General features: G+C 47.6%; 116 protein-coding genes, 6 tRNA genes, 3 rRNA genes, 4 pseudogenes and 1 riboswitch (1 of these 130 running past the window's edge). Of the genes and pseudogenes, 65 read left to right on the forward strand and 64 right to left on the reverse strand.

Translation table 11 applies throughout. The features are described from left to right. Window positions 1–64: 64 nt before the first annotated feature. Window positions 65–403 (forward strand): annotated as a pseudogene (locus RIF25_RS17265) (transposase); the annotation flags it as partial. On the opposite strand, the gene RIF25_RS09070 reads toward RIF25_RS17265, so the two are convergent. From RIF25_RS09070 to RIF25_RS09110, 9 genes are all read right to left on the reverse strand, one after another. Further along, on the reverse strand, window positions 373–1,161 hold the full coding sequence (locus RIF25_RS09070) for a M15 family metallopeptidase (protein ID WP_322878229.1): 789 nt from the start codon (window positions 1,159–1,161) through the stop codon (window positions 373–375). The pseudogene RIF25_RS17265 and the gene RIF25_RS09070 sit on opposite strands and share 31 nt — an antisense overlap. A 42-nt stretch (window positions 1,162–1,203) precedes the next feature. Beyond that, window positions 1,204–1,725, reverse strand: a complete 522-nt coding sequence (locus RIF25_RS09075) for a hypothetical protein (protein WP_322878230.1) — start codon at window positions 1,723–1,725, stop codon at window positions 1,204–1,206. A 47-nt stretch (window positions 1,726–1,772) separates the two neighbouring features. Continuing rightward, entirely contained in the window at window positions 1,773–1,994 is a 222-nt protein-coding gene (yidD, locus tag RIF25_RS09080; RefSeq protein ID WP_407682379.1) for a membrane protein insertion efficiency factor YidD, read from the reverse strand. 149 nt (window positions 1,995–2,143) lie between these two features. Then, window positions 2,144–2,962, reverse strand: coding sequence for a carbohydrate ABC transporter permease (locus RIF25_RS09085; protein WP_322878231.1), 819 nt, complete (start codon window positions 2,960–2,962; stop codon window positions 2,144–2,146). A 70-nt stretch (window positions 2,963–3,032) separates the two neighbouring features. Beyond that, window positions 3,033–3,149, reverse strand: a 5S ribosomal RNA gene (gene rrf, locus RIF25_RS09090). A 97-nt stretch (window positions 3,150–3,246) separates the two neighbouring features. Next, a 23S ribosomal RNA gene (locus RIF25_RS09095) occupies window positions 3,247–6,127 on the reverse strand. Between the two features lie 156 nt (window positions 6,128–6,283). Beyond that, window positions 6,284–6,356: transfer RNA gene (locus RIF25_RS09100), tRNA-Ala, on the reverse strand. A 10-nt stretch (window positions 6,357–6,366) separates the two neighbouring features. Beyond that, window positions 6,367–6,440 (reverse strand) — tRNA-Ile (locus RIF25_RS09105). Between the two features lie 114 nt (window positions 6,441–6,554). After that, window positions 6,555–8,044, reverse strand: a 16S ribosomal RNA gene (locus tag RIF25_RS09110). The 16S, 23S and 5S rRNA genes sit together here with 2 tRNA genes alongside, the layout of an rRNA operon. Before the next feature lie 366 nt (window positions 8,045–8,410). Between RIF25_RS09110 and RIF25_RS09115 the strand changes: the two genes are divergently transcribed. Both RIF25_RS09115 and RIF25_RS09120 read left to right on the forward strand, forming a co-directional pair. Beyond that, window positions 8,411–10,600, forward strand: a complete 2,190-nt coding sequence (locus RIF25_RS09115) for an aromatic acid exporter family protein (RefSeq protein ID WP_322878232.1) — start codon at window positions 8,411–8,413, stop codon at window positions 10,598–10,600. Between the two features lie 561 nt (window positions 10,601–11,161). Further along, window positions 11,162–12,892 carry an ATP-binding protein gene (locus RIF25_RS09120; protein WP_407682383.1) on the forward strand — a complete coding sequence of 577 codons (1,731 nt, stop codon included), beginning with the start codon at window positions 11,162–11,164 and terminating at the stop codon, window positions 12,890–12,892. Between the two features lie 141 nt (window positions 12,893–13,033). On the opposite strand, the gene gyrB is transcribed toward RIF25_RS09120, so the two are convergent. Next, window positions 13,034–14,956, reverse strand: a complete 1,923-nt coding sequence (gene gyrB / locus RIF25_RS09125; protein WP_322878234.1) for a DNA topoisomerase (ATP-hydrolyzing) subunit B — start codon at window positions 14,954–14,956, stop codon at window positions 13,034–13,036. Window positions 14,957–15,089: 133 nt separating this feature from the next. On the opposite strand from gyrB, the gene miaA reads away from it, so the two are divergent. The 8 genes from miaA (at window position 15,090) to RIF25_RS09165 (ending at window position 24,921) form a co-directional block, all read left to right on the forward strand. Then, window positions 15,090–16,004 (forward strand): tRNA (adenosine(37)-N6)-dimethylallyltransferase MiaA, encoded by a 915-nt coding sequence (gene miaA / locus RIF25_RS09130; RefSeq protein WP_322878235.1) that lies wholly within the window; start codon window positions 15,090–15,092, stop codon window positions 16,002–16,004. A gap of 413 nt (window positions 16,005–16,417) precedes the next feature. Continuing rightward, on the forward strand, window positions 16,418–19,816 hold the full coding sequence (locus tag RIF25_RS09135; protein ID WP_322878236.1) for a helicase-related protein: 3,399 nt from the start codon (window positions 16,418–16,420) through the stop codon (window positions 19,814–19,816). Between the two features lie 31 nt (window positions 19,817–19,847). Next, a complete protein-coding gene (locus tag RIF25_RS09140) occupies window positions 19,848–20,300 on the forward strand; it encodes a DUF29 domain-containing protein (protein WP_407682384.1) in 453 nt (150 codons plus the stop codon). A gap of 30 nt (window positions 20,301–20,330) precedes the next feature. Continuing rightward, window positions 20,331–20,798 (forward strand): DUF29 domain-containing protein, encoded by a 468-nt coding sequence (locus tag RIF25_RS09145; RefSeq protein ID WP_322878238.1) that lies wholly within the window; start codon window positions 20,331–20,333, stop codon window positions 20,796–20,798. 442 nt (window positions 20,799–21,240) lie between these two features. Beyond that, on the forward strand, window positions 21,241–24,123 hold the full coding sequence (locus RIF25_RS09150; RefSeq protein WP_322878239.1) for an Eco57I restriction-modification methylase domain-containing protein: 2,883 nt from the start codon (window positions 21,241–21,243) through the stop codon (window positions 24,121–24,123). Continuing rightward, window positions 24,123–24,428: a hypothetical protein gene (locus tag RIF25_RS09155; RefSeq protein ID WP_322878240.1), complete on the forward strand. Its 306-nt coding sequence runs from the start codon at window positions 24,123–24,125 to the stop codon at window positions 24,426–24,428. Before RIF25_RS09150 ends, RIF25_RS09155 begins: the two co-directional genes overlap by 1 nt. Next, the gene (locus RIF25_RS09160; protein ID WP_322878241.1) at window positions 24,416–24,643 is read left to right on the forward strand and encodes a hypothetical protein; all 228 of its coding nucleotides are present in this window, start codon (window positions 24,416–24,418) and stop codon (window positions 24,641–24,643) included. Before RIF25_RS09155 ends, RIF25_RS09160 begins: the two co-directional genes overlap by 13 nt. A 50-nt stretch (window positions 24,644–24,693) precedes the next feature. Further along, entirely contained in the window at window positions 24,694–24,921 is a 228-nt protein-coding gene (locus tag RIF25_RS09165) for a type II toxin-antitoxin system HicB family antitoxin (RefSeq protein WP_322878242.1), read from the forward strand. A gap of 288 nt (window positions 24,922–25,209) precedes the next feature. On the opposite strand, the gene RIF25_RS09170 is transcribed toward RIF25_RS09165, so the two are convergent. The 3 genes from RIF25_RS09170 to RIF25_RS09180 are packed head-to-tail and all read right to left on the reverse strand — an operon-like array spanning window position 25,210 to window position 25,830. Continuing rightward, window positions 25,210–25,413, reverse strand: coding sequence for a DUF6887 family protein (locus RIF25_RS09170; protein ID WP_322878243.1), 204 nt, complete (start codon window positions 25,411–25,413; stop codon window positions 25,210–25,212). Continuing rightward, window positions 25,410–25,592, reverse strand: a complete 183-nt coding sequence (locus tag RIF25_RS09175; protein ID WP_322878244.1) for a DUF6888 family protein — start codon at window positions 25,590–25,592, stop codon at window positions 25,410–25,412. Before RIF25_RS09175 ends, RIF25_RS09170 begins: the two co-directional genes overlap by 4 nt. Further along, entirely contained in the window at window positions 25,585–25,830 is a 246-nt protein-coding gene (locus RIF25_RS09180) for a hypothetical protein (protein ID WP_322878245.1), read from the reverse strand. The genes RIF25_RS09175 and RIF25_RS09180 overlap by 8 nt, the downstream gene beginning before the upstream one ends. 202 nt (window positions 25,831–26,032) lie before the next feature. Between RIF25_RS09180 and RIF25_RS09185 the strand changes: the two genes are divergently transcribed. The 4 genes from RIF25_RS09185 to RIF25_RS09200 all read left to right on the forward strand — a co-directional run bounded on the left by RIF25_RS09185 (window position 26,033) and on the right by RIF25_RS09200 (window position 27,516). Beyond that, entirely contained in the window at window positions 26,033–26,536 is a 504-nt protein-coding gene (locus RIF25_RS09185; RefSeq protein WP_322878246.1) for a hypothetical protein, read from the forward strand. Between the two features lie 62 nt (window positions 26,537–26,598). Further along, window positions 26,599–26,826, forward strand: coding sequence for a hypothetical protein (locus RIF25_RS09190; RefSeq protein WP_322878247.1), 228 nt, complete (start codon window positions 26,599–26,601; stop codon window positions 26,824–26,826). A 100-nt stretch (window positions 26,827–26,926) separates the two neighbouring features. Continuing rightward, window positions 26,927–27,211, forward strand: a complete 285-nt coding sequence (locus RIF25_RS09195) for a type II toxin-antitoxin system RelE/ParE family toxin (RefSeq protein WP_322878248.1) — start codon at window positions 26,927–26,929, stop codon at window positions 27,209–27,211. Next, window positions 27,208–27,516, forward strand: coding sequence for a HigA family addiction module antitoxin (locus RIF25_RS09200; RefSeq protein ID WP_322878249.1), 309 nt, complete (start codon window positions 27,208–27,210; stop codon window positions 27,514–27,516). Before RIF25_RS09195 ends, RIF25_RS09200 begins: the two co-directional genes overlap by 4 nt. A gap of 80 nt (window positions 27,517–27,596) precedes the next feature. Here RIF25_RS09200 and RIF25_RS09205 read toward each other — a convergent pair whose 3' ends face one another. From RIF25_RS09205 to RIF25_RS09250, 10 genes are all read right to left on the reverse strand, one after another. After that, window positions 27,597–28,088, reverse strand: a complete 492-nt coding sequence (locus RIF25_RS09205; RefSeq protein WP_322878250.1) for a hypothetical protein — start codon at window positions 28,086–28,088, stop codon at window positions 27,597–27,599. A gap of 279 nt (window positions 28,089–28,367) precedes the next feature. Continuing rightward, window positions 28,368–28,523 (reverse strand): hypothetical protein, encoded by a 156-nt coding sequence (locus RIF25_RS09210; RefSeq protein ID WP_322878251.1) that lies wholly within the window; start codon window positions 28,521–28,523, stop codon window positions 28,368–28,370. Window positions 28,524–28,626: 103 nt separating this feature from the next. Next, complete coding sequence (locus RIF25_RS09215) at window positions 28,627–28,830, reverse strand: hypothetical protein (protein WP_322878252.1); 204 nt, start codon at window positions 28,828–28,830, stop codon at window positions 28,627–28,629. Between the two features lie 389 nt (window positions 28,831–29,219). Continuing rightward, window positions 29,220–31,112, reverse strand: coding sequence for a DNA primase family protein (locus RIF25_RS09220; protein WP_322878253.1), 1,893 nt, complete (start codon window positions 31,110–31,112; stop codon window positions 29,220–29,222). A 505-nt stretch (window positions 31,113–31,617) separates the two neighbouring features. Beyond that, a complete protein-coding gene (locus RIF25_RS09225; RefSeq protein WP_322878254.1) occupies window positions 31,618–31,857 on the reverse strand; it encodes a helix-turn-helix transcriptional regulator in 240 nt (79 codons plus the stop codon). Between the two features lie 111 nt (window positions 31,858–31,968). Next, window positions 31,969–32,622, reverse strand: coding sequence for a hypothetical protein (locus tag RIF25_RS09230; RefSeq protein WP_322878255.1), 654 nt, complete (start codon window positions 32,620–32,622; stop codon window positions 31,969–31,971). Window positions 32,623–32,632: 10 nt separating this feature from the next. Continuing rightward, window positions 32,633–33,598, reverse strand: a complete 966-nt coding sequence (locus tag RIF25_RS09235) for a tyrosine-type recombinase/integrase (protein WP_322878256.1) — start codon at window positions 33,596–33,598, stop codon at window positions 32,633–32,635. 222 nt (window positions 33,599–33,820) lie between these two features. Further along, window positions 33,821–33,893: transfer RNA gene (locus RIF25_RS09240), tRNA-Arg, on the reverse strand. Between the two features lie 7 nt (window positions 33,894–33,900). Beyond that, the gene (locus RIF25_RS09245; protein ID WP_322878257.1) at window positions 33,901–37,065 is read right to left on the reverse strand and encodes a response regulator; all 3,165 of its coding nucleotides are present in this window, start codon (window positions 37,063–37,065) and stop codon (window positions 33,901–33,903) included. A gap of 101 nt (window positions 37,066–37,166) precedes the next feature. Then, the gene (locus RIF25_RS09250) at window positions 37,167–37,886 is read right to left on the reverse strand and encodes a diacylglycerol/polyprenol kinase family protein (RefSeq protein ID WP_322878258.1); all 720 of its coding nucleotides are present in this window, start codon (window positions 37,884–37,886) and stop codon (window positions 37,167–37,169) included. A 97-nt stretch (window positions 37,887–37,983) separates the two neighbouring features. Between RIF25_RS09250 and RIF25_RS09255 the strand changes: the two genes are divergently transcribed. Both RIF25_RS09255 and RIF25_RS09260 read left to right on the forward strand, forming a co-directional pair. Beyond that, window positions 37,984–38,328 (forward strand): nucleotidyltransferase domain-containing protein, encoded by a 345-nt coding sequence (locus RIF25_RS09255; RefSeq protein WP_322878259.1) that lies wholly within the window; start codon window positions 37,984–37,986, stop codon window positions 38,326–38,328. Then, a complete protein-coding gene (locus RIF25_RS09260) occupies window positions 38,312–38,701 on the forward strand; it encodes a HEPN domain-containing protein (RefSeq protein ID WP_322878260.1) in 390 nt (129 codons plus the stop codon). Before RIF25_RS09255 ends, RIF25_RS09260 begins: the two co-directional genes overlap by 17 nt. 55 nt (window positions 38,702–38,756) lie before the next feature. Here the strand turns inward: RIF25_RS09260 and RIF25_RS09265 are convergent, their stop codons facing one another. Both RIF25_RS09265 and ilvB read right to left on the reverse strand, forming a co-directional pair. Continuing rightward, window positions 38,757–39,461 carry a hypothetical protein gene (locus RIF25_RS09265; protein ID WP_322878261.1) on the reverse strand — a complete coding sequence of 235 codons (705 nt, stop codon included), beginning with the start codon at window positions 39,459–39,461 and terminating at the stop codon, window positions 38,757–38,759. Between the two features lie 26 nt (window positions 39,462–39,487). Then, on the reverse strand, window positions 39,488–41,296 hold the full coding sequence (gene ilvB, locus RIF25_RS09270) for a biosynthetic-type acetolactate synthase large subunit (protein ID WP_322878262.1): 1,809 nt from the start codon (window positions 41,294–41,296) through the stop codon (window positions 39,488–39,490). Between the two features lie 317 nt (window positions 41,297–41,613). Between ilvB and RIF25_RS09275 the strand changes: the two genes are divergently transcribed. The 5 genes from RIF25_RS09275 to RIF25_RS09295 are packed head-to-tail and all read left to right on the forward strand — an operon-like array spanning window position 41,614 to window position 45,562. After that, entirely contained in the window at window positions 41,614–42,306 is a 693-nt protein-coding gene (locus tag RIF25_RS09275) for an N-acetylmannosamine-6-phosphate 2-epimerase (protein ID WP_322878263.1), read from the forward strand. A 44-nt stretch (window positions 42,307–42,350) separates the two neighbouring features. Continuing rightward, the gene (locus RIF25_RS09280) at window positions 42,351–42,929 is read left to right on the forward strand and encodes a Uma2 family endonuclease (protein WP_322878264.1); all 579 of its coding nucleotides are present in this window, start codon (window positions 42,351–42,353) and stop codon (window positions 42,927–42,929) included. Between the two features lie 5 nt (window positions 42,930–42,934). Further along, entirely contained in the window at window positions 42,935–43,522 is a 588-nt protein-coding gene (locus RIF25_RS09285) for a Uma2 family endonuclease (RefSeq protein WP_322878265.1), read from the forward strand. Window positions 43,523–43,524: 2 nt separating this feature from the next. Further along, window positions 43,525–44,082: a Uma2 family endonuclease gene (locus tag RIF25_RS09290; protein ID WP_322878266.1), complete on the forward strand. Its 558-nt coding sequence runs from the start codon at window positions 43,525–43,527 to the stop codon at window positions 44,080–44,082. A 58-nt stretch (window positions 44,083–44,140) separates the two neighbouring features. Next, complete coding sequence (locus RIF25_RS09295; protein WP_322878267.1) at window positions 44,141–45,562, forward strand: protein adenylyltransferase SelO; 1,422 nt, start codon at window positions 44,141–44,143, stop codon at window positions 45,560–45,562. Here the strand turns inward: RIF25_RS09295 and RIF25_RS09300 are convergent. Then, complete coding sequence (locus tag RIF25_RS09300; RefSeq protein WP_322878268.1) at window positions 45,559–46,080, reverse strand: hypothetical protein; 522 nt, start codon at window positions 46,078–46,080, stop codon at window positions 45,559–45,561. The genes RIF25_RS09295 and RIF25_RS09300 overlap by 4 nt on opposite strands. 140 nt (window positions 46,081–46,220) lie before the next feature. Between RIF25_RS09300 and RIF25_RS09305 the strand changes: the two genes are divergently transcribed. The 3 genes from RIF25_RS09305 to RIF25_RS09315 are packed head-to-tail and all read left to right on the forward strand — an operon-like array spanning window position 46,221 to window position 49,434. After that, complete coding sequence (locus tag RIF25_RS09305) at window positions 46,221–47,279, forward strand: thiamine phosphate synthase (protein ID WP_322878269.1); 1,059 nt, start codon at window positions 46,221–46,223, stop codon at window positions 47,277–47,279. 4 nt (window positions 47,280–47,283) lie between these two features. Next, complete coding sequence (gene thiS / locus RIF25_RS09310; protein WP_322878270.1) at window positions 47,284–47,508, forward strand: sulfur carrier protein ThiS; 225 nt, start codon at window positions 47,284–47,286, stop codon at window positions 47,506–47,508. 6 nt (window positions 47,509–47,514) lie between these two features. Continuing rightward, window positions 47,515–49,434, forward strand: a complete 1,920-nt coding sequence (locus tag RIF25_RS09315) for an ABC-F family ATP-binding cassette domain-containing protein (protein WP_322878271.1) — start codon at window positions 47,515–47,517, stop codon at window positions 49,432–49,434. Here RIF25_RS09315 and RIF25_RS09320 read toward each other — a convergent pair. Further along, window positions 49,424–50,203: a TIGR01548 family HAD-type hydrolase gene (locus tag RIF25_RS09320; RefSeq protein ID WP_322878272.1), complete on the reverse strand. Its 780-nt coding sequence runs from the start codon at window positions 50,201–50,203 to the stop codon at window positions 49,424–49,426. The genes RIF25_RS09315 and RIF25_RS09320 overlap by 11 nt on opposite strands. Window positions 50,204–50,324: 121 nt before the next feature. On the opposite strand from RIF25_RS09320, the gene RIF25_RS09325 reads away from it, so the two are divergent. After that, entirely contained in the window at window positions 50,325–50,624 is a 300-nt protein-coding gene (locus RIF25_RS09325) for a 30S ribosomal protein PSRP-3 (protein WP_322878273.1), read from the forward strand. 21 nt (window positions 50,625–50,645) lie between these two features. Here the strand turns inward: RIF25_RS09325 and RIF25_RS09330 are convergent, their stop codons facing one another. The 8 genes from RIF25_RS09330 to RIF25_RS09365 form a co-directional block, all read right to left on the reverse strand. Continuing rightward, window positions 50,646–50,915, reverse strand: a complete 270-nt coding sequence (locus RIF25_RS09330) for a hypothetical protein (protein ID WP_322878274.1) — start codon at window positions 50,913–50,915, stop codon at window positions 50,646–50,648. Window positions 50,916–51,024: 109 nt separating this feature from the next. Next, window positions 51,025–51,870 carry an Rpn family recombination-promoting nuclease/putative transposase gene (locus RIF25_RS09335; protein ID WP_322878275.1) on the reverse strand — a complete coding sequence of 282 codons (846 nt, stop codon included), beginning with the start codon at window positions 51,868–51,870 and terminating at the stop codon, window positions 51,025–51,027. A gap of 67 nt (window positions 51,871–51,937) precedes the next feature. Then, complete coding sequence (locus RIF25_RS09340) at window positions 51,938–52,927, reverse strand: J domain-containing protein (protein ID WP_322878276.1); 990 nt, start codon at window positions 52,925–52,927, stop codon at window positions 51,938–51,940. A gap of 27 nt (window positions 52,928–52,954) precedes the next feature. After that, window positions 52,955–53,227: a glutaredoxin family protein gene (locus RIF25_RS09345; protein WP_322878277.1), complete on the reverse strand. Its 273-nt coding sequence runs from the start codon at window positions 53,225–53,227 to the stop codon at window positions 52,955–52,957. Between the two features lie 10 nt (window positions 53,228–53,237). Further along, window positions 53,238–54,497: a vWA domain-containing protein gene (locus RIF25_RS09350; RefSeq protein WP_322878278.1), complete on the reverse strand. Its 1,260-nt coding sequence runs from the start codon at window positions 54,495–54,497 to the stop codon at window positions 53,238–53,240. A gap of 355 nt (window positions 54,498–54,852) precedes the next feature. Continuing rightward, on the reverse strand, window positions 54,853–55,353 hold the full coding sequence (locus tag RIF25_RS09355) for a GNAT family N-acetyltransferase (RefSeq protein ID WP_322878279.1): 501 nt from the start codon (window positions 55,351–55,353) through the stop codon (window positions 54,853–54,855). After that, entirely contained in the window at window positions 55,350–55,640 is a 291-nt protein-coding gene (locus RIF25_RS09360) for a type II toxin-antitoxin system TacA family antitoxin (protein ID WP_322878280.1), read from the reverse strand. The genes RIF25_RS09355 and RIF25_RS09360 overlap by 4 nt, the downstream gene beginning before the upstream one ends. Before the next feature lie 111 nt (window positions 55,641–55,751). Beyond that, the gene (locus tag RIF25_RS09365) at window positions 55,752–57,464 is read right to left on the reverse strand and encodes an ATP-binding protein (protein ID WP_322878281.1); all 1,713 of its coding nucleotides are present in this window, start codon (window positions 57,462–57,464) and stop codon (window positions 55,752–55,754) included. Window positions 57,465–58,208: 744 nt separating this feature from the next. Between RIF25_RS09365 and RIF25_RS09370 the strand changes: the two genes are divergently transcribed. From RIF25_RS09370 to RIF25_RS09385, 4 genes are all read left to right on the forward strand, one after another. Then, window positions 58,209–58,523 carry a hypothetical protein gene (locus RIF25_RS09370; RefSeq protein WP_322878282.1) on the forward strand — a complete coding sequence of 105 codons (315 nt, stop codon included), beginning with the start codon at window positions 58,209–58,211 and terminating at the stop codon, window positions 58,521–58,523. Further along, a complete protein-coding gene (locus RIF25_RS09375) occupies window positions 58,524–59,498 on the forward strand; it encodes a hypothetical protein (RefSeq protein ID WP_322878283.1) in 975 nt (324 codons plus the stop codon). It abuts the gene before it with no gap. Beyond that, the gene (locus tag RIF25_RS09380; RefSeq protein WP_322878284.1) at window positions 59,495–59,956 is read left to right on the forward strand and encodes a hypothetical protein; all 462 of its coding nucleotides are present in this window, start codon (window positions 59,495–59,497) and stop codon (window positions 59,954–59,956) included. Before RIF25_RS09375 ends, RIF25_RS09380 begins: the two co-directional genes overlap by 4 nt. Window positions 59,957–60,604: 648 nt before the next feature. Further along, the gene (locus RIF25_RS09385; RefSeq protein ID WP_322878285.1) at window positions 60,605–61,987 is read left to right on the forward strand and encodes a hypothetical protein; all 1,383 of its coding nucleotides are present in this window, start codon (window positions 60,605–60,607) and stop codon (window positions 61,985–61,987) included. Here the strand turns inward: RIF25_RS09385 and RIF25_RS09390 are convergent. Continuing rightward, window positions 61,984–62,349 (reverse strand): hypothetical protein, encoded by a 366-nt coding sequence (locus RIF25_RS09390; RefSeq protein ID WP_322878286.1) that lies wholly within the window; start codon window positions 62,347–62,349, stop codon window positions 61,984–61,986. The genes RIF25_RS09385 and RIF25_RS09390 overlap by 4 nt on opposite strands. A 50-nt stretch (window positions 62,350–62,399) precedes the next feature. Here RIF25_RS09390 and RIF25_RS09395 point away from each other — a divergent pair, with 50 nt between their 5' ends. From RIF25_RS09395 to RIF25_RS09435, 9 genes are all read left to right on the forward strand, one after another. Beyond that, the gene (locus tag RIF25_RS09395) at window positions 62,400–63,164 is read left to right on the forward strand and encodes a hypothetical protein (RefSeq protein ID WP_322878287.1); all 765 of its coding nucleotides are present in this window, start codon (window positions 62,400–62,402) and stop codon (window positions 63,162–63,164) included. A gap of 68 nt (window positions 63,165–63,232) precedes the next feature. Next, entirely contained in the window at window positions 63,233–64,015 is a 783-nt protein-coding gene (locus RIF25_RS09400) for a hypothetical protein (protein WP_322878288.1), read from the forward strand. 4 nt (window positions 64,016–64,019) lie between these two features. After that, entirely contained in the window at window positions 64,020–64,418 is a 399-nt protein-coding gene (locus tag RIF25_RS09405) for a hypothetical protein (RefSeq protein WP_322878289.1), read from the forward strand. Further along, window positions 64,418–64,843 carry a hypothetical protein gene (locus RIF25_RS09410; RefSeq protein WP_322878290.1) on the forward strand — a complete coding sequence of 142 codons (426 nt, stop codon included), beginning with the start codon at window positions 64,418–64,420 and terminating at the stop codon, window positions 64,841–64,843. Before RIF25_RS09405 ends, RIF25_RS09410 begins: the two co-directional genes overlap by 1 nt. Beyond that, the gene (locus RIF25_RS09415) at window positions 64,840–65,151 is read left to right on the forward strand and encodes a hypothetical protein (protein ID WP_322878291.1); all 312 of its coding nucleotides are present in this window, start codon (window positions 64,840–64,842) and stop codon (window positions 65,149–65,151) included. Before RIF25_RS09410 ends, RIF25_RS09415 begins: the two co-directional genes overlap by 4 nt. Further along, window positions 65,138–65,485 carry a hypothetical protein gene (locus RIF25_RS09420; RefSeq protein WP_322878292.1) on the forward strand — a complete coding sequence of 116 codons (348 nt, stop codon included), beginning with the start codon at window positions 65,138–65,140 and terminating at the stop codon, window positions 65,483–65,485. The genes RIF25_RS09415 and RIF25_RS09420 overlap by 14 nt, the downstream gene beginning before the upstream one ends. After that, on the forward strand, window positions 65,455–65,691 hold the full coding sequence (locus RIF25_RS09425) for a hypothetical protein (protein WP_322878293.1): 237 nt from the start codon (window positions 65,455–65,457) through the stop codon (window positions 65,689–65,691). Before RIF25_RS09420 ends, RIF25_RS09425 begins: the two co-directional genes overlap by 31 nt. A gap of 11 nt (window positions 65,692–65,702) precedes the next feature. Next, window positions 65,703–66,110: a D-Ala-D-Ala carboxypeptidase family metallohydrolase gene (locus RIF25_RS09430; protein ID WP_322878294.1), complete on the forward strand. Its 408-nt coding sequence runs from the start codon at window positions 65,703–65,705 to the stop codon at window positions 66,108–66,110. A gap of 70 nt (window positions 66,111–66,180) precedes the next feature. Continuing rightward, complete coding sequence (locus RIF25_RS09435) at window positions 66,181–66,405, forward strand: hypothetical protein (RefSeq protein ID WP_322878295.1); 225 nt, start codon at window positions 66,181–66,183, stop codon at window positions 66,403–66,405. Here RIF25_RS09435 and RIF25_RS09440 read toward each other — a convergent pair. The 3 genes from RIF25_RS09440 to RIF25_RS09450 form a co-directional block, all read right to left on the reverse strand. Next, window positions 66,392–66,700 carry a hypothetical protein gene (locus tag RIF25_RS09440; protein ID WP_322878296.1) on the reverse strand — a complete coding sequence of 103 codons (309 nt, stop codon included), beginning with the start codon at window positions 66,698–66,700 and terminating at the stop codon, window positions 66,392–66,394. The two genes, RIF25_RS09435 and RIF25_RS09440, sit on opposite strands and share 14 nt — an antisense overlap. 152 nt (window positions 66,701–66,852) lie before the next feature. Next, a complete protein-coding gene (locus RIF25_RS09445) occupies window positions 66,853–67,173 on the reverse strand; it encodes a hypothetical protein (RefSeq protein WP_322878297.1) in 321 nt (106 codons plus the stop codon). A gap of 3 nt (window positions 67,174–67,176) precedes the next feature. After that, window positions 67,177–67,509, reverse strand: coding sequence for a helix-turn-helix domain-containing protein (locus RIF25_RS09450; protein ID WP_322878298.1), 333 nt, complete (start codon window positions 67,507–67,509; stop codon window positions 67,177–67,179). Window positions 67,510–67,780: 271 nt separating this feature from the next. Here RIF25_RS09450 and RIF25_RS09455 point away from each other — a divergent pair, with 271 nt between their 5' ends. The 6 genes from RIF25_RS09455 to RIF25_RS09480 all read left to right on the forward strand — a co-directional run bounded on the left by RIF25_RS09455 (window position 67,781) and on the right by RIF25_RS09480 (window position 71,614). Then, window positions 67,781–69,655, forward strand: coding sequence for a VapE domain-containing protein (locus RIF25_RS09455; RefSeq protein ID WP_322878299.1), 1,875 nt, complete (start codon window positions 67,781–67,783; stop codon window positions 69,653–69,655). 168 nt (window positions 69,656–69,823) lie between these two features. Beyond that, a complete protein-coding gene (locus tag RIF25_RS09460; RefSeq protein ID WP_322878300.1) occupies window positions 69,824–70,174 on the forward strand; it encodes a hypothetical protein in 351 nt (116 codons plus the stop codon). Between the two features lie 50 nt (window positions 70,175–70,224). Then, window positions 70,225–70,371: a hypothetical protein gene (locus RIF25_RS09465; RefSeq protein ID WP_322878301.1), complete on the forward strand. Its 147-nt coding sequence runs from the start codon at window positions 70,225–70,227 to the stop codon at window positions 70,369–70,371. Between the two features lie 47 nt (window positions 70,372–70,418). Then, complete coding sequence (locus tag RIF25_RS09470) at window positions 70,419–70,790, forward strand: hypothetical protein (RefSeq protein ID WP_322878302.1); 372 nt, start codon at window positions 70,419–70,421, stop codon at window positions 70,788–70,790. A 59-nt stretch (window positions 70,791–70,849) separates the two neighbouring features. Then, complete coding sequence (locus tag RIF25_RS09475; protein ID WP_322878303.1) at window positions 70,850–71,110, forward strand: hypothetical protein; 261 nt, start codon at window positions 70,850–70,852, stop codon at window positions 71,108–71,110. A 255-nt stretch (window positions 71,111–71,365) separates the two neighbouring features. Further along, entirely contained in the window at window positions 71,366–71,614 is a 249-nt protein-coding gene (locus RIF25_RS09480; RefSeq protein ID WP_322878304.1) for a hypothetical protein, read from the forward strand. Window positions 71,615–71,737: 123 nt separating this feature from the next. Here RIF25_RS09480 and RIF25_RS09485 read toward each other — a convergent pair whose 3' ends face one another. From RIF25_RS09485 to RIF25_RS09525, 9 genes are all read right to left on the reverse strand, one after another. Further along, window positions 71,738–72,838, reverse strand: a complete 1,101-nt coding sequence (locus RIF25_RS09485) for a site-specific integrase (RefSeq protein WP_322878305.1) — start codon at window positions 72,836–72,838, stop codon at window positions 71,738–71,740. Window positions 72,839–72,998: 160 nt separating this feature from the next. Next, a tRNA-Ala gene (locus RIF25_RS09490) sits at window positions 72,999–73,071 on the reverse strand. Between the two features lie 27 nt (window positions 73,072–73,098). Further along, a complete protein-coding gene (gene psbP / locus RIF25_RS09495) occupies window positions 73,099–73,686 on the reverse strand; it encodes a photosystem II reaction center PsbP (RefSeq protein ID WP_322878306.1) in 588 nt (195 codons plus the stop codon). 83 nt (window positions 73,687–73,769) lie between these two features. Next, window positions 73,770–74,273: a universal stress protein gene (locus RIF25_RS09500; RefSeq protein WP_015122939.1), complete on the reverse strand. Its 504-nt coding sequence runs from the start codon at window positions 74,271–74,273 to the stop codon at window positions 73,770–73,772. 337 nt (window positions 74,274–74,610) lie between these two features. After that, window positions 74,611–75,792, reverse strand: a complete 1,182-nt coding sequence (thiO, locus tag RIF25_RS09505) for a glycine oxidase ThiO (protein ID WP_322878307.1) — start codon at window positions 75,790–75,792, stop codon at window positions 74,611–74,613. 79 nt (window positions 75,793–75,871) lie between these two features. After that, the gene (locus RIF25_RS09510; RefSeq protein WP_322878308.1) at window positions 75,872–76,375 is read right to left on the reverse strand and encodes an ASCH domain-containing protein; all 504 of its coding nucleotides are present in this window, start codon (window positions 76,373–76,375) and stop codon (window positions 75,872–75,874) included. Between the two features lie 184 nt (window positions 76,376–76,559). Further along, window positions 76,560–77,588, reverse strand: coding sequence for a cobalamin biosynthesis protein CobW (cobW, locus tag RIF25_RS09515; protein ID WP_322878309.1), 1,029 nt, complete (start codon window positions 77,586–77,588; stop codon window positions 76,560–76,562). Window positions 77,589–77,717: 129 nt separating this feature from the next. Continuing rightward, complete coding sequence (locus RIF25_RS09520; protein WP_322878310.1) at window positions 77,718–78,047, reverse strand: energy-coupling factor ABC transporter substrate-binding protein; 330 nt, start codon at window positions 78,045–78,047, stop codon at window positions 77,718–77,720. A gap of 51 nt (window positions 78,048–78,098) precedes the next feature. Then, window positions 78,099–78,881, reverse strand: a complete 783-nt coding sequence (locus tag RIF25_RS09525) for an energy-coupling factor ABC transporter permease (protein WP_322878311.1) — start codon at window positions 78,879–78,881, stop codon at window positions 78,099–78,101. A 31-nt stretch (window positions 78,882–78,912) separates the two neighbouring features. Beyond that, window positions 78,913–79,065, reverse strand: a riboswitch (cobalamin riboswitch). A gap of 144 nt (window positions 79,066–79,209) precedes the next feature. Here RIF25_RS09525 and RIF25_RS09530 point away from each other — a divergent pair. Further along, window positions 79,210–79,282, forward strand: a tRNA-Arg gene (locus RIF25_RS09530). Window positions 79,283–79,624: 342 nt separating this feature from the next. Here RIF25_RS09530 and RIF25_RS09535 read toward each other — a convergent pair. The 4 genes and pseudogenes from RIF25_RS09535 to RIF25_RS09550 all read right to left on the reverse strand — a co-directional run. Next, a pseudogene (locus RIF25_RS09535) lies at window positions 79,625–79,747 on the reverse strand (IS1/IS1595 family N-terminal zinc-binding domain-containing protein); the annotation flags it as partial. Between the two features lie 231 nt (window positions 79,748–79,978). Continuing rightward, window positions 79,979–80,722, reverse strand: a complete 744-nt coding sequence (locus RIF25_RS09540) for an SIMPL domain-containing protein (protein ID WP_322878312.1) — start codon at window positions 80,720–80,722, stop codon at window positions 79,979–79,981. A gap of 41 nt (window positions 80,723–80,763) precedes the next feature. Further along, window positions 80,764–80,865 (reverse strand): annotated as a pseudogene (locus RIF25_RS09545) (transposase-like zinc-binding domain-containing protein); the annotation flags it as partial. 306 nt (window positions 80,866–81,171) lie between these two features. Next, the gene (locus RIF25_RS09550; RefSeq protein ID WP_322878313.1) at window positions 81,172–81,330 is read right to left on the reverse strand and encodes a hypothetical protein; all 159 of its coding nucleotides are present in this window, start codon (window positions 81,328–81,330) and stop codon (window positions 81,172–81,174) included. A gap of 115 nt (window positions 81,331–81,445) precedes the next feature. Between RIF25_RS09550 and RIF25_RS09555 the strand changes: the two genes are divergently transcribed. Beyond that, window positions 81,446–81,517: transfer RNA gene (locus RIF25_RS09555), tRNA-Gly, on the forward strand. A gap of 137 nt (window positions 81,518–81,654) precedes the next feature. Beyond that, window positions 81,655–82,926, forward strand: a complete 1,272-nt coding sequence (locus RIF25_RS09560; protein WP_322878314.1) for a chloride channel protein — start codon at window positions 81,655–81,657, stop codon at window positions 82,924–82,926. 28 nt (window positions 82,927–82,954) lie between these two features. On the opposite strand, the gene RIF25_RS09565 is transcribed toward RIF25_RS09560, so the two are convergent. Then, window positions 82,955–83,434, reverse strand: a complete 480-nt coding sequence (locus RIF25_RS09565) for a type IV pilin-like G/H family protein (RefSeq protein WP_322878315.1) — start codon at window positions 83,432–83,434, stop codon at window positions 82,955–82,957. 113 nt (window positions 83,435–83,547) lie between these two features. Here RIF25_RS09565 and RIF25_RS09570 point away from each other — a divergent pair, with 113 nt between their 5' ends. Both RIF25_RS09570 and RIF25_RS09575 read left to right on the forward strand, forming a co-directional pair. After that, window positions 83,548–84,726: a hypothetical protein gene (locus tag RIF25_RS09570; protein ID WP_322878316.1), complete on the forward strand. Its 1,179-nt coding sequence runs from the start codon at window positions 83,548–83,550 to the stop codon at window positions 84,724–84,726. Between the two features lie 100 nt (window positions 84,727–84,826). Continuing rightward, complete coding sequence (locus tag RIF25_RS09575) at window positions 84,827–85,951, forward strand: THUMP domain-containing class I SAM-dependent RNA methyltransferase (protein ID WP_322878317.1); 1,125 nt, start codon at window positions 84,827–84,829, stop codon at window positions 85,949–85,951. 41 nt (window positions 85,952–85,992) lie between these two features. Here RIF25_RS09575 and RIF25_RS09580 read toward each other — a convergent pair whose 3' ends face one another. Together RIF25_RS09580 and RIF25_RS09585 are read right to left on the reverse strand one after the other, a co-directional pair. Continuing rightward, complete coding sequence (locus RIF25_RS09580) at window positions 85,993–86,304, reverse strand: DUF2103 domain-containing protein (RefSeq protein WP_322878318.1); 312 nt, start codon at window positions 86,302–86,304, stop codon at window positions 85,993–85,995. A 4-nt stretch (window positions 86,305–86,308) separates the two neighbouring features. Then, a complete protein-coding gene (locus RIF25_RS09585) occupies window positions 86,309–86,611 on the reverse strand; it encodes a DUF3082 domain-containing protein (protein ID WP_322878319.1) in 303 nt (100 codons plus the stop codon). A gap of 101 nt (window positions 86,612–86,712) precedes the next feature. Between RIF25_RS09585 and RIF25_RS09590 the strand changes: the two genes are divergently transcribed. After that, on the forward strand, window positions 86,713–89,454 hold the full coding sequence (locus RIF25_RS09590) for an SMC family ATPase (RefSeq protein ID WP_322878320.1): 2,742 nt from the start codon (window positions 86,713–86,715) through the stop codon (window positions 89,452–89,454). Window positions 89,455–89,492: 38 nt separating this feature from the next. Here the strand turns inward: RIF25_RS09590 and RIF25_RS09595 are convergent, their stop codons facing one another. After that, the gene (locus RIF25_RS09595; protein ID WP_322878321.1) at window positions 89,493–91,625 is read right to left on the reverse strand and encodes a hypothetical protein; all 2,133 of its coding nucleotides are present in this window, start codon (window positions 91,623–91,625) and stop codon (window positions 89,493–89,495) included. A 446-nt stretch (window positions 91,626–92,071) separates the two neighbouring features. Between RIF25_RS09595 and RIF25_RS09600 the strand changes: the two genes are divergently transcribed. From RIF25_RS09600 to RIF25_RS09620, 5 genes and pseudogenes are all read left to right on the forward strand, one after another. Further along, the gene (locus RIF25_RS09600; RefSeq protein WP_322878322.1) at window positions 92,072–93,700 is read left to right on the forward strand and encodes a cation:proton antiporter; all 1,629 of its coding nucleotides are present in this window, start codon (window positions 92,072–92,074) and stop codon (window positions 93,698–93,700) included. Further along, complete coding sequence (gene queG, locus RIF25_RS09605) at window positions 93,693–94,688, forward strand: tRNA epoxyqueuosine(34) reductase QueG (protein ID WP_322878323.1); 996 nt, start codon at window positions 93,693–93,695, stop codon at window positions 94,686–94,688. The genes RIF25_RS09600 and queG overlap by 8 nt, the downstream gene beginning before the upstream one ends. Window positions 94,689–94,731: 43 nt before the next feature. After that, complete coding sequence (locus RIF25_RS09610) at window positions 94,732–94,968, forward strand: Uma2 family endonuclease (RefSeq protein ID WP_322878324.1); 237 nt, start codon at window positions 94,732–94,734, stop codon at window positions 94,966–94,968. Further along, window positions 94,913–95,683, forward strand: a pseudogene (locus RIF25_RS17270) (RNA-guided endonuclease InsQ/TnpB family protein); the annotation flags it as partial. The gene RIF25_RS09610 and the pseudogene RIF25_RS17270, both read left to right, overlap by 56 nt. 176 nt (window positions 95,684–95,859) lie before the next feature. Next, the gene (locus RIF25_RS09620; RefSeq protein ID WP_322878326.1) at window positions 95,860–96,591 is read left to right on the forward strand and encodes a segregation/condensation protein A; all 732 of its coding nucleotides are present in this window, start codon (window positions 95,860–95,862) and stop codon (window positions 96,589–96,591) included. 6 nt (window positions 96,592–96,597) lie between these two features. Here the strand turns inward: RIF25_RS09620 and RIF25_RS09625 are convergent, their stop codons facing one another. Then, the gene (locus RIF25_RS09625; protein ID WP_322878327.1) at window positions 96,598–97,428 is read right to left on the reverse strand and encodes a 3'(2'),5'-bisphosphate nucleotidase CysQ family protein; all 831 of its coding nucleotides are present in this window, start codon (window positions 97,426–97,428) and stop codon (window positions 96,598–96,600) included. Between the two features lie 49 nt (window positions 97,429–97,477). Then, complete coding sequence (locus RIF25_RS09630) at window positions 97,478–98,659, reverse strand: M20 family metallopeptidase (RefSeq protein WP_322878328.1); 1,182 nt, start codon at window positions 98,657–98,659, stop codon at window positions 97,478–97,480. Between the two features lie 358 nt (window positions 98,660–99,017). Between RIF25_RS09630 and RIF25_RS09635 the strand changes: the two genes are divergently transcribed. Continuing rightward, window positions 99,018–99,563 carry a LabA-like NYN domain-containing protein gene (locus RIF25_RS09635; protein ID WP_015125874.1) on the forward strand — a complete coding sequence of 182 codons (546 nt, stop codon included), beginning with the start codon at window positions 99,018–99,020 and terminating at the stop codon, window positions 99,561–99,563. A 122-nt stretch (window positions 99,564–99,685) separates the two neighbouring features. Then, window positions 99,686–100,210 carry a cofactor assembly of complex C subunit B gene (locus tag RIF25_RS09640; RefSeq protein WP_322878329.1) on the forward strand — a complete coding sequence of 175 codons (525 nt, stop codon included), beginning with the start codon at window positions 99,686–99,688 and terminating at the stop codon, window positions 100,208–100,210. 118 nt (window positions 100,211–100,328) lie between these two features. On the opposite strand, the gene RIF25_RS09645 is transcribed toward RIF25_RS09640, so the two are convergent. From RIF25_RS09645 to RIF25_RS09660, 4 genes are all read right to left on the reverse strand, one after another. Continuing rightward, on the reverse strand, window positions 100,329–100,568 hold the full coding sequence (locus RIF25_RS09645) for a hypothetical protein (protein ID WP_322878330.1): 240 nt from the start codon (window positions 100,566–100,568) through the stop codon (window positions 100,329–100,331). Further along, window positions 100,549–101,097 (reverse strand): CdiA C-terminal domain-containing protein, encoded by a 549-nt coding sequence (locus tag RIF25_RS09650; protein WP_322878331.1) that lies wholly within the window; start codon window positions 101,095–101,097, stop codon window positions 100,549–100,551. The genes RIF25_RS09645 and RIF25_RS09650 overlap by 20 nt, the downstream gene beginning before the upstream one ends. A gap of 428 nt (window positions 101,098–101,525) precedes the next feature. Then, on the reverse strand, window positions 101,526–102,731 hold the full coding sequence (locus RIF25_RS09655) for an argininosuccinate synthase (protein WP_322878332.1): 1,206 nt from the start codon (window positions 102,729–102,731) through the stop codon (window positions 101,526–101,528). Window positions 102,732–103,026: 295 nt separating this feature from the next. Next, entirely contained in the window at window positions 103,027–104,514 is a 1,488-nt protein-coding gene (locus tag RIF25_RS09660; protein WP_322878333.1) for a hypothetical protein, read from the reverse strand. Between the two features lie 127 nt (window positions 104,515–104,641). Between RIF25_RS09660 and RIF25_RS09665 the strand changes: the two genes are divergently transcribed. From RIF25_RS09665 to RIF25_RS09675, 3 genes are all read left to right on the forward strand, one after another. Continuing rightward, window positions 104,642–104,968: a DUF3146 family protein gene (locus tag RIF25_RS09665; protein ID WP_407682380.1), complete on the forward strand. Its 327-nt coding sequence runs from the start codon at window positions 104,642–104,644 to the stop codon at window positions 104,966–104,968. A gap of 161 nt (window positions 104,969–105,129) precedes the next feature. Next, on the forward strand, window positions 105,130–105,939 hold the full coding sequence (dapB, locus tag RIF25_RS09670) for a 4-hydroxy-tetrahydrodipicolinate reductase (RefSeq protein ID WP_322878335.1): 810 nt from the start codon (window positions 105,130–105,132) through the stop codon (window positions 105,937–105,939). A gap of 114 nt (window positions 105,940–106,053) precedes the next feature. Beyond that, the gene (locus tag RIF25_RS09675) at window positions 106,054–106,650 is read left to right on the forward strand and encodes an ATP-dependent Clp protease proteolytic subunit (protein WP_322878336.1); all 597 of its coding nucleotides are present in this window, start codon (window positions 106,054–106,056) and stop codon (window positions 106,648–106,650) included. A gap of 7 nt (window positions 106,651–106,657) precedes the next feature. Here the strand turns inward: RIF25_RS09675 and RIF25_RS09680 are convergent, their stop codons facing one another. Further along, complete coding sequence (locus RIF25_RS09680) at window positions 106,658–106,804, reverse strand: hypothetical protein (protein ID WP_322878337.1); 147 nt, start codon at window positions 106,802–106,804, stop codon at window positions 106,658–106,660. Window positions 106,805–106,849: 45 nt separating this feature from the next. Beyond that, window positions 106,850–107,491 carry a DUF305 domain-containing protein gene (locus RIF25_RS09685; RefSeq protein WP_322878338.1) on the reverse strand — a complete coding sequence of 214 codons (642 nt, stop codon included), beginning with the start codon at window positions 107,489–107,491 and terminating at the stop codon, window positions 106,850–106,852. 167 nt (window positions 107,492–107,658) lie between these two features. On the opposite strand from RIF25_RS09685, the gene RIF25_RS09690 reads away from it, so the two are divergent. From RIF25_RS09690 to dnaE, 4 genes are all read left to right on the forward strand, one after another. Then, window positions 107,659–107,961, forward strand: a complete 303-nt coding sequence (locus RIF25_RS09690) for a DUF7734 family protein (protein ID WP_322878339.1) — start codon at window positions 107,659–107,661, stop codon at window positions 107,959–107,961. A gap of 52 nt (window positions 107,962–108,013) precedes the next feature. Next, window positions 108,014–109,606 carry a GGDEF domain-containing protein gene (locus tag RIF25_RS09695; protein WP_407682381.1) on the forward strand — a complete coding sequence of 531 codons (1,593 nt, stop codon included), beginning with the start codon at window positions 108,014–108,016 and terminating at the stop codon, window positions 109,604–109,606. A 217-nt stretch (window positions 109,607–109,823) separates the two neighbouring features. Then, entirely contained in the window at window positions 109,824–111,464 is a 1,641-nt protein-coding gene (locus RIF25_RS09700) for an ABC1 kinase family protein (protein ID WP_322878341.1), read from the forward strand. A 92-nt stretch (window positions 111,465–111,556) separates the two neighbouring features. Next, a protein-coding gene (gene dnaE, locus RIF25_RS09705) for a DNA polymerase III subunit alpha (RefSeq protein ID WP_322878342.1) crosses the window boundary here: on the forward strand, window positions 111,557–112,727 show its 5' end (the start). It continues 2,693 nt past the right edge of the window; only the first 1,171 of its 3,864 coding nucleotides appear in the window; it begins with the start codon at window positions 111,557–111,559; its stop codon lies beyond the right edge, outside the window.

Raw genomic sequence — 112,727 nt, forward strand, 5'->3', positions numbered from 1 at the left:
AGCAAGCGGTCTTATTTTTTGTCCTCAATCGAGCTTCATTTTCTGGGACAACCCTTAGCGACGGCTGCTCTGCTCCATGTTTGGTAAGGTGTTTGCCGATAGAGGTTATGTTTCAAAACCGTTAGCCCAAGGGCTATTCGAGCGGTTTGATATTCAATTTTTTGCCAAACTTCGACGCAATATGTAGAACTTTGCTCGTCCGTAGGAAAACTATCTAATGGCTTTGATGGATAAACTTCTAGCCAGAAAACGAGCCATTATTGAATCGATTATTGACCAGTCAAAAAACATTTCCCAGATAGAGCACTCTCGGCATCGTAGTCCCCTTAATTTTTGTGTGAACCTAATCTGTGGCTTGATTGCCTATGCTCATCAACCTAAGAAGCCTGCTATTGTTCTCTGAGTTCCGTATCCCGAACTGACGTTAATTAAATCAGCACGACCATAACGGGCAACCATTGAACACCCACTTTGCTGTTGGATTTGCCAGGCCCAGAGTTGATCACCTAAGGAAAAATGCCACCATTCTTGGGGATGTCGTTGAAACCCGGCCTGGCGCATGGCTTGATATAAAATCTCACGATGCTGATGAACCTTGAGATAATCATCTTTTTGATTGGAATTAAGATCGAGTCGCTGGGCCTGGTGATAAAAATACTCTGGAAATGATCGGTCGGAAATCTCATCAATAGGCGAACCCATATCGATTAACTTTTTATCTGAATCAACCAAGGTTAAATCAATTGCCGCTCCAGTGCTGTGGGGTGGGGGCGTTTGCGGATCATGACTAGGAACTGCCCAAAAAGTATAAACTTCAGCCCAAATAGCATCCAGTTGTGAAGATGTTAGAGTTGTCTTCTCCAGTCCCCGTGCTGCCAGTAATTCTTTAAAAGTATAATTCACCATATATTCCTGTACCGCAACCGGACGATAGGCATCAAAGATTGCTAATTTCCAGGTGGGTTGAATGCTTTGTAAATTTTGCTGGGCCTGGGACAACGCCTCTAAGACACCCTGGCGCAGATAAAAAGGAGAGACCGCATCATAGGGTGCGCCAGCAATAATATAGGGATGGGGTTCTAAGCAGAAGAAAATTGATTGATCAATGAGCACTAATGATTCATGACAGTCTTGGATTGAAATGAGTTGATAAGGTTTCATGAGTTGGCTCACTAAGGCAAGTAAAAATAATTAGCTCAGTAATTAAGTAATGATGTGATACAAGAAAATTGCTTTACCATCAATACTCCATAGGTAAAAGAGTCCAGTCTTACAATCTTGGGAAACTTCTGGTCGTTGATCATCAGCATCAGAAAATAACCATTTGATCTTCTCCTGCGGACGTACCACCCAGGCCGGCTTATTGGCCAACACTCCACTAATTTTTTCAATACTTCCCCTTTGCTTTAGAGGCCTGAGCCTGAGCCTATTTACTAGCTCAATAACTCCCTGGTTCGTTTCGGACTCTAGCAACCATAATTCATCCCCATCATTGAAATTGCTTTGTCGAAAATAGCGTTTAACGCGAATACTAGCAGGAATTGATCCACAACTCAGACTCTCCAATGATGCTACGGCAATAGAACTAAAATTGCTGTCAGTAATATCGTAGGTTTGTGCTCTCATCTCCCATTCCATACTCAGCCAGAAGAGGATATATGGAGCCAACGTTAAAGTTAAAAATCCACCCAAAGCATAAAGTAGTATCTTCAACAGTCTTTTCATGGGCCAAACATCGCTAACTCCTGAACCAGGTCATACTTCTTAGCTACTTAATGCTTATGTTCGGGAACCGGATCATAGCCGCTCCCACCCCAAGGATGACACCGTAAAATTCGTCTAACAGCTAACCAGGCCCCATGTATCACACCAAACCGTTCAATGGCTTCAATGGCGTAATTAGAGCAAGTAGGTTGATACCGACAACTGGGTAAAAATGCCGCTGAAAACGTGGCCTGGTAAACGCGAATTAACCCAATTAGCATTGCTTTCATCAACAACCCTCAACTTCATAAGCCAATCATCAAGCCTTAGGTCAGAACACTCCTTGCCTCAGCATTCCAAACCGATCTAGAAAGGCCATGGCCTTCCCATAGCCTATCGCCCAGTCAAAGTCAGTGGCACGCCAAAGCAGAAAATGAGCCTAATTCTTCACCCCAGTAGTAGCAATCCCCCGGATAAACTGCTTTTGTCCGACAATAAAAACCAATGCCACAGGAATCGTTGAAATAACGATCGCCGCCATCATCAACGGCCAATCATTGGTAAACTGCTCCTGAAAATTAGCTAGGGCCAACTGTACCGTAATTAATTCTGGTTTTGTTGTAAATACTAACGGCTTAAACAGATCATTCCATTCACCAATAAACGTAAACAGAAACAGAGTCACTAAGGCTGGTCGGGACAAAGGAAGTAAAATCTGCCATAAAATCTGCCAGCGACTTGCCCCATCCAAAGCCGCTGCTTCTTCTAGGGAAACTGGAATTGTCAAAAAAAACTGCCGCATTAAAAAAATACCAAAGCCATTGGCCGCAATCGGTAAAATCAACGCCCCAAAGGTATTAATCAAATGCCCCCAGCGCAGAATCATAAAAATAGGGATCACAAGTAACTGAAACGGAATCACCAAGCTCGCTAAAACTAACAGCAGAACTAGGTTTTGGCCTGGAAACCTCATTCTTGCTAATGCATAGCCAGCTAAAGCCGAGGTGAAAATTTGTAGCCCAGTCACCCCGAGTGCCACTAAGGTCGAATTTCCAAAGGCTCGAATAAAATGCCCTAAATGCCAAGCCTGGAGATAACTCCCCCAAGACCATCCCTCCTTCGGCAAGAGTTCAAATTCAACCAAAGAGCCAGGCGGCCAGCCAGATGTCAGGAAGGCAACTACTAGGGGCAACAAAATCAAAGCAGCAAGCAAGCACAAAAGCAATTGCTGCCAAGACCATAATCTAAGGAAAAACATAAATAAAACGAGGATTCATAAACCAAAACCTCCCAACTTTAATGAAAAAGAAGGGAGGCTGGAAATATTATCTTGGCACTGAACTATTTTTGCAGGCAGCTACCCACCAACTATCTTCGTCGCAGTAACGTTTCACAACTGAGTTCGAGATGGATCAGCGTGGTTCCACTACGCCATGAGCACCAAGAAGATTAAAACTTAGAAAATTAAGAAAAACTTGATTAGGACATTAGATTAAAAACTTGAAACTACAGAATTAATTTAGTCAATCAGACACCAAATATGAGGTCAAGCCCTCGGTCTATTAGTACTCCTTGACTTCATCCATTACTGGACTTCGATCTAGAGCCTATTAACGGGTGTTCTTCCCGTGACCTTACTGGCTTATGCCATGGGAGCACTCATCTTGAGGTGGGCTTCCCACTTAGATGCTTTCAGCGGTTATCCACTCCGCACATGGCTACCCTGCGTTTGCCGTTGGCACGACAACAGGTACACCAGCGGTGCGTTCCCCCCGGTCCTCTCGTACTAAGGGGGACTCCTCTCAATGCTCCTACGCCTACACCGGATATGGACCGAACTGTCTCACGACGTTCTGAACCCAGCTCACGTACCGCTTTAATGGGCGAACAGCCCAACCCTTGGCACGTACTTCCGCACCAGGTTGCGATGAGCCGACATCGAGGTGCCAAACCTCCCCGTCGATGTGAACTCTTGGGGGAGATCAGCCTGTTATCCCTAGAGTAACTTTTATCCGTTGAGCGACGGCCTTTCCACGCAGTACCGTCGGATCACTAAAGCCTACTTTCGTACCTGCTCGACTTGTAGGTCTTGCAGTCAAGCTCCCTTATGCTTTTGCACTCTACGGCTGATTTCCGACCAGCCTGAGGGAACCTTTGCGCGCCTCCGTTATTTTTTAGGAGGCGACCGCCCCAGTCAAACTGCCCACCTGAAACTGTTCCCTCGCCGGATAACGGCAGAGAGTTAGAATTCTAGCCTTGCCAGAGTGGTATCTCACCGATGGCTCCAGTTTTCCCACAAGAAAACTATCAACGCCTCCCACCTATGCTGCGCAAGCAAAGCCCGAACCCAATTCCAAGCTACAGTAAAGCTTCATAGGGTCTTTCTGTCCGGGTGTAGGTAGTCCGCATCTTCACAGACACTTCTATTTCGCCGAGCCTCTCTCCGAGACAGCGTCCAGATCGTTACGCCTTTCGTGCGGGTCAGAACTTACCTGACAAGGAATTTCGCTACCTTAGGACCGTTATAGTTACGGCCGCCGTTCACCGGGGCTTCAGTCGCTAGCTTCACTTTCGCTGACCAGCTTCCTTAACCTTCCGGCACTGGGCAGGCGTCAGCCCCCATACATCGTCTTACGACTTAGCGGAGACCTGTGTTTTTGGTAAACAGTCGCCTGGACCTCTTCACTGCGACCACCTCGCGGTGGCACCCCTTATCCCGAAGTTACGGGGCAATTTTGCCGAGTTCCTTAGAGAGAGTTATCTCGCGCCCCTTGGTATTCTCTACCCCCCCACCTGTGTCGGTTTCGGGTACGGGTGAAATTGGTTTAACGTGTTTAGAGCTTTTCTAGGAAGTATGACATCAGCCACTTCGGAACCGTAGTTCCTCGTATTCCTGTCTCAGCTCAGCACGTTTTCACCGCGCCTCAAAGCCTCGAACAGTTAAACCGGCACAACCAATCGCCGGCTGACTTAGCCTTCTCCGTCCCTCTGCACAAACCAATACCAGTACTGGAATATTAACCAGTTGTCCATCGACTACGCCTTTCGGCCTCGCCTTAGGTCCCGACTAACCCTCCGCGGACGAGCCTTCCGGAGGAACCCTTGGGGTTTCGGGGCATTGGATTCTCACCAATGTTTGCGCTACTCAAGCCGACATTCTCACTTCTGCCTTGTCCACATCTGCTCACGCTAATGCTTCAAACTAATGCAGAACGCTCCCCTACCGATATATCGGTAGATATATCCCACAGCTTCGGTACACTACTTAGTCCCGTTCATTTTCGGCGCAGGAACACTTGACCAGTGAGCTATTACGCACTCTTTTAAGGGTGGCTGCTTCTAGGCAAACCTCCTGGTTGTCTGTGTATTCCCACCTCCTTTACCACTTAGTAGTAATTTGGGGACCTTAGCTGGTGGTCTGGGCTGTTTCCCTTTCGACGATGGAGCTTATCCCCCACCGTCTGACTGGCTGAGTGTACACAGGGTATTCAGAGTTTGTCTCGATTTGGTACCGCTCTCGCAGCCCGCACCGAAACAGTGCTTTACCCCCCTGCTATAATCTCAACCGCTATGCCTCAACATATTTCGGGGAGAACCAGCTAGCTCCGGGTTCGATTGGCATTTCACCCCTAACCACAGCTCATCCGCCGATTTTTCAACATCGGTCGGTGCGAACCTCCACTTGGTGTTACCCAAGCTTCATTCTGGCCATGGTTAGATCACCCGGGTTCGGGTCTATAAATACTGACTAACGCCCTTATCAGACTCGCTTTCGCTTTGGCTACGACATTCTCGTCTTAACCTGCCAGTACCTATAAGTCGCCGGCTCATTCTTCAACAGGCACACCGTCAGTCGCTAAATCGACCTTCGATTGCTTGTAAGCCTACGGTTTCATGTTCTATTTCACTCCCCTTCCGGGGTTCTTTTCACCTTTCCCTCGCGGTACTATACGCTATCGGTCACACAGGAGTATTTAGCCTTACGAGGTGGTCCTCGCAGATTCATCCGGAATTTCACGTGCTCCGGACTACTTGGGATACAGCTAGTATCGTTAAACTTTCAACTACAGGACTTTCACCTTCTCTGGTGTAGCATTCCACTACTTCATCTAGTCGCTCGATTCCATGTCGCTGTCCCACAACCCCAAAGCGCAAGCACTTTGGTTTAGGCTGTTCCCATTTCGCTCGCCGCTACTCAGGGAATCGCGTTTGCTTTCTTTTCCTCCAGTTACTAAGATGTTTCAATTCACTGGGTTGGCTCTAATCACCCTATGGATTCAGGTGACAGTATATAGGGTTGCCCCATTCGGAAATCTTCGGCTCAAAGCTTGCTTCCAGCTCCCCGAAGCATATCGTTGGTAACTACGTCCTTCATCGCCTCTGTGTGCCTAGGTATCCGCCGTAGGCTCTTTGTAGCTTGACCACAATTCAACATTGGTGTCTTTCTAGTGTCTAAATTAAAGACAGACTTTACTTAAAGTCTGTCGAGTTTTTAGAACTACCTGACTAAATTAATTTATGTAGTTTTCAAGGTTCTGAATCTAGTGCTTTTTTTAACAGACCCGTTTCTTACGAAACGTGGAGGTAAGCGGACTCGAACCGCTGGCCCCCTGCGTGCAAAGCAGGTGCTCTACCAACTGAGCTATACCCCCAGGCAAATTATGGGCCATCCTGGACTTGAACCAGGGACCTCACCCTTATCAGGGGTGCGCTCTAACCACCTGAGCTAATAGCCCATGCCTGTCTGCTAAACCTAGTGAATGTTTGAGAGATTCAACAATAGTGTCTCGTTTAGACCTGAACTTTTCCAATAAGATTGACTAGCAATCTTGGAAAGTTGGGTCTCCATAAAAGGAGGTGATCCAGCCACACCTTCCGGTACGGCTACCTTGTTACGACTTCACCCCAGTCATCAGCCCTGCCTTCGGCGTCCCCCTCCCTTTCGGGTTGGAGTAACGACTTCGGGCGTGGCCAACTTCCATGGTGTGACGGGCGGTGTGTACAAGGCCCGGGAACGTATTCACCGCAGTATGCTGACCTGCGATTACTAGCGATTCCGCCTTCATGTAGGCGAGTTGCAGCCTACAATCTGAACTGAGCCACGGTTTAAGGGATTAGCGCACTCTCGCGAGTTGGCAACCCTCTGTCCGTAGCATTGTAGTACGTGTGTAGCCCAGGATGTAAGGGGCATGATGACTTGACGTCATCCCCACCTTCCTCCGGTTTGTCACCGGCAGTCTCCCTAGAGTGCCCAACTAAATGCTGGCAACTAAGGACGAGGGTTGCGCTCGTTGCGGGACTTAACCCAACATCTCACGACACGAGCTGACGACAGCCATGCACCACCTGTGTTCGCGCTCCTTACGGCACTCTCAAGTTTCCCCGAGATTCGCGACATGTCAAACCCTGGTAAGGTTCTTCGCGTTGCATCGAATTAAACCACATACTCCACCGCTTGTGCGGGCCCCCGTCAATTCCTTTGAGTTTCACACTTGCGTGCGTACTCCCCAGGCGGGACACTTAACGCGTTGGCTACGACACTGCTGGAGTGGATACCAGCAACACCTAGTGTCCATCGTTTACGGCTAGGACTACAGGGGTATCTAATCCCTTTCGCTCCCCTAGCTTTCGTCCATGAGTGTCAGTAATGGCCCAGTTAGGCACTTTCGTCGCTGGTGTTCTTCCCGATATCTACGCATTTCACCGCTACACCGGGAATTCCCCTAACCCCTGCCATACTCTAGCCGTTCAGTTTCCACCGCCGATCCGAGGTTGAGCCTCGGGCTTTGACAGCAGACTTGAACAGCCACCTGCGGACGCTTTACGCCCAATAATTCCGGATAACGCTTGCATCCTCCGTCTTACCGCGGCTGCTGGCACGGAGTTAGCCGATGCTTATTCATCAGGTACCGTCATTGTGTTCTTCCCTGATAAAAGAGGTTTACAATCCAAAAACCTTCATCCCTCACGCGGTCTTGCTCCGTCAGGCTTTCGCCCATTGCGGAAAATTCCCCACTGCTGCCTCCCGTAGGAGTCTGGGCCGTGTCTCAGTCCCAGTGTGGCTGATCATCCTCTCAGACCAGCTACTGATCGTCGCCTTGGTAGGCCGTTACCCCACCAACAAGCTAATCAGACGCAAGCTCATCCCCAGGCGAAAAAACATTTCACCTTTCGGCATATGGGGTATTAGCAGCAGTTTCCCGCTGTTATCCCCCTCCTGAGGGCAGATTCTTACGTGTTACTCACCCGTCCGCCACTAAGTCCGAAGACTTCGTTCGACTTGCATGTGTTAAGCAGACCGCCAGCGTTCATCCTGAGCCAGGATCAAACTCTCCATTTTGAATCAAATGTGAATTTGACATTAGCTCGAAAATGATGTAATTTACATCAAAAGTAATTTGACGAGATTACTATGGTTTGGCTCTCAAACTATTCAGTTTTCTAGGTTCTGGGCGCTTTCGGAAGGCAGTGCCTCTCTCGAGCGCTTTACTAACATAACAACCCTATCTAGGACTGTCAACACCCTTTTTAAATCTTTTTGACTATTTTTTCGAGTGATTCGCTACATCCCAGGCCAGTTAAGGGTTTACGAGTTTAATTTTTTTTGAGATTGCTAGTACCTCGGGGATTTCGGGAAATCATCAGATCCAGGCCTGGGGTTTGCTAAGGTCACAGATGGAGTGGGAAACAGCAGGGGCTTAAGAATTTGCAGGGGTTAGCGCGGTTAAGGGCAGTTCCCGAGAGTTTTTGGAAGCACGCAATTAAGACGGGCCTGGCGGCGGCTATTTTGGCTCACTTTTGTCGGCATTTACCGTTGGCGGAAATTCAGTATCCGGTGATGGGGCTGACGGCAACGATGCTCTCTTCCCATATTGGGGATGTGATCAAGGCGGGCTGGGGACGGTTGGGGGGAAGTGTGATTGCCGGGGTAGTCACGGGGTGTTTGCTGAGTGTGTTTGGAGATGGGGCCTGGGTCGGGGCGGGGGCCTATTTGGTGGCGACGTTGGTGGCAGAGGTGTTGCAGTATCCGGCGATGACGCTCCAGGCCGGTTTGATTGCCGGGTTAATTGTGGCGGTTCCAGAGTTTGAGAAAAATCCTTGGCTCTATAGTTGGCATCGGGTGACGGAAAATGGCCTGGGGGTGATCGTGGCGGTGCTGGTGGCGGTCTTGATTTGGCCGGAGAAGCCTCGGGACACCTTGCAAAAGAATTTAGTGCAGTTTTTAGAGCAGAGTCAGACGTTAACCCAGGCCTGTTTGGATCGAGTGATTCAGGATCAACGGCAAGACTTAGGGGCAGAAGCTCGGTTAGATCGGTTGATTAAGTTGAACCAAAGTAGTGAGGATTTACTGAATCGGTCGGTATATGGCTTTTTGGGGCGGGATTTAACGGCGGAGAATTGGAGTCAACTGATTGCGGATCAACGGCGGGTACGGCGACATTTGACTTCGATGGTGAAAATTTTAGAGGAGCAGGATCTGGCCCAACGGTTTTTGATGTTAGTACGGGGGGAGTTAGCCGCCATCAATGACCAGGCCGAGGCGATGATTCATGCGCTCTTGCGGGCCATTGAAAACCCTACCCACAAGTTCGAGGTCGAAAAAGAATCCGTCGCCCTGGAAACCAGTCTGGAAAAGTTGAAAGCGAATTTGCAAACCTTGCGCCAGGCCGGGGTTACTCAAGATTTTTCCCTGGAAGTGGTGATTTATAGCTATGACTATTTGCACAGTTTGCAGTTATTGATTCAAGGGTGGCAAAGCATTGCAAATCAGGTTATGGATGAACCCCGGCCTGGGATAATTCCGCCACTTAAGCAATGGCAATTAAAGTTTCCGGCCCGGCGACAACTCCGACATTTTGGCAAAACGGCTGTGGGGATGTGGTTGGCCCTGTGGTTGGTGCAACTGAATCAGACGAGTTGGCCCTTTGGCTTCTATACGGTGATTGGGGTCTTTGGCGGCATGCAACCCACGGTGGGGCAAAGTGTGCACCGTCTCTGGTATGAAATTATCGGCATGGGGATTGGGGCGTTCTTAGCCATTTTTCTGTTTTCCACAATGGGTGGGGATCCCTTGGGGATTGGCCTCGGTGTGTTTTTGACGATGGTATTGTGCCAGGCCTGGGGGGTGATGCCGGGATTAAAGCATGGCTGTTTTATTTTGGTGATTTCTTTAATTGCCCAAACCCATCAGTTCAATGTCTATGTGGCTGGACGCTTTTTCTATACCCTGCTGGGCCTGGTGATTGCGTTGGTTTTGAATCAACTGCTTTGGCCAGAAATTACCAGCAACCAACTCACGCCGAAAATTAGTCAGGCCTTTGGACAATTTGCCACTACTCTCGAGTCGTTTATGACCGGCTTAGTCCCCAAGTTCCAGGCCGAGGGAAAACAGGATTTAACCACAGATTTAACCCAGGCCCGGAAAACCCTGATGAGTCACCGCACCATGGTGAAGGAAGTCCATTTAGATCCGATTGATGACTTCAGTATTTCCCAGGCCGAACGGTTTTGGAATTTTACCCTGAGTTATGAGACAGCCATTTTTCGGGATTTACTGTTGCTAGAAGAAGCGCTACAACACCCTGAGTCCATTGCCCCTTACAAACGCTTTTTTGGTCATCCCCAGGCCCTGGCCTATCCCCTTAAAACAGCCCTGGAGTCCATCGCCTTGGGAATCAAAACTGAAACTCAACCGGATGTCACGTTGATCAAAACATTGGCGGATGCAGAATCTCGGGCAATTCAACATCTAAAAACAGCACGGGAGAGGGGAGTACCGAGGAAGTATGAGCTTGATGCGGTCATGGGGGCGATTCAGTTGTTTGCCACTTTGCGGGAATTGAGCGATAACCTACAACAGATGATCAAGGACTGGCCCACTACCTCTAAAAGCTAATGACACGTAACCCTACTCCTAGAAGTTGCCTGTGAAGTCGTTTATGTCTTACAAAAAGTATATATAGTTCGCCGTATCGAGATTCAGCAACTGTTTAGTCATTTAAGTCAGGAAGATTTAGTAAGCCTAGATAAGTCGGCCGTATTTCTTCAGGCCCTTGAATGCTACGGCAATAGGAATTTTGACTTTCTCGACGCGTTGTTGTGGGCAATATCACATCAAAGAGCAGCAAGACTGATCGCTTTCTGTCAACATCACCGATTGAACGACCACGGAACTCAGACTGTGCAAGATGCGGCTTTCCCAGGCCCCGCATTGATTAGTCGTATTTATACCTAGTGAGGCAACCAGACGTAAAGTTTTATGAATCATTTTTTGTGTACCTTGTTACATTATGATGCTGTTGGTGGGTTAAAGCGGGTTTGCACTTAGGCGGCGAAGTTAACACCATTCCCGGCCTGGGCAGCGACAAGCCATAAAACTCTCCGATTGAGACAAGATACAATTGGGCTGAATGACCAGTAGTTACTTTGATGCTGGTCTTTTTTATTTGTGATGATCATGCCCGCTTTACCAGAATTTATGATGCCTGAATTGATCTCTCCTGGGTCAGCCTTAACTGTGGTCGGCCGAGTCAAGGGGCCTGGGGAGACGGGTAATGAGTACATCTTTATTACTGCTAATCCTGGGCCAGTGCGGATCGGGGAATTCGTCTTTTATCATTTACCGCCACTGGATTTATCTAGAACCGATAGAACCGAACCCCCCCGAGAAATTCTTGGCAAAATCTCGGCCTGTAGGTTAGTGGATCACCTGCCGGATCGGATGTTTGCCGATGGAGAACTAGAACCCGGAGCCATCGCGGCTTTGATTGGCTTTCAGTACGACTCCCCAGAACTCTATGAAATTACCGTGGAAGTGATTGGCTTCTTTGATTCTCGCCTAGGCTTTTCCAACCCGCGCCGCCCCCCAGAACCAGGAACCAAGGTTTTTCAAGCAACCGATAGCACTCTCAAACAAATTCTGAATAAAAAAGCTCCCGATGCGGTGGGTTCTGTCCATTTAGGCTCACTGCTACTACGTCCGCCGGAAGCTGTGCCAGTGGCTTTGGATGTTAAGGAACTTGTCAGTACCCACATGGCCATTTTGGCAGGGACAGGATCGGGTAAATCCTATACAGCTGGGGTTTTGGTGGAAGAGTTAATGCTTCCCAAAAATCGGGCTGCGGTTTTAATTTTTGATCCCCACGGAGAATACCATACCCTAGCCGAGTTACGGGGACATCCAGCCTTTCGGGGCGAAGATGGTTATCAACCCCAGGTCAAAATTCTCACGCCCAATAACGTCAATATTCGGGTTTCCTCATTGGACTATTACGACATCCTCAGTCTGTTACCGCAAATGAGTGATCGCCAACAGGCCATTCTCAACAAAGCCTATGCCAATGTGATCAAGAAATATCAGGATAAGCGTTGGGATATTAATGACTTAATCCAGGCCGTGAATGAAGCCGACCGCACCCAGGATGAAGAGGGTAATGAAAAACAAGGGAGTTCAGCCCCGGCCTTAGAATGGAAACTGGATAAGTTAGCTCGCTCCCCCTACTTCCACGCCTTTCAACATCTGGCCCCCCAGGATTTGTTTGCCCCAGGCCAAGTCACGGTCTTGCAAATGAGCGAAATTAGCCAAGAAGAACAGCAGGTGATTTGTGCGGCAATTCTGAGGCAAGCCAACCAGGCCCGGATGAATACTCACAAAGGCAATGTAGGCGCAGGGGATGAAAATTATTTACCCTATCCGGTGTTTATTCTCTTGGAAGAAGCCCATCGGTTTGCCCCGGCCCATGAACCCTCTCGCTGTAAACAGGTGATTCGGACTATTTTGAGTGAGGGTCGCAAGTTTGGCCTGGGGGTGGGCTTAATTACACAACGGCCGGGAAAACTGGATGCGGACGTGATGTCCCAATGCATGAGCCAATTTATTCTCCGGATTGTCAACCCCGTGGATCAAGATAGCCTTAAATATGGCGTGGAAGCAGCCGGACGGGATTTGCTCAAAGAATTACCAGCCCTGAGTAAAGGCCAAGTAATTGTCGCCGGGGCCTGTGTGAATACGCCTTTGCTCTGTCGAGTTAGAACCCGCTTAACAAACCATGGGGGGGAAACCTTAGATGCACCTCAGCTATGGCAAGACTATTTTCAAGCTCAACATCAAGAGGCCCGAGAGGTCAAAGCTGCTTTACCCCAAGGTCGGCCGCGGGGGCGCAAAATTGGCGGTTTAAGTATCGAGTAGGAGAGCTAGACCAGTAACCAACTAAACAACTCTCCCACCGTCAAATGTAGGTCTTGGGCAAATTCTGGTACAGGCAATTCCTCCCCTAATTCATCAAAAGCACGTACCGAATAGTGATTTGTACCATCTGCAACCCCAAAATTAGATGTCTAAGTGAGCTAGTGCTAATTTCGGCCCATAGGTTTCAATAAATTCTCGCCGTGGGGCAACCCGATCACCCATGAGAATGGTAAACATCCGATCTGCTTCAGCGGCATCTTCAATTTCAACTCGCTTCATCATCCGGGTTTCTGGATTCATGGTTGTATCCCACAACTGCTGGGGCATCATTTCTCCTAAACCTTTGAACCGCTGAATGGTGTAGTTAGCATTCTCTGGGAAGCTGGCGATTCGTTCTTGCAACTGACGGTCATTGTAACAGTAGTAATGTTGGCGACCCCGTTCGAGTTTATACAGCGGTGGACAAGCAATATAGATATAGCCTTGATCAACTAAATCCCGTTGATAACGATAGAAGAAGGTGAGCAATAATGTCCGAATATGGGCCCCATCCACATCGGCATCTGTCATGATCACGATCCGGTGGTAGCGTAACTGGCTGGAGTCAAAATCTTCCCCTTTAATTCCCAAGCCCAGGGCAGTAATTAAGGCATGAATTTCCGTGTTTTTATAGATTTTGGCATCGTCTGTCTTCTCAATATTGAGGATTTTTCCCCGCAACGGCAAAATTGCTTGAAAGCGCCGATCTCGCCCTTGTTTGGCACTCCCACCGGCAGAGTCACCTTCGACGATAAAGATTTCTGATTCTGACGGATCCCGAGAACTGCAATCCGCTAATTTACCGGGCAATGTGGAGGATTCTAAAACCGATTTGCGGCGGACCATTTCTCGGGCCCGGCGGGCAGCTTCGGCGGCATTAAAGGCTTGGATGGCTTTTTCGAGAATACTATCCGCGGCCTGGGGACGAAAATCCAGATATTCCGTTAAGGCCTCCCCAACCACCGAGTCTACAATCCCCCGCACTTCCGTATTTCCCAGTTTTGTCTTGGTTTGCCCCTCAAATTCAGGATTGGGAACTTTGACGGAAACAATTGCCGTTAAGCCTTCACGAATATTTTCTCCCGCCAGATTAGAATCACCTTCCTTGAGCTTATTACGCTTGCGGGCAATGGAATTGAGGGTACGGGTTAAAACCGCCTTTAAGCCCTCTAGGTGGGTTCCACCTTCATTAGTGCGGATGTTATTGGCAAAACCCATCAAACTTTCGTTATAGGCATCGGCACACCACTGCAAGGCCACCTCAACTTGGACATCATTTTTTTCGCCCTGGACATAGATCATTTCTGGGTGGAGGGGTTCTTTGTCCTGGATCATGTATTGAATGTATTCCCGGATACCGCCCTCGTAACAATACACTTCCGATTGGGGGATTTCACCGCGGGCATCAATGAACTCAATCCGAATCCCGGCATTTAAGTAGGCCAACTCCCGTAAACGATTGGTGAGAATTTTGGCCTCAAATTCAATGGTTTCGGTAAAAATCTGTCGATCCGGAAAGAAGGTGACAGAGGTGCCGCGGCGGTTCTCTGTAGCTGGGCTAGGCTCAAGCGCCGTCATCGGCACACCCCGTTCATAGCGTTGCGTAAAGACCGTATTATTCCGCCAAACTTTCACTTCTAACCATTCAGAAAGGGCATTAACAACGGACACTCCAACACCATGAAGTCCTCCTGAGACCTTATAACCCCCATCCCCAAATTTACCGCCCGCGTGAAGCACCGTCATCACTGTTTCCACCCCCGACAATCCTGTATCTGGGTGAATGTCAGTTGGAATCCCCCGCCCATCATCCGTTACCGTCACCGAACCATCATGATTCATCTGGATCAGGACATGGTTACAGTAACCGGCAAGGGCTTCATCAACGGAATTGTCCACGACCTCGTAAACTAGATGGTGGAGTCCTTTGGGGCCAGTTGTGCCAATGTACATCCCAGGCCGGGTGCGGACAGGCTCTAACCCTTTAAGAACGCGCAACTGAGCGGCATTGTAATCCAAGGACATGAAAACTCCTTAACGGTCAATCCCAGGCCAATTCACTGGGTAAAATCAAGAAAATGATGATTCCATTGAAAATTCTAGCACAAAAGGGTTAACGGCGATTCACGGCGCACTAGAAGGGAAAAATGCAGGGGGGATGCAACCCGGTTTAATTGTCATTGCTGGGCCGACTGCCTGCGGGAAGTCAGAGGTGGCCCTGAAACTAGCCCAATGTCTAGAAACCGTCATTCTTAGTGGGGACTCCCGGCAAGTCTATCGGGGCCTGGATATTGGCACTGCCAAGCCCACCACAAAACAACAGGCCCAGGTTCCCCATTACTTAATTGATATTTGTGAGCCAACCCAAACCCTGACGGTAGCCGAGTATCAGACCCAGGCCCAAGACTTGATCCAACACTTTCACAGCCAAGATCAAACAGTCCTTTTGGTTGGCGGAACTGGACTCTATCTTCAGTCCATCACCCAGGGTTTATCCATTCCGCCAGTGCCCCCCCAACCTGAACTCAGAGCACAATTGAGTTATCTGGGGCAGGGAGAGATTTATCAGTGGCTCCAAGAGATTGACCCCGTTGCCAGCCAACGCATCCATCCCCATGATCAGGTGCGCACCTTGAGAGCGTTGGAAGTGTATTACGTTTTAGGGATCCCACTTTCCCAGTTACAACATCAGCAGCCCCCCAATTATCCAATGCTATTTTTCGGGCTGGATTATCAAGACCTAGGGAGCTACAGCGGCAAGATTCAGGAACGGGTCAAAACCATGCTGGCCCAGGGTTGGCTCGGAGAAATTGAGTTGCTTGTCAAGGAATATGGCTGGGAATTGCCCCTGTTGCAAACTCTGGGATATCAAGAAATGGGTCGCTATCTCCAAGGGCAGATTGGCTTAGACCAGGCCATTGAGGCCACCACAATCCACACCCGCCAATTTGGGAAACGCCAACGGACTTGGTTTCGCAACCGCATGACATTGGAGTGGTTTGATGCTGCGGACGAAAATCTATTGGATCAGCTTTGGAAACGAGTACAAGAGTTTAGACGGGGCCTGGGGTGATGCTCCATAGCGTGACTCATTTCACGTGAGAGGGGGACAAGTCAGACAATGCTGGATGGGCAGTCTTTTTAAGATCTTGACTCTCTCAGAACCGTCTGCGTAACGCTATAGTTGCTTGTCCTGAGTCAAGTGGCTGGCCTGGTCGAAGGTGAAGAATCGATCCGAACTATTGCCACACCCTCTATCTCCAGGCCCAGAAAGAACTATCTAACCTGAAAGCAGGAGTAAAGAGAGGAATTTACCCCCTATCCAGTGGCTCCAGTGGTGGGTCAGTCCCGCTCTCGTAGGGTGGCAGGCCTAAGCATTAAATAAACACCAGGGCCTGGGTATGCCCGAAAACTGGCCGACTGAATTGTTCTGGCAGATAGTCAGTCTCTTGCTTTAGTTTGGTAGAGGAATCTTCACTGCCCCCCATGTCCAGTATTTACGACAACATAGAACAACCATTACTGCCAGAGCTACAGGCTTACCTCAAGCAGGCCTATCGGGCTGATTTTTGTGTGGGGTATTTCAACCTGCGAGGATGGCGGCAACTCGATCACCATATTGAATTGTTCTCAGGGGGGGCTGGTCAACAATGTCGTCTCCTAGTGGGAATGTATCGGCCGCCCCAAGAAGAACTAAAGCAAGCCCTAGCCATTGGTGAGTTAAACCATCGCATTGATCGAGGAAAATCCCTCAGACTAAAAACACTCATGGCCCAGGAATTTCGTCAGCAGTTGACCTATGGGGCTCCAACCGTTGCGGATGAGGCTGGCTTAAAACGACTCCGAGAGCAGCTTCTGAGCCAAAAGTTAACCGTTAAGCTCTTTTTGCGGCATCTGCTCCACGCCAAACTTTATTTGATTTATCGCCAGGATCGAGCCACGCCCATCATTGGCTATGTCGGCAGCAGTAACTTAACTCTCTCTGGCTTAAGCAAACAAGGGGAGTTAAATGTTGAAATTGTCGATCGAGATGACAATCAAAAGCTGGAGCAATGGTTTCAAAACTGTTGGGAAGATAATTTTTGTCTTGATATTTCCCAGGAATTAGCCGAAATCATTGATGAAAGTTGGGCTGGACGGTCGCTGAAACCTTACTTGGTTTACCTGAAAATGGCCTATCACCTCTCCCAAGAAGCAAGGGATGGGTTAAGCCAATTTCGGCCTCCTTCTAGCTTTGGCCTATTACGGTTTCAAGAGGCAGCAGTTCAGATTGGGGCGCATCACGTCAATAAACGGAATGGGGTGGTCATTGGCGATGTGGTGGGGTTAGGGAAAACCCTAGTCGGTACAGCGATTGCCCACCTTTGCGAAGAAGAATTTGGTACCAGTACCCTAATTATTTGCCCAAAAAACCTTATTTCCATGTGGCAAAGCTATGTTGATAACTATGGACTCCGAGGCAAGGTTATCCCCATTAGTCGGGTTATCCAAGAACTGCCCAATGTTCCGGCTCGGTATCGGCTGGTTTTGATTGATGAAAGTCATAATTTACGGAACAAAGAAGGAAAACGTTACCAGGCCATCAACAAGTACATCGAAGAAAGTGGCAGCCGTTGTATTCTCTTGACCGCAACCCCCTATAACAAAACCTATCTTGACCTCTCAGCCCAACTGAGTTTATTTCTCAATTCAGAATCTGATATAGGCATTAAGCCCGAGGCCTACATCCGCAATCTGGGGGGAGAAATGCAGTTCCAGCGGCAACATAGCTCTATTCCAGTCCGGTCGTTATTAGCCTTTGAGCAAAGTCCTGAACCTGAAGACTGGCAGCAACTCATGAGCCGCTACATGGTCCGCCGAACCCGTAGTTTTATTAAATCAACCTATGCCAAACAGGATGAGCGGGGCTATTACTTAGAGTTTCCCAGCGGTGAGAAATTTTACTTTCCTACTCGCTATCCCCGCACGGTGCAGTTTCCGATTGGAGAACCCGCAAGAGACCCCTATGCCCGTCTTTTCGGTACACGAGTAGTTGATGTGATCAATGCCTTAAATCTGCCTCGCTATGGGTTAGGGGAATATATTGAACCAGAGCCAGCCACACCAGCCAGTTTAGAAGAGGAAAGGTTATTGGTAAATCTGTCCCAGGCCGGGCAACGGTTGATGGGCTTTTGTCGGACGAATTTATTTAAGCGACTGGAAAGTAGTGGGGCGGCATTTTTACTCTCACTAGAACGGCATATTCTCCGTAACTATGTTTATCTGTATGCCCTCCAGCAGAATTTGCCCTTACCCATTGGGGCCCAAGATGCCAAATTACTGGATGCCGTAAATGAAGATGAAGATGAGAACTCCCTACTCAGCCAAATGAGCCAGGACTTAGAAACGGAATCTGATACGGATGAGGGCCTGGATGAAGACACGATTGCCCCCCAAAAGGATTTTCAACAACGAGCAGCAGAAATTTATACCCTCTATCGCCAGCAATACCCCAAGCGGTTTAAGTGGATTCGCCCGGATTTATTTCTGGCAGACCTAGCGGATCATTTACAGGAGGATATTTCAGCCCTAGAGCAGATACTCAATCTAGCCGGAACATGGAACCCAGGCCAGGATCAAAAACTGACTGCCTTAATTGAGTTACTCCAAACCCGTCATCCTACGGAAAAAGTCTTAATCTTTACCCAATTTGCCGATACAGCCCGGTATTTAGAACAAGCTCTGAAACAGGCGAGAATTGATCAAATTGGCCTGGCAACGGGACAAACCGCAACCCCCACGGAATTAGCCCATCGGTTTAGTCCTGTCAGCAATGGTAAGCAAATCCCCTTTGAGTCACAGTTACGGGTCTTAATCGCTACCGATGTTTTAAGTGAGGGGCAAAACCTCCAAGACTGCGCCATTATCCTCAACTATGATTTGCCTTGGGCAATTATCCGATTGATTCAACGGGCCGGGCGGGTGGATCGGATTGGGCAACAGGCCGAAAAAATTCTTTGCTATTCCTTTTTACCAGCCGATGGGGTAGAGGAACTGATCAACTTGCGGGGGCGACTACTCCATCGCTTAAACGAAAACCAAGAAGTGGTGGGGACAGATGAAGCCTTTTTTGAGGATGAGGAGCAACGGGAAGCTCTGCACCATCTCTATAACGAGAAATCGGGGGTTCTGGATGAGGAAGATGAAGGGGATGTGGATTTAACCTCAGAAGCTCTTCAGATTTGGCAAAGTGCGATTGATGCCAGGCCAGAACTCAAAGGCATGATCGAAAAGCTCCCCGATGTTGTCTTTGCCACCCGTGATCATGAACCTAGTGAAATTGATCCAGAAGGGGTTTTAGTCTATTTACGCACTCCGGAAGGAACCGATGCCCTGGCCTGGATAGATAAAGCGGGAAATAGCGTTACCCAATCCCAAATGCGAATCTTACGCCAGGCCCGGTGTAGTTTTGATACGCTCCCCTTACCTCGTCATCCCCAGCACCATGAATTAGTCAAGACGGGGGCAGAACTAATTGCCGAACAGGCCAAGCGTGTCCCTGGAACCTTAGGCCATAAAAGAAGTGCCGCTGCCAGAACCTATGATCGCTTAATGGCTTATACCCAAAGAGTGCGAGAAAAAACACCCCTGTTAGCGACTGGCTCGGAGTGGGAAAGCTTAGAGCGGGCAATTGGAGAAATCCACAACCATCCCCTGAAGCAGAAAGCCATTGCCGACTTAAACCGAGAACTGAAAACAGGCATTAGTGATGAGCAGTTGGCCCAACGGGTGATTTTCTTGCGGGAGCATGATGCTTTATGTGTGATTAACCCAGAAGAACAGCGGTCGGGGGCCCAAATTATTTGCTCAATGGGGCTATTTAACCAGGCCAGTTTGACTGAGTAAATTAGAAAAAGCAAGCTCAGGTAGTGCCATGATCTCAACTAACCTCTATGAAACCGACTTTTATGCCTGGACAGTGGAGCAATCGCAGTTCTTGAAAGCCGGGGCCTGGGAAAACTTAGACATTATTAATTTGACAGAAGAAATAGAATCTTTGGGGAAGCAGCAGCTACGAGAGTTAGAACATCATCTTGGGATTTTACTTGGACATTTACTAAAGTGGGATTATCAATCTAGCTGCCGGAATAAAGTTTGGCAAGTCACGATCCGAGAACAACGGAGAGAGATCAATTACCTTTTGAAAGATAGCCCTAGCCTCAAGCCATATTTACCGGAAGCGATTACAGAAGCATACCTATCAGGAATTGATTTGGCGTTACGGGAGACGGATTTAGATGATCAAGATTTACCCGCAGTTTGCCCCTATACCTCTGAGCAAATATTTGATCCCAATTTTCCGGCAACACTCACCCAGGCCAGGCCATGATCTTTATTTTTATCACTGAGGATTAACTCCATGTCTCAAACTCAAGCACCTCTCTCACTCTATGATCAAGATATTTTACTATGGTCAGAAGATACAGCCGCCAAACTAAGAGCTAAGGACTTTGAGCATCTTGATCTGGAGCATTTAATCGAGGAGGTAGAAGCATTGGGGATTTCTCAAAAGAAAGAATTGCTCAGTCGGTTAACAGTATTACTGGAGCATCTCCTGAAGCGGTGCTATGTTAACTTACCGGAAAATTTCAATGGTTGGGAGATCACGATTCGACATCAACGCACGGAATTAGAAATTCTTTTAGGTTTTGCCCCAAGCCTGAAGAGTCGTTGTCCCGAAAGTTTTAACCAGGCCTGGAGAATTGCCCTCAAAAATGTCCGTCAAGGCTATCCTCAAGTGAACTTTCCCAATGAATGGCCATTCAATCGCTCAGTCGAGAGTCTTTTAAATAATGATGTTTGGCTAAATGAAAACACGGAGAAATAAAATGCCCTTAAACCGTCCCCGCTGCCAGGCCTACCTTAAAAAGTTTGATTTTGAGTCGCTATTCATTGAGGAACTCGGTTGGGATAGTGTTAGCAGAGTACGCTTAACTTTAGAGGCAGACGAAGAATTATTTCAAGTCGAATCTATTGCTGAAAAACGGGGATTTGCGGTCTATTTGTGTACGACCAAGGATATTCCGCCCCGGCCAATGCGGGTTAAACTCGACCGACAACTAACCACCTACACCAAATCCCATTTACTGATTTTTTGTGACCAGGCCAGGACGCAACAACTTTGGATGTGGGTACGACAAGAGCCAGGCAAACCCCTTGCGCCTCGTTTTGAGCAATATCAACCTGGACAATCGGTAGAACGACTCTTTCAAAAACTCCAGGCCTTAGCGATTGCCTTTGAGGAAGAAGAAAAACTGACCCTAGTAGATGTGGCCCAACGGGTTAAGAAAGCCTTTGATGTTGAAAAGGTAACGAAGCAATTTTTCAAACGATTTGAGCAGGAACACAAGCAGTTTCTCAAGTTTATTGAGGGGATTGAGTCAGACTTTGACCGGGCCTGGTATGCCTCACTGATGCTGAACCGACTCATGTTTGTCTATTTCATCCAGAAGAAAGGTTTTTTGGATGGAGATATTAACTATCTCAAAAATCGCTTACAGCATTGCCAGCAGGAGTGGGGAACGGATACATTTCATTCATTTTATCGGCAGTTTTTATTAAAATTATTCCATCAGGGGTTAGGGCAATCTCAACGACCTCCTGAAATTACTCGGCTTTTAGGTAAGATTCCCTATCTCAATGGTGGATTATTTGAAGTCCATCAACTCGAAGAGAAATATGATATTACTTTACAAATTCCTGATGCTGCCTTTGAAAGAATTTTTAGCTTTTTTGATGAATATGACTGGCATTTAGATGATCGGCCCTTACGCAACCAAAACGAAATCAATCCCGATGTATTGGGCTATATCTTTGAAAAGTTTGTCAACCAAAAGCAAATGGGAGCTTACTACACCAAGGAGGACATCACCGAATACATTAGCAAAAATACGATTATTCCTTTCCTGTTTAATGCGGCTGAAAAAGACTGTCAGATTGCCTTTCAATCATCGGGGGTCATCTGGGCTTTACTGTCGGAAAATCCGGATCGGTATCTCTATCCGGCTGTGCTGCATGGTGTTGATTTAGAATTACCAGCGGAGATAGCGGCGGGGATTGAGGATGTTTCGCAACGGGGAGGGTGGAATAAGCCTGCTGCTGAGGGGTTTGCATTGCCCACGGAAACTTGGCGGGAATATGTGGCTCGGCGCAAGCGATGTTTAGAAATTCGCCAAAAGTTAGCGGCTGGGGACATCACGCAGATCAATGACCTGATTACTTACAACCTAAATATTCGCCAGTTTGCCCAGGATGTGATTACCAGTTGTGAAAGTTCAGATTTACTCAAGGCGGTATATCAAGCCATAGAGCAAGTTTCGATCTTGGATCCGACCTGTGGTTCAGGGGCGTTTTTGTTTGCAGCTTTGAATATTTTGGAGCCTCTGTATTCGGGTTGTTTGGAACGAATGCAGGGATTTGTGGATGAGGATGATTTTCGGTTATCCCAAGAGCCAGAAGCAAAACCCCGGTATGACTATTTTCGGCAAGTGCTATCTGAAATGGGCAAGCATCCCAACCCCCGCTATTTTGTCCTGAAATCGATCATGCTCAACAATCTCTATGGTGTGGACATCATGGAGGAAGCGACTGAAATTTGTAAGCTGCGGCTCTTTTTGAAGCTGGTTTCGCAAATTGAACCCCAACCGAAGAAGGAAAACTTTGGCCTGGAGCCTTTGCCTGATATTGATTTCAATATTCGGAGTGGAAATACGTTGGTGGGTTTTACATCTTTGGATGAAGTCTGCAAAGCAATGGCGATGGATACGCAAACTGGCCAGGGGCGGTTAATTTTTGATGATGGGGTGATGAATCGGGTTGTGAATAATGCTGTTGCCGTTGATATGGAGTTTAAGCGGTTTAAGTCGTTGCAGGTTCAAGAACATATTGATAGTGCAGAAATTTCGGAATCTAAGGCCATACTCAAAAAAGCGTTGACGGATTTAAGAGAGGAGTTAGATCGTTATTTGGCGGAAGAGTACGAGAAGGGGTTATCAAAAAATAGTAAAAGGTTTCAGTCCTGGCAAGTTAGTCATCAACCGTTTCATTGGTTTGTAGAGTTTTATCGAATTATCAATCAAGGTGGTTTTGATGTGATTATTGGCAATCCGCCATATGTGGAATGGTCAAAGATAAATAGCTATAAAGTTAGAGCAAAGCATTATCTAACAGAGTCTTGTGGAAATATTTATACAGTCATATGCGAAAAATCCTACAAGATAATACATAAAAATTCTGCTTTTGGCATGATTGTTCCAATGAGTTGCATATCTACAGAAAGAATGCAGGAATTTAGAAATATTTGGATCGCCAATAAATTTATTTCATATATTAGTAATTACTCCGGTGATGCTCATCCATCAGTCTTATTTGAAGGTGTAAAGTTTCGTCTATCAATTTTGATTCAGCTACAATCAAGTAAATCAAAAATATATTCAACACATTTTTATAAGTGGTTGTCTGATGCTAGAGAAGAATTATTTCCTCTGATTGAATACAACGAAGTCCTCGGTCATTTTGTTCAAAATGGCTTAATACCTAAAATCACAGGAAAAACTTATTCATCAATTCTAAATAAATGCTTGACGCAGAAAAAAAGAGTTAGGAATATAATTATTAAAGAAAATTCATACACTGTGTACTCTCATCGAATAGTTGCTCATTTTGTAAAAGCATTTGATTTTATTCCATTTTTTAGTAATGAACGTGATGGCATCAAGAAATCAGAAGACTATAAAACCTTTTCAGTAGAGTCAGAAACCTATAGAGATGCTTTAGTAGCCATCTTAAATAGCAATACTTTTTATATTTGGTTTTCTTTTTATTCGGATGTTTATCATTGTGGTCGTGAAATTATTCTAGATTTTCCTTGCAATTTGAAAGATTTAGTTCAGAATTCTGGTCATCAATTAAGTTCAGTGGTTTATAGATTGATGCAAGATTTTCAGAAGCATAGCATTAGGCGAAGTATCAGATACAAGACGACTGGCATTGTTGAGTATGAAGAATATTATCCACGATTATCAAAGTCAATTATTGATGAAATTGATCGTGTCCTTGCCCAACACTATGGCTTTACAGACGAAGAACTCGACTTCATCATCAACTACGACATCAAATACCGCATGGGCCGAGACTCCGGGGGTGATGAGTAATGAGTAAATTTGAAATCTTCACTCCTCTTAGCTTTACTGTTCGTACATCTGAAGAATACTGGAAAAAACTAATTGTTAAGCATCCTGACATTGCCGACTTAGAGCTAGAGATTCAGCAAACCCTATCAAATCCTGATGAAATTCGCCAAAGTAGCCGTGATCCTAATGTTCTTTTATTTTATCTTTGCCTTAAAGAAAGACGTTGGGTTGTTGCTGTAGCTCGCCGCATAAATGGAGATGGATTTCTGATTACTGCTTATCAAACTGATGCAATTAAAGAAGGAGAAACCCTATGGCACAAGTGAAAATTTATTATGAGCCAGAAATGGAATTACTTACTGTCTTCTGGCAACCTCCCCGCAAAAATCAAATTGCTACTGAGTTGGGAGATGGCGTAATTTTAATTAAAGATGATACAACAGGTGAACCCATTGGCCTGGAGCTTTTGTCCTATCATCCTAGCGATAATCGTCTTGATGCAATTAGTCTTGAGATAGGGCAAGTTGCAGAAGTTTTATAATCACCTGATCCAATAAAATTTAAAACTACTTCACTTCGGGGCCTGGGACAATGAAAGCGCAGATTAAACCGGAAACCTTGCAAGATTACCTAAACCTGAGCTATCCAATTACTCTTTATCCCGACCCCCAAGGTGGCTATACCGTTATATTGGCAGATTTACCTGGGTGCATTTCCCAAGGCGATAATCTCGAAGAAGCTGTTGCCAATATCCAAGAAGCTAAACTGGCCTGGATTGAAACGGCCTGGGAATGTCAAGGAGAAATGTTAAAAGACTGACCATTAAGCATTTTCCGACTTATCCCCGTCTTACCCTAAATGAGTAACGCTATAGACAAGGCCTGGAGTGATGCCCACTTTAGCCTGGTGATGAAGGAGCTACGAATATGGAGGGATTCGAACCCCCGACCCTCAGAACCGGAAGGTGAAAGTCGGGTATCTTCAACCCTATTACCAACAATACCTTTGGCATTCTCAATAGCGAATGATACCCATTCCTCAAGAGGATTTAGGCTTTGTTAAACCAGGCTACCTTGGCGAGAAAACCTAAAATCATTGGAGATTGTCTTAAGTCGTTTGGCTTAAACGCTGCTGCATTTGAGTAATAGCATTTTGTTCAGAGAGTGGATCGGCTGGGTCAATCAAGATTGCCCGTCCAGACTCATTTAGCTTATCCATGTAGGCATGGAAAGCTGCCTTGTCGTCTCTGTGGCTAAGAAAATAAGCCTTGACCTCATCTAGTGTCATTGCCGCAAAATTAACTTGACTCATAACAATTCTCCATTGGGCTTAATTTGTAATTCGATAGACTCTTCTACTCCTGCCAGGATGAATAAATTTCCAGTTCTCTCATCAAGTCTGACAATATGGATCGGCTGAAAAGCAACATTAGTAATCCAGTGGCTCTGACGATAAAGACTCAATAACTGCAAGGGAGTCGGTTCAACCATTACTAGAACCCTGTCCATCGGTCGGTTCATCTGGAGACTGACACATTAACTCACGCTCTGCCGCCTCTGTAATAACCCGCCGCAGCCATTCAGAACGATTAGGTAACTTCCTGACTAGCTCATCAATGTCATAGGTTAAAGCGACACATACCGGCTGTGCAGTGGGTTTATCTTTTGGGATAAAACGCCCATTTGCCCTTGGTTGCTCAGGATACAAAGGGTTTCTATTTTTTGCCATAGCTAAACACACTGGAACAGCTTCATTATAAGCGTACAGAATCGCATATAAGCCAGTCCTATCATAGTTACGCTTATAAGCCAAGTATTCTTATGCCACAGACCTTGATATAGACGCTTATAAGCGATAGATTAGAAATTGTAGAGGGAAGGACAACCGACCAAAGTAGACCTTCCCATCACCCTTTACAGGTAATTTCATTATGAGACTGATTCAAGCAACCGTAAAATTCCAGTCCCGCAACGTTAACACCCGCTACGGAGAAAAGAGCAACGCTGTTTTTATCCTGACTGATGGAGATGAGGTGACGGTATGGGGGCCAGCTGATCATGCCCCATTATTCAACTTGGTTAAAGGTCAATCCGTAACCCTTGGATTGAATAGCGGTGGTAAATATAGCCTTGTAGAATCGCCTACAGCACCGACTAAAACCGAGATTAAGGTATCTTGCCCCAATGCTCTACAAACCTATCTGGATGAACAGGCTACCCTATATCGGGACTGTTTTCTGACTGCCAGTAATGCGATGGCTGGGTTAATTGACTCTGAGGAAGGGTTTAGGGCAGTGGCAACCACCTTATTTATCCAAGCTCAGAAAGAATATCCCAATCTTAAGGCACGGGTTCAAGAATTTAAGCATAGTCCCGAATTGCCGATGATCAGCCGACCACGCCCCACGGTTGTTAACGGTCGGTCTATTGATTAATTAACCAGGACTGGGGAGTGACTAACCAGGTTCTTTTGTTCACTTACTTTGAGGATTATTTTATGAACGCAACTCTTGAGAAAACAGCAACCGAGAAAACATTGGATGAGGCGGAATCTTTGAGCATTGACCTAACCGGACAAATCCAAATCCTGCACAATATCTTGATTGCTCATCATGCCGGGTGTGAGGAACTAGATGAGGATGTTCTGTGGGGGATGCAATCTATTCTCAAAGATTGCTTGGATAAGTCTGGGTTCATTCGTGATGCACTGATTCGCAGGGGATAAGTCAATCTCTTCTAATCTCGATTTAATGCCCCTTCTAGGCGATTCTAGGAGGGGCTTTGCCAAAATTGACACTACTAACGGAGTGCGATAGTATTTAGGTGTGATTCGGAGTTTTAAGTGTAACGAGACTAAAAAAGTCTTTGAGGGCTTGAAGTCTCGATACTTCCCCCCAGACATTCATGCAACCGCACAGCGAAAGCTGTTGATGGTTCATGCTGCTAATAAAATTCAAGACCTCAAAATCCCGCCAGGGAATCGGTTAGAGAAACTGGTAGGCGATCGAGAGGGTCAGTATAGTATTCGCATTAATAGTCAATGGAGGGTCTGTTTTAACTGGACAGAAGGCAACGCCGATCAAGTTGAGATTGTGGATTATCACAAATGAATAATAAAGCTCCAAATATAATCCATCCCGGAGAAATTCTAAAGCTGGAATTTTTAGAACCCCTGGAAATCACGGCTTACAAGTTAAGCAAAGATATACAGGTCTCCCAGACCCGTATCAGTGAAATTATTCAAGGAAAACGCTCTATTAGCGCAGATACGGCTTTACGCCTATCCCGTTACTTTGGGACAACACCCGAATTTTGGCTAAATCTCCAGGCACATTTTGACCTGACAAAAGCCACTAAAGCCCATGCACGGGACTATGAAAAGATTCCTATGGCTCAATTCGATAATGCCGCCTAACTATGGGAAATCCCATACACCCCTCAGAATCGCCTAGAACCGGGTTGTTTTCTGATTGGGGAGAATCTTACCCTATCGGCTTAATCTATGCCGTATTCTTCCAATAATTTGTCTATTGCCAATGATTTTGCCCAGGCATCAGCCCCAGGCATTCCGATTAAGGTAGTGGCAGCTTTGGCTAGGGCACAGCTTTCTGATGGGGAAATAGGCAATAATCGCTCACTCTCAGAAAGCATTTTATTTCCCAAGGCAACTTGTTTTTTGCCCAGGTGATTGAACGTGTCTCGGAATTGTGAACTTTGCTCTCTGTGGTGTCGTGCGCTTTCAATAATTTCAATTTCAAGTCTTAATTCTGCCTGGAAATCATCCCAGGCTTTTGCTCTACTTTGCCAATCAAATTGGGCAAAGTATCTCTTGAGAGTTGAAAGATTTTTTTCTGGTAGCAGAACGGTATTATCTCGGATGGCCTGAAGTAACCCCGTTAGGGAACGCCCTAACCCCAGGCTACGGTATGCCATGAAATAACCGTAAGCCTTTTGTGGTTCATGTTCTAGACGTTCCCAAGATGCCATCTTCAGTTAATTCTCTTATTTTTTCTGAGGTTCTGAAAAATTTAATTCAGACATCGGGATTTGATGCCGCATTGACCAATTTTTCAGGAATCCGTCACTACCTGGATGCTGCCCTGTGACCACTCGATAAGCTGCTATACGCTCACTTGGTGGAAGGTCGTATAGAGCGTCAATTTCGGACTTACTCAACAAGTTTCTACGGGCTGACGGGTCGCCTGAGACTTGAATATATTCCGTTTGGGGCCTGGTCAATTCGTAAAAAACGGGGCTTAATCTGTACTATTCGCAGTGCCGAAATAGCCAGCCTCTCTCATCAGAATTGATAGGTGTGGCGTTGCCTTTTAACAGTTCGGTTTTGCGATTTTTCTCTTGTTCTGGTAAGTCTTGAATAGATTGTAATTCGTTTTCTGTAGGTTCACGATCAGACAAAGCCATTTGATTTGCTTCCAATTATTGACAATCTGATTCTAGCGTTAGAATCGGGTTAGCTTCCAATGCTGAAAATCTTCCAGGCCCGATTGCATGGTAGATTTTGCTTTTAGGCATCAAACAACAAATTACAAAGCGGTTCACCCCAGAATCGAAGTGATTTGCCGTTAATCTTGATAACTTGCTCCACACAGTCTAGGAAATTGGTTAGGGTTTTGCGTTCTTTCTCGGTTAGGCTTGAGCGTTCCAATACTGTAAGAATCCGTAACCGCAAATCAGCAATCTGTTTTTTGCCTCGTACCGTGATATTCATTTGTTTTCTCTCAATCAACAGGTTACTTAAAATATAGCAACGGTAAAATCAAAAGGTTAATCTCTCAATTCAATCCCTACCAGGCCCGCCGCCTGGTTTCTTTTTTTACTGGGTTTTACTGACCCTCCACAGCAATCAATCCAATTTCAACCATTCTCAATAACTCCATTGTTCTCTCAATTAGGTATGTGACAGTTACTTCGTGTAGATAGTCCCGTAGCTTTTAGAAGTTGTTCGATTTTGGTGGTTTTGCTGTCATGTTTTTGATTTGCTGTCATGGTCTGGAAATAAAAATGATTATTCTCTGATGGCTATGACAGCAAATAGGATTTATGACAGCAAATACCCTATTTTTGATAAACTCCAAAAAGCTACGGGATTGCTTTACCCTAAAAATTGGCACACACTAGAGTCTCGGAAATAGGCCTGGGAATAGAATCTTTTGGCTTGCGAATCCGTACCCCTAAGAAATAATGCCCCTCCATATCCTTGGCGTGTGAAACTTGCCAGCCTAACTGGTTTTCCAGCAAATCCTTCAAAAGTGGCACAAATCGCTTAATCCCCAAGATTTTCACGCCCGAATCCAGGCAATGCTGGCAATAGTTTGGATAAATCTTTGACTCCCAAAATTCGTAAAAATCTTGGTAAACGTAGCGACTATCCTTGTCCCCAAAGCTCTGACGGCTTTTCTTGCCCAAGCCAACGTAAGTTTTTTCGATTGGGTCAAAAATCAGGCACTCATCTACCCAGGCCGCAATCGGATTTGAGTTAATCAAGGTATCAGCCTTGTATTTCCGCAAGACTTCAGAATCGGTATCCGCCGCCCGAATCAGGGTAGCCACTTCTTCATCTGAGAGTTCCAATACCCAATTGAGCAACCCAGGCAATTCTGAGGCAAAATCACCCGTTACCTTGCCTTTTACGAAACTGATTAACGTCTTTTGCTTATCGCTTGGCACACGGTTAAGAAACGGCACTGTAAGCCGCCGCCGTGCCAGTCCTGAAGTGTAATCACCGCTTTGAATTGTCTCGTTAGCTGCCACAATTACCAGGCACTCAGGCGTATAGGAATCGCCTACGTTTTGATACTTTCGCTCGATTGGAATCGAATCTTGCCCCGTGATTGCCTTGAGAACTGAAACCGTACCGCCATAGTGTTCGCTGTCAGTGATTACCGCTAATCGCTTATCTACCAGGCCCGCCGTCTCGAATCGGTTAGTTTCTAGGCGTTTTAACTCTGTGGTGAAGGAATTGATTAGCCCGACTAGGGCCTGGGCAAACCGGATATAGGTGCTTTTTCCCGTTCCCCCAGGCCCGATTAACTCCAGGTATTTCTGAAGGTCAGTTCTCCCCAATAAAATCGCATTTAGATACGCCCGTAAAATCTCTACTAGAGCTAAATCACCGCCTACAGTTTGAGTCAGCCAAGCAATAATTTTGGGACACTGGGCCTGGGGGAGAAAATCGTAAGGCAGTTGCCAACGTAAATCGAAGTCTGGGGAATGTGGCTCTAATTTCCTGGTTTCCAGATTCAGCACACTATTGACCAAGGGTAGATATTTCCGGTCGGTTAACCAGGCCCGTTCCAACAATTCGACTTGAGCAAGGTAAGCTGCCCCACGAATTAAGTCGGTCTTGAAAGTCTGGTTAGTAGTGGACTTAATCAGGCGAATTAACGCCCGTTCAATCACCCGTGTTTTGCAGATTTTCCAAACTCCAGAATCGTAAACGTACCAGTTTTCAGTTTCCAGGCAATAGCGAAACTTATTAGAAAACTGACTCACGAATTCCGCCGCTAACCCACTCTGACTCCAGACTTCTGATTTTGCGGTTTGGGTTAAAACTTCGGTCTGATTTTCTGAAGTGAACTCACGCCATTCCTCAATCGAATCCCTTAAGCAATCCTCAATCTCTTGATTGCTGAGTCCTTTAGTTTTTAACTCCCGAATCCAATCAAATAGGTCTAGCCCACCGTCTTTAGGCAACCGTTGCCACAGGGGGGAATCAGGAAAAGCGTAAAGCCAGAGAGAACCCGGATAATCGGCAGCAACCGCCTCAGCGTATTTCAGTCCGCATTTATCCCTGTCAGGGCAAATAACTAAAAGTCCAGGGTCTAAAAGGTTCCGATACTGCTCGCTTTTATAGCCGCTACTGCCGCCCAAAGTCGTGATTGCCACAAGTCCTGATTCTTTTAAGGAATCAGCTACAGGTTCACCCTCTACCCAGAAAACGAACTCCCCTTTAGCTTGAGCTTGCGTGGCCTGGTAAAAATTGAACGGCATTACAAGGCTATTTAATTCTTCTGTCTTTTGCCCCTCAATTAAGGACTTCTGCCAAAATTTCCGTTTACCGTCTCCAAAATCTTGCCGAAAGACTTGAATAGTGGGTAATCCTTGAGAGTCGCAATAAATCCAATTTCTATTCTGTTGGGGTCGGTTAGGCTTTTCCCTTTGCAACGGTGCGATTTTATCTCGAATTGCTTTTTTTCCTGCCTCAGTGCCAGCACAGCCACAGCCAAAAGTTTAGTACTTGCCTGTTTTCTGGCAAACCTTGAAATTGGGAGAATCGCACAAAGGGCAAAGGAAGCTGAGTTCAGTTTTAGACTCGTAGCCGCCATCAGAAACTAATTTATCCTGATGGTCACGAATATCAAAGGTCATGATTTTTCTCTCTGAAATTACAGGGATAGAGAAAAACCTTGTAGGGTAGAATAAAGACAAGAATTTTTTTAATCTAACCCACAAGGAAAAGCCTCCCAGACGGTAATCTGAGGGGCTTTTTTTGGGGTTACTTCACTTTTTCAAGCTGCTTTAATCGACCTTGGCAAAAGCGATTGTGCGCTGCTAAGTTCCCGGAAGATTCAGAGGCTAGAAAGTGCCTAATTGCCTCCCAGTCGTAGCGTTTACGGTTCCCAATTCGGACGTAGTGGACACCCGGAATTAAGCTCTTTTTCGTGATTCGGTAAACGGTTTTGGGACAAACGACTAACCTTTCGGCTAGTTCCGACTCGCTTAAGAAATCTGTCACCTGAAAAGTCCCTTTAAGTTCGACTCTTCCAGATTAGGTCTGAAATTTCCTTAGAAACTTAAAGATAAAAATCCTGAAAGCCTCTCTGTCAGGGTTTTACGCTATCTGTAACTATTTAGGCGTAATTTTCGTGAGTGTTGCTTTTGATTTGACGAGAATCTGAGTCAAGGCCATTCTTGCTCTCACCATATCGTTATATTTTTTTTGAAAGTTGTAGTTTAGGTTAGCGAGTGACTGGGATTGAGTAATAAAAATTTTGGTGCAACAGGCGGAAAATGGTACTGATTGAATCGCAATTAATGATCGGTTGATATTTTGCTGGTGTTTCATTACTCGTGTAGCAGTTTCATTCGTGTTAACCACTAAGAACATGACTAATTGATGCTCTAGGACTAGATATGACATCCAGGCTGGTACTCGCTCGGATTCGGACTTAAGTCCATCAATTTTCGGTAAATACCCCTCAGAGTGCATCTCGACTAGAACTTTTTTTAATGCCAACCAAAGCTCACACTCACCCAAAACCATGGGACGGGAAAATTCATTATTTTCTCGACACCTGGGGAGTGGGTAACTTTTCATGATTCCCTCAATCTCCGTTCTGATAAATTCGGCTATCACATATCTGCGGTAAGTCAAAATTTCTCTACCAATATCGGTCTGCCAGTAAGGAGTTCTGTCTGGCATCCATAATCGACTAAGCCACTTATGCCAGTAATCTGCTTCAGATGGCAAAACCACCCAAGGGTCTAAGCAAGCGTACATTTCTTACCTCTCAATAGAAATTAGGTAGAGTCACTTTTTCGATTTGATGAGCGTAGTTTTTGAACATGACTTCTTTTGTATGTCCACTCAAACGAGCTACGGTAATCGGGTTATAGCCCTCATGCAAAAGGTGGCTTACAAAGCTGTGCCTTGCCAGGTAAGGATGCCCTTTTTGTTCCAATTCACCCATGATTTTTTTCCAGGCCCGATTCCTGAAATTGTGAAGATCAATATATTTCCCTTCAGGGCTTGGAAAAACCAGATCATCAGGCAAGGGATGTCTTTCCAAACTCAGAGAATAGAGAACTTGCCTTAAGGTTTCTGGAATGGGTAGAGTTCTGGATTTGTTGGTTTTGGTAGCTTTTAATGTTTTGCGGCTATAGGAAAATCCAATCCAGGCCTGGGAGAAATCCTCAGTTAAATGTCGCCACTGCAAAGCAATTAGTTCACCCGGTCGGCAACCCAGGCTAAATAGTGCCAAGACAAAAGGATAATAATGCCGATAATATGGATTTCGGCTGAACGCCTCTAAGATTAGTTGCCCCTGTTCCTTAGTGAATGCCTCATATTCTTGCCGGGGCGGTACTTTGATAGTCAATCCTTCTACCGGATTGACTGAAACCAAATCTTGACCAATTGCCCACTTGAACATCGCATTAAGGAGGACTAATTGCTTTTTAGCGTAAGATTCTCCATTCTGACCTGTTAGCCATGCCAAAAAATGCTGCCCATCATCCACGGTCACAAGTGATTTACCGTACCGCCTCAGGGTCGAGAGAACTGGATTATAAGTAGAGTCTTGAGTTGCCAGAGAGATTTTCCCTGTTTTCAACTTATAGACGGTAAATCGTTCCCACAGTGATAAAACATCAGTCTTTTTTGTTGCCAGAGACTCTGGTTTATATTTCTTAAGAGAACGGTCAAAATTTCCAGAGAGCATATCAAGTTCAATTTCTCTGGCTTTTTTCTCTGCCACAGCCCAACCAGTCGGACTATCACTGATACCCAAATTGATTGGCAGACCCTGAAACCCTTGCCACTTCGTTAATTCTCAATAAGACTTGATACCCAAATGATACCCAAACTTGTCCGAAACTGTCCACAAGAGTCTTATTTTGTCCTGTTATTGAGACTAGCCTATTAAGATATTAAAAAGGGGCAAACCCGGAAATGCTTACCCCATAAGGTTTTTAACTTACGAACATGGAGGGATTTGAACCCCCGACCCTCAGAACCGGAATCTGATGCTCTATCCACTGAGCTACATGTCCACGGGCTCTAATTATAGCCCAATTTTTCGGCTCTTGTTGCTGTTCTGGGTTGACATTGGCCCAAGGCTCGGACTAATTCCGGAATTTTAATGGGCTTACTGAGATAATCATCCATCCCCGCGTCTAAACAAATGTCTCGATCCCCCTCCATGGCATTGGCCGTCATGGCAATGATCGAGGGACGATTTTGCGAGGGCCAGGCCCTGATGATTTCTTGAGTGGCCGTAACTCCATCCATTTCTGGCATTTGCATATCCATCAAGACCACATCATAGGGTTGTCGTTGGAGTGCTGCGAGGACTTCCAGACCATTGGCCACCACATCTGCCCGATATCCTAAGCGTTCTAAAATTCGCAAGGCAACCATTTGATTCACCTTATTATCTTCTGCCAGCAATATTTTCAAGGAGGGGAGATGTTTGGCCAAATCAGCCATCGAAGTTTCTGGGGAGAGGGTTGTGGGTTTTTGGAGAGTTTGGCTGGCCTGGGACTCATTCAAGATGCGTAATAGGACATTGAAAAGGGCGGATTGTTTGATGGGTTTAGCAATGGCGGCGACAAAATGTTGACTGGCAATGAGGTCATTTCCCTGGCCAACGGATGAAAGCATAACTAAGGGGAGATTTTTATGGGTCTCCAGAGCATGAATCGCTTGTCCCAGTTCCAGGCCATTCATTTGCGGCATATGGAGATCCAAAATTGCCAAATCAAACCTAGCCCCCGCTTTTAGGGCCGTCAACGCCGATTGCGCATCCGGATAGGCTTGGGGTTCCATTTGCCAGGATGTCGTTTGTAACTCTAGAATTTGGCGGTTGGTGGCGTTATCATCCACAATTAAGACTTTCCGGCCTTGAAGAGAGGCAATTGTGTGGGAGGGGTTTTGTTCCCCGGCCTGGAGATTAACGGGCATCGTAACCGTAAAGTAAAAAGTTGATCCCGTGTTGGTGAGTTGAGAGGGGGGAATTGGGGTAAACGCTAAGGCGGGTTGTCCAGCTTGGGCCAGATTACCACTATCATCCCGACTTTCCAGCCAAATTGTCCCCCCCATCGCCTCTGCTAAACGCTTACAAATGGCCAAGCCCAGGCCAGTCCCCCCAAAATAGCGCGTTGTTGAAGCATCCACCTGACTAAAGGGCTGAAATAGGCGGGTCACGCCCTGAGGAGAAATACCAATCCCCGTGTCACGAATCGCAAATTGAAAGACATAGGGCTGGAGAATGGGGCAGTGGGGATGTTCTGTTGCCTCTGGAGTGGGATCGGGATGATCAGGAGTGAGCGGATGGGCCTGGATATAAAGTACCACTTCCCCTGCCGCCGTAAATTTCAAAGCATTCCCAATCAGATTAACTAAAATTTGTCGTAATCGCCCCATATCGCCCGTCACCGCGACCGGGGTATTAGGTTCCATGTGATAGGCCAACTCCAAGCCCCGTTCATTAGCCCGCCCGGCCAGCAAATCTAAAGCTTCCTCAGCACAGGCCCGGAGGTCAAAGGGATAGGATTCAATTTCTAGTCGTCCTGACTCAATTTTGGAGAAGTCTAAAATATCGTTAATTAGGCTGAGTAAGGCATCGCCACTGGCCCGGATTGTATTCAAAAACTCATGTTGCTGTTCGGTTAATTCCATGTCTAACAACAAGCCAGTTAAGCCAATAATCGCGTTCATGGGGGTGCGGATTTCATGACTCATGGTGGCGAGGAAGTCACTCTTAGCCCGACTCGCCTGTTCTGCTGCGTCCTTGGCCTGGGCCAAATATTGTTGCTGCTCCATAGCCTGAGTAACATCTTCGTAGCTGCCGATATATCCCGTCAGTTGATCATTGGCAAAAACTGGCACCCCTCGCCCAATCATCCATCGCTCCTGCCCATCTCTAACTAAGCGAAACTGATGCTGCCAGGATGTTTGCTTTTTAACACTATCAAACCAAGAATTCACCATTGCGTCCCGATCATCGGGATGGGTAAAGTTCACCCAATCCCCGCGGGTCAATTCTGTTTGGGAAAGTCCATAAATTTCTAACATTTTCTGGTTGGCATAGGTATTCATTCCTTCGGCATTGGCCTGGAACACACCCACCGGCAACATATCACTGAGATAGCGAAATGTGCGCTCACTTGCCTCTAAAGTTTGATTCAGATGATATTGGCGTAACTGTTCCCAACTAATTTTGGCGGAAACACCAGCCACTGCTAAGGCCAAGAGGCAAAATAATCCAATGAATTGCAGCCGTAAGGGAGAAGTCGAAGCCGAGAGAGCCTGATCTGAAATACGGGAAACAATAATATAGCTGTGATTGGTCTGCTTTGTCCCTTGGGGGGTAATTCGCTTAAACGTAAACAGGCCATCAGCAGTTTCAATCTGCCCAGATGATTGGGTTTGGAGCAGTTGCCACACTTGGGGATATCGTTGGGCAAAGGATTGTTTTTCTAAAGATGGAAACATGAATGACCAATGATCATCCGGCTGTTCTCCAAGAATCCACTCCCCTTCAGCATTCAATAATTGACAAGGGCCTAGGGGGCTAATGCAGTTTTGTTTAAAGTCCTTAAATAGATCATTGGCGGTGTAATCAACCACAAGGGTGCCTTGAAATTGACGGGTTTGCGAAAAGATCGGCGTAACAAAACGAATCAATGGATAGTATGGTTGGAGGATTCGTCCTGAATCGGTTTTTAACTCTATGGAATTGGCTTGAACTTCTTTAGGCTGCCATGTTCTCAGGTCTGTGGAATCAAAGCCTAATGATGTGGCCAGTTGTCTGTCGAGTTGAGGTTGACTCAGTTGGGCCTGGTGCTGGGAATTTAAGACAAAGCGGGCAATTTCTACACCATCTGGATTAAGAAAATGCAAGGCATCGTAAAGCCCCTTATTTTGGGTGTAGTCTTTAATGTCTCTTAAATAGTAGTCTGGGGCCGTTATACCCTTTTGCAAGATGGTTTGAACACTACTTTGAGAACCAAGGGTACGAATATCGGAAATGACTCGTTCATAGGTGTTACTAATGGTACTGATGCCCCGCTCAATTTTGGACTCTTCCCGCAATTGGTAATCCAACCGAGTATTATTTTTCTGACTTGTGTAAATGTAACCCAGAAATAAGCCAATCACGACTGACAGAGGAGCAAATATGAGGAGAAATCGCTGGCCTAAAAAACGCGCATCATTGATCATGATTGGGGTTTGACCCACCCTAGAGACGATGATAGCCTTGACCTGGAGACTATTCTTAGCCTAACCTATTGGCTTTATCAATTTGGAGGCTCAGGAGGGCCCTAAAAAGTCTGATGCACCAGTAATTGGCTCAAGCCCCAGGCCAGGCCAGCAGTCCCTAAGGGAACCGTCAAATTATCAATCCCCCAACGGGAAAATGTCTCCAGGCCCGTTGCAAACACCCCCAAGACAAGGGCAATGAATATTACAGATACCCCTCCCAGATTTCCCTGTAACCCCAAAACCAGGCCAGCAATCACCATAGTCACCAGGGCCATCGTCAAGGAACCTTCCCAGCTTTTTTTGATCCCGCCAACTTGATAGGGATGCCGCCCCCAACGCTGACCAATCATCGCGGCCAAACCATCTCCATAGGCCATGGTTAAAATCCCTAGGGCTGGATAAGCAGGGGCAGTCGGCCAAAACCAAGCCAGTAAAACGCCAATACTAACGGCATAGAAAAATGTGCCCCAACTTTGGCGGCCAATGCCACTGATACTGGGTAAAACTGGATAGCGGTAAGAAAGCAGCGTTAACCCACTAAAGAAAATGGAGGCAATAATCCCCAAAATAGCGGGAATCTGAAACCACCAGGCCAGGAGAATAATATTACCCGTGCCAATGTGAACAATTTTGCGAGAAACTTCGGCTCCCCAAGTTGTCCAACGATAGGTCAATTCTGCTGTGAGTAAAACAATACCAAGCCAAGCTATCACAATCCCCACACCTAAACTATGGGTTTGAATCAGGGTGAAAATTTGATTGGGGGATAACTCAGGCATAATTCAAACAGAATCCATCATCGTTTGCTACTTGCTATAGTTGTCCTAAGATCAAGCACTGGAAACCCCTCAATCCATAAGTTTAGGGATACAAGTCGTGACACCCCAATTTGATTATCCACGGGTTACTGACGAATTACTCAATCAAATCATTCAGAAAATTATCAGCGTGGGGACACCGTTGCAGATTATCTTATTCGGCTCCTATGCTCAAGGCAATGCCAGACCGGACAGTGACCTCGATATATTGATTGTGGAGGAGTCAGAATTACCTCGCCATCAACGGGCATCCCGCTATTACCAAGCCACAACAGGTTTATTTCCGAAAAAGGATATTACGGTATGGACGATGGCCGAAATTGAGGCCTGGTCAGCCGTACCCAATGCTTTCATTACCACGGTGTTAGAGCAGGGAAAAGTTCTCTATGAAAGACCGAAATGATCTGGCTCTTGGTTGGTTTCGCAAGGCAGACAGCGACTTAACGGCTGCGGAAGTGATTTTGGGAACGTCTGGCCCCTATGATACTGTCTGCTTTCATGCTCACCAAGCTGCTGAAAAATATCTCAAAGGGTTCCTGTCATTACAAGGTATCGCAATTCCCCGCAGTCATGACCTTTTAGAGCTAAATCGCCTGTGTGGGTCTCTTGCATCAGTGTGGGTCGTTGATAAGCAACTTCTTGCTGAGTTAATGCCCTTTGCAGTAGAAGTTCGCTATGACTTAGATTTTTTCCCTGAACAAAGCGAGGCCGCTTCAGCGTTAGCCATAACAAAGCAGATTCGAGATGCTGTCCTGCGGGTGATTGATCTACCCTAAATGACGATCTGGAATAGGCAGTGTATTCTTCTTGAACGTAATTATGAGGTTAATCCTAGTCATTAGGAATAAAAATCGTTATGCGGCTAATCTTAGGGTCTTGTGCTTGGTTTTGAATTTCCTCCAGTCGCTGGGCTGATAAGGGCTGTCCCCTAAATAGTTCCTCTGGGGTCGGGCCGGTATTGGGATAGTGAATATAAATCCCCCCGCGAAACTCTCGAAAGTTTGAGTCATCGGCTCCGGCAACAAACTGGCCTGGGCGGTTGAGGGGTTCACCTTGTCCATTGGCGGTGGCTAGGGGGTCGCCCAATTTGACTCCACGATTGGTTTGGCCCCGGAAAAAAGGCTCAGCTACAGAAAGGCTGGACAACTTTAATTCACCACAGGCCGGGTATTTTGCTAAAAAAGCTTTGAGGTTTTGATAAATCTCTGAGTGGGTTCTAAGGACACCGGCTTGGTCTTGACAGGCTCTGGTAACAATGAATAAAAACGCGGCCTGGCTACCTTGAAAGTTAAGTTCAATGCCTTGCTCATCCCCATAGATTAGAGTCACTTGACCCGCGCCGATTTGATTGACAAACCCAGCCAATGTTGTTTTTCCCAATTCTAAATTCCCCAAGCCTTGGCCTGGAATCAGAGTTTTAGTCGCGTAGGGAGCTAGGGCTTTAGAATTGGCATCAAAAAATCCAAAACAACCTGTCAGCCCAGTCCCCAGAAACAGAGAAATAGCTACGGAGAGGTTAGGGACTGTCCTAAACATTGAAATGAGTCTTCCAGATGTTGGAATTAGAGTTTACTGCCACACTCTGGACAAAAGTGATGGGTCGAGATGGTTTTAGCTCCACAACTTGGACAGTAAATTAACTCCGCAGCTTTTTCCAGGGTGCGTTTTTCCGGCAGGCCAATCATTTGGGCATTACTCTTCCCAGGAGCCACCATTGGATAGCAGTTTTCATTTCGCACCACATGGGCATCAATGAGTACCGGGCCATCGTAGGCTAGCATCTCGGCAATGGCAGATTCTAATTCATCCCGATGGTCAATTCGCAGCCCCCGTACCCCAAAAGCCTCAGCTAACTTCACAAAGTCCGGCATTCCGGGTTCCATATTGGAGTGGGAATAGCGTTCTGCGTAAAAAGCCTCTTGCCACTGACGCACCATGCCCTGCCAGAAATTGTTAATAATGACGGTTTTCACCGCAATGCCGTACTGGGCCAGGGTGGCCAATTCTTGGAAGTTCATCTGGAAACTGGCATCACCACTAATGCAAATCACCTGTTGCTGCCCGACGGCCATTTTCGCTCCCATCGCTGCTGGTAAGCCATAGCCCATTGTCCCCAGGCCTGCACTAGAGATCCATTGCCTTGGCCCGTTTTTCAGGAATTGCGCCGCCCACATTTGATGCTGCCCCACATCGGTGGTAAAAAAGGCATCCGGGGCCTGGACTCCCAGTTGATGAATCACCTCTTGGGGCGAGAGCTTACCCTCTGGATGGGGAATCACTAAGGGATAGTCCGCTTGCCAATGGCGAATTCGCTCTAACCAGGCCTGGGTTTTGCTGGGGGTGGGTGGTTCACTGTCCCGAATCAGGGTGAGTAATTCCGTTAAGACAGCCCGGACATCGCCAACAATCGGCACATCAGGAGCGCGATTTTTACCCACTTCTGCCGGATCAATGTCAATGTGAATCACTTTGGCCCGGGCCGCAAATTCATCAAGTTTCCCCGTCACCCGATCATCAAACCTGGCTCCCACTGCAATCAAGAGATCACATTCACTCACGGCAAAGTTGGCATAGGCGGTTCCGTGCATCCCCAGCATTCCCAGGGCTAATTCATGGGTTTCATCAAACGCGCCTTTCCCCATTAGGGTGGTGGTGACGGGAATATGGAACTGCTCGGCCAGATGTTTAATTTCCGTATGGGCCCCGGCGGCAATGGCTCCCCCACCCACATATAACAGAGGGCGATGGCTGTGGCGGATTAACTTCAGGGCCTGGGAGACTTGGCGGGCGTTTCCTTTGACGGTGGGTTTATAGCCAGGCAGTTTGACAGTCCCGGGGGCAATGGGTTTATAGGGACATTCCTCCAGGCCAACATCCTTGGGAATATCCACTAAGACGGGGCCGGGGCGACCAGTACTGGCAATATAAAAGGCTTCGGCAATGATCCGGGCCATGTCCGCGGCCTGGCGCACCACATAGGAATGTTTAACAATCGGCAGTGTAATCCCGTAAATGTCCGTTTCTTGAAACGCATCTGTGCCAATGGCATGACGGGGAACTTGGCCGGTAATTACCACCATCGGAATCGAGTCCATATGGGCTGTGGCAATGCCAGTGACAAGGTTTGTTGCCCCCGGCCCCGATGTCCCAAAACATACCCCAACCTTCCCGGTGGCCCGTGCATAACCATCAGCAGCGTGGGCGGCCCCCTGTTCATGGCGGACTAAAATGTGGCGAATATCTCCGCGGGCCTCAGCACGGTATAGCTCATCATAAATTGGGAGAATCGCCCCACCTGGATAGCCAAATATACACTCGACCCCATGACGACAAAGGCTATCGAGGAGAATAAATGCACCAGTTGCACGCACAGGCCAACCTCACAGACAAGCACTAAAGAAAGCTAGGTAATTTTTGAGAAAAACTAAAGCTAATTTTATTAATTGTAATTGGGTTCCTTGGAGTGTGTCGAGATAGCTGCCGCAGACATGGGCAGATACTTAATATTTTGTTACAAGTACTCCTAAACCAAGATAAATTGGGGGTTCTGATGGCGGCAAAATGTTAATTCATACCATAGCTGGCCATGATTTGCAGCGGATCATGCCCGATGATTTTTGCATCAGAACTATAGAGTATTGTTAAGCCCAGTATTGATTGTTAAATGGTGCTGTTATTCAGGTAGTTTATGACGGATAAATTGTTTCCCCCAGGCCTGGAGTCTTTAGCGGGTGATCTTGTGGTCTCCTGCCAGGCCCCCAGTGATTCTCCCTTGCATGATCCAATGGTGATTGCCGCGATGGCGAAAGCTGCGGTGATTCAGGGGGCCGTTGGAGTGCGGATTGATAGTCCTGCCCATGTGGCCGCTGTCCGGAAAGTGGTTTCAGTCCCGATCATTGGCCTGTGGAAACAAGTTAGTCCCGCCTATCCGGTTTATATTACCCCCCGATTTGATCAAGCCGAAGCGGTGGCCTTAGCTGGAGCCGATGTGATTGCCATTGATGCAACTAGCCGCCAGCGTCCAGAAGATTTAGCCGGGTTAATTACCCAAATTCGGACTGTTCTCCGTAAACCAGTGATGGCCGATATTGACTCCTTAGAAGCCGCCGCTGCCGCCGCCCAGTTGGGTGTGGACTGTGTGGGGACAACCTTATTTGGCTATACGGAATTAACAGCCCATGAAACACCCCCGGCCTGGGATTTATTACAGCGATTAGTGACCACGATGGCAATTCCTGTGATTTGTGAAGGGGGGATCAGTTCACCAGCCATGGCCCGCCAAGCCTTAGAGTTAGGAGCCGACTGTGTTGTTGTAGGAACAGACATTACCGGAATTGACCTGAAGGTTCAAGCCTATCTGCGAGGGATCCGTAACCCTTAAGCGTCCGTCATAATTAAGCTAATTGCTCCGATTCGGGATGGATCATGTCCCAGGCCACTGCCCCCCAACTCTACAGCCCTGAAGAATATCTGGCATTTGAAGAAACTGCCCGAGAGCGACATGAATATATTGACGGAGAAATCAGGCTCATGCCCGGCGGAAGACGAAACCACGCCAAACTGGGTGGAAGGCTTTTTTTTCTCTTGACCTTAGCCCTTGATTCTCAACCCTATGAGATTTATCCCAGTGATATGCGGATCTGGATTCCAGCCAGAAACGTTTATACCTACCCTGACTTAACCATGACGCTTTATCCCTCCCAAACTCAGCCTGGCCGAGACGATGTGGTGATCAATCCAGTGTTAATTGCGGAAGTCTTATCAAAGTCAACCCAGGCCTATGATCGGGGTGAAAAATTTGCGATTTACAAAGCGATTCCTACACTGCAAGAATATCTATTGATTGATCAATATCAGGTTGAAGTCTGGCAATTTATCAAACAACCGGATGGTCAATGGCAGGAAATAATTCTCAGTGGATTAGACGCAACTCTAACCTTAACGTTTGCCAATGTCACGATCCAATTAGCTGATCTGTATCAAAAAACTGACTTAATCCCTTAACCCTCATGATCTCTATCAGCCCCCTCACCCAACGCTACAGTCCCGAAGCATATTTGGCACTTGAAGAGACTGCCCGAGAGCGACATGAATATATTGACGGAGAAATCAGACTCATGCCTGGGGGAACCCGCAATCATTGCAAACTGGGGATTTGGCTTTGTGTTCTGTTAACCTTAGCCATTGACTCTCAGCCCTATGAAGTTTACAACGGTGATATGCGCCTCTGGATTCCGCAGCGAAACGCTTATACCTATCCTGATTTAACGATTGTTCCTCAGCCCTCCGAAACTCAGCCTGGCCGAGACGATGTGGTGATCAATCCAGTGTTAATTGCGGAAGTCTTATCAAAGTCAACCCAGGCCTATGATCGGGGTGAAAAATTTGCGATTTACAAAGCGATTCCTACACTGCAAGAATATCTATTGATTGATCAATATCAGGTTGAAGTCTGGCAATTTATCAAACAACCGGATGGTCAATGGCAGGAAATAATTCTCAGTGGATTAGACGCAACTCTAACCTTAACGTTTGCCAATGTCACGATCCAATTAGCTGATCTGTATCAAAAAACTGACTTAATTCCTGAAAAATGATGATGTCTGCAACTACCTTAAATCAAAGTTATCGCTCTCAAGAGTATTTAGCATTTGCAGAAACTGCCCGAGAGCGATATGAATATAGTGACAGAGAAATCAGGCTCATGCCCAGCGGAACCCCTAACCACAAGAGCATATCTGGAAATTTTCTATTTCTGCTCAAGCTAGCTTTACGTTCTCAGCCCTATAAAATCTTCCCTGTCAATCAACGACTGTGGATTTCCGCAAAGAACATATATACGTATCCCGATCTAATCGTGACACACCAACCCATTAAACTTAAATCGGATCGGATTGATACTGTCATAAATCCATGGTTAATCGCTGAAGTGCGATCTAAATCAACTCGTAATTATGACTATGGAGAAAAATTTCCTGCCTATGGCACTATGGGTCGTTTGCAAGACTATCTTCTCATGGATAAATATCAAATTCAGATTGATCACTGTACCAAACCATCTCAGTCTCAATGGTTGTTAACCGTTTATAACGCGTCTGATCTGAACTCTATCTCCAGATGTGTTGGGTATTCAGATCAAAATCGCGGCTATTTGTGAGGATATTGAGTTTGAGTCTCCTGAGTCAGTTTAAGTTTTACATTGTGAATCTAAATCAATGAACCGAATTAACCCGTTCCTTGGCCTGGACTATCTTCCCGCATTTCAATCCCTCGGTGATCTTTACTCGGATCCGGTGGCGGCGGCCGAATTTCCTCAACATCTGTTGCGCTTTCGGAATAATCAGATCTTAGGGATTCTTGGCCTGGATCCCGATCGGGTTACGGATGAAGATTTTATTGCCGCCTTTGGCAAGTTTCAAGACCGCGAACCCCTCCTGGCCATGCGCTATCACGGGTATCAGTTTGGTGAATATAATCCCCGTTTAGGTGATGGGCGTGGTTTTTTATATGGACAGGTGCGGGGCCAGGATGGGGAACTTTACGACTTCGGCACTAAAGGCTCTGGCACAACTCCCTATTCACGGGGCGGGGATGGCCGCTTAACCCTCAAAGGCGGGGTGCGGGAAGTTTTAGCCTCAGAAATGTTGGCTCGCTTAGGGGTGAGAACCTCTCGGGCCTTGAGTTTAATTGAAACCGGGGAACAACTCTGGCGCGGCGATGAACCCTCTCCAACACGCTCAGCCGTCTTAGTCCGGTTTAGTCGCTCCCATATTCGTTTTGGCACCTTTGAACGTCTCCATGCCCTCCAACGCCCAGATTTAATTCCCCCCCTCCTTGATCACGTTTTAGAGTATTACTATCCCCACTTATTACACCGAGAGAATCCCTATTTAGATTTCTATCAAGAACTGGTGACCAAAACCGCAAAATTAGTGGCGCAATGGATGGCAGCGGGATTTTGTCATGCGGTGTTGAATACGGATAATATGTCCATCACGGGGGAGAGTTTTGATTATGGCCCTTTTGCCTTTATTCCCACCTATGATACGAACTTTACCGCGGCCTATTTTGATCACTACGGACGCTATAGCTATGGCAATCAACCCGGCATTTGTGTCTGGAACTTAGAAATGTTACAACGGCCTCTCGCCGCCGTCATAGATGCTAAGGCCATGGCCGAACACCTAGAAAAATTTGCCCCCCTGTTTCAAACGGCTTACATTGAAGCGATGATTCAACGGCTGGGATTACCCCAATTAGGACTTCCAGCGGCAACAAAGCTCGTCCAGGCCACGGGGGAATTTTTAGCCACCAGCCAAGTTGGTTATAGTGAATTTTTTGTTGAACTCCGCAAACAATTTAATCCCTTATGGCGCGTAGATGCCGGGCATATTTTGGCAGGTTCAGACCTTCTTACCCCCCTCAAACCCGAGCAGGTTGACAGTTGGCAAATGGCTTATTTCCAGGCCCTCAACCAACTCCCTGAATCAGAATTAGCCAACATCCAGACCAACCTGAAAACCTATAATTCTCTCGTCATCATGACCCGACCAACCATTGAGCAGATCTGGGAGGCGATTACAGAGCAGGATGACTGGGGGCCCTTTAATCAACTGATTTTGGCTATCCAAGCTTAAGGGAGGACTTCAATCGCGGCCTGGAAGCCATTATTAGCCAGGACTTGGACAAAATCCTCAGCCCGGTGACGCTCCTGAAAACTGCCCACTTGCATTGCAGATTGCCCTTGATAACGACTAAAAAAGGCTCCAGGGGCCAGGGTTTGCAATTGCGGTTCACCTAAATTAGACAAGACCACGACTCGATAACGGGGGCCAGCGGCAACAACAGTCACCGTACTGCCGGGTGGAGGAGGTAAGCGGTTGGCCTGGGTAGATTCCCCCACATAGCCCATTGGAATAGTGGCCCGCGGCACGGGTAAAACCCCTTCACTGCTGGGGATCGGGGGCGGGGCCGGGGGAGGAAAGCGGTTGGCTGGCGTTGTCAAGGCGGGAGATTCCGGCGGCGGCACAAGAATAGTCACAGCGTCCGGGCGATTTAAGGGGTTGGCCTGGGCCGTCTGGATCACAATCCCTGTGGCAACCAGAATAACAACGACCGTGATAATTAGTTTTGTGCGGGAGTTGATCCGATTCATAAGCATCAATTCAGGATAATCAAGGTTGGCAAAGTTTGACGAGTTGACTGCAAAGGTGAGTTCCCCAGGCCTGGGGCGATAAACCCAAAGGCGATAATAGAAGCGGGACGTTAGTAGTTTTTGGTGTGGTTGCCGACCCTATGCAAAATTTAGCGATGCCAGAATCAGCCCTGTGGCGAATTTTAGATGCGAACCTTGACCGAGCCAGAGAAGGATTACGGGTGATTGAAGAATGGTGTCGCTTTGGCCGCGAAGATCAAGGTCTCACCCAAACCTGCAAAGAACTCCGACAAACCCTCGGCGCGCGCCATCTCCCCCACTATCGCCAGGCCCGGAACACCGCCACGGATCCGGGGACAACCTTAACCCACAGCCAAGAAACTGAACGCAGCGATCTTCGCGATGTTTTACAGGTCAACCTCAGCCGGATTCAGGAGTCTTTGCGGGTTCTGGAAGAATATGGCAAGTTAGCCGACCCAGGCCTGGCCCAAGTCGCCAAAGAGAGCCGCTATCAGGTGTATATCCTCGAAAGCCAACTCCTACCCCAGGCCAAGCTAGATAAACTCAAACAGACCCCCTTATATCTAGTTACCTCCCCCCATGAGAACCTGATCACGATTGTCAAAGCCGCGTTAGAAGGGGGCCTACAACTTGTCCAATATCGAGATAAAACCAGTGATGACCAAACTCGCCTGCACCTGGCCCAGGCCCTGAAAACCCTCTGTCAGCAGTACAATGCCCTATTTATCCTGAATGACCGCGTTGATTTAGCCCTAGGGGTAGATGCCGATGGTGTCCATTTAGGCCAGCAAGATATTCCGATCAAGTTAGCGCGGCGAATCTTAGGCCCCGATAAGATTGTCGGTCGCTCCACCACAAACCCCCAGGAAATGGAACGGGCCATTGCGGAGGGAGCAGACTATATCGGGGTCGGGCCAATTTATACCACTCCTACCAAACCCGGCAAAGCCGCCGTGGGATTTGACTATATTCACTATGCCCAGGCCCAGGCCCCGCTGCCTTGGTTTGCGATTGGGGGTATTGATGAAACTAATATTGGGCAAGTCGTCCAGGCTGGAGCGAAACAAGTCGCGGTTGTCCGAGCCATCATGGCCGCCGCCGATCCCCAAGCCACTACCCAAAAACTGCTCCAGACCCTCTGCCCCCATCCCAATTCAACCCATTCCTTGCACAGGTAAACCCATGACCACTACCACAACCGAACACATCATGATTCATTTAAATGGCGAAACCCTCCCCTTGCCAACATCTCTCCAGCTATTAGAGTTACTCGAAAGTCGGCATCTCAATCCCCGCCTGATTGCCATTGAATATAACGGCGAAATTCTCCATCGTCAGTTCTGGCCTGGGCAAATGGTTCAAGATGGAGATCGCTTAGAAATTGTCACCATCGTTGGGGGCGGTTAAGGTTCCATGGCCTTATTAACACTGCGGTCACTCTCCAAAGACTTTGGGATTAAGGAAATTCTCCGAGATGCCAATTTCACCCTGAACGAAGGGGATAAAGTCGGGCTAATTGGGATCAATGGTTCCGGTAAATCTACCTTCCTAAAAATTATCGCTGGCCTGGAACCCTATGACAGTGGGGACGTTTGGGTGAACTCCAGTGCCAAAATTGTTTACTTGCCGCAGCAACCCGATCTAAACCCAGAGCTTACGGTTCTCGAACAGGTGTTTGCTGACAGTGGCCCCCAGATGGCTTTGGTGAGGGAATATGAAGCTCTCTCTACCCAACTGGCTCACCCCCAGGCCAATAGTGATTTATTAATGGCTCGCTTGTCTCAGGTCTCAGAACAAATGGATGCCCTCGGGGCCTGGGATTTGGAAACTCAAGCCAAGATTATTCTCAGCAAATTGGATATTACCGATTTAGAAGCCCAAATTGGGGATCTCTCCGGCGGCTATCGAAAGCGAATTGCCTTGGCCGCAGCCCTGATCTCGACCCCAGATGTGCTGTTGATGGATGAACCAACTAACCACTTGGATGCCCTCTCGGTGGAATGGCTCCAGGCCTACTTAAGTCGGTTTCGGGGAGCTATTTTATTAATCACCCATGATCGCTATTTCTTAGATCGGGTTACGCAACGGATTGTCGAAATTGATCGGGGCGAGCTTTTTGCCTATGCCGGGAACTATGCCTACTATCTGGATAAAAAAGCTGAAGCCGAAGAGTCAGCGGCCAGTAGCCAACGTAAACATAGCGGGGTTTTACGGCGAGAACTAGAATGGCTCAAGCGGGGCCCCAAAGCTCGCAGCACCAAGCAAAAAGCTCGGATTGATCGAATTCGGGATATGCAGGAGCAAGAATTTAAATCTGCCCACGGCAAAGTTGACATCACCACCGCCGGCCGGCGAATTGGCAAAAAGGTGATTGAACTTAAAAACCTATGCAAGGGCTACAACGGCCGTACTCTGATCCACAACTTTAGTCATACCTTTGGCCCCGAAGACCGGATTGGGATTATTGGTAGCAATGGGGCGGGGAAATCAACCCTCATGGACTTAATCACCGGGCGAGTGACACCAGATTCCGGCAGCGTTGAAATTGGCTCAACCATTACCATGGGCTATTTTGATCAACATTCCGATGATCTGGCCGCCCACGGCAATCAGCGCGTCATTGACTATCTCAAGGGGGTAGCCGAATTAGTCACAACAGCGGATGGAACTGTGATCACCGCCTCGCAAATGTTAGAGCGGTTTCTCTTTCCCCCCAACCAGCAATATGCTCCCATTCACCTCTTATCTGGGGGAGAAAAACGCCGTCTGTTTCTCTTACAAGTGCTGATCAGCGCGCCGAATCTGCTGATTTTAGATGAACCCACTAATGATTTAGATGTGCAAACCCTGGCTGTTTTAGAAGACTATCTCGAAGATTTTAACGGAACAGTAATTGTTGTTTCCCATGATCGCTATTTCTTAGATCGGGTGGTGGAGACAATTTTTGCCCTAGAGCCTGGGGGACATTTGCGCCAATATCCCGGTAACTATAGCGTTTACTTGGAGTACAAACAGAAAGAAGCTGGAGAAATCCCCAGGCCCATCAGTCCAGAACCGGCCGCCACTAAGCCAGTCAACCCTCCTGCAACACCCCGCCACCAGGAGAAGCCCCGTAAATTATCCTTTAAGGAAAAACAGGAATATGCCGCCTTAGAAAGCCAAATTCCCGCCATGGAACTGGCCAAGGAGAACCTGGAGAAACAGCTCTATCTCAATCCACCGGATGGCTTTACGGAACTGCAAAAACTCTCCCAGCAGTTAGCAGACTTAAATGCATCCATTGACGCGGCAACAGAGCGTTGGCTGGCCCTAGCTGAACGGATTAGCTCCTAAGGTGGACTTTGGTTATTAATCCGTCAATGAGTTGGGGGGTGAGGTCTAAGATCCGATCCAAAACGTGCCAGGCCCCCGCCTTAAGTAAAATCTCGGTATAGCCTTGACGATCCTGAACATGGGGCGGAATCACGCCAACTGCCAGCCAAGTTCCGGGGACGGATTTTCTTTGCGCCTCTTGAATAGTCCGCATATCCACAACGGTATCTCCAACATAGATGACCGTCGAGTTTGGCTGTAGCGGGAAGTTAAGTTGCTCAAGGGCCTGGAATAAGCCGCTGGGATTGGGTTTACCCGGTGCATCCTCCATGGCAATTAAGCAGGGGGAGATTAAACCTAAGCGGCTAGTTAAAATGTATTCCGCAGACCCTCGCGTTGCCCCACTAAAAAAGCCCCACTGCATCCCAGATGTAGTTAACTCCTGAAAAAACTCTAAATTGACCAGAAGGGGTTCATCCTGGATATAGCCATTAAAGTTTTCACCGCGATATTTGGCTTGAAAAAAGGCCTTGATGGTGTCAAAGCTCAAATCGGGGGGGAGGACATCGGGGGCCTGGGCTACTCCATAGCGGCGAATTAACTCCTGCGAGGCTTCCCAATCATTATTCCAACCGCCCTCTGCCTTAAGTTGATCAATGTCTTCAGGGGTAGGGCGATAGGCCTGGGTAAAATGCTCAACGGTATCCGCAAGGGCGCGGCGATAGGAATTAGCCACATCCCGGATTACGCCGTCAATGTCAAAAATTACCGCAATTGGAGCATCGGGCATAGATTAAGCCAACCACAGAACAAAACCTCGCCAGAAATGAACCCCCAGGCCTGAGGCATCCCTGCCAGAAGTATAATTAAGGATAGTCCTTTTTTGAGTCTGGTTGTTTTAGGAGGCTTAATTGTCCAAGTACATTTTGAAAGTGTTGTGGTTAGAAAAGAATGTGGCCATTGCCGTTGACCAAGTTGTGGGGAAAGGAACCAGCCCGCTCACCTCGTACTTCTTCTGGCCCCGCTCCGATGCCTGGGAATTACTGAAAACCGAAATCGAAGGTAAATCTTGGATCACAGAAGCTGAACGGATTGAAATCCTCAACCGGGCTACAGAGATTATTAACTATTGGCAAGAAGAAGGAAACAATCGCCCCGTTACCGAGGCCCAAGGTAAGTTTCCTGATATCAGCTTTGTCGGTACGGCCTAATTTTAGAAAAGTATCAAAGACTCAGGCTTGGGGAGTTCTTAAGGTTTCACAGAGGGTTGGCAAGGGTGCGCTTGGGGAGGACTGGGGATGACAGTTGACTTCCTGCCACTCTTGAACCGCCTCATTTTCAGTTTGGGTCGCCGCCGTATTGACCAGAACAGTAATTTCTCGAGGTGAAAAACCCTCTTCGATTAACTCCAAGTAAATTGGCAGCAAGTTACCCTGGAGTTCTTTGAAAATTGCCTTGGCTCGGGCTGTATATTTGAAATCTTGCTCGAAAAGGCTGGCCATAACGTTACGCCTAAAAGCTGTTTGCTGGGAATAGATCTAGCCTACCAAATAAGTTTGATCGTTCCTTACGCATTATAACCTGAGAGCAAGGGTTCGCAATGGACTCGTTTTAAGGGTAGATTTGCTGGAGCCAGGCCATCAAGTCTGTGGGGGTTTGAAAGTCTAAGAGAGCTTCGGCCAGGTTCTCTAGCTGGGGTAGGGAAAGACTCCGAATTTGCTGGCTCATATCCTCTGATAATGGCCCAAATTTATGATTGAGTTGTCGCAGAGTTAGCAAAACTTCCCCTTCTTGTCGGCCTCGTTGAATGCCCCGCTGCTCACTGGTTTCGACAAGTTCACGATAGGTTACAGATTCACGCATGATTTCTTCCCGTAGTAGTTGTTTGAGCATCTCCTTCTTAAACCTTAGCCCACCCAACAAATAGGTGTAAGCCGTTAAGCTCAGACGCAATTCTCGATCTTCAAGGGTTTCTAATCGCCTAACAACTTCAGTTAATAGGCCGTCAGGATTAGGACTGTTGGCCAAAATTGCCAGGGGCCATAGGGTTGGGAATGGTAGCAGGTCTGTTGCTTTGACTTCCCAGAGGCGAATTACACGATAACGGTGAACTGTGTTTTCGGTTTGAAAGTAATCCATTTGAGCATTAGCGGACGTAGTGGGTCGGAGAAATAAGACAACTTGCCTAATGGGAAGGCGATACTGGCGATAGAGGCGGGTGTAATAGTCGAGCATTCTGAGGGGCATTTCTGGGTCGGCTTGAGTTTGGAATTCCAGGTGTAAAATTTGCTCGCCAACTTGTAAAAAACTGACAAAATCAGCGCGGATCGGTTCAACAGAGAGTTCAGTTTTGAGAATGTTGATCAGAGTATCTCCAACTGCTTCTCCCAACAGCCATGTGATAAAGGGTCTCGGATTACTCTCGATCAGGGATTTGCAGAGATTGTCTTGATTCATGGAACCATTTAGATTTTGAACTGTACTATCAAGGCACAGTTTTTTGCAGGATTTAGAATTTTGAGAACTAGGATTTGACAACGGTGGTAGCGCCAAACAGCATATTCATGATCCCCATAGAAATTGTGATTTGAGCTACTTCTCTGAGACTGTGATCAAGTTGACAAAAATCTGATCGTTCCCGCAAGGCCTGGAGGAGCAAAAACTGATGTTCTGCATCGAGAGTCGCAACATAATCTGCCGTGAGTTTATAGATGGGAATCGTTTTATAAAAGTCAATCTGTTGGCGGAGTTTGCGTTGCCAGAGTTGTTTGGCCTCTAGGCGATCTAGGTTAGCTTTTGTGGTGGCGTTTTTAAGCTCTTGGTTAATCTGTTGGGCCTGGTTAAAGATGGCCTGGGATACCACTGGAATTAAGCCTGATTTGACGGCCATAAACCCAAACGCAAAGATTCCCACCAAGGCCAGTAAAAAGAGCAAAGCGAGCAGTAACCACAGGATTGGGAAACGGTTGATCCAGGCCTGGCGAATCACAATCAGAATTCCCTGCACAACAGCCAAGCTAACTAAACTTAAAAGGCTATAAAAAATGACAATAGAGGCTTTTCCCTGCCGAGTCATGGCTTTCAGATCCCCTGGCTGAATCCCCAAGGCTCCTATGCGACGGCTAATCGTCTGGTGAATTTCATTCAGGCGGCGTTGATAGGTGAGTTCAATGTCCTGGCAGTCCTGCTCTAAGCGTTCGGAAACACGATTCATTTTCTGGGGGTTAAAAATATCTCGATAGTAGGGTGGGGTTTTGGGAGTTGGCTCGTCTTGAGTCTGCCAGGCCGGGTCAGTAGGGCGGGAAAAGGTGGGGCGGGTTTCTTGTTCAGAAAGGACTTGATAGGCCTCATTAATTTTTTTGAAATGTTCCTCAACTAAATGACGGGCTTTTTCCGGTGTGCCGGGGGGGAGTTTATCGGGGTGATATTCTTTGCACAGTTGAAGAAAGGCAGCTTTAATGTCAGCTTTTGAGGCTCGCGGCGATAGGCCCAAGAGTTCGTAATAATCATTCATGCCAACCTACTGAATCAGAATAAATGCTTATGCCGGAGTCGCAATCAAATGTTTTTGCAAATGAGTGGCTAATTGGCTAACAGATAGGCGGGGTGAGGGGCGCGGAATTGGCATCTCTTGGCCATTAATCATCTGCTTGAGGACAGGAACCTCGTACTGATAGGCATTCAACCAACGATCCTGAGTTGTAATGTCGCGAATTTCCAACTCAAATAGTAGGTCTTGAATCTGATTTAATTTTTCCACCAGGCCCGCACAGAGATGACATCCCGGCTTACTGTAGAGAATTAAATGCACCATTGAAGCACCGTTAGGGAGTGGGGGGCGCGCCGAGGACAGTTTTGGAGGCCAAGAGGGTTTTCTTGCGCTCGGACTGGCTGAGTTCTTCCCCGGCCTGGAGTTGGGTAGCGGTTCTTTGCAGGACGGTCGCCCCATTTTGATCCCCCATTTGCAGGGCCGTTTTGGCCGCCGTTTGGAGCAGAGTTGCCGCCCCGGCCTTATCCCCCGCCGCCAGTTTTTTCTCAGCCATTTGGGTTTGACGATATTTTCCCAAGGCGAGAATACTCTTTTGAACCTCTAAATCCGGTTGGGGCTGGTATGTGGCTTCGGCTTTGATCATCAGGGGAATTTTCTCAGAGAGCAATCCCGTCAGGCCTTGGGCTGGATCGTCGTATTTCACCTGGAGTTCCGCAATGGGGTGAGTTCCGCTGGGTAAGGGGTCTAGATAAACATTGATCAAGAGGGTGCGGGGGCTGGCGACTAAAATATCCCCAATCCGAATACTGGCCTGGCTGGGGGAGAGGCGGCTAATTTGTTGATCCAATTCAATGGTTTCTGGGGCAACTTGGGCAGCAGCTTTCAGGTCGGCTAATTTCACCCCTGGCCCAAGGTTGATCTCTAAATGGGCGTTGGTTAAGCCAATGGATTGGATCCGGTTGAACAACGCTTGAAATACAGAGATGGCCTGTTCTGGATATTCAATGTAACTGAGTAATCCAGCCCCAGCATCGGCAATTTTTTCGAGGGTATATTGATTCCAATGTTCGCCAAACCCCAGAGCATTAAAGGTGATGTTATAGCTGGTGGCCAATTGGGCATAGGTGAGGCATTTTTCATTACTGCCATGTTCATTTTCGCCATCGGTTAAGACAAAGGCCTGGGAAATGGCATCTTTTTTTCCTTCTGCCAGTTGCTCTAAGCCTAATTTCATCCCTAAATCTATGGCGGTTCCTCCGGCGGCGGTGACTGAGGCAATTTTGGCTTTCATTTGGGCCGGATTGGTGACCGTTTGGTTGGGAACGAGGACTTTGGCCGTGTGATCAAAAATAACAATGGCTAGGCGATCCTGGGGGCGCATCCGATCCACAATACTTTGGGCCGCTTTTTTAACAGTTTCTAGGGGTTGCCCGGCCATGGAGCCACTGTGATCCAAAATGAGGCAGACATTCAGGGGGGGATTGGGGCCGGTTTGGTTGGCCTGGGCCGAGAGGGAGACGGAAATTTGGCGTTGGCTGGCCTGGTTAGCGGGAAGGGCCGCATCACTCAAACTGGCCTGGAGTTGGATGATCATTGGGGTTATAAACTCTACAGGTAAGGGTTAAACTCAGCTGCAGCCAGTGTTCTTGGGTAATGAAAAAAGTCTAGCATAGGGGTTGGCGGGGTGATTTTTGGTGATTGGGCCTATCTCCTCCCCAGAATCTTGTCCTATTCCGAGTGTGACCCCACCCAAAACCAAACTATTTTTTCTTCTGTTGGTTTCATGATTCCTCAGGCTCGCCATCCGATCCCGACTCTGACTGACCAGATTCTTTCTTTGGGCTTGACTCCCTTAAATTCTAGGCAGGATGAGATGGGTGATTTTGCCAAACTCTCAACTGCATCCGTTTTGATGTCCCGCTCAGTTTGCAGGTTTTGGTATCCGTTCCCTAAGAGTTAAGTATTGCTCGAATATCTTTGAGAAGAATGAATAAGTGTAGTGGATCGGTCGGGGATGGCGTAAAGCCAAAATGTTCATAGAAGTTACGGGCAATATCATTTTTGGCATGGGCCGCTAATGCCCGAATCCCTGCAATATCGGCAGCGTTTAACGTACGATACATCGCATCCTTAAGCAACCCCGAGCCAACGCCTTTACCTTGCCATTGTTGGTCAACAGCTAATCGTGCTAATAGCATTAGGGGAACAGGATGGCGGGCCAGGCCTTTTTGACAGCGTTCTGGTGCATCATCATAAGAAACTTCACTAACGACGAGGGTATAAAATCCGATGATATGGGTATCCGCCAGGCCAACATAGGTTTGTGAAGCACTGGCCTGTTGATTCGGAAAGGCAAACCGAGATAGAAAACGATTCAGGGCTGCTTCCCCACAGTTAAACTCATCTACGGCGTGGTGTCGGGTTAGCTTTTCGATCTTGAAAACGGTCATGCCGAGGCGTTCTGCTCAAAAATGCTGGGTTCATTCAGTAAGCGTTTAAGGCGGGGGGGGTGCTGGGGTGGACGATCCAGAACTGCCATAAACTCAGTCCATTGTTCAGCATTTAGACCAAAATGACTGCGATCCGCTAAAGTCTCATCGGCCTGAGCTAAAGCACTTTCTAGAACAAACTCACTAACAGAGCGATTTGCAGCAGCAGCGGCCCGATAAAGTTTTTGCTTGGCACTGGGTGTCAGTCTCAAGTCTAGTTTTTCAGAACGGGTTGCGATTCGTGCCATAATGGTAGATTTTCTCAAGTAAGATAACCTTAACACAACTGCCAGACAATGTCGTGACACATCTCACACTGCCTTCTACAATAAAGTGATCATATTTTTTTAAGAATTTATCTAAAGACCAAGATCGGATTTAGCGGTTTCGGCCAGTTGCAGGAGTGCTGGAGTTGATAAGTCTGACCAGGCCATGTCTCCCATTTCTTGATAAAACTGGACATCATAGGGCCGCGTCCGAATCACCACTGGCATCGGTACGGCATGACCCAAGACTAAAGCCTGTTGTTTCGAGTCCAATTTAGCCAAGACGGCCCGCAAACTTTGCCCGCCGGATACCCCCGTGAAAATTGCCTCTATATCCTTTTCATCATTGAGTAGGGCAGTAATCCGCGTCCCAATTTGAGACATCACTTCACTGTCAATCCCAGAGGGACGTTGATCCACCACCAAGAGCGTGACGTAATATTTCCGCATTTCCCGGGCAATGATCCCAAAAATAGTTTGCTTTACAGTGCCAGGCTCTAGGAAACGATGGGCTTCTTCAATGGTGATCACCAGGGGGCGGGGGCGATCACTGGGATTTTTGGACTGAAGATAGGTTTCCGCTTGACGGACATAGGCCTGGTGGATGCGGCGGGAGATGATATTGGTGGCCAGCATATAGGAGAGCAGATTGGCCTGAGACCCAAATTCAATCACGACGTGTTTCCCATTGGCTAAAGCGGCTAAAATCTGCCCAATGTAGTTATGGCTGGTGGTATTGCGGAGATATTTCAGGCCTTCTAGGCGGGTTAACTTCCGTTGCAGGGCCATGATTGAAGCCTTACTGCCCATTTTGGTTTCGCAAAACTCCTGAATTTCTGAGTTAGTCATGACTAGTAAGCGATTAATCCAGGCCTGGCCAAACTCATTCCGTAAAATAATCGCATTTTCTAAACTAGCATCGGAAAGATTCAGTTCATTTTTCACCAACATCAAATCTTCAACTTCAATTTGATCAAAGCCAATAAATAATTCTTGGGCATCCCTGACTCCCCGCCGCTTTGTGGAATCTACATCCAACGTATAAATTTGTACTTGGGCAGGAAACAATTGTCGCAATCCCTTCACCATTCGTAAATCTTTGCCTTCGCAGGTGGCCTCCCAGCCATATTCCGAGTGCATATCAAAGATCAAATTCACGGCGGCCTGTTTCTGAATAATTCCGGCCAATAACAACCGTGTCAAAAAGGATTTACCCGTTCCTGATTTACCAAAAATGCCGTTACTGCGCTCAATAAACCGATCTAAATCCAAACAAATCGGGACATCCATATCAATCGGTTGCCCAATGGTAAAGTTCCGCCGATGGGGGTCATCTTCCCAACCAAAAACAGCCCGGAAATCCCCTGGGGTGGCTTCATAAACTTGACTAAAATGACTGGGAATTGTTTTGACGGGCAACAACTCTATTTCGGCACTGGATTGGGGCGGCATCCCTTGTTTTTGGCGTTTATGGTTGCGACTTGTGGGTAATGGCGGTGGCGTTGGGCGGGCCTGGGTAATCATCAGCATTGGTGCCAAATTAATCATCCCATAGGTGCTACTCCCGGCTAAAACTTCTTGCAAAAAGGTATTGGTTGGGGCAGGTGGGTTGGCCAGGATACGGGGATTCGTTGTCCCTAGAGAAACATCAGTTAATAAACAGAAAAAGCGTGATTTAAGCCCCTGAATAACAAGAAATTTACCAACTCGCATTTCCTCAACAGAAATATCAGGATGTAAGCGAATCTCTAAACCTTGACTCAAACATCCCTGAATCACAGAACCTAGAGGATTATATGGCTTCACTTTAAATCTCAAGGGTAGGGGATATTTCTCATCTTAAATAAGTTTCTAGATTCAGACAATAGCGAGTTTCACATCAGACTGGCGGTTAATAGAACTCCAGTTAGGAAATCCAGTGACCAAGCGCTTTGAACCGATCTCTATAATTACTCTAGATTTAGGCAGCGACAACAATTCTAAGTAACTATAGGAAACAAGTCAATATTTTAAAATTAGGGTTAAAAACACTTTTACATTTTAGGAATTTATCAATCAAACTGAGTCAAAATCGGGCATTTTGCCTTTCAGCAACGTTCCCTGATGACGGCATTAGCCAATATAGTAATCCGTCTTCATTTGTGAGAATGACTAATTATCAGAAGCCTTGGTAAAGAATCCCCCCTTGTTGAGCCTAGGATGAAACAAAAACTTTGTAGGGATAGATAATTCTGGGCTATTTTCACGAATCATTACTGTTTACTATAAGCGTGTTGGAAAATCATCGGAAACAGTTAGAGAATGTTTCAGAGCCTTCTCGATTTTACTTATGGAGAGTAGGGAACTCGAATCCGTTTCCGGCCAACTCAAAACCCAATAATATCAATACTTCCAGAGTCTTTATCTAAATCCTTGCTTAAACCTTGCTTAAAATCCCTAATTGATCCTGTTCTTTTTCAATGCATAAACCGAGAATTTATAGTCAATTTCTCTAGACAATTACTTGTCTAACGTTCATAATTGACCTGTGACAATTTAGGAAGTGGCACAGTGGCAGTCAACCCCTCACTAACTCAGTTATTCGGAACTGGAGCAACCCAAACCGAGACTTCAATCACAATCCAAAAAGATCAGTTACCAGGCCTGACAGCAACCGCGAACAACTCAGCCGAAGGGATAGCCGTAGCGATACTCAAACGGTGGTCACTAGGACAAGACAACAGTGCAGACTCGGAACTAGCCGTTAGGATTCAGCCGCCTTCAGTCGCGCAGCGAGGGGGAGTCACAAAAACTCTCTACAGATACCTGATTGACCTTTACGCCCCCTACACCGGCCCAACTGAACCCGATCCTGATGATTTCTAAATGATTTATTTACTTAATCCTCAAGGGATCCCCACAGCCCAACCTGGGGAGGGTGACTATCTCACGTTTTATAACTCGCAAAACAAGCCCAGGCGAGTAAATTGGAGTGAATTAAATTTTAGTAACTCTGGGCCAATTTCTGCTGAGAGCGTAACTGGATTAGTCGCATTTATTCAAAACACATTAATTCCAGCCGAAAATATAGATGGATTAGTTAATATTGTTCAAGCTACACCTACTAGCTGGCAAATTAGAAATAGCAATTTTAACGCTGTAGCCAATGCGAATTATTTTATTGATAACAAAACTAATCAAATAATTGCTACCTTACCTGCTAATCCTGCTACAGGTGACACCGTTAGATTCTTGTTATTAGGTGATAAACTAGTAACTTTTAATAGAAATGGCTCATTAACTTTAGGTTTATCAAATAATATAGTCGCTTTTAGCAAAGCTAAGTTAATGGAGCTAATTTTTTGTGATAGTGCTAACGGTTGGATTCCTTCAGATATTAATAATCAATTTCTCTCTAGGCCCTCAAGCTTTAATCAATTAACGATTAACTTAACCACTTTAGAGTCCTACAATTTAAACGGCAATCCAATTACTATTTTGACTGACGGAAACACCACCTCAGGATTAATTAAAGACGGTGGCACAGGATTTAGATTAAGAATTAATTTCACTAATTTAGTGTATGCGAATAGAATCATAGTTAACACTGGGCAATTCAACGGCAATTTTAACCAACCTACAGGATTACAGATTTTCAATTCTCCTAATGGGATTGATAACCTGGTTTCTACAGTTTCTTTAAATAGGACTTCTAATGAGCAAAGTTTTGATTTAACTAATATCAGTGCCTTAGATTCACCTGTTAGCAATCTTTCTATCAATTTCACGGGTAACCACGATACTGGAGATGGTTCACGGCAATCAATTAGAGAGATTAGGTTATTTGGATTCCAATTATGAATACAATACGAAGCTTTGGGTTAACCTTAACAGATACAAATCAAGGTGATTTATCAGTGTTCTATAAACCTGGGTTAATTCCTGGCACAGCATCCACTGATAGAGTAGCCGCTCTCATAAATTATCTATTTATTACTGTAAATTTGCCTAACGCTCCCGTAATCCAATCCTACTCAGGCCGGTCTGTTGCACTAACTCTTAAACCTTTTAGTAGTTCACCTGTATTAGAGATAAACACCTTAGACTTAAGACCGGCGGTAGTACCTTACACGATTGACCTTTTACCTTTCTTGTTTGGCCAAAGAAACCCTACTTTAGGGCCTGATTGTGAGATAGGGGTAAAGCTAATTGATAAGTCTTACGGCTATTTATTGAGCAACGAATCACTCACAATTTACGGCGCAGCCGGTGAGGAAATCGAAAATAATCAAGATACGATAATTCAAAAACTTAATTAAAAGGAATTAACAACTGTGCCGATAGCATTAGCACCCGTTTTAGCAGTAGGTCAGGCCGTGGCGATTGGGGCTGTCGCCGGGGCAGTAACTAACACTTTATTAAACGCTAACGCTCGCCGTTGGAAAGAGGATAGGGATGCCGGTCGCTTGCCTGGGCCTGGGATGCCACGGTGGGCGGTCGACCTGGGTGACACCCTAACTAATTACGAACCTCGACAACCTTTACCACCTAATCCTGCTACTAACTTTACTGGTGGTCAGTGCGCAGGGGTTCGTTACGAAGTTACGATTAATTCCACAATCAGGACTAGGATAGTTCCCGTTGTCGGCGAACCTTATTGGGAGGTTCAAAACTTTTCGGTAAATAACGCAAACGTTTACGGGCCTATTAAAGACGTGGCCTGGGTTAAAAGGCCAGGAACTACAGCTTTAATAGTTTTTGCTAAAGACTTTAGTGGACAAGACAAAGAGTTTCTTTTAGCTGGGAGTGCTACGAGTCCCTTCCAACAAAATTTTACTGTAAACTCAATCAGCACAACTGCTTTAGACGGAGCTTTAGATAATTGCGGCAATATAACTAACATAAATACAATCAATAATTACTACTACAACACAGTTAATAACAATACCACTATCAATCTGCCCCCATTGCCGACCGTAGAACCCCCAGAATTACCAAGTTTTGAATTGCCACGATTTGAACCCTATCAAACAGTCAGGCCTCTGACAGATTTAGACGATCCAATCGAATTACCGGAGCCGGAAGAACCACAACCCCCGGATTGGTACGATAACCCGCCTTGGTGGTACACCGCCGATCCAATCACAATCTTGCCCCCTGGTAGTGGTTCAATCACGGTATGCCCCCCAGCCCTGGAGCTATCCCCACAACTCGAATTTAAGATTGGGGAACTAAATCTCAACTTGTCAGGCCAGTTAAATGTGATAGCGGGACTCATAGCGGCCCTAAATGGAAAATTAGATTTAATCTTGGATGCAAACTTAACCTTAAAAGCAGAGTTGAATGCCCAACTATTTGCCATTGGTGGAATATTAACTCAAATTAACGCAAAATTAGAAGTTAATCCGCAATTTAATATAGATTTCAATCCAACCATTGACTTTAATCCTCAAATTGAAATTAGTCCAGAGTTTAATGCTGAAATCAATGCCAAGCTGGAGGCGATATTCAACATAATCAATAATTTCAATATTAACCCCCAGATAGAATTTAGTCCTCAAATTGACTTTAATCCTCAAATTGAAATCAGTCCAGAACTTGATATTGAACTGGCTGGAAAACTCGATTTATTGGTGTTGCTGATTCAAACCTTAGAAATTAAAGTTCCCCTGATAGAAACTGAAAAAATTATTGAGGTTCAAGTCGAAGTTCAACCCCCCACAGAAACCGTGACCCTAGAGGTAGTGGAGTGTGAGGAAGGGGAGGAACCCCGGCAAGTTTTACAACCGATTCAAACCTTAGTCGGTGCGGTTCCAGTCGAAGTCAGACAGAAATTTGCAGACACAGCGGCCAAGGCCCTGGAGGCCTGTCAAGAGGATGATGGGGCTGATTGTGAGGTGTTGCTTCCCAGCGACATCTATCAAGAGCTAAATGTCGAAAGTCAACTGATGATCCGCTTTGGCACGGAATACCAAAACACGACTGGTTGGCATACACAAATTCATATCCCTAACCCCATAGACGATCTTGACTGGTGTACTCACTTTGAAAGCCTAACCTGGGAACGGGGCCAGATAGTTGGTCGGGTCTATTTTGACCAGTCAGGAATCTATACAGGTGGTTATTTCAAAGACGAAGATGAAGCCCGGCGAGTGTTAGCGGACTTGCAAGCCTTGTCAAAAAGTCCCGTCACTCGTCCCTACCGGATCACGAAAGAAGGAAGCCCCAGGCGGAACCCCCAACAGCGATTCACTCGGGCCGTTCGGGCAGTAGTCGCAATTTTGGACAACCAAGGCAACGTGCTAGAAAAACGGTGCTATTGTCCCCCACCACCAGATAAACCCTGTTAACACTGTTCAGGAATTGGATTAAACGGATTCTCCTTAACGTAATAGCGGCTTTTGTCTTGCAACACCCAAAGGTGGCCCTTTCGCATCAATCTTCTTGCTTGATAGACGGAATAGTAGTTTTGTTCACACCACTTTTTTAAGGGCTTAAATCCATAATTAAGCGGTTCTGTAATCGGAATTTTTGGGGTTAATTCTTCATAGACTTTAGGGTGTTTACAGCCACAAGGAAAATTAGAGCGATAACTGTTAGGCGTTGATTTATAAGCCCTACCTGTCTTTTTTATACATTTGCTTGTTTTTTGTGCCATATAGTAGCGGATAGTTAGTTCTGGCAATTTAGTTTTAGTGGCTAAAAGCCCCACTAAGCAAGGATTTAAGCTAATTTCAGAGTGACCCTATTCAAGAAACCCCAATGTTGAATCTGGAATATTTTGACGATGCCGGAACAGCCACAGAAGCCGGAGTTTTTATCCCCCTTGCAGCCCTTCCTGGCATTACCGCAGAAGAACTTGATGCAAGTGCGCCTGCTAAGGAATCCAAAGCAATTCTATCAATTCTCACGAAGGTCTATACCTACATTGCTGCCTTAAGCTCTCCAGTTCTAGGATTTGCGGTGAGCAAAACAACTCCTAGCGGTGCGGCTTTAGATGTTGTCAACCAATCCTTCAATGCTACGGTTAACTACCTGGTCAATCATGCAGCTAATACCGTTGGCCCCGTGCCTGTGCCTGGTTCTGGAAGCAATGCCGGTCTCGGTGGTTTGCCGATTACCAGTGTTTTTCCGAGTGCGGCCAAAATTGCAGCATCAGGCTCTGTCAGTGGGGCGGGAATTTTGATTCCGACTTCAGAACTCACCCCCTATGGTTCCCCGGATCAGGCTGCCATTAACGCCGGTGCTGATTCTCGGAGTTGGTTCTCAGCTTTGATGCTCTATCTAACCGATCAAGCCAGTGCGCGGACTGCTTCGGTGGCCAGTGCCATTGTTAGCCGTTCGATTGGATCTGCGACTGGAACCAGTTTTCCTGCCAGTTGGATTCAAGCCACTAATCCGGTTTCTGGAGTGCTGTTGGCTGATGTGCCAAAACGGTCTCTGATTACCCGGACTTTTTCCGTCACTATTCAGTTGCTCCTGGATCAGGCCACTCAAGAGTTTGATGTCCGCTCTGTCACTGCCTAAATCCTCTTTGGGGTGAAGCGAGTCTTTGCCCTTTGATTGTCAAACTTGCAACAAAAGGAATATCTATCATGGCTCCAATTATTAGCCGTCAAATCAAAGAATACTGGTCAGATCTAAGTGACAATAACGGTGCACTTAAATATCCAAAAGTTCGATTCAAAATTAAAGAGGGCAAAGAAGATCAAGCGGGTAAATGCTCCGACATTGAGTTGCCTGATTCTGTCTGTTCCCCTGCGAATCTGTTAAAAATGCGGGCTTTAATTGTTACCTATAAGTCCGGTGAAAAAATCCGATACCCCATTGATCGAGCGGCTAAAATCGTACTGTGCGTTAGAAGCCTCAAAACAGACCAAAATGTCATCTGTATTGATTTAGATGGGGAAGAATGGGGGATTGTCCCGCCCTCCTTAGCTGGCTATACGCAGAAAACAGAAGCCTACACTTTGCCAACTGGAGTGAAATCAGAAAAGGATACGGGTAGTTTTGACTACACTAGCGAAATAATGGGTAAAATTCGTTATAAGTTCGCTATTGAGCTTGAACCTAAAGCAATTTCAGATAAGGCGTTGGCTTGCCTAGAAAACGCTGGAGGAAAAGATGGCTGTACAATTCCAATTCCCGGATTTGCCCCCCGCTACGCTGTCTTAAAAGCTAATCGAGCCAAGAAAGCTGGTGAACTAACTGATCCGCTGATTGTCCGAAAGGCTCCTATTGCTTCAATTTCTAAGGTGATGCCTTGCATCAAAGATTTGGGTTCCCAGGGTCTTTGCATTGGCTATAAAGGTGAGTCAATCAAGAACTTGCAAAACTTAGTCGGAGACGCTGGCACTGATTTAGTTCCGACTGGGTGATGTAATGGGCAAGTATATTACTAAATATTTTTCTGATTTTGGCTTTGTTTATGGGCAAGTTGAAATCGAAGTGTATTTAGTAATTGATGGGGTTTCACAGTCTAGCTCCTACGATTTTGAAACTGCATTGCTTCCCCAAGTGTGGAGAAATTGGTGTTTAACTCCAGAAAAAATGAGTTCTTTAGGGTTAAGAGGGGTGTGTCAGCCTCCTTATGGCCAACTCAGGGAAGCTCAGTTAACCCTTGCAGAAGGCATGGAGTTAAGAATCCCAGTTCCTTGGAGAGGCAACGATAGCCGATTTACTCAGTTTTTTCAGGATGTCAGTATCAATTCCTCTGTTCTGTTTACCGCTATTAAAGGGGAAGTGATCGGGGCCTTTTTTACGGAGTTGCATAGTCGCTGATGGCTGTTAAACGCTATAAGGATTTTGTCATGCTCTATGACTTGGATTTTAATAAGCAAGTTGTAGGGCGTAACCGAATCTATAAAGAGCAGTTAAACGAGCAAATCCAAACCCCAATCACCTCCCTGGCCTTGGCTCGGACAATCCCCACAGAAACAGGAGACCCTTCGATTGATGCCCCTCTGAAATTAGCCTTGGAGCTAACGAAAAATTCTAATTTTGTTTGTCGGTACGTGCTTTGTTGTTTGGAGAATCCCTTTAATAAAGGGGGAATCAGTGAGTTTAGAGCTATTGTTCCCTATCGCCCGACTGACCCATTTCATAAGGCCCATGTCCGGCAAATTTTAGGTGTTTCCAATGTGGAGAGTGGAGTTTACCACGGGGAGGAACACAAAACCTTGGCTAAGTTGACAGCGTTCTTATGAGTCTCACTCTTTTATTTGATGACCTCACCAGTTTGGATAAGTCAGATAAAACTGAACTCTTTACCGGAGGTGATTATCTACTCTTTATTACGCCGGATTTAGAACCTGATGAGGGTTTAGAGTTTCCCTTGGGCTTTGTCGTAGAGCATGAAATTGAGTTTGTCACTTATCGGTGGCGTGTTCCCGGTGGTGACTTTGTAGATACTAAGGAAATTTTTCTGATTCCCCCTCAGTTAGCCAATAGTCCCTGGTATGCCGTGTTTGCAATCTTTGCGGAGTATCGACTAAAAGTCTATGTCAGCCATTGAATTTCAAGACTTGATTCACTTCACCAATTATGGCTTAAAGCTCAATTTTGGCCCCATTATTGCAGTGTTTGAGTTGTCCGGCCAGTTTGTTTTACAGCATTGGCAAGCGCAACCCAAGGGATTAAGGCATTTTGGTTATTTCAGTTTTCAAGATGGCAATCATAGTTATCACACCATTCCGTTTAATTTGTGTTCGGTTGAAGTGTGTCCTGAGCCGATTCAAATTGATGAGAAGGTTTATAAGACTGTGCCAACAGCGGTTAATTTATTCCGAAATTCTCAACTCATTAAGGATGGTGAGCAGTGGAAAGTCATGAAACTGAACGAACTTTAGACCGGCTAGAGCGTTCGATTGATTCAATTAAGTCCGATATTTCTCAGTTACAGAAGCAGGATTCCCGCCAACACACGATTCTGTTTATTTTGGTGGCTGCTTTGTTGGGGCTGGATGTTTCAAGGATTGCTTTGGTTAAATCAGTTTTGACCGGAACTCAGCCCATTCAACCCCAGCCTGTGCAAGAAATTCCTAACCAAAATTAAGGAGTTTATTTATGTCTGTAATTGATTGGAACAATCCTAATTCACGGGTTAGCAAATATTTTACGGTTGGGGAAGTCACCAATAATCAACCGGCCCGGATTCCGCCAGTTGGCCCCCACCGAGACAATGTGATCCGATTGGCCAGAGAGTTAGACCTGGTGCGCGAGGCCTGGGGTGGCCCGATTGGGGTGACTTCGTGGTATCGGCCCCCGGCAATTAACCGGGCTGTGGGGGGTGTGAGCAATTCCCAGCATCTAACTGGCCTGGCTGCTGACATTTACCCCATTGGCCGGAACGGCCGGGAATTTGAGGCCTGGCTAGACCGGATTTGGGTTTATGCATTGGGCTACGGGCAAAGTTCGGGCCGAGGGTTTACTCATGTCGATCTCCGACCTGGTCGGGCCCGCTGGCGGTACTAAAAATAAAAATTTACTTTGCTTTTTAGGTCGGATCAGGTCGGATCACTTTGAACACTAGGGAGGTGAAAAAATGGCTGAATTACAGAACTGGCAAGAGATTAAGGTACATCCCCGCTTAGCAAAGATGCTTGGCACGGCCCGGTATCTCGTTCTCAACCTTGCCCAAGAAAAAAAGCAATCTATCCCCCCGGAACAGTTAGACCTAGTGCTGGTGGGAGTCATGCGGCGGCGGTTTGAGAAGTGCCTGGGTGAATTGTGGGAGGAGGTGATCGCTGAGTTGTCTAAAGGCTCTTAGCGATTAACCAATCTTTCACAAGAATAACTATTAGGATAAAGTGCATTATTAGAACTGCAAAGAAGAGAACATCAACAAGCAGCCATCCGAAAAAAAACATATAGAAAGCAATCAAGAGAAAACCTATTAAACTAGCTATCGCTTGAATAATGCAAATGTTTTTTGATTGCAAAGATTTTGTCTTTTTTTGCAACTTCAGACTTACTGCAAAGAAAAGGAACGCAAGCACAACATCAAGTAGGGCTAAAAAGACACCAGCAGCAAAACCCACATTCGCAATTTGAGCAAATAGCATCTAAAGTCCTGATTTTTTCGGAGGTTGAAGAACAGCAAAGTACCACAAGACAATAACTGAAGCCCCACCTAAATTTCTGAGAGCGTTGCCACCCCAAACATAGATAGAAACAAGTCCTAAAACGACTGCTACTGTCGTAATTGTTAGTCTCATCAGTAGTCACCTAAATTATCGCGAGGGGGCCAGTTGTCGTCATATTGCGGAGGAGCTTCGTAATATCTATCAGTATCTGGAGGAGTAGTTGAAGGGTGATTATTTTCTTGAAACTCAACTTGATAGCTTATTTTAAGATTCCCTTTTCTCCAAGTTCCATCAGGAGCAAGAATGCGACAAAAGAACCCATCACCAAAAAGAAGTTTAGCGTCAGACCTACTTAAGATACTTTTTTTAATCTCGCTAAAGCTGTATAGCTGACCTTTATTAAAAAAAGTGCTACTACTCTCAAAAAGAAACTCATGAGAATCAAGTTCCATTTATTAAACCCCTGCTAAAATCTTTGTCCCTTCATAAACAACTTCTAATAACTCATCCCTAGGTAACTGCCTGAGATATTTCAAAGCCTGTTGCTTTGGTTCTTCACTTGGTTCAGGCATTGCACCTTCAAGTTGTTTAATCAATTCATCCAAAGTGTATCCGGCATCAGCAGCAATTTTAACTAAGTTCTCCCGCTCTGGAACATATTGCATGGTCTCCCATCCCTGAATTGTTGTGCCTGAAACACCCAAGGCTCGCCCATAAGCTCTGTAACTTCTAGTCCCTCGAGCTTGCTTGATGAGTACCGCCAACTTTTCTCTAGCTTTATATTCCATTTACACAAAGGTGCTAGGTGAACTTTACACATATCACTACTTTACACACTACACATACTTTAAGAACTTGACATTGACAAGGTGGTAGGGCAAGTGTAATTATTCAAGAGAACTTTACGACGACAAGTATGCAAAGCACGAAAATAAGCGAAAGACTCACTCTGTACCTAAATCCTGACCTGATCATTCAGGCAAAAATCCAAGCGATTAAGGAAAAAATCTCTGTGGCTGAACTGATTTCCAAGTTGCTCACCGAATATATTTCTTCAAAATGTTAAACCCTAATCACCGCCAGGAATGGCTAGACTCAGCGGTTTGTGAGGAGATCATAGACCGCAATGTTTGGAGCATCACCGACCCCTTGGAGGTGGATCAGCTTCTGAACAACAACACGGATCGGCGTTGGAAACACTCAGATCAACTTGTCCCAGGTTGGGCTGTGGCTGGAGTTGACCCTTTGACCGGGGAACAGTGGCTACTTGGGGCCCAGTACAAACCCGATACGCCCTTGGTCACTCATGACGGGAAAGCTCGCAAATACCTATCAGCCAAGGGTTACGAGACTTCCCCGCTATTTCTTGATCTGCATGATGGCTACTGGCAGCACGTCCTAAAGTCTAGGCTCTGGCAACCCATCGTGATCACTGAGGGGTCCAAGAAAGCCGGTGCGATCATGTCTCAGGGAACGGCGGCGATCAGTTTGCCTGGGGTGTGGAATGGACAAAAGAAAGGGGCCTTAAACCCCATGCTCAAACCCTTTTGTCAGGTTGGCCGGTGCGTTTACCTGTGCTTCGATAATGACCTGTTAGCCAAGGATACCGTGCAGCAAGCCCTGGATCGCTTGGGCCGGTTGATCGGCGTGGCTGGTGCTGTGGTCAAGGTGATGGTGTTGCCAGAGGGCAAGCTCAAAGGGATAGACGATTACCTGGCCAGCTTTCCAGAGACTGAACGGAAAGATCAACTCAAGGCCTTAATGGATGGGGCGATAGAGTTTGAGCTATGGCGTGAACCCATCCAGGAAAAACTAGAGGCCAAGTTTACCAATCGCTGCAACCTGGCCCAACGGTATCTCCAGGCCAAAGAACACTTAGGGGAACGGTTACGCCTGAATCAACTCACCACCGAGTTAGAGCTAGACGGTAAGCCCTTCGACCTGGACGAGTTGCAAATCCAAATGGCCCTTCAGTGGGATCTACAAATCCCCGATAACCAAGTGTTTAAAATCCTGGGTTCTATCGGCATGGATAACGCCTATTCCCCGGTCGTTAACTACTTGGATAAGGTTTGGGCCGAGTATCACCAGGACGTTAGCCCCGACTACCTGAATGACCTGGCCACCCGCTTCTTAGGGGCCGAGAAACAACTGCACAACAACTATCTACGGAAAACGCTGATCGGGGCCGTGGCTCGCGCCTATAGTCCAGGTTGCAAACATGACACAGCCTTGATTCTCCAGGGGCCCCAAGGCATCGGAAAATCTGAGTTTTTCAAACGGTTAGCAAGTCCGCAATGGTTTGATGACAGCCTGGGGAACCTTTCAGATAAAGACGAAAGGCTGAAACTTCATAAAGTTTGGTTTGTGGAGTGGGCCGAGTTGGAATCCGTCTTTAGGCGAAAAGACTTGGCCAGCGTTAAGAGTTTTCTTACCAGTACCAGCGACTTAATCCGTCCCCCCTACGGCCGAACTGTGCAGCGGTTCAACCGGGCCAGCGTGATTGTCGGTTCGACTAACCAAGATGAGTTTTTGGCCGACACCACCGGCAACCGGCGATTTTTGATTGTCCCGTGTCACCGGCGGGTCGCAACCGACCTGTTAACGGCCGAAAGAGACCTAATTTGGTGCGCCGCCGTGGCCGCCTATCGCCTGGGTGAGACATCAGAACTAAGTCATGCAGACAAGGAAGAATCTAAAGCTGAGAGTCAGGAATATCTGATCCGGGATCCTTGGGAAGATGCCATCTTGGCCTATGCCGAAAATCGGAACTGGGTGACTGTGGCTGAGGTACTCGATAACGCGATCCACTTAGACCTTGAAAAACGATCAAGGGTTGATGAGATGAGGGTCTCAGGGATTCTTAAGGGGTGTGGCTATTCACTTGGAAGGATGCGAGTCGGGGATAAAGCACTAAGGGTGTGGCGCAAGTGATCCGACCTGATCCGACCTAAAAACCAAACTAAATTTTTAATTTCGATAAGTTAGCCTGGCACTTGCTTTACTGACTTGACAGTGTTAACTCACTTGATGTACCTTAATTGCATGATTGGCTTTACTTTGCAAAGTTGATCGTCCGAACCATGACAACTAGGAGCTTATATGAATCAATCCCCTTTCCCAGGCGGGTTAATGCCCTCTATGCCCGGTAATTCCAGTGATGGAGCCGCAGCAATAGGGGCCCTTTGCACCGTACTCGGTGTCGGCTTTGGGTGGATGATTGCCCAGGAGCAAATGGCCCAGGCCAGGCCACCCGAGTCCCCAGGCCAGGCCCGTAACCCCTACCGGAATAACCGGGAGATAGCCACCGTGGCCGACCTGGAGCAGTGGGTACTAGAAAACCAGGCCCGCTTGCCTAATGCCCCTGTGGTACTGCGTCACCTGGCCCAACTGCCCGAACAGGCCTGCCTGGATCAACAGACCGTTCGTAACCTACTGACGGCATCTCGCTAATTGTTCACCGGCCTCGCCTTCGGGGCCGCATTTTTTTCTAGGAGCTAACCATGTATATCGTTAATGGCTACTTAATCCTTGCCAAAGGTCACTGGACAGATCGGGTTTATCAATGCCCTGAACTCGACCTCTGGAACTCGAATCTTGAGGAAATGAAAATCGAGATATTAAAGCAATCCCCTGGCAAATATCTCTAGAATTTATCGGCCCTGCCTTCGGGGCCTTTTCCCTTTGGAATGGCACAATGAAAGCAAACCTACTGTCACTCATTCCCCCCACCCTGCTTACTGTCCTAATCGCTGCTACAGCGGCATTGAGGTTTTATGACGCAACAGACTTCCCCCCACAATTCCCACCCCTCACCCTCAGACAATGGAGTTTCTGGGCCTTTCTGGCGACCCTCTTGGTGGCAATGGTGGATTTCGGCATTAAGTGGTACTTTGCAAATCGAGGAAGATATCGCGAGGCTGAAATACGAGAACAAGAAACTGAAAGAATCAAACGCTCGGCTAGACGAGATATGGCGATCCTTTCCTTCCTCGTCAACCCCACCGACACCAACAGAGAGCGACTAGAAGCCATCTGTCAGGAAATCGAACAATCAAATTTGGATTGAACCACGCTCAGGCCTCTCACTAGGGGGCCTGTTTTTTTTGTAATTTTGGAGGTTTAACTATGCCTAAGACTGACTTTAGAGGATCAGATGAGTTTTCTGAAATTTTTATGAATTTTATCAAGATGAGTGCAGGTATTCAGGTTTATTTAACCTTGGATACTTTGGACAGAAACGAGATTAAAATACTCAGAACTCTTCTTTGCTATCTGATAGAGGCGATTGAAGAAATGTTGTCTTATTTTCCCGGAATTGATAGCAAGGATGAGGATGTAATTGATCCCGACATTATTGACGAAGACGGCGACAGATTACCTTTTTAATTTTGAGGCCTTAGCACGCCGTTAAAAGGCTAGTTGTGCATGGTTAAGTCCCTTTTGCAGGGGGTGTTGCTCCTAGCATCCCCTCTTTTTTTTAGGAGCATTTATGGCAAAAACTTGGTTATCAACTGGAGAAGCTGTCAAAGCCCTAGACCTACCTAGGCACAGACTTCTCAGACTCAGACAAGATGGATTGTTTCAACTAGGAAAGCACTATCGAGTCATTTCTTACCGAAACGCAAGACGGCCAACCTATCAATGGCACATCAACAACTGTTTGAAAGCACTAAACACACCACTGGAGAAACGATGATGGAAGAAGATTTGATTCAAGAAATTGAAAAGTTTATAACCACTGTTTACAAAATGCGTGAATTGCAAAAACGCTATTTCCGCACTCGATCTAGGGGGGCTTTGGCTGAGTCTAAAAACTTGGAGAAACAGGTGGATCAGTGGATTGAGAAGCAGCTGAGCAACGGCATTATGCAGATGGAACTTTTAGATTAGGAGAAACGATCATGCATTGCGTAACTTGTAATGGAACGGGAGTAGTTTATAGAAACTTAAGCAGTTATTTTGGGGGAGAATCCTTACAGGCTTTTCACTGTCCTGATTGTAGTGGCTACGGTTTCATTCAAAGTGAAGAATGGGAGGTAGAGGACGATCAGGCCTCAACATCAGAGACTCAAAAGCCCGCTGATGAACATCCTGGCTAATCCAATGGTGGTAAGTCTCAGAGTGGGTTTGCACAGAATGGCCCATCTGTTGTGCAGCCAGGGTAATGTCAAGCCCAAAAGCCAGGGTTCTAATGGCCCAGGCATGGCGCAAATCGTAGGGCTTAAACGGCAAATGATTGGTGAGATAGCGGCTTGCAGCCCGGCCGACTTCAAGATTGGCACGATTCACATTGACCTGGGGCAAAATCACCTGAGACAGCCCGAACTGCTCAAACCACTCTGGATAGCACGGCCACACCCGCCTAAATCCAGTTTTAGTGTTTTCTTGAACTTCAATCACCATGGCCCCACTAGATATAGCGTCATAGTTCAACCTAAAGACTTCATGGGGCCGCAATCCGTAAGTTGCCAGCATCCCATAAACCCACTGCCAGGCCGGATTTGTGAACTTGCCCCAACACTCAGCAATCAAAGCATCCTCTGGAATCTCTCTGGGGGATGTTCTTTTAGTGGAATAATTACCGGCCAAGCCTTGAACGTCCAGAGGCAACTCAGCAAACTTGGACAAGGCCCCGATCACCATACAGGCCCGCTTTCGGGTTTTGGAGTTGATTGGCGTGGCATCAATCACCGAGCGCAACACATCCACACTGAGAGGCTGATCTCCAGGCAATAGCTTCAAGATTTTCAGATAGTCGCCTTTCCATGTGGTTTCTGTTTTGTCAGTGCGCTCTCTGGTGGTGAAGTAGTGAGTCTCAAACCGTGTGATCCAGTCTGAAATTAACTCTGATCGGGTTTGTTTCTGGTATTTCTCCCAAGTAAAGCTATTTTCTGCCAGCATGACCCCAACCTTACGAGCTTCTTTCTCAGCAAAACTCACCCCGGCCGGATTTGCCATGACCCCTAACGCTATCCGTTGCTGGTGCGCTGGCCTATCCCCTGATTTACTCGGTAGCGTGGCCTGCAAATAAAGACGGTTCCCTATGGCCTGGATGCTGACCCCAACCTTGGAGGATTTAAGACGGCCGTTGGCCTGGTTTATACGTCCATCCATACCTTGCTTAAAGTTTGCTTACTTTTTCTGTTCTATCTGAAGCTATTTGTATATATCTGTAATGATTCACAGTTATTTACAAAGTCTATAAGCATTGATTTTACTGAGCTTTTAACGATTTTCCCAAAACAGAGAACTCATTACTTTTATAGCGTAAATATGGAGAGTAGGGAACTCGAATCCCTGGCCTTTGCGGTGCGATCGCAACGCTCTACCAACTGAGCTAACTCCCCAGGCCCCTGATGTGCAGGATCAATATTCTAATACACTGAGAAAGACTGAGCAATTTGCTGATAGCGATTTTCTACTTTTGGCCAGCGACCTTCTGGGGCAGACACACTGAGGGTAAACACCTTGCCCCGACTAACCGCGATGGTTGAGAGATTATGACGCTCTTGGAATTCACCATTAACAGTCGGGATTTGAACCAGGTATTCCAAAGAGTAATAGGTTTTGGGGCCAATTTCCGCAGCGGCGGCTGATAATAATTCCGCATTGCGTCCAGATTCCTGAGGAGCAATTACATTTCGGAGCAGGCGTTGCCCCACTTCTTCCGGGCTACCCAAATCCGTCAAGGTCTTATTGCTACTGGTTTGGCTGACTACGACACTAACATTTTCAGAGGTTTGAATGATGTCATGGAACACAACATCAGCGTTTCCAGAAACTTCCACTTGCACCCAACCCGTGGGATAGAGAAACTCATAGCCATCAATACTATCCACATAGGCCTGGAGGCCCGTAGCGGCATTGGCACCACAGCCACCCAGCATTAGGGCTACGACCAAAATGAAAACCAAAACAATCCGTTGCACCATAAAGCTGACCATGAGGGATAAACTGAGCATAAAACATTGAGGATCAGGGTTTCTAGCCAGAGATAAGTTGTCCACTTCCGTAATCTTGATATGGGCTGATTCTGGGTTGTCCCTCATTCAGCAGCTTTGGCTTTTGCACCTTGAATCGTCAAAACGGAACAATGGGCATGGTGCAGGACGTAGTTACTCACGCTACCCAAAAATAATTCACTCAATCCTTTTAGGCCCCGTCGCCCCAACACAATTAAGTCAGCGTCCCACTCGAAGGCCAAGTTACAAATCGCCTTACCCGGATCTCCAAGGGCCTGGGTAAATTCCGTTGGTACACCCGCCGCAGTGGCCATCTCTGTGAGATTTTTTAGTAAATCCAGGCCCCGTTGCTCAAAGGCTTCCCACTGTTCCGTATAAACCTTCATCACTTCTTCATGGAGCCCCACATAAACCCCAGTAGCTCCCGGTGCAGCAAAAATTGGATCTGGATAGGCTTCATTCATCGGGGACATGACATGGACAAGCATTAAGTTACTTTGATTGGCCTGGGCCATGGCAAGGGCTTCTTGAAAGGCCAGATCCCCTAAATCGGTTCCATCTACAGCCACGACAATTTTTTTAAACATGATGACTATCAATCCTCGCAAATCACAACAGCAACTATCCCAGTTCTACTTTAATTATCTGGTGGCAAAGGCACAACTTACTTCATATCGTTATCAGATTTGATAGGTTTCGCAAAGACTGTTTACAAAATTGAGAATTAATAAGGTGAGTTGAGGAGCTTCAGTGGTTTATGAACAGGTTAACAACTTACAACCAGTTTAAATCTGATTACATCGCGCTATCCAAGCTGTTCTAGAGCGATAGAAATCGTGAGGTCAGTGGTCATCAAACTTTTCCGAACTAATTCTTGTCCGGCTGGGAGCGGTCATAGTCCTTCAGACTAATTTTTATCAGAAACTATGAAAAGCGTTGGTAGCTGAAGGGAGTTAGGGGAGGAACTGATTGCCCCTTGAGAATAGACTCACTGATGTGGTGGGCAGTAATGGGGGCAAGCAAGATACCGTTGCGATAATGTCCGGTAGCTAACCAAAGATTGTCCCAGGCCCCTTGACCTAAAATTGGCCATTCATCGGGCGTTAACGGGCGGAATCCCCACCAGAGCTTTTCAATGGTTAAATCAGCCAGGCCTGGGCAGAGAGCCGTAGTTGCACTCAGGAGTTGGCGAATCCCTTGGGGGGTGTTACCAGGCCTGAAATCCACAGCTTCACTGGTGGCCCCAATCACAATCCGCTCGGACTGACGAGGAACCAAATAGACATCTGGGGCAAAGATCACCTGATTTAGGGGTGGGGCCTGGCCGGGTTCAAGTTTGAGTGCCAGCATCTGTCCTTTGCGTGAAATGACCGGAATCGGCAATAAACTCTGGCTCCAGGCCCCGCTGGCCAAAACATAGTGATCCGCTTGCCAAATTCCAGCCGTAGTCGCTACCCCCGTCACTTGATGATTGGTAGTTAAGAATTGATCAACTGTAATGTGGGTTTTGATCGGAATCCTCAGTTCCGTTGCCGCCATCAATAGCACCTTAGCTAAAGCTTGATTATCCACCTGGCCATCTTGGGGATACCACCAGGCCCCCCTAACTTTTGGGGCTAATCCCGACTGGCGAGCCGTGAGTTCTTCTCCAGTTAACCAGTGGGCGAGAAGGAAGGCATCCGGCATCCGGCATGAGTTCTCTAGCTGCGAGGAAATCTGTTCCCCATTGCGCTGTTCCTGATTCTCTCTCCCCCGTGCTCTTTTCTCACTACTCTCTTCCCCCTCATACACCGGTGCCAAAATCCCACAGGGCCAATAGCCGGCATCCAGGCCCGTCAGTTGCTCTAATTTACTAATCCAATCGGGATAAAGCGCGCGACTGGCTAAACATAAGTCCAACATTGGGCCGGGGGACAGTTGTTCGGCCTGGGGAGCTAACATTCCGGCCGCCGCATGGAGAGCCGCTTCTTCAAAATTGCGGGTGAGGATTGTCGGTTTAGCCCCTTGGAGAGCCAGTTCTATCCCAATAGCCAGGCCCATCGTCCCACCGCCAACAATGAGGACATCGATTGTATTGCGCTCTAGGGGCGAGAGAGTCATACCCATCGTCAGCAGTTAGATCCTCTTTTTACCATACTCTCGGGGTATCAGTACTCCAGTTGAGTTGGGTGAAATATGCGGAGAATTATGGAAAAATCACTCTAAAACGCTCACACACCAAAAGCATTTCTGGAGTGGGCTGTTGGCCAATTTCTGGTAAAACTCGAGAAAAATAGGCCCAGTGTTCCCGCCGCCAAGTAGCCAGAGTCTGATCCCCTTCACCCTCATCCGCTGCAAATTGTGCATCAACCTGATTAAATGGACAAAGCTTGACTTCGGTGGTTTCAATTACGCACAAAGGGTTATTGACTCCATCTATCACAATGCGCTTGAGACCAACTTTAGGAATTTCCTCTGTAGCTGCTTCCCATTCCCACAAAGCCGAGCAGGTTGCGGTTTTGTCCCCTCTAAGAACTAACTGCCCTAATTCATTGGCTAAATCAGGATAATCACCAAACTGTACTGCCTCAGCATGATCACGGGTAGATAAAACAGTCGGATTTGACTCTAGGTAAGCTTGCCAAAACTGAGCTACAGATTTCGCTCTACAGAACTCATCCAACATATACAAGCCAGTAAAAAACAGCATATAGCAAACAGTAATGATTCGTGAGATTAGCTCAACATTATTCGTGGCCGATTAATTTTGACTTAACCCCAGGCCTAAAAAAGAGCTACTCCTGACCAAGGGCAGTGATGATCAAACAGTCTCACAAATGAAGACGGATTGCCGTATCTTTATCTCTCGCAAGTACACACAACTGTTGGATAATTTAGCTCAATAAACCTGCCACCAATCGCTGCGAATCCAAGTTCCGGCCAATGAAAACTAGACGGGTTTGGCGGGGTTCTTCAGGTTGCCAGAGTCGATCATAGAAATAATTGAGGCGTTGGCCCACTCCCTGCATCACCAGGCGCATTGGTTTTTCAGGAACAGCCACAAATCCCTTGATCCGATAAATTTCTTCGGTTTTCACCAGAGCGTCCAGACGTTGGCGCAGGACTTCCGGCTGAAATTCCTGATCCTGAATTATATAGGCGGAATTAATCTCATCATCGTGATCATGGTCTTCTTCCAAATCATGATGACTGGGGCGAGCGTCTAAATCGTCTTCCACGGCGGCCTGAAACCCCAAAACTAAATTCAAATCGGCCTGGGCCTGGTGGGTAGCAAAGATTTTAACGCGAGGGGAGAGTTCCTGCTGGAGTTTGGTAATGACCTGGGCCTGGGTGGCAGCATCCACTTGATCGGTTTTATTGAGAATCACCAAATCCGAGCAGGCCAATTGATCTTCAAACAGTTCTCCGAGGGGAGTGTCATGATCCAAGCTCTCATCGGCCTGGCGTTGAGCCTCAATTGCGGCTAAATCTGGGGCAAATTGACCGGCCGCCACCGCCGCACAATCCACAACCGTGACCACACCATCCACCGTTGCCCCCTGCCGAATGTCTGGCCAGCGAAAGGCTGTTACCAGGGGTTTGGGGAGAGCCAGGCCAGAGGTTTCAATCAAAATATGATCGAGTTGATCCCGTCGTTTTAGGAGTTGTAGCATGGTTGGTAAAAATTCTTCCTGAACCGTGCAACACAAGCAGCCATTGGTTAACTCCCAAATTTTGCTGTCTTCACAGGTTTCAGGGGTGCAGGAGCGCAACAAATCCCCATCAATGCCAATTTCCCCAAATTCATTCACTAAGACTGCAATCCGCCGCCCTTGATTGTTTTGGAGAAGATGACGAATTAGGGTTGTTTTACCACTGCCTAAAAAGCCAGTGATGATGGTGACAGGAATTTTACTAGCCATATCGCGGGTGCCCCATGGAAAATTAAATAACGAGCGGTTGAAAGCGTTGGGCTGACCAGATTTCTATGGTTTTGATCGGTCTGAATAGCCTACCTAACGCTGTGGTTTAAGATTTTGCCCTTGATAAGGTTAATGCGGATTTTTATTTTTCACAGGGGATGGAGTAGCATCCGTTCCGGTTTCCTTGCGGCCACGATACCAACCGATGACATAGCCAATAATTCCGGCCCCAATCCCGGCTTGAGTGGCAAACAAAAGGGACTCTATCTCACCACTAGCTGGCTCAAAAATGGGATTAAACCAGGTTTCGTAGTCAGGATGAATCTCATTAATTGCTGCCTCAGCCTGGCCATCTGCACCAGAAAATTCTGCTCCCTTAGCCACCACTAGCGGGACTATGGCCAGGGAAATGACACCCAAAACCAAGATCCAATTAGTCCAAGATGGTTGATTTTTCACCGTTCTTACCTTTCATTGATGATTGTATAAAAGGGTTCTGAATTCTCGTGATCATGCGTCTTTAGTAGTGACAGGAGAAATTGAACCGAGATTGAGTAGATTTAACATCCGTAACTCATCAGGAGAATAGGCCTCGAGCCAGTTCCAAACTAAGACCGTCAACAATCCCTCACTTAGGGCCAAAGGAATTTGGGTAATCATAAAAATCCCCCCAAACTTCAGAAATGAGGCTAAAACCCCACCCACTGGGGCCGGAAATGCTAAGGCTAGTTGCAAGGATGTGACCCCATAGGTTGCCAGATCTGCTAGGGCGGCGGCTAAGAAAATCGCCACTTTCTGCTTGTGGGTTGTTTTGAGAACCAGCCAATAGACTCCATAGGCAACCAATGGGCCAACCACAGCCATCGAAACCGCATTGGCTCCTAGAGTTGTCAAACCACCGTGGGCTAAAAGCAGGGCCTGGAACAGTAAGACCAGTGCACCCAAAACACTCATCACCCAAGGGCCAAACAAAATCGTCCCCAGGCCTGTCCCAGTCGGATGAGAACAACTGCCGGTGACTGAAGGAAGTTTGAGAGCGGACAAGACAAACGTAAAAGCCCCAGCCAACGCCAAAAGCAGCTTTAATTCCGGCTGTTCCTTGACAATGCGGTTTAGAGAGCGGAAGCCAAGCCAAAAACAAGGCAGAAAAACAATCCACCAAAAGACCGCCCACTTCAGGGGTAAGAAGCCTTCCATAATGTGCATGGCATAGGCGGGAGCGGGAGAGGCGATAACCAGATAAAAACTTAACCCAGCTATCATCCCCAGACTTAACCAGCGGGAAATATTCATGTTTGCCTGTACCTCGCAGACGTAACTTTTATTGGTGTTCATCATATCGGCGGGCATTCTGACTGAGAGAACTTAGGTTAGACATTCTCATCACAGTTGCGGGACAGCGGTAGATTGGGCACTACACTTTCCCCCTTGCGTTTGATGGCTGCTCCCCACCAAAACCGATTTCACCACCATATCATCTGGCCGGATTTCCTGAGTAATTGATTGTTCCTCGGCAACTCGCGTCCTCCAGTAAATCCCCACCTTAGTGACCTGATAGGATTGAAGTAATCCAGCCAGTCATTGGCCTGGACTTGAGCGGCAATTTTTGCCTGCCCCTTGTGTACCCGTAGCTCAGCGGATAGAGCACTCGCCTTCTAAGCGATCGGTCGTTGGTTCGATCCCAACCGGGTACGTTCTTGATATACCGTTACTTCAATGCTTGCAACCCTATCTTTGTCGGCCTTCATAGTGTTATTAGCTGTTATAAACTGATAGGAGATGATGCTAAATGATGGCAAATGAGCCAAAAAACGAGCCAAATACGAGCGGTGAATGAGCGGCCGGTGTAGAGTTAAGCGTCCAGGCCAGGGGGGAAGTTTAGCGATTCAGGCGACATATTCGTTGACGTATTTCTAGAGCCACAACTCGGATCATTGGAGCACGCAGGCAATACCCGCCAACGGGATTTTCTCTAAGAGAAAGCGATTAAGCATGGCTGAGATGGCCGGGGCACGAGGTTTCCACTGGGGATTCTCGACAAACTGGCGACCACAATCACGGCATTTATAATTCTGCTTTCCACGACGGGTCGTCCCATTTTTCATGATGTCGTCTGAGCCGCAGGTCGGGCATTGCAGGAAGCGAGGGATGTTAGACATGGAACTGTTAAAGAACTACTGGACTTTTTTTATCTGACCTTTACAAAATGGCACTACTAAATTTGCCCCAAGACCAAGCAGATAAATAATAAAGTTCCGGGTAGAGGGGAACGGGGCAAGTGGATAACCAAAGGACAACAAAAATCACCACAAAACTTGAGCATAGGTAAGGAATTATCGGGATCGTGCAAGAACTGCATCTAATGCCATATTGCCCGGAATTACTGTGCCTTAGTACTGAATTTGTAAAGTCACCGTGGCTTCCACCTGTTGTTCTCCGGCAATGACTGGGGTTGGTGGGGCCGCATCAGCCGTGGTCGCAACACGCATCATCATTGGGTTAGGGGGGGGCATTGGGGGAGTAGCATTGTTAATTTGAATGCCAATAATTTGCTGGGGCTTGAGACCAAGGGTATTCAAAACAACACTGGCCTGGGCCTGGGCATCGAGGGTAGCCCGTTGGAGAGCAACTTTTTGGGCCGCAGAAAACTGGCTATCGGCTAGGATCAGGCTGACATTTTCAATCGTGGTGGCCCCAGCTTTGATGGCTGCATCTAAAATCGTGCCAGTGGATTCAGTGCTAGTGGTAAAGCTGACAGTATTCCGAGCCGTATATCCCCTTAAAATCCGTTGATTGTTGCTGTAGTCGTAGTTGGGGGAAAGATTAATCCCAGTGGTTTGGAGCTTACTAACATTATTGGCTTTCAAAACATTGACAACACTATTCATCCGGCGGGCAACTTCGGCCTGGGCATCGGTGGCGGTTTTAGCCTGAATTTCAACCCCTAATGTCACCTGGGCCTGGGTGGGAGTTACAGCCTCTTTGCCACGGCCTGTCACAGTCAGAGTACGGATCATCTCTTGGGCAAAAGCCACCGGAGTTATTAAACCAATGAAGGCAGCCATAATCGGAATAACCAGTAAGTTCTGGGGCCGAAATCTGGGGGAAAGAGCCTGGGAAGCAGTTTGTTTCATAGATGATGCAGAGTTCTTAAAGGAATTAGCTTCAATGTGCCATATTGCCGACCACACTGTTTACACAGGAAACGCTGTTTGCCGTTGTGGATATGATCGTTCTTGACGGTATGGTGAGATTGGCAGCTTGGGCATTCAGGCATAGATTAAGGGTGCAAGTGACTTCAGCTTTGATTTTTCCAAGTCTATCATTACCTTTAGGGTTCTACCCACTACTAAAAGCATCTATAGCAGTCGGTCTTCATTTGTGAGAATGACTGATCATCAGAAGCCTTGGTAAAGAATCCCCCCTCGTTGAGCCTAGGATAAAACCAAAATTTTGCAGGGATAGATAATCCTGGGCTATTCTTACGAATCATTACTGTTTACTATATCAGACTTTTACTTCACTACCTCAAGTTTGGCAGGATTCCAATATTCGGTTCCACCATCCCGTGATTGTGCAACGCCTAGATTGGTATGCCTTGACGCACCATACAATCAGCCGCAGTCGCACTGGCCACAGATACCTTAACTAAAATGTCCTTGGAACCTGATAATGGCTTTTGAACATCCTCCACTTGCATAACATCCGGGGAACCATATTGCTGACAAACAACCGCTTTCATAGAAAATTATTACCAATCCAGGATTGAACCATTGACCCTCCAGTCATTCTCTCCTGATGCTTGACAAAAGGGGCTATAGTTTGAAATGATAAACAATGCCTAATAAATAGTTTATGCGGGTATAGCTCAGTGGTAGAGCGCAACCTTGCCAAGGTTGATGTCGCGCGTTCGAATCGCGTTACCCGCTTTGATTAAAGAACATAATTGTTATTCTTACTCTCCCAGCGGATTAATAATCTCGCGGTTAGCTTGGCAACTGACAGCCGATCTGTACCTGCATGGGAAAGTCTGCTATTTCTAAAAGAAAAGTTGGCAATTATTCCTATGACGGATCTGCTCAAGGAAGAGAAAGTCTTACCTTACCCCAAATTATTGCTCTATGCGGCTGGCGTGGGTCTGCTTGGTGGACTCCTCGCTACTTTATTCTATTTAGCTATGAAATTAGGTTTTTCCCTATTATGGAATGAATTACCTGGGCGGGCAATTCTACCAACCTGGGATCAGTTGCGCTATCGCGTCTGGATCATTGCCGGAATTGGCGGCTTATTGGTGGGCCTGGTTGTCAAATATATGGGGGCAGCAGGAGGACTAGCGGGGGCAGTTCAGGAACTTCACGAAAAAGGCAAGTTAGATTACACAAAACTCCCAGGCACAGCTTTGGCCTCTTGGCTCTCCCTAACTGTGGGGAGTAGTGCTGGGCCAGAAAGTCCTCTAATTGATATTAACGGGGGTGTGGGGAGTTGGATCGCTGACCGCCTCAAGTTATCCACTCGAGATGCCCGGATTCTCACCTTCTGTGGCATGGGTGCGGGCATGGGGGTCTTTTTCTCTGCACCATTGGGGGCCGCCCTCTTTGTTTTAGAAATTCCCCATCGGCGGGGCCTGGAGTTTTGTGAGGCCATTATTCCTACCTTAATGTCCGCTTTCATGGGTTTTGCGGTCTTTCGTTGTGCCACAGGGGTGACTTTTGGCGGTATTTATGACTTTCCACCCTATGAACAGTTGCGTCCGATTGACATTGGCTCAGCCATACTTTTGGGCATTATTGGGGCTGGAGTAGGGCTATTATTTCTGGGAATTGATTTTATAATTCAACGCTTGGTAACTCCCTTACGGAATCGTCCTTTACTGCTCATTACCTTAGGGGGATTAGCCTTTGGTCTGATTGCGATGGCTTTTCCGATTACCCTGTTCTATGGTGAGGCCCAAATCCAAGAAATTCTTGATACGGGGATGCGCTATAGTGCTTGGCTTTTGTTTTTAATTGCAATCATGAAGATGCTCGCCTTAAGCTTATCCCTACAGTCTGGGTTTAAGGGTGGAGTTGTCTTTCCGGTGTTTTTTGTCGGGGCCTGCGTGGGTATGGGGGTACATCAACTAATACCGGGAATTCCTCTGTCCGTAGCCCTAGTTTGCATGATGGCGGCGATTGGAGTATCAATCGTAAATGCTCCCATGAGTATGATCATGATTCTGAGTACCATTTCCCACACCAGTATTACCCCCCTGATTACGACTGCAACTCTCACTAGTTTCATTCTGACTCAGGAGTTTTCCATTGTTCCAACTCAACAGTGTCGTCAAGATTTACATTGAGTGCAATGACTTGCGTTTCCCTAATTCCCTAAGGACACTCGCCAGGAACTGCGCTGCCACTACTGGGAGGGGAGACCTTTAGGACTGTGGCCGTGGTCGTTGCAAGAATAGCCGTTGTATTGGCATTAGCGCAGCCCGTAAATGCTGACAGGCCAGCCTCTTTAGGAGTAACTTTATATTCTCCCAAAATAGATGTATTCTCTGTTATTGCAAAGAGATACTGTGGGGTCTCATTAGGAACATTAATTTCGAGTTCATTGATAGTTTGGGCAAAAGTTGGATTGTTTAAGCGGTAGGTTTGTTGAGCGCGATTAACGGCTCCAATATTACTCTGGGCTTGACTTTCTTTGGCTCGATTAGACATGGATAGCATAGATGGAAGAGCAATAGCTGCCAAAATTCCGATAATAATCACAACAGTTAGAAGTTCAATTAGGGTAAAGCCCGTGTTCGAGTTTAGGTAACCACACCATAGAATAGCTTTAGGCTGTAGATGTGAAGATTTCATGATCAAGTCCCCCGATGATGCCTTTATAGTTCCCCATCGTTGTCATAAAATTACACTGTTGCCTTAGCTTGATCATCCAGACTATCCCTAGCTAAGCATTTAGGGCTTTATTGATGAAACTGGCTCAGTTACGTCACCAAGCAGGAGAGGGAGATTTAAGGGCTATTGCCTTACTGTTCAACCAGGCCCTAGGTCATAAAGGGATTCAAGTTAGTCCTAGCCTAAATTCTACAATCAATCCCACCAATCTTATCTTAACCCTCCGGTCAGAAGTTCCTCCAGAAGCCCAGAGTAGCCTCACCTTAATCAGTCGCGAACTGTTAACTTGGCCCAATTTACCCGCAAAAATCCTCGAAATTCAGGCCAATTATCCAGGCCAGTCTGAAGAGCTTTGGCACTACCACTTGGATTTAACGGATCCAGAAACTTTACCTAACTTAGCCATGCCCGCCCAAGCCAGGTCCAAAATCTCGCCATCTCAATCATTACCTGTTCCCCAGGTTCAGTTAGCCCCCCCATCGACTGACGCGTTTGGGTTTCCGATTCAACGATTAGATGCCCAGGCCTGGAAAACCATCGGCATTGGCGCAGTCTTGGCATTAATTCTGATTACTTTGCCATTTTTAACCTTTTTGTTTACCCCCTTAATTACCCTCGTTCATGAGCTAGGCCATGCCGCCTGTGGTTGGGTCTTTGGCTATCCGGCAATTCCTTCCTTTGACTTTATCTATGGAGGTGGGATTACAATTCATGGGAGTCGCTGGTCGTTGTTGCTCTGGGCTATTTATGGGGGGTTGGGGTATCTGGCCTGGCTGTATCGTCACAATCGCTTGACCCTGATTAGCTTGGGAATATTTACGGTGCTTTACACAGTGTCGGCCTTCAGTCCAATTCACCAAGCTCTGTTTGTGGCGATGGGTCATGGCTTTGAATTGTTGTTTGCGGGCATTTTTTTGGATCGGGCCTTGGGTGGATTTGGCTGCCGATATCCCCTAGAGCGACCGCTGTATGCAATGGCTGGCATCTTTATTATTTTCTATGATTTGCGATTTGCCTGGCGATTAATTTTTGACCCCATTGAGCAGGCCGTTTATCGAGAGGGAAAAGGTGGTTTGCTAGACCATGATTTTATCCGATTGTCCCAGGAATTTTTTCAGGTTGATTTAGCCATTGTGGTTGGTTTATTTTGGTGGCTCGTTCTTTTAACACCTGTGTTTATTGTTTGGCTCTATCGTTACCGTCAATTAATGCAGTTTGCCTTTGCACGTCTTTTTTTAGTCAAATCTGATTGATAACGATTGTCGTTTCTAAATTTTTATCAGTCAAAATAGTCTGAGTGACGCTATACTAATCAGTCTCTAGCCAATCTTAAATGAGTCGAATGATCTTAACGTGAACGATTATTTTGCAACGGTGGCTCGGGGGCTGGAAACCTTGGCCGCTCAGGAATTAGCACAACTGGGGGCGAGTCATGTTGAACCTGGCTTTTGTGGGGTGTCATTTACAGGAGATCGGAAGTTACTCTATCGGGTTAATATCTGGGCCAGAATGCCCTTTCGGATTTTGGTTAAACTCTATGAATTTCCCTGTCAAGATGCAGATGAACTTTTTCAGGGGATGCAAAAAATTGATTGGTCGGACTATCTCACGCCCGATCTGACCTTAGCCGTTAAGGCCACTGGCAAAAGTGAACGTCTAAACCATAGCCATTTCACCGCACTCCAGGCCAAGACGGCCATTGTTAAACAGCAACAGGCTCAATTTAATGATCGCTCCGATGTGGATGTTAAATCACCGGATGTCCAGGTTAGCATCCATATTGAACAGGGGACTTGTACCGTCAGTCTCGATAGTTCCGGGGAAAGTTTGCATCGACGGGGCTATCGACCAGCAGTGGGGGCCGCACCCTTGAAAGAGTCTTTAGCCGCAGCCCTAATTCAACTCTCTGGCTGGCAACCTGAGCAAATGTTTTATGATCCTTTGTGTGGTTCGGGAACCTTACCTTTAGAGGCCTGTCTGCAAGCCTTAAACATCGCCCCAGGCCTGTATCGGGAAAAATTTGCCTTTGAAACTTGGCTGGATGCCGATATTCCTTTGTTAGAGCAACTGATTCGTGAGGCAGAAGTAAGTCAAAAAGATCGTTTAGTTGCACCAATTTGGGGAAGTGATGGAGATCAAGCGGTAATTCAACAGGCCCAGGCCAATGCTATCCAAGCCGAAGTCGCTAATCATGTTTATTTTTCTGTCGCTGAACTAGAGGATATTGCTCCGCCTGTGGATAGTGGTGTTGTCTTTTGTAATCCGCCCTATGGTGAACGGTTGGGGCAAGATCTGGATTTAGGTGCGTTTTATCAACGATTGGGCTATGTCCTTAAGTCCCGATTTAAGGGGTGGACGGCGTTTATCTTGAGTGGAAATAAAGAGTTATCTCAGTCCATTGGTTTAAAGTCGGCTCAACGCTTTGGGGTCTATAACGGGACAATCCCTTGTCAGTTACTAAAATATGAGTTGTATTGAGTGAAAGTATTTCTAATTTTATTGGGTTGTGTAATTTCAAGCTATTTATGAATCACCTGTTGAATGGCTTGTTCCAATTGAACTTTTTCAAGGCTAGTAATCACAAACACTTCTTGGACAGACTTTCCTTTACGAGCAATTAGTTTGAATCCACCTATAATGGGCACAGAAACCCTTAACGTTAATTGAGGTGAACGCCCTCCACCTGGGCTAATGACGGCGGGAGTCAGTGTGGTAATTCCATCAATGGTAGCTAATCGCTCTAGGGTGACAATTAGGCCTTCGATATGGGTGGAGTGATTGAGGACAACTCGGCCTTTGGGAGGGGGAGGATTTTTACGTCCGGGTGCCATTGCCTTAATCCTGGGAATCTTGGGGGGAAATAGATTTTGGCTGCAACATGAGTTGAATCCCCAGGCCAATCAAACCCAAGGCAGCGAGGCCAAATATGCCCGTGGCCATTGTTGATAGCCCCACCACAAGAGTGCGAATTGCAACCGAGAGACTTTGGGCAATTTGGCTTTGGCTATGCAAGGGATGGGTGGTAAAACTGTAGGCAATGGCCTGGGTGAGACGATACAGTAAAATACCCAACGTTCCAGCCACTAAGGCTCCAGTTAGACAGCGCAGGGGAGTGGTTGTTTCAGTCGGGCTGGCCATCACAAACCTAGACAAAGATTTTTAGCTGCGGATAACTTACGATGAAAAGTACTCTTACCCTAGCATTCCCAGGCCAGTTTTAGGCTCATCCCTTGCCCCTAATGGAAATTACCTCAGTCGGTCTGAAAAATTTTAAGATTCACCAGGATCAACGCTTTGAGTTTCGGCCAGGAATCAATGCCATTTGTGGTGAAAACGGGGCCGGTAAAACCAGCATTATTGAAGCGGTGGCCTGGGTTTTATTTGATTACAGTGGTTACAACAAAAATGATTTGATCCGCAATGGAGCCAAGAGTGCCCAGGCCTGGGTCAATTTTATTTCTAGCTATGACGAGCGGCCCTATCGGATTCAACGCTGCACCACCAGAGGCTATGAAATTTACGATCCACAACTGCAACAAAATCTAGGCTTAAAAAATAGGGATGATATTACTCGCTGGCTGCGGCAACAATTGGGGATTACAGGGGATCTTTCCCTAAGCAACTTATTTGCGGAAATGATTGGGATTCCCCAAGGGACATTTACGGCCGACTTCTTGAAAAACCCAGAAGGACGTAAAAAAGTCTTTGACCCAATTTTACGAGTGGATGATTATAAAAATGCCTATCAAAAGGCTCTTGATCTCGAAAAGTACAGCCAGGCCCAGTTACAACGCAGCCAGCAACAATTGGCCCTCTCTGAACAACAATTAGCGGATTGGGACACCCTCAAACAACAGGTCCAGTCCCTCCAGGCCACAATTACTGACCAAGAGCAGCAATTAACCCAATTGACCCAACAGCGGCAAAGCCTAGAAAGCCAAGCCCAAGAACTCCAAACCCAGGCCGCACACCTACAAACCCTGACCCAAGACTATCAATACCGGCAACTAGAACTAACCAATATCCAAGCCCGACTCGAAGCCCAACAAGTCCAAGTTGCCGCCGCCGCCGCCGCCCAACACCTCTGCCAAAAACACCTCCCCGCTTACCAAGCCTGCCTTGAACTGAGTGCCACCCTGCAAACCCTCGAGCAACAACTCCAAGACCGCTCCCAACTTGAGCAACAATCCCAACAGATCCAGGCCCAACAGCAGCAAGCCACCATTCGACTCAGCCAACTGGAACTCCAACTGAGCCAACTCGCCGCCACCCAGACCCAAATTGCCGCGTTAGAACCCCTCTTACCCCAACAACAAACCCTAGAGGCTAACCTACAGGCGATTCAACTGGAATTGACTACCCTCCAACAAGCGGCAGTAGATTACCAAGACCTATCCACCACCCAGGCCCAAATTCAAAAAACCTTAGCCACCTTAGACCAAGAAATTACCGCCTTAGCCGCCTTGAGAGCCATCGTAGTCAAACTGCCGGAGCTTGAGGCCCATTCCCAACACCTCAACCAGCAACAACAGGAACGGGAACTCAGTCAAACGGTTCTGAATCAGTTAATCACCCTAGCAATCTTGGCCCAAACCCAACGGGTCGAACTGGAAGACCTGAACACCACCGCCCAAACCTATCTCCAGGCCTGGCCCGACTCATTACTGGGTAAAACCATCGTTACCCAAGCCCTCAGCCAAGGCCTGAGCCAATTCCAAGACCTTGATCAAAAGCTCCAGGAACTCACGGGCAGATTTCAAGCACAATCAGACTCGGCCGGTCTGGAGGATGCTTTAGCCCAGATTCAAGCTCAACTGACCACAGCCCGCCAAGCTCAACTCCAATTGGCCACTCTCCCCGGCAAACAAGAACAACAACGCCAGTATCAAGCCCAACTCACAGGCCTGGAGAACCAACTGCGAAAAATCCAAGCCCGTCTCGCCCAACTCCCCGATCTGGAAAGCCAAGCCCAAGTCTTACGGGCAGAACTAGATGGCCTGGGAAACCCCCGCGCCCAAATCAAGCATCTGCAACAATCCTTAGGCGCAAAACCCCAATTAGAACAGGCCTACGAGCAGCAACAGGCCATGATTGCGGAGTTTCAAGAACAATCTCAAGAACTGGCCACTGCCCTAAACCGCCTCAACCAACTGGAACACCAACGACAAACCAAGCAACAGCAGTATCAACTCCAGCAACCTGGCTCACAAATTTATTTACAGCATCTCCACCTGGCCCAACAGCTACCATTCCTCCAAAACCAACTCGAAGATATCCAGTCCCAGCAGACCCAACTCTCTGAAAAAGCCGCCATTCTGCAACAGGAACTAACCCAGGCCCAGGCCACCTATGATCCAACTCAACTGGAGATCATCACTCGTGAAATTAACCAGGCCGAGAGTCAAATCAATCAACTTTTGGGTAGCCTCCCTCTGCAACGGGCCCAGTTCAGCCAACTAGAAACGGAACTCGCAACCCGCCTAGAGATCCATGACCGCTGGCAACAATTACAAACCGAGGTTAACCGCCAAATCCAAATCGATCAATTTATTCAAACCAGTCGGCAAATTTTTAATCAAAGTGGACCCCGGATCACCCAATATTACATGAGCAGTATTGTCCAGGTGGCAGATCAGCTTTTTCGGGAATTACTCAATCGGGCCGATGTGGCCTTGGCCTGGACAGAAGACTATGAAATTCGCGTCCAAGAAGAAGGACATTGGCGCGGCTTCAAGAGTTTATCCGGTGGGGAGCAAATGTGTGGGGCCCTGGCGATTCGCTTGGCCTTGCTGAAGGTTTTAGTGGAAATTGATATTGCCTTTTTTGATGAACCAACAACGAATATGGATGCCCAGCGCCGCTCTCAACTGGCAACGGCCCTAAGTAATCTGAGAAGTTTTCAGCAACTCTTTGTGATTAGTCATGATGATGCCTTTGAGCAGATGACGGAAAACATTATTCGGGTCAGCCGTTCCAGTTAGGGGCAGCTTTCGGACTAGCTGATCACCAGATGTTTCGTTTAGGGTGTGATTAAAAAAGTATAGAGACTAAACAAAAATAATAGGCCAAATATGCCTGTGGCCCAATAGGGAGCGCGCCCCCGAAACACCAGGCCTGGACTCCCCAAACAACGAGCCTGTTCAACATCAATCCAAGGCACTTCACTACGCCGCCACCACCCCTGCACCTCAATTGGCTGATCTCCCCAGGCCCCAAAAGGACTTCTCCACAGATGGCTGAATGGCCCCCACCACCCCAAAGCCCGCAATTGCCAAAGCCCGACTTCTGTTTCTAACCACAGCCCTTGGCCTAAGCCATGCTCTAAACCCCGCATCCGTAATAACCGCCCCGTCAACTTCACCGGCACACTATCTAAGGGCAAAGCAATGGGGCTTTCAATCAGGGGTTTTAGTAACTGGGGATCAGTAACTGGCGTGGTAATTTCTGGATAGTAGGCGTTAATCCGTAACAAAATTCCCAGGCCCAGCCCCAAACTCCCCCAGCCCCAAAGCATCAGGTTCAAATTGGCAAACCACCAAAACTTAATTCCAATCACCCCGGTACGTAAGGCAAACTCTCCCCCCCGCCACACCAAAATCGCTAGAAATAATCCCAGGAATAAGCCCCACACTGGGGTTAACTGTCGCCAAAATTGCCGTTGTCCTGTCCAGGCTTGGGGCCGCTCACCCAAATCAAATTGGGGTTTTAATTGCCACTTTTGGGCGTAGATACTCAGGGCCTGGAGCCGAATACCCAAAAAGCGATGGGAATGAAACAAGCTAAACCAATCTTTAAGGGGATTTTGCCGCTCCCAGGCCGTCAGCTTGACCCAATCTCGCTGCTGGGGTGGAAACTGGAGACTCCCATAGGTAATCGCAGCAGCGCCATGAACGGGCAACACCAAGCTCAATGCATCAATTAGGGGTGAAACCTCCCGCTCCTGATACACCACCGCGGCCATAGCCTCATTGAGATGAATCAGGGCCTGGCTTAAGCCATTGGGATGGCCGGTAAAGGCGGCCGTAGCCCGATCTGTGAAGTAGAACCGAACCCGCGCGGCTGGAGCAATGATTTTTTCCAAGAGCCAGACTAAGCCATAGGCCAAGGCCGTTGTGCCACAGCCACAGCCATAGACGACCCGATTTAAGAACATGAGTCCCGCATCAACTTGACGGTCTTGGTGCTGACGGTTAAGCCATTCCAAGCGGTGGGCAAAATAATTACCGCATCGGGCCGCGGTTTGGTAAAGCTCATAGATGAGTAGCCGCCCGAAGACCATTGGCCCCAACAACAGGTTATAGCCTCGCCGGAGTTGGATAATTTCAGCACTGATGAGGATGGCAATTTCATCGGCAGGTAAAGCCGTCAGTAGCCCCTGACTGATCACCACCCAACGCCGCCAATGTCCAAAACTAAAAATTAAGGGAACAGCAGTGGGCAAAAAACCGAGTTGCGGCGGTGGCTGAAACCCAGACCAGGCCCAGCGGCCCCAAAACTTGATACTTTCTGGGCTGTAGGTATTTAAGGTAATGAAATCCAATGGCTGGAGTGAGAACTTCCAACGCAGGAGTTGTGCCCAGGCCCAGGGATAACCGACCCCAATCACTAGGGCCAAAACCCCCGTCAAAAACCAGGCCATCGCCCAGGCCCAGGAATCGAGATTATACCAAGGACTGAAAAAGTTGATCAGTGGCTGAACAATGAGGATCCGATTCACCCAGGCCCCGCCCATCAACAAAACCCCTAAACAGGCCATCTGCGTCACCCAGAGTCGCCAGGGAGAAACTTGCCGTAACACTTGTCCAGAAATAGCCCGTTCCAAGATTGGGGTTCGAGCCAGAGCTGTGGGAAGAGCTAGGGATTGGGAGAGTTCCGCTTTGCGTTGGAGGATCGGGCGGGCTTTTTCTACCCAATCGCGCACCTTGGCCTGGGGCAGTTCTGCCAAGTGATCACAGAGGGCCAGGGCCTGAGGAAATTGACCAACCACCGCATAGGCCTGGATGAGATGAAGTTGCGCCGTCACTCCCCAAGACTTGGAGCCATATTGCTTTTTAATCGCTTCTAAGGCCGCAATGGCGACGGGATAATCCTGGCGATTCAGGGCCGCTAAGGCAGCTACTAAACGCGGCTCTAGTTGATAGTCATCAAGCATAGTCAGGGACGGAAGGTGATTCAATCTCCAGACTAGGCGATTCTCTTCCAGTTTTTCTGCTGCTGTCCCAGTTGGTGATCAATGTTTCTCAGGTTTTCCGCAGTCAGTCTGGATTGGGCTATGCACGCTGATGATGTAGCGGGGGTAATGGCACGTCCAAAAAATTCCTGAAAAAATGCCTAAAAATCAGAAAGGACATCGACGACTTTCCGTGTTTCGTCTCGATGCCCTAACTGGTTCGCTCCTCACATCAATAAATGTACCAGATAATCTCCATTTCGTCACATCTCTTCCTAAAGATTTACCAAACTGAATATGTCCTGATTGCATCCCCTGGCCTGGGTCAGTAGGCTAAACCTATCCCAATATTTCCCGGCCCCGCCGCGGAAAAGAGCGGATTAACCCCCAGAGACTATAGACTTCAGAGTGTTCAGATCGCCGATGCCATGATTCCTTTGTCGCTGCTGTCTAACTTAATGCCGCCCCTGACAAGTCCACCAGCCACGGGTGTCGAATTGGTCAACATCTATGGCCTGGTACAAACCTTTATTATTTTGCTCTTGGTGGCAACTGGCGTGGCCTTGGTCAGTCGGCGGCTGGGCTTTCCCTATGTCATTGGTCTAGTGGTAGCCGGGCTATTGATTCCCAAACCAACCTTACCCAGCAACGTTGGTCTGAATCCTGAGTTGGTATTAAACCTCTTTTTACCGATTCTGATTTTTGAAGCGGCCCTAAATACCGATGCCAGTCGCTTGAAACGCAATTTACTCCCCATTGGCCTGTTGGCGGGGCCAGGGACTATTGTGGCGGCCCTAATTACAGGTGGCCTCTTTAAGCTTGCCTTTGTCTGGCCGTGGATTCCCATCTTGGCGGCGGCGGTAATTTTAACCATTACAGATACGGTATCGGTGATTGCCGCCTTCCGGGTTGTTCCTGTGCCGGCCCGCTTATCCACCATTGTTGAGGGAGAAAGTTTATTTAATGATGCTGTGGCCTTGGTGTTACTGGGCCTGATTACGACAGTTCACAGCCAAGGGGCCTTTACGCCATTTTTGGGACTGAAGCAATTTCTGATTGCCTTTCCAGGGGGAATTCTTTTGGGGTTGGGGTTGGGGTATCTCTGCATCGGCCTGTTTCGGCAGTTGGAAGATCCCCTCAGCAGCCTATTGTTGACCGTTGCTGTCGCGTTGGGAACTTTTCAGGTAGGGACAGGCCTGGGGGTTTCGGGGGCGATTGCGGTGGTGACAGCAGGCCTGGTGATTGGCAACTGGGGCCTGGAACATGAAACCACGACGGCTCAGTCGAAACTGACTCTTTTCAGCTTTTGGGAGTATGCGGCCTTTGGGGTCAATACCTTTATCTTTCTCCTGTTGGGCATTGAAGTTGACCCTAAATTTGTGATTGCGGCCGTGCCGATTGCCCTGTTGGCGATTGTCATGTATCAGATTGGCCGAGCAGCGGTGGTTTACCCGTTTTTGTATGTGTTGCGCTGGTTTGATCGCCCGATCCCGATCCGTTGGCAAAATATTCTCATAATTGGGAATGTCAAAGGTTCATTGTCAATGGCGATGGCCTTGAGTTTGCCCCGCTCGATGCCCTTTCGGACAGAAGTGATTACCTTAGTCTTTGGGACAGTGCTGGTTTCTCTGATTGCCCAAGGTCTGAGTTTGCCCTGGTTTGTCCGCAAAATGAAGGTGGCCCAGCAATCGGAATCTGGCCTGCAAATCCAAACCCTCCAACTTAATCTCATGACAGCCAAGGCGGCCCAGGCCCAACTGAAGGAATTGCTCCAGGCCGGTAGTTTACCCCAACCCTTACACGATGATCTCTGGAATCAATACCAGGCCCGGATATTAACTGCTGAATCCGAACTCCAATCTATCTGCAAATCTGATATTCAATTTCCTGATGATTTGGGACAACGCCTCTACCAAAACCGACTTCAACGACAACTGATTCTGGCCGAAAAAAGTGCAGTCACCAATGGCTTGCGGCGCGGCTTACTCTCCCCGGAAATCGCGGAACCCTATTTACAAGACCTGAATCGCCAATTTATTGCCCTCGGTGATGACTAGCCCCAATTCTCTACCTGCTCCCCTGACAGCGGCGGCGATAAAATACCAGGCCCAGGTCCTTGGCTTTCACCGAGTCGGGATTAGTAATGTTGCCCAAGCCTTAGATAATCCTGATTCCCCCAGCGCATTGCAAAAACAACGTCTCCAGGCCTGGTTAAACAAGGGATATAAAGCGGACATGGCCTGGATGAACAATCCTAAACGGCAGGATATTTATCAAGTGATGCCCGATGTAAAATCCATTATTTCCCTGGGCCTCAACTACTACGCAACGCACCAACATTCCGAGAATCCTGAACATGGCAAAATTTCCCGCTATGCCTGGGGGCGGGATTATCACCGAGTCTTAGGAAAACGCTTAAAAGCCCTTTGCCAGTGGTTAGCCGCCCAAAACCCCCAAGTTGAAACCAAGTTTTATGTGGATACGGGGCCCATTTCCGACAAGGCCTGGGCTGAACAGGGGGGCCTAGGTTGGGTGGGCAAAAATGGTAACCTCATTAGTCGGCAATACGGTTCTTGGCTATTTATCGGTGAAATTCTAATCAATCTCGACCTGGAACCCGATCTCCCCCATGCCAATCACTGTGGAACCTGTACCCGTTGCTTAGAGGCTTGTCCCACCCAGGCCATTGTCGAACCCTATACCGTTGATGCTAACCGCTGTATTGCTTACCACACCATTGAAAATCGCCAAGCCCAGTTACCTAAATTTATTGCCGAAAATCTCCAAGGCTGGGTGGCTGGCTGTGATATTTGCCAAGATGTGTGTCCGTGGAATCAACGGTTTGCCCAGGCCACGGATATTCCTGATTTTGAACCTCGACCGGATCTATTAGCCCCTTCGTTAACGGAACTCGCCACATTCACCGAGCAAGATTGGGAGCAGAAATTTACCGCCTCAGCCCTGCGCCGGATCAAACCCGCCCAATGGAGACGTAATGCCCAGGCCAATTTGGGTCGGCTCAATCCCCAACCGCAGCAGGATTAAAATTTGCCCAGATAAGAACACCCCCAAGGCAACAGGAGGGAACATGATTGCCACAACACAACAAGTTTGGACAGATGAAGCATTTATGGCCTTCTCCCAAGATGGGCATCGCTATGAATTAGTCAATGGGGAGTTGGTGGATATGGGTAGTACAGGGATGGAGCATGGTTACGTCGCCTGCATCTTAGTGGCAGAGTTAACAGCCTTTGTTCGTCAAAGGACATTATTTTGCGTCTGTGCTTGTGGAGGATGGCAACGAGACTCCCAAACCCAATACTGAAGGTAAGGCGATTGGGATTGATTTGGGACTGAATCATTTTGTTATCACTAGCGATGGCTTAAAGTTTGCCAATCCTAAATGGTATGCCAAGCATGAGCAAAACCTGAAACGTAAACAGAAGCGACTCTCCCGCCGTCAAAAAGGGTCTAGCAACCGTAATAAAACACGGCGGCAAGTAGCCAGTGTTCATCACAAAATTGCTCGGTGTCGAGAAGATTTCCATCACAAGCTATCACGCAGGATCGTTGACGTAGACCGAAAGGCGTGCGAGGCAAACCAAGTCATCGTGACGGAAAATCTCAATGTGAGAGGCATGGTACAAAATCGCTGTCTATCCAAGGCAATTAGCCAAGTTGGATGAGGGCAATTCTGCACGATGCTGAAATATAAAGCCGAGCAAGAAGGCAAGGTCGATTTGGCAGTGGACAGATTTTTGCCATCTTCTAAGACTTGCCATGTTTGTCTCAATCAAGTCAATCGCCTGTCCCTTGATGTTCGATTTTGGCAGTGCGATAAATGCGGTACAAGGCATGACCGGGACGTAAAGGCTGCCATAAATATCAGAGATGAAGGTCTGCGTATTTTGCCCTCTGGAACAGGGGAGACCGCTGCTTATCTAGGTGTAAGTCGGAATAATAAAGGTCGAAAATCCTCTACTATTTCGCAACCTATTGGAGAAGAAGCCCGCATTCTGTCGCTTGCGATGTTGGCTTAGGCCTGCCGTAGGCACAATGTCGGGTAGTTCACTTTATAGCAGTAACATATACAGCCTGTGCTCTTGCATAAGTTCTCAAGTTTCTACGCTATGCTTAACGGATAACTGCCCTGCCGATAGTCAACAGCACCAGTTAACCCCTGTTAAACAACGGTTTCTACCTGGGTCAAAACTTTATGGCCACCTCCTTTGCCGATACAGCTATTGCGGTTTTAATTGACTTAGCTGAACGGGGAGACATTGATCCCTGGGATGTACAAGTGGTGGATGTGTTTGACCGTTGTCTCCAAGAACTAGCCACCGGGCATTATCAGGATTTACACCACTCGGGACAGGCGTTTCTGTATGCCGCAATCCTGATTTTATTGAAGTCGGATAGTTTACTGGGCCTGGAGCAAGCCGAACCGACTTTGGATTTTGAGGAAGCCGCCGATGAACACTTGGTCTTGCCTGGTTTACCTGTGCAGTTAGAACGTCATCTCCAACGCCGGCCGGTGGCCCCACCCCCCCAACGTCGCCGTGTCACCTTGGCAGAATTGATTGACCATCTCAAAACCATGGCCGTTGAAGTTGAAAAACGGACAATCAATCGACCGCCCCGCCCCACCCCAGTCCGCAGGCGCCCCAGCAATATTAAAGCCATTACCCAACTAGCCCACCAAGAAAATCTGACGGAAATGGCCCATGAGGTTGAGGCCCTCTTACATAACCAAGGCCTGGGAGAGGAATGGTTAGATTTAGAAACCCTACTGACCCTCAAAAATGATCGGGTAGGGGTGTTTTGGGCCCTATTGTTCCTGTCCTCCCAGTCTAAAGTCGAACTAGACCAGGCCGAGTTTTACCAAGACCTCCGGATCAGAATTTATCAAGCCGATTTACTCCCTAGTCCCGTAGTTGCCTCTGCCTAATCAGCATTAAGCTCTTTGAAGCATGGCACAGAGTTGTTGATGATACTGTCCGTTACTGGCGAGGTAGCCCCCGGCCTGGTTAACATCTCCTTGGTTATAGGTCAATAAGCTTTGATCAAAACGGGTCAGTTTGCCCCCCGCTTCGGTCAAAATCAACTCCGGCCCGGCCAAATCCCAATCCTTGGGAGAGGTGCGACTGGGCAACATGAAATATACATCCGCGTCCTGTTCCGCAATTGCCGCTATTTTGCAGCCAATACTGCCCATTTTTTTACGGGCCTGTTGGGGCATACGCTGTAGAAAAGCTTCTAGCTCTGGGGTAGCATGACTGCGGCTGGTTAAAACTTCTAAATCTTCCCAGGCCCGTTCTTGATTTACGACCAACCGATAAGGAGGTGCAGTCCGCGTCAGCCGATAACTGCCTTCCCCAACTTGAGCTAGGTAAACCCCATCCCGCCCCGGCCAGGCCACGGCAGCTAAAATTGGCCGACCTTGGTGAACTAGGGCAATGTGGGTGGCATATTCTCCAGTCCGTTGAATAAAGTCTTTAGTTCCGTCCAGAGGATCAATCACCCAAACATAGGGTTGTGACAAAGGTGGGCCAGGCTGATAGGTTTCTTCGGTCAGGTAGCCAAATTCTTGATCACCACAGGCTTCTCGTAACCGATTGAGAATTAATTTATCTACGGCCTGGTCTGCCATCGTTACGGGGGATAAATCGGCATGGGTCTGGGTTTGCCAACACTCAGGGTTTTCTTCATACTCTTTTAATAAATCGGATGCTGCCCAGGCCACCTCAACAAGCAACTCTCGATAATTATCTAAGTTCAAGGACATAATTGAGCCTTTGCCAATGACTGCACGTTCACTATCAAATTAATCAGCCTTAATAGGCAATTTGCCAATACTTCCAGGCCGCGTGGGCCAAGGTCAAGACCCCAACTGTAATGGCTTTTTCATCTACATCAAATTGGGGGTGATGGAGCGGATAATTGGGCCGATCTGCAAAGCCCACCCCTAAGCGAAACATTGCACCGGGGGCCTGTTCCAAATAGAGGGCAAAATCTTCCGCACCGAGGGACGGTTCTGGGAGGGTATGGACATTTTCTTTCCCGATTGCTTCTTGGGCTGCTTCCTGTAACAGTTGCGTCAGGTGAGGGGCATTACAAACCGAGGGGACTCCCCGCCGATAATCCAGTTCATAGGTCGCGCCATAGGCCTGGCAGGTGTGGGCAACAATTTTCTCAATCCAGGCCGGCAGGGCTTGACTGGTTTCAGGATGAAGGGAGCGAACTGTGCCTTGTAAAATGACTTGATCCGCAATCACATTGGGAGCGCGACCGCCAGAAATTTTCCCAATGGTGAGGACAACAGGACGGAGCGGGTTTTGGGTGCGACTAATGGCCTGTTGCAAATTCGTAATCACTTGGGCCGCAATCCAGATGGCATCAATGGCTTCGTGGGGACGCGCGCCGTGGCCAGATTCCCCCATAATCCGAATTTCTAAATCATCGGCGGCAGCGGTCAAGGCCCCATAACGTACCGCAATTTCTCCGGCCGGAATGGACGGAAAAACGTGGAGAGAAAGAATCGAACTCACCTGTTGCATTGCACCTGCCTCAATCATCCAGGCCGCGCCTTGGGCAATTTCTTCGGCGGGTTGAAAAATAAATCGCAGTCTCCCCGGTAAATGATCCTGGAGTTGAGCCAAAACCATTGCCGTTCCTAGTCCCACCGTTGTATGAACATCATGGCCACAGGCGTGCATCACCCCCGGTCGTTGGGAGGCAAAGTCAAGATGGGTGCGCTCATGAATTGGTAAGGCATCCAAATCCGTCCGAATCGCCAAAATCCGCTCATCTTGCCCATTACCGGGAATTTCCCCCATCACCCCCACCCCTGCTGGGCCTGGTAAGAGTTGCACCCCCGCCGAAGACAAAACACCGGCCACATAGGCTGAAGTTTGAGTTTCCTGGCCGCTTAGTTCTGGGTGGCTGTGGAGATGACGGCGAATTTCTAATAAGCGGGGCTGAAGGGTTTCTGCTAAATGTTTAATCTGGGGCAACATAGGGAAGGCAAAACAAACTGTTAGAATGAAAGCGATATAGCCTTATAGTAACGCTGATTTATTTCTAAGACATCAGATAATTTCACTGCTAAATATGTTTGATTGATATTTATCAATTTTTGGTTGTCAGTCAATCTTGACTACGCCGCCTTGGATTATCTGATGAACCCTACCCATAACTGTTATCTCTGCTGAGGCCTGGCCCGCTATTGCGGGGAATCTGGCCTGCCTATCACAAGAGGTTACAGATACGGTCGTTGCCATAACTGTTATCCATTCCCTCAGGGAGTTAACCCGATCACTAGGATTGTTTCTGCCCTCTGATTGATTATCTAAATTTTCAGGTTAAGTATTACTTATGTTATCTGTGATTAACCGTTTATCTATCTTTGTTGATGGCAATAATATGTTTTACGCCCAACAAAAGAATGGCTGGTTCTTTGATCCCCGGCGAGTTTTGAACTATTTTACTCGAGATCCCGCCACTCACTTAGTTAATGCCTTCTGGTACACCGGCCTGAAGGATGTCCAAGATCAACGCTCATTTCGGGATGCGCTGATCAACTTGGGTTATACGGTGCGGACAAAAATGCTGAAAGAGTTCTATGACGATCAACAACATAAATTTTCACAAAAAGCAAATCTGGATATTGAAATTGTTATTGATATGTTTAACACCGTGGATCAGTATGATCGGGTGATTTTATTTAGCGGGGATGGGGATTTTGAGCGGGCCATTGAGCTTTTGCGCTCTAAAAATACTCATATTACGGTGGTTTCTACAGAGGGGATGATTGCCCGTGAACTCCGCAATGCTACAGATCGTTACTTGGACTTGAATGATTTACGCCCAGAGATTGAGAAGATAGATAAGTCAGAACTGATCTTAGAAAAAACTGCTTAACTCTTTTCGGAATTGTCCTGAGAGCCTATTTTGGGTTTAATGTACGTAGGAACAGTCTTGCAACCGTCTCCCATAAATGCCTCCAGCAATTAAGTCATACCTCTAGATGAGAAATAGGCTGTATGCCCACGGACTATGTTTTGCCCTCAACCCTATTTTTAACCTTCTTGCTTTTAATTGGGCTGGTTTTCTTTCTACGGGCGTCAACAAAGAACCGCACTGAAGTCAAACGCCTGCCTGCTCCTGGAGAACCTACCCCGCTGTTGACTCAAATTCAAAACCATCTAACAGGACGGGCCTATCGGATTATTGCGGTTAGTCCTGAACAAGAGCAGATTACTTTTGAGGGGTTGGTGAGTGCTAGTCTCGGGTTAGCCATTTTTCTGACCATTTTAGCGGTACTTGGCCTGGGTAGCTTGGGTTTAGTGTTGGGGATGATTTGGCCGCCGTTAGAGGGTTGGGGCCTGGGCCTGGTCATTTTGGCACCGTTGGCCACTATCTTTTATTGGCAGGGCGCACAACGACACGAAACCGTAACCGTCCAAGTCGAACGCGACCAAACCCAACCCGGCCTGGCCACGATCACCATTACCGCCCATCGGGATGAACTGATTGCCCTCAATGCCGCCTTAAATCCTGGAGATTAGGGCCGAGTCTATGGAGTAGTTGTCCGTGAGGCTCATGCCTATTCATAGCCGTAACTGCATTGCATCTTGGGATTGAGGTATTGACTGGCCTGGTCTTCAAAGGTGATGCAGATAGTGGTCATGCCGCTGACACAAATTCCCCCGAAAACCCTATTTGCCTGATTTTGCCGTAATCCTCAATTAAGTCCTTAAGTCCCAGCAAATCTTCGAGTTCATACCCCTGCTTCAGAGAGATTAGCCCATGAGTTGCCGCACAAAATATTTCGCCTAGCATAATCAGCCGAGACTGAACCGGGAAGTCATTGCTCAACCCAATCTCAATGCGCTCCTTCATGTCTTCAAAAGTACTGTCCTGCATCAATTTCTCCTCTGCTACGTTGATTAATACTGCCGTCCCTAAAAACTAGGGCTACCCTCTGTATCTTCTGGTCTTCTCTATCAATGTAAATTGCCTGTTTCAACCCAAAGTTCAAATCCCTGATAGCAGCATCCCTATTGATATAGTAAGCAATTCGGGGTGCTTGAGACCGCCCCTTGATCAAGCCTTGCTGAAAAGCTCCCCGAACATTTTTGGCTTTGGTCGTTAATACCTTAAACTCCCAATTCTCCCCATCCACAAGAGCATCAAACCGCCGAACATACTGCTCTTTACGGCTCTCATCAACTAACTCCACAACCTGGCCTTGCTTGGCAAAAACTTCCGAGATAAAAAGCTCTGAAGCAAAGTCATCACTGCGATTATGTCCCTCATGGATCAAAACATAGCCCCCGGTCTGCTCATCAAAATAGTGCCTCTCATACTCCGGCCCAGCAGCTTTATAGGCGATGCGATTCTGGGCAATGGGGTTCACAGCAGTTTTCGATAATTGACTCTGGACTTCTGCCATTATCTACTGTTGCAGATGTAAAACAAGTCGATTTAGGATGGTTGCCTAAACTCTTCAACTCTTTCAGGTTTTTGATTCGGGGCTTGCTACCACCCACTAAATGTAGCGTTATGCGTAGTCTGTTCTGAGAGAATGAAAATCTTATGATATTGTTATCTCACTTAGGAATGAAATACTGAAAAACTCGAAACCATTACGGGTACTAGCTTCTAATATCTCACTTTCAATAGAAATGGCTATAATTGCCGCCAAACGATTTCCCGACTCGCCCTCATTCAGTCTTAAATGGGTAGTCCCATAAAACACGAGTTGACTGCCTTTGCCGGGGGATAAAATTTTAATTTTCTAGGAGTTCAAAATTCTAGTTAGAGCATGATTCAGCCTGTCTAGGACTATATTTGAACTGTTCCAGGCCCAGAGATTAGCCTTTAACTATTCCGGACTTGTTGAGACCAAACGCGAGTCGGTAAACCCCAAACATAGATAAAGCCCTCGGCCGCTTTGTGATCAAATTGATCCTCGGCACCATAGGTGGCCAAGTCTGGGGTATAGAGAGAATAATCAGATTTCCGTCCCACAGTCGTGGCCTGGCCCTTAAAGAGTTTGATCCGCACTGTCCCCGTCACCCGTTGTTGAGTTTGGGCGATAAAGGCATCCAAGGCTTGCTTGAGGGGGCTATACCAGAGGCCGTTATAAACTAGGCGGCTATAGGTTTCCTCCAGGCCCCGTTTATATTGACTTACATCTGCGGTCAGGGTCAAGCTTTCTAAATCCCGGTGGGCCGCAATTAAAACCAGCAAAGCCGGAGCTTCATAAATTTCCCGAGACTTAATGCCGACTAAGCGATTTTCGATCATGTCAATCCGGCCAACACCATGAATGCCGGCCCGCTCATTCAGTAATTCCACCAGGCGCACGGGGTCATAACGGGTGTCGTTAATGGAGACCGGAATCCCCTGTTCAAAGCCAATTTCCAAATATTCAGGGGAATTTGGGGTGTTGTCCACAGGCCTGGTGAGGAGATAAACTTCCTCCAGAGGTTCCGTCCAGGGATCTTCCAAGGGCCCTGCTTCAATGCTGCGACCGAGTAAATTCCGGTCAATGCTATAGGGAGATTTTTTCTTAACTGGGGAGGGAATGCCATATTTTTCCCCATAGGCAATGGTTTCTTCCCGACTCATTCCCCACTCCCGGGCCGGGGCCAGCACTTTTAGATCCGGATTCAAGGCGGCAATAGAGACATCAAAGCGGACTTGGTCATTGCCTTTTCCAGTACAACCGTGGGCAACGGCATCGGCTCCATAGTCTGCGGCTGCATCAACTAACAGTTTGGCAATTAAGGGGCGGGCCAGGGCGGTAGAGAGGGGATAACGGTTTTCATAGAGGGCATTGGCCTGGATGGCGGGAAACGCATAGTTGCGAATGAAACTATCTTGGGCGTTAATCACCAAGGACTGGGCAGCTCCAGAATCGAGGGCCTTTTTGCGCACGGGTTCAAGCTCATCCCCTTGCCCCAAGTCAGCCGCCAGGGTAATGACTTCCTCCACGCCCCACTCATGCTTGAGGTAGGGAATACAGACCGAGGTATCAACCCCACCGGAATAAGCAAGAACAACTTTTTTTGCGCGACCCATGTTTCACCCTATACCCAATGACTCATCCCCACTATTATCAGCACAATGTTTAGATTCCGCATGGGGCCTGGTTTGATTTTTCAGGATTTCCTAAGATTTCCAGGCCCACAGGAGGATGATCTTGCCGTCAACGCCTTCTCAACAAATACTATCTGGTTCCGAAACTCTAACCCAAATCATCACCTGCCCAGACTGTTCTCATCCATCAGAATTTGAGAAGTTCCCCGTGGAAGATGCTGTTGATCTGGCCCGGCTTTGAGACGAGATGGGTCATGGGCGGACTTGATGCCAGGCCCTAGGGTTGAGGAGCGCGAACCTCAGACTTAATACCCTGCTGAGCCAATCTGTCAACCAAGATTTGAGCCGAAAGGGTATCTTCAAAGGCCCCAAACTGGATTCTCACCCCCTCTGGAAATTGGACTAAATAGGCATTGGCAATTCCTTGACGGCCCTTCACTAAATCCGCCGGTGCTTGATACGGGGCAACAACATAGAAAAATGATTTTTCACCCATTGGGGCTGCCATTGGCTCAACCACAGGCCTGGTTACAGCTTCAGCCGGGGTGGGGAGTGAGGTTGTCGGGGCAGAATTCGGGTTGGGAATGGTTGCGGTGGCAGGACTTGGCAGCGCGACTGGGGGGCTTGGGAGAATCTCGCCGACTGGGGCAGGAGCAGCAGTATTAGGAGGAAGGGGGGGGAGAGTATCCGGTTCGACCAGGCCTGGGGTTGGATTCATCGGATCAACTTGATCCATCACAGGCCTGGGTTCTGAGCGCATTTGCCACCAGATGTACCCCATGGCCCCCGCCGTCGTCATCAGACCGGCCAATACTAAGCCAATGGTTAAGCCACGGCTCAAATAGGTCGGAGAAGCTGCCGGGGTGGGGGTGTCCAGTTTCGGAATATTTTCCAGCAGTGCCGCAGCGGAATCAAAGTAGGTGTTGGGGCCATCTAATTGCTTGACCGTTGGACTACTCAGCGGGGCAGCAGTGGCTGGAGGGGGTGTTGGTTCCAGGGCTGGGGAGTCAGTTGCAGGGCTGGGGGGCGTTGCCGCACTATCTAGAATGTCTGAGTCAAAGGGCTGAAAATCCCCCAGATCAAACCAGACTTCATCCACACTTGGTTCGGCCACAGGAGGGGGGGAGGAGGCTAGGGGGGGAGCGGGTTTAGGCAGAGTTGGGACTTCCGAAAAAAGGTCTTCTGCGAGCGAGCACTGCTCTACAATTTCTGGAAACGGCCCAGCAGGAGAGTCTTCCCCCAGACCTGGGGTTTCTTCCACCGTGATCGAGTCGGGGGTAACGGGATCCGGGGCTTCCTTGGGAAAAATAGGGGCAAACCAGGCCTGGAGTGGAGAGGTTCCTGATTCAGGCTGTTGGGGAAGGCGAGTCTCCAGTTCAGCTAAGAGTTCTGTGATCGATTCTGGGGCTAATTCTGGGGATTCTTTCGGCGGGGTCGGCTCTGGGAGTTGCTTGAAGGTGGTGACACTGGTGGCCAGGCCCTCGGGAGGCGATTCTACAGGGGCAGGAATAGATGGCGGTTCGGGAACAGGAGCAACAGTGGCATAGTCGGGCTGGGCAGATGTCGGGGCGGCCTCAGTTGGGGAGATGGCTGCGCTGGAGTTGGGGGCGGGATGAGCAGCGGCTGGGAATGGGGACAGGCTTTGGACTAAGCGGTGACAGCGATATTGGGTTAACTCAGCCTCAAGACTTAGGTTCAAACAAGCAACGGCGGCTTTTAAGCGGGCCTGGACTTCGGAGGGGGAGGCGGGAGTGGTCACGGTCATAGGTGCTGCCCTAATTTTTCTAAAAGACAATTCTGTAAAATGGCCTGTGGACTAAACCTAAGCAATTGTGATTCCCCTAGGGGCCTGGCAATTACTCGAAAAGTAGTTACCATGAACACGATTGTTTATGCAGAAAGTGCCAGACACTTTGCCGAGTTGGCCTGTGACATTTCTTCAAGAGGTTGGTGTGAGTCGGCGGCGAAATTTACCAGAAACCACAGCCTATGTGCGGATTACCCAGCATTCTTGGACGTTGGGGCAGATGACTGGGGAGGTTTTGGCGAGTCAATATACCTGGCATTTTCATTGGCGGTTTAGGGACAAGGCCCTGGATATTACCCCTGCCTTAGGACGAGCCTTAATTAAGGAACCCTTAAGCCGTTTCTTAGAGCAAAAAGACTACCAACTGGAACCGGGGGGCGACTATACCTTTACAGTGCGGGCTAAGTTTTAGGCCTCTGGCTCCTCAACGGAACTGACTTTTCCCCAGGCCCCTGATAGGATCGATCTGGAGGAAAGGGCCGAGAGCACCGAGAGTTTACTTTTGCCGAGAAGATTGCCTTTGCTTCCAGGCCTGACCATTGTGAAACCCTATAAATTTAGGACTGAGTTGCTATGTCCATGCCGGTCATTGTTGTTGGTGCGCTGGGTAAAATGGGGCGGGAAGTGGTGAAGACGATTCAGCAAACCCCAGATTTAGAGCTTTATGGCGTAGTCGATCGAACCGGGCAGGGGGAGGATATTGGCAGTCTGATTGGCCTGGGAACCTTAGATGTTGTGATCAGCCCAACCTTGCAAGAGCTTTGTGTCGCCGCCGCCCAAGAAAAACAGCCCGTGGTGATGGTGGACTTTACCCATCCCAATTCGGTTTATGAACATGTCCGCATGGCGATTGCCTACGGGGTTTATCCAGTGGTGGGCACAACCGGCCTCAGCCCAGCCCAGTTACAGGATCTGGCAGATTTTGCCGACAAAGCCGACATGGGGGTTTTGATCATTCCGAACTTTTCCATCGGGATGGTCTTACTCCAGCAGGCGGCGATCCAAGCCTCCCAATATTTTGACCATGTGGAAATCATTGAACTGCATCACAACCAAAAAGCCGATGCCCCCAGTGGGACTGCCCTCCAAACGGCCCAAATGTTAGCCGAACTGGGTAAAACCTTTAATCCAGCCCAAGTTGTGGAAACTGAACATCTCCCTGGAGCCAGAGGAGCCACCGCCCCTGAAAATATCCATATCCACAGTATTCGCCTGCCCGGATTAATTGCCCATCAAGAGGTCATTTTTGGTGCGCCTGGACAAATCTATACCCTCCGCCATGACACCAGTGATCGGGCCTGTTATATGCCTGGTGTGGTTTTAGCCATTCGCAAAGTCACCCAACTTAAACGGCTGATTGTGGGCCTGGAAAAAATTCTCTAGGTTGCTCGCTCCTGAGTCTTTTTCAGTTCTAAGCATCTTCTCTTCCTTGGGGGCTAACTCTGGGATTGGAGCAACAGGTTAAGATAAAGAGAGTCTAGCCCCCAGGAGCCTCCTATGCCAATTGGTGTACCGAAAGTCCCCTACCGGATGCCCGGTGAACCTTACACCCAATGGATTGACATTTACAACCGCCTCTATCGGGAACGGATTATTTTTTTGGGGCGGGAAGTAGATGATGAAATTGCTAACCAAATTGTGGCAGTAATGCTTTACCTTGACTCAGAAGACCCAGGCAAAGACATCATGCTCTACATCAATTCCCCTGGGGGATCGGTCACGGCTGGGATGGCGATTTATGACACGATGCAGCATATCAAATCCGATGTAGTGACCATCTGCGTTGGCCTGGCCGCTTCGATGGGTTCTTTTCTCTTGGCAGCAGGCACAAAGGGTAAACGCCTCGCTCTGCCTCACTCCCGGATTATGATCCATCAACCCTCCGGTGGCACTCGTGGGCAAGCAACGGATATTGAAATTGAAGCGCGGGAAATTCTGCGGATTCGTCGCCAACTGAATAATCTTTATGTCCATCACACAGGGCAAGTGCTTGAAAAAATTGAAAAAGATATGGATCGGGATTATTTTATGTCGGCCCAAGAAGCCAAAGACTATGGCCTGATTGATCGGGTCATTGAAGATCGGCCTGCTTAATCATCAGCTAATTGTTAGTAATTCCCATAACCTTTGAATGTAGTTCCTCGTGGTGTCCCGCATAAATTAGGGTGTGCATGGCTGCCAGGGCTAGTTGGGTCTTACCCCAGGCCAAGTTCTTAAATTCTGTCCAGGCCAGCATAAAGCTATTCAAAATCACGGTTGGATTATCAAGACGAGCTTTAATTTCCTTGATTTGCTAATGATGATGCATTGAACCAGAATTTTTTGCTGTACCAAACCATTTATTGAGCCAGGCCTGCATTTGGTTGATTTCAATGGACTGGGTAGTGATGACGGATTTTGCGAACGCACCGACAGGTTGATGTTTCACCAGGCCCCTGTTTAATAACTGCTCAGACATCATCACTGCGCCGTGGTGGTGCATAATCATATCTTCTAAAAAAGTTTGATCGAGGGTATCTCCCTGTAACTGGGTTAAATCTCGCATCATCGGCACATAATTGACTTCTGGTTTGGCTTGGGGATACCAGTCTCTTAACCAGGCCTGGAGTTGTAAAATTTCTGCTGATTGGACATCAATAATGGCCTGGGCAAAGGCGCGCATTTCTGGACGTGGACTGCGGTTAAGGATCAGGGTCGCCGTTTCAACCGCTTCTTGATGGTGGGGGATCATTTCCGCAATGTAATGTTCTTCACTTGTAACCATCATCATGTGGCCACCGTGAGACATGGGAGTTCGGGAATGTCCCATTACCTGTAGGGATTCTGGCTGGGCTTGGAGGCCTTGATAGTTGGACTGCCACCCAAAAATCCCCCCACCCAAAACAGCAGCCCCAACTCCTAAAGTAATGAATAGTTTTTGACTGCTGATTACCATAATAATTTCCCCCTGAGATAATTTAATTATAGCAATACCCACTGCCTAGGATTTTGACCCATTCGGTGCTTGGTGCAGCGTCAATCTGGGTAATAGTTTGGATCAAAAAGCTAAGACTTTAGTCCTATAAAATATCAAGCAAGCCCCTAGCCAGAGTTTGCCAGGCCATGTCTCCCCTCCAACAACTCGAAGCCTACTCCCAGCAGCACCCCCAAGAGGTCTTACTGATCAGTGCCCGCTGGCTGGATGGGGCCAACACGGAGCAGGAAGATTATGTGATGGTCTTTAAGGGGGTTTCCAGTTCCTTGATGCACGCGACGGCGGTGGATGCCGATGTACCTGTTTTACCCCCCCAGGCCGAGATCCTAACCATTGATCGCCTAGCTAGTCCCTACAACCCTAACCAACCGCAATATCTAGAGCAAAACATCACTTGGGAAAGGTTTGTTGCTCAATATCTCAATATTTGATCGGCATTGAGCCAATATAGTAGCTTAGGAATATCTGGGCCTGGAGGATAAGGTGTTGCTATCTTCTGCCGATCATACCCGTGATAACATCCTGCCACCCCCTGAGGTCAATTATCAGGCCCAAGTCCAGCAATTACAGGCCCTGTTGGCGGAGATGAGCCAGGCAGTTGTCCCCAATGGTCAACGACAAGCAGCCCAAAAGCTGGCCACAGAATTAGGCTTGACCCTGGGGGGCCTGGGCTTTACCGATGCAACCCAACTGGCCTGGATGATTGCCCAACGCCTCACCGAAACCCTGACCTTTACCCCCCAGACCTTAAAAGAACTCAATCATTGGGGCAGCAAGCTTAAGGAATTAACCAGCCCTGTCCCGGCCGCACCCCCGGATCAACCTGAGATTTTATTAATTGATGAGGATTTGGATTTAGCCCAGGCCTTAGGACGCGATGCCCCGCACTGGGAAATGCAATTGGTGACAGTGACAACCTGGGCGGATGGTCTGGCTTATCTGGCGGATTATCGCCCCAGTTTAGTCGTAATCAATCCCCATTTAGCCCCCGACAGCCAAGCTAATTCTCAACTCCTTTCCCGCTTATCCCAGGCCAGTCCGGCAATTCCGACCATTTTATTCACCGATGAAGACAGTTGGCGGGCCCGGTTAGCAGCAATTCGCTTGGGAAGTCGGGTTAGTTTGGCAAAGCCCGTCAGTGGGGATCAAGTCTGGCAGGCCATTAGTGATCTCCTCCATCGCCAAGAGAACACCCAGGCCCATGTCTTAATTGTGGATGATGATCCGGTGGCGATTACAATCCTGAAACGGGTGCTTGCCCCTTGGGGCCTGGATATCACCGCAGTGCAGGATCCCCAGAAGTTTTGGCAGGCCCTTGAAGCTACCATTCCTGATCTCGTCATTCTGGATGTGCAAATGCCGGGGATTAACGGGATTGAATTGTGTCAGATGGTGCGTTCAGATCCCCGCTGGGGCCGCTTGCCAATTGTTTTTTTTACCGCCAGCACCGAACCAGATTTAGTCACCCGCCTATTTGCCGCCGGAGCCGATGATTTTGTCAGTAAGCCGATCATTGGCCCGGAACTGGTGACCCGGATTCTGAACCGCCTCGAACGCACCCGCCTCTTACGGAGTTTAGCTGAAACCGACCCCCTGACTGGAATTTTTAACCGCCGTAAAGCCCAGGAAATGCTGGAAAAATTTATTGGACTGGCCCAGGCCGAGACTCAACCCCTATCTTTAGTGATGTTGGATTTGGATCACTTTAAGCAGGTGAATGATCGGTATGGCCACAGCAGCGGTGATCAGGTCTTGGTCGCAACGGCTCGTTTACTCCGCCAATCCCTCCGTCCAGAGGATGTGGTGGCCCGTTGGGGGGGAGAAGAGTTTTTAATTGGGATGTATGGCCTGGGGGCAGAGACAGCGGTGGCGCGCCTGGAGTTTGTCTTGGAGAAGTTACGCACAAGGCAATTTACCTCTGAGCAAGGAGAGATATTCCAGGTTAGTTTTAGTGCCGGGGTAGCCGAATTTCCCCACCAGGGCCAGGATCTAATGAGCCTTTACCGGACGGCCGATGAAACTCTCTACGCCGCCAAAGCCAATGGTCGTAATCAGGTCTTAGCCGCCAACGTCTAACAGTACCCCGGCCTAGTTTCCTGCATAGGCAATCTTAATGGTTCAATAGGTGGGGAGTGCTTGTAAATCTGACCATTCCTGCCGATCCCGTGACCCAGACTGTTCTGAGAGAGTAGAACTGTTAAAAAGACTGCCGATAAAGCATTTCTGACTTGTCCCCGTCTCACCCCAAATGAGTAACGCGATAGAATCAGCCCATTTCCTCGCTGTCTTGCCAATGTCCATCAGAGCCGAAAAACTATTGCGTTGGCAGCGGTCACAATCTTTATTGTCCCGGCAATGGCAAATTACCACCGCAATTTTGGGGCTAGTGGGGCGGTGGTTGGGAGACTGGGCCTGGCATCGGAATTCTGCTCGCCTGCGCCAAAAACGGGCCCGCCAGCTGGTGCAAACCCTGCTGAATTTGGGGCCGACCTTTATTAAGATTGGGCAATTTCTCTCCACTCGGATAGATCTACTGCCTTGGGAATATGTGGAAGCTCTCCGTGATCTCCAGGATCGGGTTCCCCCCTTTAGTTCCCGCCAGGCCTTGGAGATTGTCAGCCGTGAATTAGGTTATCCTCTACCAGAACTCTATGCCGAATTTACCGCTGAACCCCTGGCAGCCGCTAGTTTAGGCCAAGTCCATCGAGCCACATTACACACAGGCGAGGCCGTCGTTGTCAAAGTCCAGCGGCCCTATTTACAGCAACTTTTGAGCTTGGATTATCGGGTAATCGGGGCCTGGGTCAAATTGATCCATCGGATGATTCCCGTCAGTCGCCGTTACGATTTACCTGCCATTTATGAAGAATTCTTTAGCATCCTCTTGCAAGAAATTGACTATATCCGGGAAGGTCAAAATGCCGACCGCTTTCGCCAAAACTTCCAGGCCGAGCCTCATATTCGCGTTCCCAAGATTTACTGGACCTACACCACCAGTCGCGTCCTGACGATGGAATATTTACCCGGAATCCGGATTGATAACCGCGCTGCCCTGGCTGCCCACGGACTCAACCCCCAGGCCCTGAATCAACTGGGTATTTGCTGCTACCTCAAACAACTCTTAATTGATGGCTTTTTTCATGCCGACCCCCACCCTGGCAACTTGGCTGTGACAACCACAGGAGATTTAATTTTTTACGACTACGGCATGATGACGGAAGTGGCCGCCCTGAACCAAGAACAAATGGTGGCAACATTTTTTGCTGTCCTCCAGAAAGATACCCAGCAGGTGATTGTTACCTTGACCCAGTTGGGCTTAATTGAACCCGTCGCCGATATGTCCACCGTGGAGCGGATCATGCAGGTGATTCTGACGGAATTTACGGAACGGCCCCTAGATGTGGAATTTTTTAGCCAGATGCGCCAAGACGTTTATCTGCTTTTCCAACAACAGCCTTTCCGCCTGCCCGCCAAACTGACCTATATCCTCAAGTCTTTAACCACCTTAGATGGCATTGCCCGGACGCTGGATGCAAACTATAACTTGGTGGCCGCGGCTCAACCCTTCGTGAAACAATTAGCCCTCAGTTCGCGGGGACGGGGCTGGCGGGCCTTGACCCAACAAACCCAAAGCTTTATTCAACGCAAACTCAACCAACCCAGCCACACGGAAATCCTGTTACAAAATTTCCAGGCCCGGCTCGAACGGGGTGACATTAAAGTCCGGGTTAAGGCCCCAGAAACGGAGATCATGCTGCGGCGAGTTTATCTGACCCTGCAATGTTTATTACTGACCTCTGTTGCCGGCTTCACTTTGTTGGGAGGGATATTACTTCTCTTAGGAGATTATTGGGGCGGGGCGATTTTTCTGTTTATGGTGACGGCTTTAGCAGTTTTGGGCCTGGGGCGATTGGCCTGGCGACTCCTATTTTAAGTTTGTGTATCAAAGTCAGACCCAGATCAAGCATCTCCTAAGGGATGGTTTAAGATAAAGAGTCAATCCAGCCGCCCTCGGAATTTTTCCCTATGTCCTTTGTTGGCCTGCATATTCACAGTGACTACAGTTTGCTCGATGGCGCCAGTCAGTTACCGGATCTGGTCAACCAGGCCATGGAATTGGGGATGCCCGCGGTGGCCTTAACGGATCATGGGGTGATGTATGGCGCAGTCGAACTCCTAAAACTCTGTCGGGGTAAGAACCTCAAGCCGATCATTGGCAACGAAATGTATGTGATCAACGGGGATATTACCAAACAGGAACGACGGCCGCGGTTTCATCAAGTTGTCTTAGCCAAAAATACCCAAGGCTATCGGAACCTGGCCAAGCTAACCACGATTTCCCATCTCGAAGGGGTGCAAAGCAAAGGAATTTTCTCCCGCCCCTGTATCAACAAAGATTTACTGGAGCAGTATCGGGAAGGCTTGATTGTCACCAGTGCCTGTCTAGGCGGTGAAATTCCCCAGGCCATCATGCACGGCAAACCCGATGTAGCAAGACGAGTGGCCAGTTGGTACAAAGAACGGTTTGGTGAAGATTTTTACTTAGAAATTCAAGATCATGGCTCCCCGGAAGATCGGGTTGTCAATGTGGAATTGGTGAAAATCAGTCAGGAATTGGGAATCGAGATTATTGCCACGAACGACTCCCATTACATCTCCTGCTACGACGTGGAAAGCCATGATGCGCTCTTGTGTATTCAAACCGGCAAGCTGATTACAGAAGATAAACGATTAAGGTATAGCGGCACCGAATATCTCAAATCCGCTGCAGAAATGGCCCTGCTGTTTCGGGATCATTTAGAGCCAGAGATTGTTGAAATGGCGATTAAAAACACCCTGGCCGTCGCGGAAAAGATTGAAGGGTATGACATTTTCCGGGAACCCCAAAGCCCCGCCTATCCTCTCCCCCCCGGCCATACGGCTGAAACCTATCTGGAACAAGTCACCTGGGCAGGCTTACTCAACCGCTTTAATTTAACGACGCGCACTGAAGTTGAACCCCGCTATCGGGAACGCTTGGAATACGAGTTAGAAATGCTCCAAAAAATGGGCTTTTCGACTTATTTTCTTGTCGTGTGGGATTACATCAAGTATGCGCGGGATAATGGCATTCCCGTGGGGCCAGGCCGGGGGTGCGTTCTAGGCAATACACGAGTGTTATTAGCAAATGGTCAAGAGACTTGTATCCAAGATATTC

The sequence above is a fragment of the Pseudocalidococcus azoricus BACA0444 genome, from assembly GCF_031729055.1.
Classification (GTDB): Bacteria; Cyanobacteriota; Cyanobacteriia; order Thermosynechococcales; family Thermosynechococcaceae; genus Pseudocalidococcus; species Pseudocalidococcus azoricus.

Excerpts from the sequence above, each read along its gene's own strand:
- RIF25_RS09595 (WP_322878321.1), bottom strand. The coding sequence starts at position 91,625 with ATGCTTGATGACTATCAACTAGAGCCGCGTTTAGTAGCTGCCTTAGCG.
- RIF25_RS09675 (WP_322878336.1), top strand. The coding sequence starts at position 106,054 with ATGCCAATTGGTGTACCGAAAGTCCCCTACCGGATGCCCGGTGAACCT.
- RIF25_RS09230 (WP_322878255.1), bottom strand. The coding sequence starts at position 32,622 with ATGTACGCTTGCTTAGACCCTTGGGTGGTTTTGCCATCTGAAGCAGAT.
- gyrB (WP_322878234.1), bottom strand. The coding sequence starts at position 14,956 with ATGTCCTTGGATTACAATGCCGCTCAGTTGCGCGTTCTTAAAGGGTTA.
- thiO (WP_322878307.1), bottom strand. The coding sequence starts at position 75,792 with ATGGGTATGACTCTCTCGCCCCTAGAGCGCAATACAATCGATGTCCTC.
- RIF25_RS09135 (WP_322878236.1), top strand. The coding sequence starts at position 16,418 with ATGTCCAGTATTTACGACAACATAGAACAACCATTACTGCCAGAGCTA.
- RIF25_RS09350 (WP_322878278.1), bottom strand. The coding sequence starts at position 54,497 with ATGATCATCCAACTCCAGGCCAGTTTGAGTGATGCGGCCCTTCCCGCT.
- RIF25_RS09630 (WP_322878328.1), bottom strand. The coding sequence starts at position 98,659 with ATGTTGCCCCAGATTAAACATTTAGCAGAAACCCTTCAGCCCCGCTTA.
- RIF25_RS09315 (WP_322878271.1), top strand. The coding sequence starts at position 47,515 with ATGGCCTTATTAACACTGCGGTCACTCTCCAAAGACTTTGGGATTAAG.
- RIF25_RS09475 (WP_322878303.1), top strand. The coding sequence starts at position 70,850 with ATGCCTAAGACTGACTTTAGAGGATCAGATGAGTTTTCTGAAATTTTT.
- RIF25_RS09590 (WP_322878320.1), top strand. The coding sequence starts at position 86,713 with ATGGAAATTACCTCAGTCGGTCTGAAAAATTTTAAGATTCACCAGGAT.
- RIF25_RS09200 (WP_322878249.1), top strand. The coding sequence starts at position 27,208 with ATGAATAATAAAGCTCCAAATATAATCCATCCCGGAGAAATTCTAAAG.
- RIF25_RS09220 (WP_322878253.1), bottom strand. The coding sequence starts at position 31,112 with ATGCCGTTCAATTTTTACCAGGCCACGCAAGCTCAAGCTAAAGGGGAG.
- RIF25_RS09500 (WP_015122939.1), bottom strand. The coding sequence starts at position 74,273 with ATGTTTAAAAAAATTGTCGTGGCTGTAGATGGAACCGATTTAGGGGAT.
- RIF25_RS09405 (WP_322878289.1), top strand. The coding sequence starts at position 64,020 with ATGGGCAAGTATATTACTAAATATTTTTCTGATTTTGGCTTTGTTTAT.
- RIF25_RS09340 (WP_322878276.1), bottom strand. The coding sequence starts at position 52,927 with ATGAATGATTATTACGAACTCTTGGGCCTATCGCCGCGAGCCTCAAAA.
- RIF25_RS09470 (WP_322878302.1), top strand. The coding sequence starts at position 70,419 with ATGAAAGCAAACCTACTGTCACTCATTCCCCCCACCCTGCTTACTGTC.
- RIF25_RS09485 (WP_322878305.1), bottom strand. The coding sequence starts at position 72,838 with ATGGATGGACGTATAAACCAGGCCAACGGCCGTCTTAAATCCTCCAAG.
- yidD (WP_407682379.1), bottom strand. The coding sequence starts at position 1,994 with ATGAAAGCAATGCTAATTGGGTTAATTCGCGTTTACCAGGCCACGTTT.
- RIF25_RS09645 (WP_322878330.1), bottom strand. The coding sequence starts at position 100,568 with ATGCAGGACAGTACTTTTGAAGACATGAAGGAGCGCATTGAGATTGGG.
- RIF25_RS09585 (WP_322878319.1), bottom strand. The coding sequence starts at position 86,611 with ATGGCCAGCCCGACTGAAACAACCACTCCCCTGCGCTGTCTAACTGGA.
- RIF25_RS09210 (WP_322878251.1), bottom strand. The coding sequence starts at position 28,523 with ATGGCTTTGTCTGATCGTGAACCTACAGAAAACGAATTACAATCTATT.
- RIF25_RS09305 (WP_322878269.1), top strand. The coding sequence starts at position 46,221 with ATGCAAAATTTAGCGATGCCAGAATCAGCCCTGTGGCGAATTTTAGAT.
- RIF25_RS09160 (WP_322878241.1), top strand. The coding sequence starts at position 24,416 with ATGGCACAAGTGAAAATTTATTATGAGCCAGAAATGGAATTACTTACT.
- RIF25_RS09120 (WP_407682383.1), top strand. The coding sequence starts at position 11,162 with ATGCCCGCTTTACCAGAATTTATGATGCCTGAATTGATCTCTCCTGGG.
- RIF25_RS09180 (WP_322878245.1), bottom strand. The coding sequence starts at position 25,830 with ATGGCAAAAAATAGAAACCCTTTGTATCCTGAGCAACCAAGGGCAAAT.
- RIF25_RS09660 (WP_322878333.1), bottom strand. The coding sequence starts at position 104,514 with ATGACCGTGACCACTCCCGCCTCCCCCTCCGAAGTCCAGGCCCGCTTA.
- RIF25_RS09700 (WP_322878341.1), top strand. The coding sequence starts at position 109,824 with ATGTCCATCAGAGCCGAAAAACTATTGCGTTGGCAGCGGTCACAATCT.
- RIF25_RS09685 (WP_322878338.1), bottom strand. The coding sequence starts at position 107,491 with ATGGTAATCAGCAGTCAAAAACTATTCATTACTTTAGGAGTTGGGGCT.
- RIF25_RS09550 (WP_322878313.1), bottom strand. The coding sequence starts at position 81,330 with ATGAAAGCGGTTGTTTGTCAGCAATATGGTTCCCCGGATGTTATGCAA.
- cobW (WP_322878309.1), bottom strand. The coding sequence starts at position 77,588 with ATGGCTAGTAAAATTCCTGTCACCATCATCACTGGCTTTTTAGGCAGT.
- RIF25_RS09510 (WP_322878308.1), bottom strand. The coding sequence starts at position 76,375 with ATGCTGTTTTTTACTGGCTTGTATATGTTGGATGAGTTCTGTAGAGCG.
- RIF25_RS09655 (WP_322878332.1), bottom strand. The coding sequence starts at position 102,731 with ATGGGTCGCGCAAAAAAAGTTGTTCTTGCTTATTCCGGTGGGGTTGAT.
- RIF25_RS09420 (WP_322878292.1), top strand. The coding sequence starts at position 65,138 with ATGTCAGCCATTGAATTTCAAGACTTGATTCACTTCACCAATTATGGC.
- RIF25_RS09635 (WP_015125874.1), top strand. The coding sequence starts at position 99,018 with ATGTTATCTGTGATTAACCGTTTATCTATCTTTGTTGATGGCAATAAT.
- RIF25_RS09480 (WP_322878304.1), top strand. The coding sequence starts at position 71,366 with ATGGCACATCAACAACTGTTTGAAAGCACTAAACACACCACTGGAGAA.
- RIF25_RS09295 (WP_322878267.1), top strand. The coding sequence starts at position 44,141 with ATGAACCGAATTAACCCGTTCCTTGGCCTGGACTATCTTCCCGCATTT.
- RIF25_RS09335 (WP_322878275.1), bottom strand. The coding sequence starts at position 51,870 with ATGAATCAAGACAATCTCTGCAAATCCCTGATCGAGAGTAATCCGAGA.
- RIF25_RS09410 (WP_322878290.1), top strand. The coding sequence starts at position 64,418 with ATGGCTGTTAAACGCTATAAGGATTTTGTCATGCTCTATGACTTGGAT.
- psbP (WP_322878306.1), bottom strand. The coding sequence starts at position 73,686 with ATGCTCAGTTTATCCCTCATGGTCAGCTTTATGGTGCAACGGATTGTT.
- RIF25_RS09345 (WP_322878277.1), bottom strand. The coding sequence starts at position 53,227 with ATGGTGCATTTAATTCTCTACAGTAAGCCGGGATGTCATCTCTGTGCG.
- RIF25_RS09665 (WP_407682380.1), top strand. The coding sequence starts at position 104,642 with ATGCAGAAAGTGCCAGACACTTTGCCGAGTTGGCCTGTGACATTTCTT.
- RIF25_RS09415 (WP_322878291.1), top strand. The coding sequence starts at position 64,840 with ATGAGTCTCACTCTTTTATTTGATGACCTCACCAGTTTGGATAAGTCA.
- RIF25_RS09560 (WP_322878314.1), top strand. The coding sequence starts at position 81,655 with ATGACGGATCTGCTCAAGGAAGAGAAAGTCTTACCTTACCCCAAATTA.
- RIF25_RS09245 (WP_322878257.1), bottom strand. The coding sequence starts at position 37,065 with ATGATCAATGATGCGCGTTTTTTAGGCCAGCGATTTCTCCTCATATTT.
- RIF25_RS09170 (WP_322878243.1), bottom strand. The coding sequence starts at position 25,413 with ATGAGTCAAGTTAATTTTGCGGCAATGACACTAGATGAGGTCAAGGCT.
- RIF25_RS09400 (WP_322878288.1), top strand. The coding sequence starts at position 63,233 with ATGGCTCCAATTATTAGCCGTCAAATCAAAGAATACTGGTCAGATCTA.
- RIF25_RS09650 (WP_322878331.1), bottom strand. The coding sequence starts at position 101,097 with ATGGCAGAAGTCCAGAGTCAATTATCGAAAACTGCTGTGAACCCCATT.
- thiS (WP_322878270.1), top strand. The coding sequence starts at position 47,284 with ATGACCACTACCACAACCGAACACATCATGATTCATTTAAATGGCGAA.
- RIF25_RS09260 (WP_322878260.1), top strand. The coding sequence starts at position 38,312 with ATGAAAGACCGAAATGATCTGGCTCTTGGTTGGTTTCGCAAGGCAGAC.
- RIF25_RS09450 (WP_322878298.1), bottom strand. The coding sequence starts at position 67,509 with ATGGAATATAAAGCTAGAGAAAAGTTGGCGGTACTCATCAAGCAAGCT.
- RIF25_RS09185 (WP_322878246.1), top strand. The coding sequence starts at position 26,033 with ATGAGACTGATTCAAGCAACCGTAAAATTCCAGTCCCGCAACGTTAAC.
- RIF25_RS09355 (WP_322878279.1), bottom strand. The coding sequence starts at position 55,353 with ATGACCGTTTTCAAGATCGAAAAGCTAACCCGACACCACGCCGTAGAT.
- RIF25_RS09625 (WP_322878327.1), bottom strand. The coding sequence starts at position 97,428 with ATGTCCTTGAACTTAGATAATTATCGAGAGTTGCTTGTTGAGGTGGCC.
- RIF25_RS09290 (WP_322878266.1), top strand. The coding sequence starts at position 43,525 with ATGTCTGCAACTACCTTAAATCAAAGTTATCGCTCTCAAGAGTATTTA.
- RIF25_RS09525 (WP_322878311.1), bottom strand. The coding sequence starts at position 78,881 with ATGAATATTTCCCGCTGGTTAAGTCTGGGGATGATAGCTGGGTTAAGT.
- RIF25_RS09215 (WP_322878252.1), bottom strand. The coding sequence starts at position 28,830 with ATGAATATCACGGTACGAGGCAAAAAACAGATTGCTGATTTGCGGTTA.
- RIF25_RS09155 (WP_322878240.1), top strand. The coding sequence starts at position 24,123 with ATGAGTAAATTTGAAATCTTCACTCCTCTTAGCTTTACTGTTCGTACA.
- RIF25_RS09435 (WP_322878295.1), top strand. The coding sequence starts at position 66,181 with ATGGCTGAATTACAGAACTGGCAAGAGATTAAGGTACATCCCCGCTTA.
- RIF25_RS09440 (WP_322878296.1), bottom strand. The coding sequence starts at position 66,700 with ATGCTATTTGCTCAAATTGCGAATGTGGGTTTTGCTGCTGGTGTCTTT.
- RIF25_RS09145 (WP_322878238.1), top strand. The coding sequence starts at position 20,331 with ATGTCTCAAACTCAAGCACCTCTCTCACTCTATGATCAAGATATTTTA.
- RIF25_RS09445 (WP_322878297.1), bottom strand. The coding sequence starts at position 67,173 with ATGGAACTTGATTCTCATGAGTTTCTTTTTGAGAGTAGTAGCACTTTT.
- RIF25_RS09205 (WP_322878250.1), bottom strand. The coding sequence starts at position 28,088 with ATGGCATCTTGGGAACGTCTAGAACATGAACCACAAAAGGCTTACGGT.
- RIF25_RS09190 (WP_322878247.1), top strand. The coding sequence starts at position 26,599 with ATGAACGCAACTCTTGAGAAAACAGCAACCGAGAAAACATTGGATGAG.
- RIF25_RS09175 (WP_322878244.1), bottom strand. The coding sequence starts at position 25,592 with ATGGTTGAACCGACTCCCTTGCAGTTATTGAGTCTTTATCGTCAGAGC.
- RIF25_RS09580 (WP_322878318.1), bottom strand. The coding sequence starts at position 86,304 with ATGGCACCCGGACGTAAAAATCCTCCCCCTCCCAAAGGCCGAGTTGTC.
- RIF25_RS09280 (WP_322878264.1), top strand. The coding sequence starts at position 42,351 with ATGTCCCAGGCCACTGCCCCCCAACTCTACAGCCCTGAAGAATATCTG.
- RIF25_RS09085 (WP_322878231.1), bottom strand. The coding sequence starts at position 2,962 with ATGTTTTTCCTTAGATTATGGTCTTGGCAGCAATTGCTTTTGTGCTTG.
- RIF25_RS09075 (WP_322878230.1), bottom strand. The coding sequence starts at position 1,725 with ATGAAAAGACTGTTGAAGATACTACTTTATGCTTTGGGTGGATTTTTA.
- RIF25_RS09430 (WP_322878294.1), top strand. The coding sequence starts at position 65,703 with ATGTCTGTAATTGATTGGAACAATCCTAATTCACGGGTTAGCAAATAT.
- queG (WP_322878323.1), top strand. The coding sequence starts at position 93,693 with ATGACTAGCCCCAATTCTCTACCTGCTCCCCTGACAGCGGCGGCGATA.
- RIF25_RS09565 (WP_322878315.1), bottom strand. The coding sequence starts at position 83,434 with ATGAAATCTTCACATCTACAGCCTAAAGCTATTCTATGGTGTGGTTAC.
- RIF25_RS09375 (WP_322878283.1), top strand. The coding sequence starts at position 58,524 with ATGATTTATTTACTTAATCCTCAAGGGATCCCCACAGCCCAACCTGGG.
- RIF25_RS09300 (WP_322878268.1), bottom strand. The coding sequence starts at position 46,080 with ATGAATCGGATCAACTCCCGCACAAAACTAATTATCACGGTCGTTGTT.
- RIF25_RS09360 (WP_322878280.1), bottom strand. The coding sequence starts at position 55,640 with ATGGCACGAATCGCAACCCGTTCTGAAAAACTAGACTTGAGACTGACA.
- RIF25_RS09330 (WP_322878274.1), bottom strand. The coding sequence starts at position 50,915 with ATGGCCAGCCTTTTCGAGCAAGATTTCAAATATACAGCCCGAGCCAAG.
- RIF25_RS09640 (WP_322878329.1), top strand. The coding sequence starts at position 99,686 with ATGCCCACGGACTATGTTTTGCCCTCAACCCTATTTTTAACCTTCTTG.
- RIF25_RS09395 (WP_322878287.1), top strand. The coding sequence starts at position 62,400 with ATGTTGAATCTGGAATATTTTGACGATGCCGGAACAGCCACAGAAGCC.
- RIF25_RS09690 (WP_322878339.1), top strand. The coding sequence starts at position 107,659 with ATGTCTCCCCTCCAACAACTCGAAGCCTACTCCCAGCAGCACCCCCAA.
- RIF25_RS09570 (WP_322878316.1), top strand. The coding sequence starts at position 83,548 with ATGAAACTGGCTCAGTTACGTCACCAAGCAGGAGAGGGAGATTTAAGG.
- RIF25_RS09600 (WP_322878322.1), top strand. The coding sequence starts at position 92,072 with ATGATTCCTTTGTCGCTGCTGTCTAACTTAATGCCGCCCCTGACAAGT.
- RIF25_RS09265 (WP_322878261.1), bottom strand. The coding sequence starts at position 39,461 with ATGTTTAGGACAGTCCCTAACCTCTCCGTAGCTATTTCTCTGTTTCTG.
- RIF25_RS09540 (WP_322878312.1), bottom strand. The coding sequence starts at position 80,722 with ATGAAACAAACTGCTTCCCAGGCTCTTTCCCCCAGATTTCGGCCCCAG.
- miaA (WP_322878235.1), top strand. The coding sequence starts at position 15,090 with ATGCAACCCGGTTTAATTGTCATTGCTGGGCCGACTGCCTGCGGGAAG.
- RIF25_RS09620 (WP_322878326.1), top strand. The coding sequence starts at position 95,860 with ATGGCCACCTCCTTTGCCGATACAGCTATTGCGGTTTTAATTGACTTA.
- RIF25_RS09465 (WP_322878301.1), top strand. The coding sequence starts at position 70,225 with ATGTATATCGTTAATGGCTACTTAATCCTTGCCAAAGGTCACTGGACA.
- RIF25_RS09380 (WP_322878284.1), top strand. The coding sequence starts at position 59,495 with ATGAATACAATACGAAGCTTTGGGTTAACCTTAACAGATACAAATCAA.
- RIF25_RS09165 (WP_322878242.1), top strand. The coding sequence starts at position 24,694 with ATGAAAGCGCAGATTAAACCGGAAACCTTGCAAGATTACCTAAACCTG.
- RIF25_RS09610 (WP_322878324.1), top strand. The coding sequence starts at position 94,732 with ATGATTGCCACAACACAACAAGTTTGGACAGATGAAGCATTTATGGCC.
- RIF25_RS09455 (WP_322878299.1), top strand. The coding sequence starts at position 67,781 with ATGTTAAACCCTAATCACCGCCAGGAATGGCTAGACTCAGCGGTTTGT.
- RIF25_RS09320 (WP_322878272.1), bottom strand. The coding sequence starts at position 50,203 with ATGCCCGATGCTCCAATTGCGGTAATTTTTGACATTGACGGCGTAATC.
- RIF25_RS09285 (WP_322878265.1), top strand. The coding sequence starts at position 42,935 with ATGATCTCTATCAGCCCCCTCACCCAACGCTACAGTCCCGAAGCATAT.
- RIF25_RS09070 (WP_322878229.1), bottom strand. The coding sequence starts at position 1,161 with ATGAAACCTTATCAACTCATTTCAATCCAAGACTGTCATGAATCATTA.
- RIF25_RS09250 (WP_322878258.1), bottom strand. The coding sequence starts at position 37,886 with ATGCCTGAGTTATCCCCCAATCAAATTTTCACCCTGATTCAAACCCAT.
- dapB (WP_322878335.1), top strand. The coding sequence starts at position 105,130 with ATGTCCATGCCGGTCATTGTTGTTGGTGCGCTGGGTAAAATGGGGCGG.
- RIF25_RS09275 (WP_322878263.1), top strand. The coding sequence starts at position 41,614 with ATGACGGATAAATTGTTTCCCCCAGGCCTGGAGTCTTTAGCGGGTGAT.
- RIF25_RS09460 (WP_322878300.1), top strand. The coding sequence starts at position 69,824 with ATGAATCAATCCCCTTTCCCAGGCGGGTTAATGCCCTCTATGCCCGGT.